The organism is Paenibacillus sp. J31R34 (genome assembly GCF_059383715.1).
The window spans coordinates 173,015-288,357 of sequence record NZ_JBXENU010000010.1 but is presented as its reverse complement, the minus strand read 5'-3'; the positions used below and the strand labels follow the sequence as shown (position 1 = coordinate 288,357).

The 115,343-nt window shown below is 49.8% G+C and carries 77 protein-coding genes, 1 pseudogene and 1 riboswitch (2 of these 79 running past the window's edge); of the genes and pseudogenes, 22 read left to right on the top strand and 56 right to left on the bottom strand.

The genetic code is table 11. From position 1 onward, the window contains the following. Together AC50YG_RS25550 and AC50YG_RS25545 are read left to right on the top strand one after the other, a co-directional pair. Window positions 1-653 carry the 3' portion of a hypothetical protein gene (locus AC50YG_RS25550; protein WP_494830900.1) on the top strand. 247 nt of this gene lie to the left of the window's left edge, so 653 of the gene's 900 nt are visible here — the last part of the coding sequence; its start codon lies beyond the left edge, outside the window; it ends in the stop codon at window positions 651-653. After that, window positions 650-1,246 carry a hypothetical protein gene (locus AC50YG_RS25545; protein ID WP_494830898.1) on the top strand — a complete coding sequence of 199 codons (597 nt, stop codon included), beginning with the start codon at window positions 650-652 and terminating at the stop codon, window positions 1,244-1,246. Before AC50YG_RS25550 ends, AC50YG_RS25545 begins: the two co-directional genes overlap by 4 nt. Window positions 1,247-1,353: 107 nt before the next feature. Here AC50YG_RS25545 and AC50YG_RS25540 read toward each other — a convergent pair whose 3' ends face one another. Both AC50YG_RS25540 and AC50YG_RS25535 read right to left on the bottom strand, forming a co-directional pair. Beyond that, window positions 1,354-2,175 (bottom strand): PPK2 family polyphosphate kinase, encoded by an 822-nt coding sequence (locus AC50YG_RS25540; protein ID WP_494830896.1) that lies wholly within the window; start codon window positions 2,173-2,175, stop codon window positions 1,354-1,356. Between the two features lie 14 nt (window positions 2,176-2,189). Further along, the gene (locus tag AC50YG_RS25535; protein WP_494830894.1) at window positions 2,190-3,128 is read right to left on the bottom strand and encodes a LysR family transcriptional regulator; all 939 of its coding nucleotides are present in this window, start codon (window positions 3,126-3,128) and stop codon (window positions 2,190-2,192) included. 136 nt (window positions 3,129-3,264) lie between these two features. Between AC50YG_RS25535 and AC50YG_RS25530 the strand changes: the two genes are divergently transcribed. The 3 genes from AC50YG_RS25530 to AC50YG_RS25520 all read left to right on the top strand — a co-directional run bounded on the left by AC50YG_RS25530 (window position 3,265) and on the right by AC50YG_RS25520 (window position 6,791). Further along, complete coding sequence (locus AC50YG_RS25530) at window positions 3,265-4,200, top strand: DMT family transporter (protein ID WP_494830892.1); 936 nt, start codon at window positions 3,265-3,267, stop codon at window positions 4,198-4,200. A gap of 130 nt (window positions 4,201-4,330) precedes the next feature. Then, window positions 4,331-5,293, top strand: a complete 963-nt coding sequence (locus tag AC50YG_RS25525) for an alpha/beta hydrolase (protein WP_494830890.1) — start codon at window positions 4,331-4,333, stop codon at window positions 5,291-5,293. Window positions 5,294-5,474: 181 nt separating this feature from the next. After that, window positions 5,475-6,791 carry a DUF5050 domain-containing protein gene (locus AC50YG_RS25520; RefSeq protein WP_494830888.1) on the top strand — a complete coding sequence of 439 codons (1,317 nt, stop codon included), beginning with the start codon at window positions 5,475-5,477 and terminating at the stop codon, window positions 6,789-6,791. A 103-nt stretch (window positions 6,792-6,894) separates the two neighbouring features. Here AC50YG_RS25520 and AC50YG_RS25515 read toward each other — a convergent pair whose 3' ends face one another. Both AC50YG_RS25515 and AC50YG_RS25510 read right to left on the bottom strand, forming a co-directional pair. Next, window positions 6,895-11,832 (bottom strand): DUF4132 domain-containing protein, encoded by a 4,938-nt coding sequence (locus tag AC50YG_RS25515; RefSeq protein WP_494830886.1) that lies wholly within the window; start codon window positions 11,830-11,832, stop codon window positions 6,895-6,897. A gap of 47 nt (window positions 11,833-11,879) precedes the next feature. Next, window positions 11,880-12,299, bottom strand: a complete 420-nt coding sequence (locus AC50YG_RS25510) for a hypothetical protein (RefSeq protein WP_494830884.1) — start codon at window positions 12,297-12,299, stop codon at window positions 11,880-11,882. Between the two features lie 524 nt (window positions 12,300-12,823). Between AC50YG_RS25510 and AC50YG_RS25505 the strand changes: the two genes are divergently transcribed. The 7 genes from AC50YG_RS25505 to AC50YG_RS25475 all read left to right on the top strand — a co-directional run bounded on the left by AC50YG_RS25505 (window position 12,824) and on the right by AC50YG_RS25475 (window position 21,973). Beyond that, the gene (locus tag AC50YG_RS25505; RefSeq protein WP_494830882.1) at window positions 12,824-13,666 is read left to right on the top strand and encodes an STM4015 family protein; all 843 of its coding nucleotides are present in this window, start codon (window positions 12,824-12,826) and stop codon (window positions 13,664-13,666) included. Window positions 13,667-13,695: 29 nt separating this feature from the next. After that, window positions 13,696-14,874, top strand: a complete 1,179-nt coding sequence (locus AC50YG_RS25500; RefSeq protein WP_494830880.1) for an STM4014 family protein — start codon at window positions 13,696-13,698, stop codon at window positions 14,872-14,874. 27 nt (window positions 14,875-14,901) lie between these two features. Beyond that, on the top strand, window positions 14,902-15,690 hold the full coding sequence (locus AC50YG_RS25495) for an STM4013/SEN3800 family hydrolase (RefSeq protein WP_494830878.1): 789 nt from the start codon (window positions 14,902-14,904) through the stop codon (window positions 15,688-15,690). A 23-nt stretch (window positions 15,691-15,713) separates the two neighbouring features. Then, window positions 15,714-17,072 carry an STM4012 family radical SAM protein gene (locus tag AC50YG_RS25490; RefSeq protein WP_494830980.1) on the top strand — a complete coding sequence of 453 codons (1,359 nt, stop codon included), beginning with the start codon at window positions 15,714-15,716 and terminating at the stop codon, window positions 17,070-17,072. Continuing rightward, window positions 17,069-17,953 carry an STM4011 family radical SAM protein gene (locus AC50YG_RS25485; protein ID WP_494830876.1) on the top strand — a complete coding sequence of 295 codons (885 nt, stop codon included), beginning with the start codon at window positions 17,069-17,071 and terminating at the stop codon, window positions 17,951-17,953. The genes AC50YG_RS25490 and AC50YG_RS25485 overlap by 4 nt, the downstream gene beginning before the upstream one ends. 202 nt (window positions 17,954-18,155) lie before the next feature. Beyond that, window positions 18,156-21,140: an ATP-binding protein gene (locus tag AC50YG_RS25480; RefSeq protein WP_494830874.1), complete on the top strand. Its 2,985-nt coding sequence runs from the start codon at window positions 18,156-18,158 to the stop codon at window positions 21,138-21,140. Between the two features lie 74 nt (window positions 21,141-21,214). Further along, complete coding sequence (locus AC50YG_RS25475) at window positions 21,215-21,973, top strand: GGDEF domain-containing protein (protein WP_494830872.1); 759 nt, start codon at window positions 21,215-21,217, stop codon at window positions 21,971-21,973. Between the two features lie 94 nt (window positions 21,974-22,067). On the opposite strand, the gene AC50YG_RS25470 is transcribed toward AC50YG_RS25475, so the two are convergent. From AC50YG_RS25470 to AC50YG_RS25380, 19 genes are all read right to left on the bottom strand, one after another. Next, window positions 22,068-22,712 carry a class D sortase gene (locus AC50YG_RS25470; protein WP_473758905.1) on the bottom strand — a complete coding sequence of 215 codons (645 nt, stop codon included), beginning with the start codon at window positions 22,710-22,712 and terminating at the stop codon, window positions 22,068-22,070. 203 nt (window positions 22,713-22,915) lie between these two features. Then, the gene (locus tag AC50YG_RS25465; RefSeq protein WP_494830870.1) at window positions 22,916-28,795 is read right to left on the bottom strand and encodes an SdrD B-like domain-containing protein; all 5,880 of its coding nucleotides are present in this window, start codon (window positions 28,793-28,795) and stop codon (window positions 22,916-22,918) included. 258 nt (window positions 28,796-29,053) lie between these two features. Further along, on the bottom strand, window positions 29,054-29,866 hold the full coding sequence (locus tag AC50YG_RS25460) for a transglutaminase-like domain-containing protein (RefSeq protein WP_494830868.1): 813 nt from the start codon (window positions 29,864-29,866) through the stop codon (window positions 29,054-29,056). Between the two features lie 13 nt (window positions 29,867-29,879). Then, a riboswitch (cyclic di-GMP riboswitch) is annotated at window positions 29,880-29,965 on the bottom strand. 359 nt (window positions 29,966-30,324) lie between these two features. Next, the gene (locus AC50YG_RS25455) at window positions 30,325-30,855 is read right to left on the bottom strand and encodes a hypothetical protein (RefSeq protein WP_473758908.1); all 531 of its coding nucleotides are present in this window, start codon (window positions 30,853-30,855) and stop codon (window positions 30,325-30,327) included. Between the two features lie 89 nt (window positions 30,856-30,944). Further along, window positions 30,945-32,108, bottom strand: coding sequence for a response regulator (locus tag AC50YG_RS25450; protein ID WP_473758909.1), 1,164 nt, complete (start codon window positions 32,106-32,108; stop codon window positions 30,945-30,947). Between the two features lie 241 nt (window positions 32,109-32,349). Further along, entirely contained in the window at window positions 32,350-32,871 is a 522-nt protein-coding gene (locus tag AC50YG_RS25445) for a DJ-1/PfpI/YhbO family deglycase/protease (RefSeq protein ID WP_494830978.1), read from the bottom strand. Window positions 32,872-32,966: 95 nt separating this feature from the next. After that, window positions 32,967-33,494, bottom strand: a complete 528-nt coding sequence (locus AC50YG_RS25440; RefSeq protein WP_494830865.1) for a hypothetical protein — start codon at window positions 33,492-33,494, stop codon at window positions 32,967-32,969. A gap of 41 nt (window positions 33,495-33,535) precedes the next feature. Then, window positions 33,536-33,841, bottom strand: a complete 306-nt coding sequence (locus AC50YG_RS25435) for a hypothetical protein (protein ID WP_494830863.1) — start codon at window positions 33,839-33,841, stop codon at window positions 33,536-33,538. 139 nt (window positions 33,842-33,980) lie between these two features. Continuing rightward, a complete protein-coding gene (locus AC50YG_RS25430; protein ID WP_494830861.1) occupies window positions 33,981-34,403 on the bottom strand; it encodes a hypothetical protein in 423 nt (140 codons plus the stop codon). 162 nt (window positions 34,404-34,565) lie between these two features. Next, the gene (locus tag AC50YG_RS25425) at window positions 34,566-35,015 is read right to left on the bottom strand and encodes a hypothetical protein (RefSeq protein WP_494830859.1); all 450 of its coding nucleotides are present in this window, start codon (window positions 35,013-35,015) and stop codon (window positions 34,566-34,568) included. A gap of 124 nt (window positions 35,016-35,139) precedes the next feature. Further along, on the bottom strand, window positions 35,140-36,471 hold the full coding sequence (locus AC50YG_RS25420; protein ID WP_494830857.1) for an SPFH domain-containing protein: 1,332 nt from the start codon (window positions 36,469-36,471) through the stop codon (window positions 35,140-35,142). A gap of 266 nt (window positions 36,472-36,737) precedes the next feature. Beyond that, the gene (locus tag AC50YG_RS25415; RefSeq protein ID WP_494830855.1) at window positions 36,738-37,004 is read right to left on the bottom strand and encodes a pyruvate kinase alpha/beta domain-containing protein; all 267 of its coding nucleotides are present in this window, start codon (window positions 37,002-37,004) and stop codon (window positions 36,738-36,740) included. Window positions 37,005-37,152: 148 nt separating this feature from the next. After that, entirely contained in the window at window positions 37,153-38,934 is a 1,782-nt protein-coding gene (locus AC50YG_RS25410; protein ID WP_494830853.1) for an ABC transporter ATP-binding protein, read from the bottom strand. Continuing rightward, window positions 38,931-40,652: an ABC transporter ATP-binding protein gene (locus AC50YG_RS25405; RefSeq protein WP_494830851.1), complete on the bottom strand. Its 1,722-nt coding sequence runs from the start codon at window positions 40,650-40,652 to the stop codon at window positions 38,931-38,933. The genes AC50YG_RS25410 and AC50YG_RS25405 overlap by 4 nt, the downstream gene beginning before the upstream one ends. A 103-nt stretch (window positions 40,653-40,755) precedes the next feature. Continuing rightward, on the bottom strand, window positions 40,756-44,037 hold the full coding sequence (locus AC50YG_RS25400; RefSeq protein ID WP_494830849.1) for a non-ribosomal peptide synthetase: 3,282 nt from the start codon (window positions 44,035-44,037) through the stop codon (window positions 40,756-40,758). 119 nt (window positions 44,038-44,156) lie between these two features. After that, window positions 44,157-65,165, bottom strand: a complete 21,009-nt coding sequence (locus AC50YG_RS25395; RefSeq protein ID WP_494830847.1) for a non-ribosomal peptide synthetase — start codon at window positions 65,163-65,165, stop codon at window positions 44,157-44,159. Between the two features lie 105 nt (window positions 65,166-65,270). Beyond that, window positions 65,271-72,926 (bottom strand): amino acid adenylation domain-containing protein, encoded by a 7,656-nt coding sequence (locus AC50YG_RS25390; protein WP_494830845.1) that lies wholly within the window; start codon window positions 72,924-72,926, stop codon window positions 65,271-65,273. A 151-nt stretch (window positions 72,927-73,077) separates the two neighbouring features. Further along, window positions 73,078-74,364: a diaminobutyrate--2-oxoglutarate transaminase gene (gene ectB / locus AC50YG_RS25385; RefSeq protein ID WP_494830843.1), complete on the bottom strand. Its 1,287-nt coding sequence runs from the start codon at window positions 74,362-74,364 to the stop codon at window positions 73,078-73,080. A gap of 109 nt (window positions 74,365-74,473) precedes the next feature. Continuing rightward, a complete protein-coding gene (locus AC50YG_RS25380; protein ID WP_473755349.1) occupies window positions 74,474-75,259 on the bottom strand; it encodes a thioesterase II family protein in 786 nt (261 codons plus the stop codon). Between the two features lie 779 nt (window positions 75,260-76,038). Here AC50YG_RS25380 and AC50YG_RS25375 point away from each other — a divergent pair. Further along, window positions 76,039-76,486 (top strand): annotated as a pseudogene (locus AC50YG_RS25375) (IS21 family transposase); the annotation flags it as partial. 170 nt (window positions 76,487-76,656) lie between these two features. Here the strand turns inward: AC50YG_RS25375 and pyk are convergent. Next, window positions 76,657-78,078 carry a pyruvate kinase gene (gene pyk, locus AC50YG_RS25370; protein WP_473755350.1) on the bottom strand — a complete coding sequence of 474 codons (1,422 nt, stop codon included), beginning with the start codon at window positions 78,076-78,078 and terminating at the stop codon, window positions 76,657-76,659. A 223-nt stretch (window positions 78,079-78,301) separates the two neighbouring features. Here pyk and AC50YG_RS25365 point away from each other — a divergent pair, with 223 nt between their 5' ends. Then, complete coding sequence (locus tag AC50YG_RS25365) at window positions 78,302-79,087, top strand: AraC family transcriptional regulator (RefSeq protein ID WP_494830840.1); 786 nt, start codon at window positions 78,302-78,304, stop codon at window positions 79,085-79,087. A gap of 267 nt (window positions 79,088-79,354) precedes the next feature. Further along, window positions 79,355-80,329, top strand: a complete 975-nt coding sequence (locus AC50YG_RS25360; protein ID WP_494830838.1) for an aldo/keto reductase — start codon at window positions 79,355-79,357, stop codon at window positions 80,327-80,329. A gap of 217 nt (window positions 80,330-80,546) precedes the next feature. Here the strand turns inward: AC50YG_RS25360 and AC50YG_RS25355 are convergent, their stop codons facing one another. The 9 genes from AC50YG_RS25355 to AC50YG_RS25315 all read right to left on the bottom strand — a co-directional run bounded on the left by AC50YG_RS25355 (window position 80,547) and on the right by AC50YG_RS25315 (window position 92,056). Beyond that, window positions 80,547-82,742, bottom strand: coding sequence for an alpha-galactosidase (locus AC50YG_RS25355; RefSeq protein ID WP_494830836.1), 2,196 nt, complete (start codon window positions 82,740-82,742; stop codon window positions 80,547-80,549). After that, a complete protein-coding gene (locus AC50YG_RS25350) occupies window positions 82,742-83,755 on the bottom strand; it encodes a LacI family DNA-binding transcriptional regulator (protein ID WP_494830834.1) in 1,014 nt (337 codons plus the stop codon). Before AC50YG_RS25350 ends, AC50YG_RS25355 begins: the two co-directional genes overlap by 1 nt. 196 nt (window positions 83,756-83,951) lie before the next feature. Continuing rightward, the gene (locus AC50YG_RS25345; RefSeq protein ID WP_494830976.1) at window positions 83,952-86,426 is read right to left on the bottom strand and encodes an EAL domain-containing protein; all 2,475 of its coding nucleotides are present in this window, start codon (window positions 86,424-86,426) and stop codon (window positions 83,952-83,954) included. 372 nt (window positions 86,427-86,798) lie between these two features. Beyond that, window positions 86,799-87,275 (bottom strand): hypothetical protein, encoded by a 477-nt coding sequence (locus tag AC50YG_RS25340; protein ID WP_494830832.1) that lies wholly within the window; start codon window positions 87,273-87,275, stop codon window positions 86,799-86,801. A 239-nt stretch (window positions 87,276-87,514) separates the two neighbouring features. After that, window positions 87,515-88,594 carry a CobW family GTP-binding protein gene (locus AC50YG_RS25335; protein ID WP_494830830.1) on the bottom strand — a complete coding sequence of 360 codons (1,080 nt, stop codon included), beginning with the start codon at window positions 88,592-88,594 and terminating at the stop codon, window positions 87,515-87,517. 426 nt (window positions 88,595-89,020) lie between these two features. Beyond that, entirely contained in the window at window positions 89,021-89,152 is a 132-nt protein-coding gene (locus AC50YG_RS25330) for a YjcZ family sporulation protein (RefSeq protein WP_235533354.1), read from the bottom strand. Between the two features lie 123 nt (window positions 89,153-89,275). Beyond that, window positions 89,276-90,097: a sugar phosphate isomerase/epimerase family protein gene (locus tag AC50YG_RS25325; protein WP_494830827.1), complete on the bottom strand. Its 822-nt coding sequence runs from the start codon at window positions 90,095-90,097 to the stop codon at window positions 89,276-89,278. A 4-nt stretch (window positions 90,098-90,101) separates the two neighbouring features. Further along, a complete protein-coding gene (locus tag AC50YG_RS25320) occupies window positions 90,102-91,121 on the bottom strand; it encodes a zinc-dependent alcohol dehydrogenase (protein WP_494830825.1) in 1,020 nt (339 codons plus the stop codon). Between the two features lie 32 nt (window positions 91,122-91,153). Further along, window positions 91,154-92,056: a helix-turn-helix domain-containing protein gene (locus AC50YG_RS25315; protein ID WP_494830823.1), complete on the bottom strand. Its 903-nt coding sequence runs from the start codon at window positions 92,054-92,056 to the stop codon at window positions 91,154-91,156. A gap of 302 nt (window positions 92,057-92,358) precedes the next feature. Between AC50YG_RS25315 and AC50YG_RS25310 the strand changes: the two genes are divergently transcribed. After that, window positions 92,359-92,919: a hypothetical protein gene (locus tag AC50YG_RS25310; RefSeq protein WP_494830821.1), complete on the top strand. Its 561-nt coding sequence runs from the start codon at window positions 92,359-92,361 to the stop codon at window positions 92,917-92,919. 129 nt (window positions 92,920-93,048) lie between these two features. On the opposite strand, the gene AC50YG_RS25305 is transcribed toward AC50YG_RS25310, so the two are convergent. From AC50YG_RS25305 to AC50YG_RS25220, 18 genes are all read right to left on the bottom strand, one after another. Next, window positions 93,049-93,720 (bottom strand): M15 family metallopeptidase, encoded by a 672-nt coding sequence (locus AC50YG_RS25305; protein WP_494830819.1) that lies wholly within the window; start codon window positions 93,718-93,720, stop codon window positions 93,049-93,051. Next, entirely contained in the window at window positions 93,720-94,265 is a 546-nt protein-coding gene (locus AC50YG_RS25300) for a phage holin family protein (protein ID WP_494830817.1), read from the bottom strand. Before AC50YG_RS25300 ends, AC50YG_RS25305 begins: the two co-directional genes overlap by 1 nt. Window positions 94,266-94,360: 95 nt before the next feature. Continuing rightward, entirely contained in the window at window positions 94,361-94,477 is a 117-nt protein-coding gene (locus tag AC50YG_RS25295) for a CD1375 family protein (RefSeq protein ID WP_494830815.1), read from the bottom strand. A gap of 6 nt (window positions 94,478-94,483) precedes the next feature. Next, complete coding sequence (locus AC50YG_RS25290; RefSeq protein ID WP_494830813.1) at window positions 94,484-94,822, bottom strand: hypothetical protein; 339 nt, start codon at window positions 94,820-94,822, stop codon at window positions 94,484-94,486. 12 nt (window positions 94,823-94,834) lie between these two features. After that, complete coding sequence (locus AC50YG_RS25285) at window positions 94,835-96,217, bottom strand: pyocin knob domain-containing protein (RefSeq protein WP_494830811.1); 1,383 nt, start codon at window positions 96,215-96,217, stop codon at window positions 94,835-94,837. Between the two features lie 7 nt (window positions 96,218-96,224). Beyond that, on the bottom strand, window positions 96,225-96,506 hold the full coding sequence (locus AC50YG_RS25280; RefSeq protein WP_494830809.1) for a ketopantoate hydroxymethyltransferase: 282 nt from the start codon (window positions 96,504-96,506) through the stop codon (window positions 96,225-96,227). After that, on the bottom strand, window positions 96,503-97,087 hold the full coding sequence (locus tag AC50YG_RS25275) for a putative phage tail protein (protein WP_494830806.1): 585 nt from the start codon (window positions 97,085-97,087) through the stop codon (window positions 96,503-96,505). Before AC50YG_RS25275 ends, AC50YG_RS25280 begins: the two co-directional genes overlap by 4 nt. Continuing rightward, window positions 97,080-98,159, bottom strand: a complete 1,080-nt coding sequence (locus AC50YG_RS25270) for a baseplate J/gp47 family protein (RefSeq protein ID WP_494830804.1) — start codon at window positions 98,157-98,159, stop codon at window positions 97,080-97,082. Before AC50YG_RS25270 ends, AC50YG_RS25275 begins: the two co-directional genes overlap by 8 nt. Beyond that, complete coding sequence (locus tag AC50YG_RS25265) at window positions 98,152-98,553, bottom strand: DUF2634 domain-containing protein (RefSeq protein ID WP_494830801.1); 402 nt, start codon at window positions 98,551-98,553, stop codon at window positions 98,152-98,154. The genes AC50YG_RS25270 and AC50YG_RS25265 overlap by 8 nt, the downstream gene beginning before the upstream one ends. Further along, window positions 98,550-98,822 (bottom strand): DUF2577 domain-containing protein, encoded by a 273-nt coding sequence (locus AC50YG_RS25260; protein WP_197091339.1) that lies wholly within the window; start codon window positions 98,820-98,822, stop codon window positions 98,550-98,552. The genes AC50YG_RS25265 and AC50YG_RS25260 overlap by 4 nt, the downstream gene beginning before the upstream one ends. Further along, a complete protein-coding gene (locus AC50YG_RS25255) occupies window positions 98,822-99,790 on the bottom strand; it encodes an XkdQ/YqbQ family protein (RefSeq protein ID WP_494830798.1) in 969 nt (322 codons plus the stop codon). The genes AC50YG_RS25260 and AC50YG_RS25255 overlap by 1 nt, the downstream gene beginning before the upstream one ends. Window positions 99,791-99,794: 4 nt before the next feature. Further along, window positions 99,795-100,463, bottom strand: a complete 669-nt coding sequence (locus AC50YG_RS25250) for a LysM peptidoglycan-binding domain-containing protein (protein WP_494830796.1) — start codon at window positions 100,461-100,463, stop codon at window positions 99,795-99,797. Beyond that, entirely contained in the window at window positions 100,463-102,892 is a 2,430-nt protein-coding gene (locus AC50YG_RS25245; protein WP_494830794.1) for a phage tail family protein, read from the bottom strand. Before AC50YG_RS25245 ends, AC50YG_RS25250 begins: the two co-directional genes overlap by 1 nt. A gap of 236 nt (window positions 102,893-103,128) precedes the next feature. Further along, complete coding sequence (locus AC50YG_RS25240) at window positions 103,129-103,551, bottom strand: phage tail assembly chaperone (RefSeq protein WP_341279358.1); 423 nt, start codon at window positions 103,549-103,551, stop codon at window positions 103,129-103,131. Window positions 103,552-103,594: 43 nt separating this feature from the next. Next, on the bottom strand, window positions 103,595-104,059 hold the full coding sequence (locus tag AC50YG_RS25235) for a phage tail tube protein (protein WP_046229141.1): 465 nt from the start codon (window positions 104,057-104,059) through the stop codon (window positions 103,595-103,597). A gap of 1 nt (window position 104,060) precedes the next feature. After that, entirely contained in the window at window positions 104,061-105,377 is a 1,317-nt protein-coding gene (locus AC50YG_RS25230; RefSeq protein ID WP_494830790.1) for a phage tail sheath family protein, read from the bottom strand. A gap of 3 nt (window positions 105,378-105,380) precedes the next feature. Then, on the bottom strand, window positions 105,381-105,569 hold the full coding sequence (locus AC50YG_RS25225) for a hypothetical protein (RefSeq protein ID WP_494830785.1): 189 nt from the start codon (window positions 105,567-105,569) through the stop codon (window positions 105,381-105,383). Window positions 105,570-105,838: 269 nt separating this feature from the next. Then, window positions 105,839-106,453, bottom strand: coding sequence for an RNA polymerase subunit sigma-24 (locus tag AC50YG_RS25220; protein WP_494830783.1), 615 nt, complete (start codon window positions 106,451-106,453; stop codon window positions 105,839-105,841). 303 nt (window positions 106,454-106,756) lie between these two features. On the opposite strand from AC50YG_RS25220, the gene AC50YG_RS25215 reads away from it, so the two are divergent. Together AC50YG_RS25215 and AC50YG_RS25210 are read left to right on the top strand one after the other, a co-directional pair. After that, complete coding sequence (locus AC50YG_RS25215) at window positions 106,757-107,185, top strand: helix-turn-helix domain-containing protein (protein ID WP_341279362.1); 429 nt, start codon at window positions 106,757-106,759, stop codon at window positions 107,183-107,185. A gap of 8 nt (window positions 107,186-107,193) precedes the next feature. Then, entirely contained in the window at window positions 107,194-107,604 is a 411-nt protein-coding gene (locus AC50YG_RS25210; protein WP_341279363.1) for an ImmA/IrrE family metallo-endopeptidase, read from the top strand. An 88-nt stretch (window positions 107,605-107,692) separates the two neighbouring features. On the opposite strand, the gene AC50YG_RS25205 is transcribed toward AC50YG_RS25210, so the two are convergent. From AC50YG_RS25205 to AC50YG_RS25190, 4 genes are all read right to left on the bottom strand, one after another. Beyond that, complete coding sequence (locus tag AC50YG_RS25205) at window positions 107,693-108,172, bottom strand: GAF domain-containing protein (protein WP_494830780.1); 480 nt, start codon at window positions 108,170-108,172, stop codon at window positions 107,693-107,695. 3 nt (window positions 108,173-108,175) lie between these two features. Next, window positions 108,176-109,471 (bottom strand): homocysteine synthase, encoded by a 1,296-nt coding sequence (locus AC50YG_RS25200; protein WP_494830778.1) that lies wholly within the window; start codon window positions 109,469-109,471, stop codon window positions 108,176-108,178. A 213-nt stretch (window positions 109,472-109,684) separates the two neighbouring features. Beyond that, window positions 109,685-110,803 (bottom strand): stalk domain-containing protein, encoded by a 1,119-nt coding sequence (locus tag AC50YG_RS25195; RefSeq protein WP_494830776.1) that lies wholly within the window; start codon window positions 110,801-110,803, stop codon window positions 109,685-109,687. A gap of 110 nt (window positions 110,804-110,913) precedes the next feature. After that, window positions 110,914-112,341: an aldehyde dehydrogenase family protein gene (locus AC50YG_RS25190; protein WP_494830774.1), complete on the bottom strand. Its 1,428-nt coding sequence runs from the start codon at window positions 112,339-112,341 to the stop codon at window positions 110,914-110,916. Between the two features lie 257 nt (window positions 112,342-112,598). Between AC50YG_RS25190 and AC50YG_RS25185 the strand changes: the two genes are divergently transcribed. Further along, window positions 112,599-113,837 carry an MFS transporter gene (locus tag AC50YG_RS25185; RefSeq protein ID WP_494830772.1) on the top strand — a complete coding sequence of 413 codons (1,239 nt, stop codon included), beginning with the start codon at window positions 112,599-112,601 and terminating at the stop codon, window positions 113,835-113,837. A gap of 274 nt (window positions 113,838-114,111) precedes the next feature. Then, the gene (locus AC50YG_RS25180; RefSeq protein WP_494830770.1) at window positions 114,112-114,429 is read left to right on the top strand and encodes a hypothetical protein; all 318 of its coding nucleotides are present in this window, start codon (window positions 114,112-114,114) and stop codon (window positions 114,427-114,429) included. Between the two features lie 88 nt (window positions 114,430-114,517). Here AC50YG_RS25180 and AC50YG_RS25175 read toward each other — a convergent pair whose 3' ends face one another. Then, window positions 114,518-114,745: a hypothetical protein gene (locus tag AC50YG_RS25175; protein WP_494830765.1), complete on the bottom strand. Its 228-nt coding sequence runs from the start codon at window positions 114,743-114,745 to the stop codon at window positions 114,518-114,520. A gap of 129 nt (window positions 114,746-114,874) precedes the next feature. Between AC50YG_RS25175 and AC50YG_RS25170 the strand changes: the two genes are divergently transcribed. Together AC50YG_RS25170 and AC50YG_RS25165 are read left to right on the top strand one after the other, a co-directional pair. After that, window positions 114,875-114,970, top strand: a complete 96-nt coding sequence (locus AC50YG_RS25170) for a putative holin-like toxin (protein ID WP_494830760.1) — start codon at window positions 114,875-114,877, stop codon at window positions 114,968-114,970. A gap of 138 nt (window positions 114,971-115,108) precedes the next feature. Continuing rightward, a protein-coding gene (locus AC50YG_RS25165; protein WP_494830758.1) for a Gfo/Idh/MocA family protein crosses the window boundary here: on the top strand, window positions 115,109-115,343 show its 5' end (the start). The gene runs 818 nt beyond the window's last position; only the first 235 of its 1,053 coding nucleotides appear in the window; its start codon is at window positions 115,109-115,111; its stop codon lies beyond the right edge, outside the window.

Sequence of the window (115,343 nt, the reverse complement as noted above, 5' to 3'; positions counted from 1 at the left end):
CCGAGCTGCGCACCCGCACCTTCGAGCAAATCAAAGATTCTTGCAAAGGCTGGAGCAAGCAGCAGGGCAGCTTCGTCATCCATGAAGGTAATGACAACACCGATTATGGCATTGCCGCCTTTGCTTCCCAGCGCAACCTGCTGCCGAAAAATCCGCTGCGCCTCGTCCGCTCCGGCAATTATCAGCTGTCAGCCCAGCCCTTCATCGACAGCCTGAGCGAGCTGCGGCGCGCACTGGATGAGCATATGCGTCAGGAGCTTTACGGCGCTTCCTTTAGCTACATCGGTATTCATTGCCACTTTAGCCATCATGACGACGCCGAGCGTACGCTGCAATATGAATATTTTCATGAGCAAAATGATGTTCCAGACGGATTTGAGCAGGGTTATTACATAAGGCCAAAATTTGCAGTTGGCAAGCTGGCTTCCCGCAAGGGCGAGCTCAAACTGGAAGTGACCAGGCATTTTACGAGAGCGGAGGGCGAACTGCCTTTAAGCGAGCAGCAGCAGCTGTTTAGAGCGGATATGCTCGTTATTGTGGACCTGCTGAAAGAGAAGCTGCTCAAGAAAAAGCTAAGCTACCGCGTAGATTTATTAAGGCAAGACTTAATCGATATTTTGGAAAAATGGACGACGAAGGGGAATGCTACATGAGCGTAAACCGTACATTAATGACACAATTACAGCAATTCGCTTCTGTATTTGGGAGGCATGACATGGACCTAGGCGAGGTTTATTTTCATGATGAGCCTCTACCCGTTCAAGAGCCGCTTCCGCTTGGAGAAGCACTGTGGACCTTTTATAGCTATCTGGAATTGGAGGAGCATCCGATGATTGGCGGTGTCTTGGCGGTGCAATTTTTCCGCTTGCCGGAGCTGGAACGGGCGCAGCAGGGCTGGCGCTGGATAATGACGGCTTCTGGACTCGCTCCTGATCCGAAGTGGCCGGATGGCTGGATCGTCTTCGCCGATTACAATGGCGATGCGCTTATTGTTGATACGACCGATCCGCAAGGGCCGGTATATGGCAGCATTCAAAAGCGGCATTCGCAAATCGCCGCTTCACTGGCTGACTTTTTCGCTATGACCACTGCGTTGATGAAGGTCGAGGAGGAAGAATTTGAGCTCGATGCCACAGATGAGGATTCCGAAGTGAAAAGCGAATTTATTGAACGCGCGATGGAGCTTGCCCCAGCAATTATTGGACGCGAGCATGGTCAGCAGTATTTGGATTTTTTCTTTAGCTAGAGCTAGGGATTCGCTCGGCTTATAAAAATAACCGGCAATATATCGCGATGTGATCAGCGATGCATTGCTGGTTATTTTCGTATCGTTATTCATAATGAACGCATTCGTTATGGCCGCTCCTGCTCCTTGATTTCCTTCAAAAAGGCTTTCAGCTCCGGATTTGCTGGCGGGTCCTGAAGCTTCATGCTTCTCAAGGCATCCACAGCGATGCGCAGCACAGCATAATTGCGGTACCAGCGATGGTCGGAAGGCACGATATGCCAAGGCGCGTGCTTGCTGCATTTTTCAAACACCTGCTCGTAATAGCCCTGATATTGCTCCCAGTATTTCCGTTCTTGGAGGTCCGAAGGGTCAAACTTCCAATTTTTCGATGAATCCTCGATTCGGCTTTTCAGCTTCTCCAATTGAAACTCCTTGGAGATGTGCAAAAAGATTTTGACAACCTTAACCCCACTATCCGCAAGCAGCGACTCAAAATGGTTAATATGCTTGAAGCGCCGCTTCGCTTCCTGATCGGATACTGCACCATGCACCCGTGTAATCAGAACATCCTCATAATAGGAACGGTTAAAAATAGCGATTTGTCCCAGTTCCGGAGCGTTGTTATGCGCCCGCCAAATAAAATCATGCCGCTTCTCCACATCTGTCGGTGCCTTAAAGCTGTGAGCGGACACGCCCTGCGGGTTCAGGCCCGCAAATACATGCTTCGTTACGCCATCCTTGCCGCTGCAATCCATCCCTTGAATAACGAACAGCACCGCCTGGTCCTTCGAAGCCGCCAGCTTTTCCTGAAGCTGCTCCAATTCCTCCTTCAGCTTCAGCGCCTCCTTCTCCACCTCTTCCTTATGGTCAAAGGGACCTTTGTCCTTTGGATTGATGCTGCTCAAAGCAACCTTTTTATTCGCCGTCAGCTCGTATTTTTTTGCCATCTGCTTCACGCTCCTTATGTACCAGTATTCCACTTTATGCCATTCTTATCAATTAGATATGTGTGATTGACTTGCAGCAGTTGCTGCTCATCCAACCACGATTGGACATGCGCAAGGAAACGCCTTGTGGCAGGCGAGCAAAACTTCATTGAATGGACGGCGATGCCTAGCGAGCGAAAGCTCGGCTCTTCCAGCTCCATGACGTGGACATGATGATTGCGCCCTTCAATGACCAGCTCGGGCAATATGCTAATGCCAAGTCCCTGTTCAACCATGGCAATAATAGCAGCATCATCACCTGCCTCAAATCGGACGTTTGGCGTAATCGCTGCCTTCTTAAGTACGCGCCGAACATCATAATCCGAGCCTGGTTTAGGAATAATGAACGGTTCCTCCGCAAGCCGAGCAAGTGGGAAAAAGGCAGCTCCGCAAAGCGGATGCTCCTGGGGCAATATGCACAGCATCCGGTCCTCCTTCAAAGGAAATACCTCCAGCTTGTCGCTCGTGGGCAAGGAGAAAAAGCCGCAGTCAATTTGCCCCTCCTCCAGCCATTCCTCAACCTCCTGATAATCCCCTTCCATCAGCTTAAATTCAATTTGCGGATAATCGTTTAAAAAAGCCTTCATCATCCGCGGCAGCCAGTGCACAGATACGCTTGTGAATGTGCCAATGCGAATCGTGCCAGCCTCCAGCCCCCGAATTGCAGCTATCTCTTCTTGCAGACGAGCATTGGCCTGCAGCACCTCGCGCATAGGCTTTAGCAGCCGCTCACCTTCCGCTGTCAATTGAATGCCTGCACGGCTACGCTGCAGCAACCTAAAGCCAATTTCACTCTCCAAGCTGTTGATTGCATGGCTAACGCCCGATTGGGTAAAGCCCAGCGTTTCCGCCGCCTTCGTCAAGCTGCCAAGCCTGGCAACCTGTGCGAATATTTCATACTTATTAATACTCATCCTGCGTCTCCTCTATTTGCATGAGCATTTCTCATGTTTATAATAAGAAATCCCCGTTATACTTATATGTTAAACCCCAGTATACTAGGTTTCGGCCCATAAGCCTATTCTATAAAAGTCGGAGAAGATAACCCTCATGAAACCTAGAAATGCCGAATTGCTCATCGTGCTCGCAACCGTATTTTGGGGCTGTTCTTATTTATTTATGAAAATAGGGCTTGAATCCATTGCTGCTTTTAATTTAATTGCCCTGCGCTTTGGACTCGCCTTCCTGCTGACGTCTCTTCTCTTCTGGAAATCGCTGCGCAAAGTCGATTGGCGCACGATCAAATATAGTGCGATACTCGGCTTCCTGCTGTTCGCTGTCTTTGCCTGCATCATGTTTGGCCTTAAGACGACCACGACGTCCAATGCCGGCTTCCTCGTCAGTATGACCGTCATCTTCGTTCCGCTGCTGTCGGTCCTTCTGTTCAAACAGAAACTTACTCCGTCAATGAAGGTCAGTGTCCTGCTCGCCCTTGTAGGCATTGGGCTGCTCACTCTGAAAATGCCCTTCAGCATCGGTGGCGGAGATATCCTCTGCTTGCTGTCAGCTATTTTTTATGCGCTTTATATTATATTAACGAACTCTGCGGCAAAAGTTTTAAATACACTAAACCTAGGTATTTTACAGCTAGGCTTTGCGGGCGGTTTCGGCCTAATCGGCATGCTGCTATTCGAGACGCCGACGTTGCCGCAAACACCCGCCAGTTGGGGCGCTGTGCTTGCACTAAGCCTTTTATGCAGCGGCTTTGGCTTCATTATTCAGCCCATTGCTCAAAAATACACGACCCCAACACGGACGGGGCTAATTTTCTCCCTTGAGCCTATGTTTGCGGCAGCAGTAGGCTTTTGGTTTGCTCATGAAATATTGCCTCCGCAGGGCTATGTGGGAGCTGCGTTCGTGCTGCTTGCTGTCGTTGCCTCCGAAATAAAATGGAAGCGTCGTGGTGACGCCCCATTTCCCGTTAAGGCTAAGGATAAAGTTCTAGGTAGAGCTAGGGAAAACGAAGCACTTCAGCAGATTCTCTAGAAAAATGCTATCCAGTTGATGCACAAATGTTGCTTTATCCTCTACTGTGCTTATTTTATAGTCAGAAATCTATATTGCTATTTACGAATTTATCCATTCATAATAGATAGCAGAATAGGAGCGATCAACAATGAACAAGCGCAAGGATTACAATAATAACAGCAGCTACTGGGAGAGCTATCAGCGATTTCTCCCTTCAGAAATACAGTTAAAAGAAAATAACCTGCCCAACGAGGAATGGTGGGATTGGCATAGCTGCGAAATTCATTTAGACCGGTTACCAGCAGCCAAAAGCCCGCTCAAGATTGTACTCGTTCATGGTGCTGGAGGCAACGGCCGTTTATTTGCCCCTTATGGAAAAATGCTGCAAATGCAAGGCTATGAAATGCTTGCCCCAGACCTTCCTCCCTATGGACTTAGCAAATTAGGCCCTTTCTCCAAACCAATCCGTTATGAAGACTGGATTCAGCTTCTCGTTGATTTAGTAGAAAGCGAATATACACGTGATGGCAAACCTATTGTTCTGCTTGGCGCTAGCATTGGGGGCATGCTCGCCTATCATGTTGCCGCGCGCAGCCCTCATGTGCAAGGCCTGATTGCTACAACCTTCGTAGATACTAGTGACGCTGCTATGCGCCTTCAGCTTGCCCCTAATAAATATATTGCGGTGTATGGTAAATGGTTAATGGATGCCTTCCCCATTTTACTGGATTCATTTCGGCTGCCTGTTTCCAAAGTATCGCGCATGGAGCTGATTGCTAACCATGCTGAATTAGCACAGCTTATTATGCATGATCCCCGTGCAGCAGCAACCCGTGTGCCTCTTAAATTGCTAAGAACCTTTCTGAACATGACACCTGAAGTGCAGCCAGAAAGCTTTACGTCCTGTCCGGTACTGCTTGTTCACCCAGAAGTTGATCCTATGACTCCTTATGCTTTTAGCGAAAGCTTTTATAAAAGATTAGCCTGTCCGAAAAAGCTGGTCATGCTGGAAGGAGCCGGACATTTTCCGATTGAGCAGTCAGGGCTTGAACAATTACGTTCTGCTGTCCTGGAATTTCTAACTAACCTTGCCTCAACAATCTCAGAGTAAATTAGCTCACTCAGGTTTACCCCCTAATTATTCAATAAGATTTGTAAAAGTATTTATATAATTAGTATAATGTTTTCCGCCATATAAACCGATAAGTATTCAAGCGACTTCCTTTTTTTCACTAAAAGAGGGTTGTTTACAGCAAATACTATTCCACAGCACTAGAAAGGAAGATTAAGTAATGAATAAGCTTCACCTTTTCACCAAAAAAAATGTTTGTTTGCTTTTTATTTTCACCCTGCTGTTTACTAGCTTCGGCACAGTAACAGCTCCGAAAGCCGAGGCAGCCGTAACGGTCAGCGGTTATGTATATTACACGTCTGACAATGACCTGTTCCGAATTAAAACAGATGGCACTGGTGCCGCTCTCATAATGGAGGATTTTGACGTTCCCGGTACTGCTCTGAATCGTGGCGGCAAATATTTGTATTATCTGTCCTACAACGGATCAACTACACTATTGCGCCTGCCAATCGACGGTACAGCAACTGAGGATGAAATTTTTTATAATGATGTGCTGCATTATTCCATTGTGAACGGAACGCTGTACTACATGACAAGCGCTGGAAAAATCTATTCCGTTTCTGCTAATGCTGCTGCTGTATCAGAAGCAAAGCAAATTGCCGATAAAGCTGATACAGACTTTGAAGAATTCAAAATCATTGATGGAAAAATCTACTACAACACCGTCCGTAATGGTCGCTCCACGTGGGTAGCCTCCAAAGCAGTTACAGGCGCAGGACAAGTGCAATATATTGCAGCCGGTGCCATAGAACAGGATCACCATATTCAAACAACTGCTAATTCCGTCAATATTATTGTCAACACCAAGCCAGAAGAGCAATTTTATTCCCTTGACTGCATTGTACTTTATAGCGTACCTAAAAAAGGCGGCGCAGCCAAAGCCCTTAACTTAAACGCTCCAATTGATGCAAATGCGGCTTATTCCGGTAGATGGGCAACGAATACGTATTACCTATTCAACAAGGACATACGCCTTGATTCCGAAGGACATTTCAACTATAACACCGGGAAAGGCTACCTCCTGAATACTAGCGGAAAAACCTTCTCCCTGCACAGCACTGGCGTCTATGGTGTAGCTAATGTAGGCACAGACAAAATAGCTTTTATTGATTCAGCGAATAAAGGTTATGTTGCAACGATAAAAAACAATAAAGTCATTAGCAAAAAAAATCTTAATATTTCTAAGCTTTATTCCGTTTACAACATCATGTCGGGTGGGAAAATCGCTTCTACGATCTTTTTCGGAGACAATGCCAGCTACTTGCTGAAATCGGATTTGTCGGTTCAAAAGATACCTGGATTGAACGGTGATTTCATGCGTATCAATGATGACATGGATGGCATTTACTACATCAATGACGATTCCAAGGATGCAGGCTACGGACAGCTGTTCCACCTAAGCAGCGATGGCAAAACGGCAACGATGCTTAGCGAGCAAACAATCAGCCGCGTTCTGCTTGTTGCCAAACAATAAGCCGCTTTTTTTTATCATTAGAAGTGAATCTACCATGTATTATAAAGAGGAGCAGAATTCTAAAATCTGCTCCTCTTTTTCTATTGTGAAATGTTTGATTTTATTAACGTTTGATCTGCTCAAGAATTTGCGGATCTTTAATTTTCGTATCCTGTGCAAGCAGAACGATTTTGGATAAAATCTCTGCTGTCTTTGGATCTTCATCCATGAATGGCAGGAACAGCTTGCCTCGGTGCTGAGAATGAACCGGAATGATGGCAACTGCGCCAGAAGCCTGCTTATATACCATTCCACTGCCCAGATGAACGCTGTATTCACCTAATTGCCCTGCAATTAAAGCATGGTTGCCTTCCAGCCTTACATTAGTGATTTTGAGCAGTCGCAACGATTCTCGAACGATAGCTTGGCGAATTTCAATTGTTGTCAGACTCGCCTCAGGATCTACTCCGCCGACATGTGCCACACTGACAACCAAATCCACATCACGCATCACTTCAGAGAAAACGAGTGGCGGTACATTTTTAATATCAATCGGTTTATACGTATGGCGATCAAAGAAACGGACTGTTTCTAGAGTTGGGCATTCAACATCCGACGGAGAAAACCAATCAGCTAGCGCATAAATGCTCGCAATGATATTTTCCTTGTAATAAACCTTTTGCAGTCCTTCCTCATAGCTTACCGTCCATAAGCGGCCCTTCAGCAAGCTAACCGTCTTGCGAGGCTGTACCTGGTGTCCGTCATATCTGCGGGAAATCGCACCACTAGCCAGCTCATCAGCATTCGGCATGTACAATTCACGAAATACTTGTTTGAACGGTTGTTTCAACTGCCTGTCAAACATATCCTTTTGGTACAAGCTCCACTGTCCACTGTTAAACAAATGCAGAGGATGGGCAATAAGCAGCTCATCGCTTTCGGCAGCTTCATAGGCTTCCCCTGCTGCTCCGAGCAGCGTTCCGTTTTCAAAGTAACCCAGCTTTCCATTAGCACCAAATATCAATGTTCTAATTAAAGGCGCAATAACCGGATTTTTCGCGAGCTTGTTAATCTCTTCTTTAGTGAAAAGACTTCCCGTTTCCATGGAGCGTTCAAGTTCCTTGCGCGCCCGCTTGAATTGATCGGAAAGCTCCGATTTAATTTGCTTAAGCGTCTCAATATAATCATGCTTTTTATAAGCGGCCGGAACGGACTTAAGCTCCTTGTCTTTGCGGAGCAAGCGGATCTCTGCTTTTCCTTCTTCGTCAATGATCAATTGTACCTTAACTTCCTCATCCAAAGCGACAGGATCAAAGTAGTGCAGAAGCTCGTCTATTTTCCGTCCTTCCATATCCCAAGTTAAACGAACCACATCGTTATACCCTGCATTTCGGGCTAAGTTATCAAGTGCAATGGAGCTTGTTTTTGACTCTGTAGCCCGACGCTGGGCTCCAAACGCTTTGCTATCTTTAAGAAATTGCTGAATAAATTCATAACGTTCCAGTACATCGCGCTGCTTGTCTTGCTCTAATGGAACTAGGCTATAACACAGCAAATGATCTTTATTGCGTTTATCCGCTACTGATTTTTTCAAGTCTGCAAGCTTAAGTTTACCCAGCACCGCGTCGGCAAATAATTGAGAGCGTCGGTGGTTGGAACCGGCCGAAATATATTTTGCAGACTGATAGAGCTGATCAAACCGCGTCTCTCCGAGCTCTTCATAAGCAGAAAGGAACCACTTCACATCGAATGCGCCATCGTTGAAATCCTCCGGTAAAATCGGGGAATAATGGGCTACAATCGTTTCTTTCTCCCCTGAAAATGTCTCATTTATATGAGCGTGGAAATACCAGGCTGCACTGCGTAGACCATCCCAGCCCAAATATTTTGCTACAATATCAACCCATTGCGGTGCATACATCGCTGCTTCAAGCAGTCTGACCTCGCTAACTTTGCTTCCCTTAAGCAGCTCTTTCAACGTCTCTTCGTTCTCCCCCGCAGCAGGGTGGCATACTTTAAGCATTTGGCTGAACGATTCTTTTTTCGTCGTATTTTTGCCATTGCTATAAATGTAGCCCCGGACGAATGATTCTTTATCCAACCCAGTCAAAATACGAAGGAAATATGAAGTCCCCTGAATAAGTGAAATGCTTGTTGCGAGCTTCGTGACATCCGTCGCAAGATCGCCGCGGTTAAGTTCAATTTCCAATATCCGCTCGATAACCCTATTTTTAATATCAACGATTTCTGGGTAAGAGCTTAAATCATGATTTTTCGGGCTAGTCATTTCCCCGATGTAATTATTGCTGCGTGGTCTGGACATTAATAATCGAATAAGTTCATTTTCAGTCAGTATTTCCAAGCTATACGCCCTTGCAAAATCCTCAAGTCCAAGCAAATAACCATTGTAACCCTGCAGTGCAAATAGCCAATAATAAACTTCAAAATACGGTTTGAATGAATGATCGCTATGCAGTTCAGACTTTTGCCAGCGCCGCCAGAAATTCGTCACTGCATTTAAAATACCTTGATTTTCATCCTCTTTGTCATGAGGGAAGCAGCTAATAATTAAACGCAGTGCATGATTTGACTTGTTAAATCGCTCCTGTTTATTGCTATCTGAAATATAAGCATCAATAATTTCATTGACCTGATCCCCATAATCCAAATGATTATAAATCGCTTGCATATCCACCACCTTCTCCATAGGATAGATGGTTTCAATCAGTTCCTTGCCCCAAGACTCCAGCGCCTGAAAGTTGGATTCGTACATTTCCCACCTTTTCAATTGTCCCGTGCAGCAGCGATGCAAGAAATCTGCATGACGATAAAACTCCAGCTGCATTAACTCAAGCGGGCCAAAGCCGCTCGAATCCAAATATTTTCTCCACACGTCAGTAAGGGGATAACGTTCCAATGCAGGTGTGTTGTCTTCGGGGTCGTAACGCCAGCTAGTTGTTGACAGCCTTGTCCCGAGAAGCACCGTCTGTTTAGCCTCATAATAATCTTGAATTTCATATTCATGTTCCCGATATTCATGAACAAGCTCAGATAACCCTTGTAGAAAATGCTGCATCTTGTCCACTGGCAAAGTAAAATATTGCTTTACTTCTTCCAAAGCCGACAATGGCATTGGTTCTATTTGTACAAGCCGATCGGCTTTCTCAGGAAGGTTGTACAAGCCAAAGCCATTTGCCAAAGAATAGGTAGCCTCTTGTTTCAGCTTCGCTAGTAATAGCCGTTCCTTGTCTGTTGGCTCCGTAAGTACTTCTACCTGATCCTGAAGCTCAGCAAACAGCCCTGCATGCTGCTCGTCCTCCTTCATCTCGGTCAATAATTCCAACGCAGCCAGACGCTGCAGCTCCACCCGACTTTGCAGAAGCTCCTTTGTTACAGCCTTAAGACTGGAAGCTGGTTGGTTGAGCAGAAGTTCAATAGCACCTTGACGAAGTGCTCCTTTCTTAAGCTTCAGCAGAGCGGATATGGAAGACAGCTCCTCCACACTCATTTGGAGCTTTGCAGCTTTCCGAATCGCGAATTCGCGATTGCTTGTACTTTTATCTGAAAGGCTTGCAAATAAAAAGCCTCTTTGTGCTTTATTTTCTGGATCGGGAAGGAAATACTTTAACAACTCGCCCCGCATACTAGGACTCAATGTATCTTTAATAGTTATTATCTCGGCAATCATTTCATTATCCATATCATAAGCTATCAGATAGAGCATCTTTCTTACGATTTCATCGGCATGAAGCGTATAGCTCCTCCAATCAAATACATGGGAATTTTTCGTTATTTCCTTCTCATTCATCCCGGAAAGCATGTTGGAAAATTTCGAAAAATGGCACCGTCTCTCCGATTTCTCCTCAAGAAATGGTGTACTTGTATAAGTCAACGTATTATCTCTATCCATATGCCATTCGTAGCTGTATCCATAAGCATAATTATCAAGAAGCCAATACTGCAGCTCATAATCTGTCTCATCAAGCCAATTTTTAGCAATGGAAAAACGCATAGCTGTATTGGTGCTCTGTGCAAGAACATACTGAGCAACCACTTTACGATACGTATCCTGGCTTCCCATTATATAAAATATCTTTTCATGCAAATCATTTTCCTCATGCACAGCTGTCGTCCACAGAGCCATAAATACCTCATTGACGTTGCTGCTTTCCAGCCACTGCTCACATAATGCCTTGTTGCCGAGGGACTGGATCACGTAGCTGAGGCACTGCTTCGCTACTCGGGCATTCGCGGCTTCCAAATTCAGACCTGTCCAAACATCCAACGCGCGAATAACCGAGCTAAATCGGATTAAATTATTGTCCTCCACAATTTTCAGCATAAATAGCATGGCCTCAATCGTGCCCGAGTCCATTTGCTCGACAATACTTTGTCTGAGTCCTTCTTGCAGACGGGCAGCAACAAGAAGCTCGCCTATCATATGATAAGCTCGCTTACTATGGCTCAAAAATATACCGGAAATCATAAGACGGGAAAGCAAGGCGGTGTTATTGTCACCATATATAATTTCTTTCAAATCCTCAAACGTTTCTTCGTTTTCCCTATCAAGCTCATAAGCAATCATATCCGCCGCGGCAAGCATTAGGTGATTGTAATCCGATAGAGAAGAATGATCAACTTTCGTCAAATAATCCTTCACATTGAAGTTCGCCGCTTGTATATAAAAGAGGGAGATACATTTCTCTATCACTCTTTCCGTATGTACTTCTAAATTTGACGTGCGGAATGGGCGGCGCAAATAACCATTACTGTACGGATACTCCACGCAATGGTTAACAATATATCGGAATACAGCTGCATAAGGGGCGTCAAACAGCTTGTCCATAATAGCAACAAGCGGATCGAACCATTTGCTGCTATCATCTGCTGACAATTGCATCAACAATTGCTTTAATTCTTTCTTAGCGTCACTATCCATATATCTCTGTTTAGCAAATTCTATGACTAGACTAGCAAGTTTGTGATAAGACTCATCCTTATCCAAGGTAACCGCTTTATCCAGCATCTTCTGAAAATACTCCTTATTCGCTTCTAACTCCATATTGTAACAGCCTCCTGCTTATTAAAATAAAATATGAACCAGTCCAGCTACCACATTCTACCTGCCAGCATAGTAAAACGAATCAATGCGAGTTCGTCGCCATCCTGTATATGTAAAGGACTATCCAATTGTTCGATTTCATCGCCATTAATAAATACCTTATATAGTCCGTCTTCAAACGCCAGTATTGCAGTACAAAGCGCTTCATCTATACTTGCCCTTTGCTCATTATATATTGAGCCAAAGCCAACTTTGCCCGTCTCGGCTTGTAGCTCCACATCACTTTGCGTCAAATATGGCACAAGCGGAACGTCCGTCTCCTTTTGATTGAACTTCTGAACATTTACAGTAACCAGGTCCGTAATTAGCGCTTTCAACGTATCCGGTATATTTGTAAGTGTCCACTCGAGACGATTTAAATAGCTTTTCTTCTTTCCAAGACTCTTCACCGTTATGTACACAATCATGACCGACTACCTCCGGATACTTATAATGTCCCCTGACTACCATAATAGTACCATATTTAGGAAAGGACGCTCTTCATGCCTTTAGGAGGAAATAATGAAACTTTCTCTACACAGCCAGGCCCTTTTACACTTAAAAATACGTGATATAGACTATTTACACCTATCGCATATGAATAGAACAGTGTGAAAATTTTCATTATTTCGTCTTCAAGTATGTTTAATTGTCCTTAAATATTTACGGCTTGCCAAAAGAGAACATAGGTTCTATAATTCATATTACAGGAACATACGTTCTTAGTCAATGAAATTCCAACCTCTTCCTTCTGCTTTTGGATATATGGTTTTGAAAATTCATTAAAAAAACAATGTTTGAGCATTCCTTAGCATGGGTATAACCCTCTATTGGAAACTTTGACTTTATGCTTCATTGTTTATTAATCATTTTCAGGAAAACAGCTGGATTGACGCTACTGAGTAGAGCGTGTTATTTTAAATTGGACATGGAAACTTTTGGAGGGATATGAATGATTGAGATTCGCTTATCCGTTGATTACGATGAATATGAAAATGGTGTTCGCATTTCCCAGCTTATTGACCAGCTCACTGAAAAACCGAACGCAGCTAATATTTCCGTGCTTACGATCGGTGATTGGGGACAAGCCTATGAGAACGGACCTGATGATGCAATCGAATCACTCGTTAAACACAAACATATTTTCACAGGGCTGAGCAGCGTATTTCTTGGAGATATGGACTCGGAGGAATGTGAAGTATCCTGGATTAATCAAACAAACATCGCTCCACTGCTTGAAGCCTATCCTAATCTTCGATCCCTTACCGTTAAAGGAAGCACCGATTTAAGTTTTGAACCCCTGCAGCATGCAGCGCTTCAAGAACTGAAAATTATTTGCGGCGGATTGCCGAATAGTGTAATTGGACAAATCGCTGGCTCCCAGCTTCCTGAGCTTCGCAGACTTGAATTGTATCTTGGTGTAGATAATTATGGGTTTGATGCATCGCTGGAAGAGGTTCTGGCAGTCGCTAATCCAGAGCTATTCCCAAAACTCATCTATTTGGGCTTGAAAAATAGCGAGATTCAGGACGAGATTGCAATTGCGATAGCTGATTTGCCAATTGTCGGCCAATTGGATACGCTTGATTTGTCTTACGGTACTCTAACCGATGTGGGAGCAGAAGCCCTCATAACGAGCGAGCGGGTGAAGAAGCTTAAACATTTGGATCTTAATTACCACTATATGAGCGATAAAATGGTTGAACGCTGGAAAGCAACTGGTCTTTCTGTTGACCTTAGCGATGGGCAAGATGCTGATGAGGATGACTGGCGCTATCCCTATATTACGGAATAATGACCGCCACAGCTTCAGTACAACCCTATTTGTTAATTGGGAACCCGGGCAACAAACGTACGCTTGGCCTACAAGCTGCCAGGCAGAAGCTTGGGCTTCCCCCAGCTATCGTTCTTCCTTATTCGGATCTGCTGAAACGTTCTACCCATTTAGGTGAATCGATTCGGCAGGCGGCAACAAACTCACAGCCCATTGAAGGAAAGCCCTTTGTTCTCCGACTCGATGCTCCTGGAGAAAATCCGCTTGTCGAGCGTGAATTAATTGCGTGGGGAGCAGAATTTCAAGGAAGCAGAAAAGATTTAACTAGCGGTATATCTGTTACTCCGGCCGAAGCATTGCGGCTTCCAGAACAATATGGGCGCATCCTTTATCCAGGGCAATGGTACCGTGGCTATTGTCGCCTGCTAGCCGAGCTTCGTGAAGCTGCGCAGCAAAGTGATTTTCCATTCCGCTGGGTCAACGATCCGGCGGATGTTGCCGTTATGTTCGACAAGCGGCGCTGCCAGCAGCTGCTTTCACAAAATAGTGTCCCTACGCCTGCTATGCCAGCTCCCACTGGCTCTATCCGAGATTATGAATCGCTGCTGACGGCTGTTCAATCGAGCCGTATGAACCGCTTATTCATTAAGCTTGCTTATGGCTCCGGAGCCTCAGGCGTTATCGCCTATCAGCGTCATCCTGTAACTGGCTCAGAAATTGCGATTACAACGATTGGCATAGAGCAGCATAACAATGAACAGATTTACTACAATTCTGGTAAATTGCAGCGTTATACCGACTATTCAACGATCCGATTAATCATTGACTGGGTATGTCGTGAAGGTGCTCAAATTGAGCGTTGGATTGAAAAGGACAGTATCGATGGCAGCAGCTATGATATTAGGCAGCTTGTCGTTAACGGATCCCCTTGCCATGCCTTAGCAAGGCTAAGCCGCACTCCTATTACTAATTTACATTTGCGCAATGAGCGTCGTTTAATAACAGATGGCACACTGTCAGCTGCTTTGAAAAGCCAGGTAGAAGATACCGCTGTATCCGCACTTGCTGCCTTTAATGGTTCAACGGTCGCTGGAATTGATGTGCTTGTTCAAAAAAAACAGGGCCGGACCTACATATGCGATGTTAATCCCTTCGGTGATTTACTGTATCATGCCGAGCATAAGGGAATGAATACTTACGAATGGCAAATGTCGCTTCTACAGCAGTAAAAAGCCTGCACGGAGAGGATGCTCAGGATGATAGATATGAACCAAATCGTGGGCTCTCATGATATTGTTATGATTACGCTTGATACGCTGCGTTATGATGTAGCCAAGCTCGAAGAATCCAACTGCCGCAACTTATGCGCAGACGGACCATGGGAGAAGCGGCATACGCCTGGCAGCTTCACGTATGCTGCACATCATGCCTTTTTTGGAGGCTTTCTCCCTACTCCTGCCAATACGGATAAAGCATCGCATGTGCGATTATTCCACACCAAAAATACAGGTTTAAAAACACATCCCCACACATGGCAGTTTGATGCACCTGATCTTGTAAGCGGCCTTGCCGAAGAAGGATACCGAACGATATGTATTGGAGGAGTCATCTTTTTCACTAAGAAAAATAAGCTGGCAAAAGTACTTCCCGGATATTTTCAAGAAAGCTACTGGCGCATGAATTTCGGGGTAACCAACCCTCGTTCTACTGAGCATCAGGTCAATCATGCTCTAAAGCTGCTGGAGAAGGCTGATATCAATGAAAGATTGTTTCTGTTCCTGAACATCTCGGCTATTCATGGGCCGAATCATTATTTTCTTCCTGGCGGTTCGCGTAAAGACTCCATCGAGTCGCAGCGTGCAGCACTCAGATACGTAGACAGCCAGCTTGGCATTTTGTTCGATGCGCTGCGAAGCCGCGGCAAAACCCTTTGCCTCGCCTTCTCCGATCATGGAACCGCCTATGGCGAAGACGGATATGACGGACATCGACTCGCACATAAGGTCGTATGGAACGTACCATACCGTGAATTTATTTTAGAATGAAAGAGGAGAGATGCCGGATGTCCATGCCAACATCACTAACTAGACCAGCGGATTTGCCGGAATGGGGCAAGCGCTGGTTCGCCTCCCCTTACCGCTCCTATCTATATTCTTATCCGCATAAAACCGCATACCGAACACTAACACCGGCGCTGCCGCTTGAGGATCTCTGGAAAGACGAAGCTGCCGATTATTATTTCTTATATATGCATATCCCGTTCTGTGGCGTACGCTGCGGATTTTGCAATTTGTTCACCCTGCCTGATCGTCGTACCCATGTGCATGAGCAATATGTAGATGCACTTGAACGTCAAGCTTTGCAGTGGGCTCCCATTATTACAGGAAAGCCTTTTTCCCGCTTCGCCATTGGTGGCGGTACGCCTACATTGCTTGAGGCTTCACAGTTAAATCGGCTGTTTACCATTGCCGAGGATGTTATGGGGCTGGATACATCACAGGCTTCCATTTCTGTGGAGACCTCTCCTGATACGGTGAGTGAAGAGCGGCTGCAAATTTTAAAAGACCGCCGGACCGATCGGGTTAGTATTGGTGTGCAAAGCTTTATCGATGAGGAGGCTTCGGCCATTTATCGACCACAAAAGCCTAAGCTTGCTGAACAAGCAATTACGATGCTGCAGGCTTTTGATTTTCCCTTGCTGAATATTGATCTGATTTATGGTTTGCCGGGACAAACTGCCGATTCATGGATATATTCATTGGAGAAAGCAATTAGCTTTGCTCCGGGCGAAATTTTCATTTATCCGCTGTATACGCGAGAACATACGATTTTAAAGCCAGACGAAATTCAGCGCCAGGGTACCGATGCACGGCTGGAACTATATCATATTGCATGCGAACGCCTTAAGGCGGCAGGCTACAAGCAATTTTCCATGCGGCGGTTTGCTAAAGACATAACGTTTACGCACAAAAACATTTTACCATTTAGCTGTCAGGAGGAAGGCATGGCCGGACTCGGCTGTGGTGCACGCTCTTATACGCGCGAAGTGCATTATGCGTCCCGTTATGGGGTAAGCGCAGCGGCTACAAGAAGCATCATTGCCGATTATGTTGCAACAGAAAATTTCCAATCCGCGAATTACGGATTTAAATTAAATGTCGCTGAACAGAAACGGCGGTTTGTTTTAAAGGCACTGCTGCATGCCGAAGGCCTTTCACTTGCAAGCTATTTAGAACGTTTTCGCAGCGAAGCACTTGCCGATCACTCCGAACTGGCTGAGCTTATTCAACTCGGCTTTGCCCAAATGATGGATGGCGGACAAATCCTTCGTCTAACAGAGCTTGGCATGGCTTATTCCGATGCTATCGGCGATGAGTTTATTTCCGGTGACGTTAGAGAATTAATGGAAGGGTACGAGCTGTCATGAAGGCCGTGCTGTATTATCGGGGGTCACTGTCCTCCTGCAACTATGATTGTCCTTATTGTCCATTTAGCAAAAATAAAGATAGTGCCGCTACGCTGCGCAAAGACGAGGAGCAATTGCATGCTTTCATGGATTGGATTCGGGAGCAAGAGCACGCCGGCCATGAATTATCTATTTTTTTCAACCCCTATGGCGAAGCCCTTATCCATCGCTGGTATCGCGAGGCTATGATTGAGTTGTCACATATGCCCCATATTTCCAAGGTAGCCGTCCAGACGAATCTCTCTACTAAGCTAGATTGGACAAGCCGGCTAAATCCAGAGAAAGCTGCTTTTTGGGTTACTTACCACCCCGGTCAGACGACGCTCAGCCAGATGCTGTCACAGTGCGTGCAGTTGCACCAACAAGGACTTAATTTTAGCGTTGGAACCGTAGGGCTGCGAAGTGCTTTCGAGCAAATTGAAGCACTTCGCAGCAGCCTGCCAGAGGATGTATATGTTTGGGTGAATGCCTTTAAAGATAAACCTAACTATTACACAGAAGCAGAAATCGCCCGGCTTGAAGCCGTTGATCCTTATTTTCTATGGAATACGAGGGACTATGATAGCTTTGGTCAGCGATGCGCCGCCGGGTCCTCCGTGTTTTATGTTCAAGGAAGCGGTGTCGTCAAACATTGCTACAAAGATCGGCGTATCATCGGCCAACTCTATCGGGACGGACTGGAAGGCTTGTCCGCAGAACGGCCTTGCGGCATGAAGAAATGCGGATGTTATATCGGCTATATCCATATGCCAAAGCTGGAGCTGGGAAATATATATGAAGACAGTCTGCTGGAGCGAATTCCGGTACATTTTCAGCATAAAGAAAAAGTAAGCACATCCTAAAGCTACTTTCGTTTGTAACTAGACTTTACCTGAAAAGGAACTTGTCTATTTCTGTCGAATTGTAACTAATATGATACTTAAAAATACGCCCAAACTCAGACTGTTTATTTATATTGTTGTATTTATTAGCTTCCTAACCTGCATGCATCTCATCTGGAACGCGGCGTTTAAGCCCCCTGTCCATCCTGTTGCAAAGCAGGGTGTGCTAGATTTGCGCAGCTGGCATTTTACTGATAAAGAAACGATCCGGCTTAATGGTCAGTGGGAGTTTTATCCAAGCATTTTTCTTACGCCTGATACCTTAGACGCCTCTCCTGCCAGCAAAAGCTGGGCTGCTGTTCCAGATAAATGGGGTAATTATTTAAATAAAGACACTGATGGTTCTGGCTTTGGCTTTGGAACCTATCGTCTCCGAATTTTGCTTCCTGACAATGGCACTCAGCAATTTGGGATCGAGACGATGACTATTTCAAGCAGCTATGAGTTATTCGTTAACGGGCGTTCTGTATCCAAGCTCGGTCAGCCTTCAGAAAATAAGCAAGAGCATGTGGGAAAGATGTATCCTCTTATCGCATCCATTACAGGTACAGATGAAATGAATATAGTGCTCCATGTGTCTAACTACGATTTTCCTGCAGGGGGCGGTATTACCAAGCCGATTAAATTCGGGACGTTCGCCGCTGTTCAACGCGAGGATCATTTATTAATTGCCATGCAGCTAACGGTAACCGTCATCTACTTGCTTCATCTAATTTATGTCGCTCTTCTCCCTCTGCTTGGTGTGCGGAAGAAGGAGCTTGTTTATTTGGCCATCGTTATTTTCTGCATGATGTTAGGTACTCTATTAGATGATAATAAATTATTGGTTGCCTGGCTGCCTATTACTTTAAAATGGAATATAAAATTATTAATGCTTTCTTTGATTGGAGCATCCACGCTGCTGTTAGCGTTCTCTGCCAATTTTTTATCAATATACCGTAAAGGTAGAGCCGTACGTGTGTATTTATTTCTATGCGCTTTTTACGCGCTCTTCATTTTGCTGCTGCCGTTTGAGCAATTCATTTCCTTGTCTCCTCTTAGGATTCTGACGGTTTCACTCCCGCCCCTTATAATATTTATTATGATTCTGCGCTTAGCACTTAGGGGAGAAGAACATATGATTTTCCTGCTGTTTGCTGCTACAAGCGTCGTGTCTAGTATTGTATGGGCTACGTTCAAATTAAGAACAGATTGGGATTTGCCTTATTATCCATTTGATTTAATTTTTGCATTTATCTGCTTTGCTTCCTTTTGGTTCAAACAATTTCTGCAAACTAGAACTAATTTGGAGCAGCTTGCTTATAGACTGCAAAAAGCCGATAAAACGAAAGATGAATTTCTCGCTAATACTTCTCACGAGCTGAGAAATCCGCTGCATGGCATGATTAATATGGCGCAGACCGTATTGGCTAATACGACCCATTCCATTAATGAAGCAAGCAAAAATAATTTAATGCTGATCATTACCGTTGGACGCCGCATGTCGCTGCTGCTTAATGATTTGCTCGATGTCACGCGTCTTAAGGATCGGGATATCCATTTGAATAAGGAAAGCATCCGGCTGCAAAACATCATTTCCGGCGTATTTGATATGCTGCGTTATTTAACGGAGGACAAACCCGTTCAGCTAGAAATGAATATATCCCGTTCATTTCCTAAAATAATTGCCGATGAAAATAGGCTGATTCAGATTTTATTTAATCTCATCCATAATGCTGTTAAATTCACTAACGAGGGCATTGTTAGCGTTCATGCAGAAGCGATTGGGGATAAAGCCTATATCCACATACAGGATTCTGGGGTCGGCATAGATGCAGATGTACAGCTCACTATTTTTCAAGCTTACGAGCAGGGTGATTCCAGCATGACCGCCATGAGCGGCGGCATTGGTCTCGGGCTCAGCATTTGCAGGCAATTAGTTGAGCTTCACGGGGGTGTGCTAACGGTACAGTCGGTTCCGGGTAAAGGTTCTACGTTCACCTTCACCATGCTCCTTGACGCCGATGCAGCTGCCGACGAACCCGAATTTACGCTGCCAAGCGAAGCTGAAACAGCCGTGTCTACAGAAGCCGTCATTGCTACTGATTCTCAATTACTGCGTCTTGATCAGAGACAAGCGGCATCCGACACAGAACAAAATAAAGCCACTGTCCTTGCCGTAGATGATGATCCTATTAACTTGAAAATATTATCCAGCTTGCTGGATTCAGAGTTTTATGAAGTGGCTACCGTCACGAGCGGCAAAGAAGCACTCAAGCTGCTTGAAACGAAGGAGTGGGATCTAGTTATCGCTGATGTTATGATGCCGCAAATGTCGGGCTATGAGTTGACTCAAACGATTCGCAAACGATTCAGCATATCCGAGCTGCCGATTTTATTGCTGACTGCTCGCAGCCGTCCCGAGGATGTCAATACAGGCTTTATGGCAGGCGCAAATGATTATGTTACTAAGCCTGTCGATGCGATGGAGCTCAAGTCTCGCGTACAAGCTTTAACTGACCTGAAGCAAACGGTAAATGAGCGGCTGCGTATTGAGGCGGCTTGGCTTCAAGCACAGATTCAACCTCATTTTCTATTTAATACGTTAAATTCCATTGCCTCCTTAAGTGTGATTGATCAATCGAGGATGGTGCAATTGCTGGAGGAGTTCGGAAAATATTTGCGAGCGAGCTTTGATATGAAAAATTCAGAGCGCGTAGTTCCGCTTCAGCATGAGCTGGATTTGCTTCATTCCTATCTATTTATTGAGAAAGAGCGCTTCGGCAATCGCCTGCAAATTGAGTGGGAGCTTGATGAATTGCCATGGCTTCGTATTCCGCCGCTTTCCATTCAGCCGCTTGTAGAAAATGCCGTTCGGCATGGAGTGCTAGCCCGTTCAAGTGGGGGCACTGTGAGTATTCGCCTGAAAGGATACGACGAATATACTGAAATTGCGATTATAGATAACGGGGTCGGTATGGAAGAGGAGAAGGTCAGAAGCGTGCTGGAGCAAAACCGTGGAGGAATTGGCCTCCGCAATACGGATCGTCGTTTGAAACAGCTGTACGGCAAGGGATTATGCATCGAAAGCACAATAAAACAAGGTACGGTTGTTCGCTTTTCTATCCCAAAATCCTCAACCGATGAAGCAAATTTAAATGGGATATAAAACAAGTATAGAAATTGTATAGATGTTCCGTGTATAATGTTGGGGAACAAAAAAAATAACTATGGTGATAAAACATGCGCTTAAAAAAATGGGTTAAAATTCTCCCGACTTCCATTATGATTGCCGTAATAGCGGGAATGCTGGTGCTGTTTTTCACACAATTGTTCAGACTCCCCGAGCCATTCTTCTCTAATCAGAACCTTCCTTTCTTCTTCAACACCTTTATGGTCATCATCATTACCGTTCTTATTATTATCATGCGTGCCATGCTTGTTGAGAGAGCAGTATTGAAGAAGCTTGCCTTTAGGGACGGTATTACGGGTCTTTATAATCGACATGGGCTTGAGCAATTTTGGAAAACATATCGCAGCAAAAAAAGTATGGCGATTCTCTATCTGGATTTGGATCACTTTAAAGAAATAAATGATCGTTTCGGCCATCATGTTGGAGACGCTCTGCTTCGGGAGGTCAGCGTTCGCTTACAGCAGGTGGAGTCTAAAAAACATCGCGAGCTATTCCGGCTTGGCGGTGATGAGTTCGTGATGATTCTCAAAAACTGCGACCCTATTATGGCAAAGCGGGCTGCCACGCAAATTTTGGAAAAGCTGACGACCCCTTACGCAGTCGAAGGTTATCACGTGTTAATTACCGTTAGTATCGGTATTCGGATGTGCACGGCCCGCAACGCTGAGCATGATATGCTTGTGAAAGAAGCGGATGCTGCGATGTACGTAGCCAAGAAACAAGGCAAAAATGGATTTTTTGTATTTAGGGAAGGCAGAAGCAAACTTCCAAAAGAGAAATACGGCAATATTAATCAAGCCAAGCCGTAAAGTAAATAAGCAAGGAGTTCTACACCATCCGCTTGTTTAGTGGATCGTGAGGTACTCCTTGCTTTTTTACGTTTCTATCAGCTTTCAATTCCTTTTATAGTGTCTCCATTTGACGGGCATGCACAATTAACCTGTGAGTCGGGTTGATGAGCGGATCGCAGGTAATGAGTGTAAGCAATTTGTCACCGGGAACACTATCTAATACTGACAGCTCAGTTGGCTCGACAATAAGGGTCTCGTACACTTTGTAAATATATTTTGCATTACTGGTCTGTACGACAATTTCATCGCCAATTTCTACTTCATTCAGCCGATTGAATAACCTTCCGGTTGTATGGGCACGATGCGCTGCGACAGCCGCATTGCCCTCCTCCCCAAACAAAGCAGTCTCTCGCATATGAACGGCCGCATGCTTCATATTAGCCTTTGTAGCGCCATCTAAGATCGGTAATAAGACATCAATACGATCTATCGTAATTGTTGCAATGGGCTTGCCGTTTTGAAAATCGTTTAATAGAGAAGCTGCCTCATCCTCGGTTTCTTCTCCTGCATTTAACATATCATTTAGCTGTGCGTAGCTTTGTGCGGCCCCCGTATTTACAGGCTCGGGCGTATCCATGAGCAGGAGCGCTTCTTTTAACAGCTTTTTCTGCTCCCGATCAGCCATCCATTCATTCCACTGCGGATAAATGAGCAGCAGCACTCCGACTGCTACCAATATAATTGCGATTTTACGCAAATTCTCAGCTCCCTCTGCTTATATGTTTCTTAACTAAACGGAATAGGCTTCTCTATTATGCAGAGCCTGGCTCTACAGTTTCTCTACAGGCCGCACACTTTAATTAAAAAAACCTCCAAAACGAATGAAAAGTCTTCGTTTTGGAGGCCTTATGCGCAGAGTATCCAATTACTTCTACTCTGATGAAGCTTGCTGCATCACACTTACGAACGTGAGCGTTTTTTTCTAAGCAATATCGCTCCGAGTGCAATTAATGCTGCACCTGCAAGCTGGATTGGCAATTGACTGGACTCACCTGTCTTCGGAAGTGTACCTTGGTTATTCGGTGCTGGCGTATTTCCATCTCCATCTGAATCCGAATCCTCAACTACCCCGAGCGGGATTTCATCCACATCGATTTCAAACAATATTTCCTCTTCGATTCCGTCAGCATCTTTTACGATAATAGAGAAATCATCTTTGCCTGTATACCCTGGATCAGGTGTATACACCCATTGTCCATTATCGTCCACCGTTACTTGTCCGTGCTCCGGCTGCTTGCCAATATCTACATTTCCACCTTTTGGCACGTCAACTTTACCTTCAACTGGCGTATTTTCCTGTGTCTTATCTTTCTCTACGACAGGAGTCGCTGTTGGTGCTGGCGTCGGTGTGCCTGACTGCTCAGGACTTGGAGCCACCGGCGTTGGTGTTGACGTTGGAGGCGCTGTAGGCGTCTCCGTTACAACAGGCGTTGGTGTAGGAGATGGTGTCGCTGTTGGTGTAGGTGTCGGCGTTGGTACTGATGGGTTGCCCGAATTTCCACCTGGACTAGTTGGCTTATAAATAAGCCCAAGGTCAAGCGTCAGGTCTTCCCAGCCACGCGGTGCCCCTTCACCAATAACGATAACTTCTGTGTATCCATCTACCTGTTTGTTTGAATCTTCCTCAGCAGAAACACCGTCTGCCTCAGCTTTTGTTACTGTGTAGCCGACTGGCACAATAAATTTCACAAAATATTGTCCGCTTGGCAATTGATCAAACAAGTAGTAACCAGGGTTTCCACTCGCATCATTTGCTGTAATGGTTTCTCCAATTTGCTCTTTGTTTTGATTAAAAAGCTGTACGGTAACGCCATTTTGGCCATCCGTAGCCAGTTCATCCTGCTTGCCGTTGTCATTACGGTCAAACCACACATAATTGCCAATAACCCCTTTGGCAACTACGCCAAGGTCAATCGTATGATCAACCCAGCCAGCCGTTTCATTAATAATGATTTTGGCTGTTATGCCGTCTGCATCCGTTGCATTGGAATCAAGAGCTGTGTTCGCTCCTTGCTCCGCGCTTGTTTTCACATAATCGCTTGGCAAAACGAATTGAACATAATATTCGCCTGCAAGCAAATTATCGAATAAATAATAGCCCGGCTTGCCGCTTGCATCATTCGCTGTTGTCGTTTCAGCTACAGGCGTACCTGTACTGCTGCCTTTATACAGCTTAACCACAATGCCATTAATACCGTCTTTCTCATCTTCGTTCTGCAAGCCATCGCGGTTGCGATCGAGCCATACATAATTACCGATTTCACCGCGTGGAACAAGACCCAAATCAATCGTCAAATCATTCCAGCCTGCTGGTCCAATCGTAATGACCTCAGTTATTCCTTGGCCATCTGTTTTGTTGGAATCCACATCTGGTGCTCCAGCTTCCGGCTTAGTTACACCGTATTCCGCCGGAATGATGAACTGAACATGATAGTCGCCTTGCGGCAATCCAGCAAATAAATAAAATCCTGGTTTGCCATTTTCATCATGCGTAACGGTCTCAGCCAATACATGGTTTGCATCGTCATAAAGCTTAACGATAATGCCATTAATGCCTGTTTCCGCTGCATCTTGCAGCCCATCTTCATTACGGTCAAGCCATACATAATTACCGATGGAGCCACGCTCATCCGAAACGACAGGTATTTCATGCTCAGTCGTCACTGGCGGCGTTTCATTCGAAACCGCTTTAGCCACATTGATAATGGAAGCCGCTGCTGTATCTACTGACGTTACCTGGTATGAATACGTAAATTCCTTTGATTCCCCAGATTTCAGTGATGGAATGCTTGGTATGCCAGATACTTTTGTATCGGTAATCACAACATTCGTTAAATCGCGCTTGCCTGTATTGGTTACTTTAACCGTGTAGTTAATCCAGCTTCCTGCTGCTGTATCGGAAACAGCGACTGCACTGCCCTTTTTCTCAATCTTGAGCCCTGCTGTCGGAATGCTAGCCTCATCCTTAATTGGATCAGGGGATTCATTGTAATATACAGTTGCTACATTATCCAAATCTGTCAAATCCAAATCTGCATCCGTAACACGGTATACGCCCTCAAGCGTCAGTCCCGCTCCTGCTGCCAGATTTTTAATGATGATAGACGGATTCGTGCCGGTGCTTACCAGTTGACCAATAATGTCTGGTCTGTTATGGCTGCCGCTATTCAAGGCAATTTCCTCGCCATTATACGTCAGCTTAGTAAACTCAAAGCCGGCTTGCAGTCTATCAAGCGCATCTGAAATTTTAAAATTATGCAAAGTAACAGTAGAGGTATTTTTCAAAGAAAGCTTATAATGCACATCGTTTCCTACCACTACATACTCCTGAGAAGGAGCAATCGTGGAGGAGCCTTGTGTCACACTCGTTATTTCTTTCTCGAATGTGATGGAAGGGTATGAGTCGCCCGTAGGTGATGCTGTTTCGATTAGGCCCAAATCGATTGTCGGAATTTTACCAGCTGTACCTAAGCTGATCGTATCCGTACGATATGGCGTATAACCGTCTACAGTAGCGCCTTTCGTTACCAGATTGGAGTCATTGTCATTCGTATGGCTCGGATCTGCTCCATTCACATTTGCAGTCGTTGGCATGTAGCGATCCGGCAGCACAAACTCTACGAAATAATTGCCTGCCTCAAGTCCCTGGAACAAATAATAACCTGGACTTCCGTTGTAATGATAGCCCGTCTTGCTTGACTTGAACGGCGTCGTTTCACCCGCTTTGTACAGATTTACGGTAATACCGTTAATACCTGCACCTTGACCGCTATCGCCCGGATATTCTTCATCCTGCGTGCCATCGCGGTTGCTGTCGAACCAGACAAAATTTCCAATTTCGCCAAGCGGTACATGCTCGTTGTTCGGATGAATCAGGAAGCCGACCTTGTTAGGCGCTGTTGGAAGCATTTTGCTGCCTTCATCATTGCCTGCACCGATTTCAGTTGCTTGAATGGCAAAAGAGTTCCAAGCTACTTCATTGGTCGGTGCTCCCACAGGGGCATCCATTTTCCAATCCAATACGATATAGTCGCCTGGCGCAAGTCCAGCTGATCCATCACTGCCTACAATGTTCGACAGCTGGAAGTATAGCGACTTGATGTCTGTCAAATCATCCTTCTGATAATTGCCTTGTTCGATCCAGCCTTGCTTGCTGTCATTCACATTCGTGAAATTGACAACCTGCTCCTGATTAACCGACTTGCTGTAATAGGTGGACAGCGTGTAGTTCACCGTTCTGCTTCCCGCTGCCGCGGAAGATGTAAAGGTTTTATTGCCGGAAGAAAGTACTTCCGCCAGGTTAGGCTGCCACTGCGTGCCCCTTGCTTCATAAGGCGAACCACTGTTGACGCGCAGCGCATTATCGCCTACATGCGGCAAAATATCCAGCACATCAATGACGCCAAGTCTCGTATTCCCGCTATTGCGTACCGCCAAACGATAATCTGCTGTTCCGCCTTCATACGTTACGCTGTAACGCGGATACTCAGTGTATTCAATATCGCCATCATAATCGAATGGCTGTACGGGAAGAGCCGGTATTCCGTCATACGTAGCATCATCTGATGCCCGGAAAATTGGCTCCAGATCGCCTTGATTCCATTTTGTCGACTGTACGAGCGACGCTTTGCGTACCGTTACATTCGCAGAGGCATGAACAAAAAATTCATCCGTTCCCGCTGTTGGATCAAAGCCAATGACTGTATCTTTAATCGTATTGTTGCGTGTTTGCCATGCTGGCAGATTTTGCGGCTTATCCTGTGCGGAGTCCCCTGTATGCCAGAACTCTGTATTAGGATCGCTTGTTGTAATATACATATCGTTCGTGTAGGTTGTACCTTGAGGCGTACCCGCACGAACCTCGCCTTTATAGCTGATTTCAAAGCTTGTGCCTGGAGCAAAAGAGGTGCCGTCGGACCATGACCATTTGACAAGAGTCCGTCCAGTACCGTTCCAGTTTTTATCAACAAGCTCTAGCTGTGGAGCACTTGCTCCAGCAGGCGTGCCCGTAAACGTAAACGAGGCTGCCAGCGCCGCAACAGGATCGGCTATTTTAGGATTGAGGTAATAATCAAAGCTTGTTGGCAATAAATCATAGACAACTGGATTAACATAAGGTCCCGTTGCTTTAATATCATTGCGAACCGTTAAAGTGAACGGCACCGTACTGAGTGGACGGAAATTTCCCGCTCCAATCGCTTTATTTGCAACAAGCCATGGCTTCTCATTGTTGATATTGAAATCTGCTTGAGCCGTTTTTTGAGGCTTATTATCCCATTGACCTGGAACAGTAACATTCAGTGCCTGATAATCCAGAGACACTTGATTCGTTACTTGATCGCCGTGAACGACAGGAGCATTCGTACCGTTAGCGAAGTCTCTAACCGTTCCTGTAATTTCAATGCCGCCAATTGTACCGCCTGGAGCCAACGTGCTGAACGACCACTCCAAAGCAGTCAAATATTCGCCAGCATTCAGCACAATGCGGTTTGTACCAGCTGTCGTGCTCACTGTAATTGTGCCGTTAGGCGCAAGACTGCCGCTATACGCATGCCAAGTTTCAGTCACGCCATCGCTTGTTTTATAACGAAGCTGGGATGTAAAAACATTTGGCATTTTAATGCTGCTGTAATCCATTTCCACAGGCAGCACATCAGTCAGTACCAGGTTCGACAAAGACGTATTTACATTTGTCCCTGTATTGCTGATGCCGCCGATGTTGAACTTCTGGGTTTGGCCATGCCAGCGATACTGGTAAACGCGTGACTTGGTTAAACCGGAAACGCCAGATACCGGCTCTCCGAATTTAGTTGTCACATCAGCGTCAGGATCAGTAACTGCCCCGTCACCCTCGAGTGTATAGCCGCTCAAAATTTCAACGTTGTTTTTGCGCTCAAGCGGTGTTCCGGTCGGATGACCATACCCTAAATCGTCAGGGAATGTGACCGATACTTTTGCTTCAAAAGATTGTCCGGAAGCCAGCTCAATGTTCGACCAAGTGATCGTACGAGCCGTTGAATCATAGACGCCACTTTCTGTTGAGCTCACATATACGGCATCTGGCGGCAGCGTATCGACTAACGTCGCATATTTCAAGCTGCCAGGATTCGTATTGCCCGCTTCGCCTTTAATGCCTACCGTATACTCAACCGCTCCGCCAATAATCGGAACTCCGCCGCCAAATCCAGTGTCTTGGCTTTTGTAAGCCCACCATTTGTCATAGGTTGAGGCAGTTGGTGTCGCCGTCGGTGTTGCTGTAGGCGTTGGTGTAGCTACTGGATTTGGGTCCGCGTTAATCGTTACATTCGCCGATGCTGTTGTACTTTCCGCTGAATCAACGAGTGTAATCGTCGCCGTATTCGTCGTAGGAACAACCGAACTTGAGCCAGTCGGCTTCGCTTTCACTGGAATTTCCAGCTTTACCGAAGTACCGGAAGGCAGTGGATGTGCATTAACCGTAAGGGTTTGGCCGTTTTTCGTATCCCAGCCTCCATCCTCCCAGCCATCCACAATTTCAAATTGTGCCGGTACAGTATCAACAATCGTTACGTTCTTACCAACATGAGTCGCGCCATCCGCCTGATACAAGATGGTATACTTGAAGGTATCGCCTACATTAACGGTGTTCACACTGGCTGTCTTTGTAAAAGTTAGTCCTGTAATCGGACCTGCTGCCTGTATTGGAGCTGCGAATGGCTGGAATGCGGCTTGCAGCAGCAAAACGAGCAGCATAATCCAGGAAATCTTTTGCCTGATCGCTCTCTGTCTACTTGCGGGCATCTTATCAATCCTCTCTTTTTCTCTATCTTGTCTAGTTGTTCTATTGTTGTGATTACCTCACGAAAGCCAAGTCTTTCTCCATCCTCTCCCTCCTTACATTCAAATAAGAAAATTATATCTAGCCCAACTGTACAAAAACTTTACAAGCATCCCCTTCATTCGACAGCCTAAATAACAACAAAAAAAGCTCCGTCCATCCCTTGAAGGATAGACGAAGCTTCTGTACGTACCTATTGATTTATATGTGTTTAAATCCGTTTAATAAACTTTAGCAGCTATATAGCGCGAGCTGTCTTTAATCATTTTGCCCGCTTTCTTGCTGTTCTTCATGCCAGCATCAAGCGTCGTATCGATCGTGATCCATTTGCCGTCCAAATATACTTCATTCCAAGCATGATAGTTCGATACATCGGACGCTTTGCCCGTCACCATCTTGGCCGGAATGTCCAAGCTGCGAAGCATGCCCGCCATTAATGCAGCATAACCGTAGCAAATGTCTTTCTGTGAACTAAACGTACGATCGATTTGAGGCAAATAATCGTTGGTCACCTTAGCTGCAAGCTGATGATCATAAGAAATATTCGCCACAATATATTTGTAAATTGCCGTTACCTTCTCGGTATCCGTCTTTTTACCCTTAGTCAGCTCCAATGCTTTCTTGACCGCTTTGCTGTTGCTGCTCCAGTCAATATTTTGAATGGAGTTTAAATAGACAAGGCTGCTGTCACTCAAATTCAAGGTAACTTTGCCTGTTTGAACTGCTCTATATTTATTGGTTCCACTGACGTTCTCCAATAATGTAATCGTATAGTCTCCATTGCCCAGTTGAAGCGCGAACCACTCTTCTGTCTGGTTTGCCCGGAGCGCATACGTATAATTTTTGCCGTCTTTGGCTACAACCAGCCTTGTATCTACGCCCGACTTAACCTCATAACGAATACCGATGCTTCCTTTATCCACATTGGATTCATCGAGCCAGCTTGTCCCAGCTGCTGCCACTTGAGCAGTTGCTTGCGGGAACACGGACAGTATCAATGCAAGCAAAATCATAACCGTTAAACTTTTGCGCATAAAAAAAACTCCCTTCGGTGGCTAGGCTGCCATCTAAATAATAGAGAAGGCCCTTTAGCTTTGCGTCCCTGCCTTTCGACAGGTTTGCCGTTATCGTGTAAAGTTTTGTAAGTGATGTTAGGTAGAAGAACTACCTTATATTAAACTATGATTATCTCTAGTATATACCCATTATTTGCAACAAACAATACGTTAAACCTTTTTTATTTCCAGGCTGAGGCTTGTATTTTCTGGCCTCTCTTCATCCATCTCCGCTTTAACCGTTTCATAAAAGGCTCTTCTTTCCGCTCTTTAAGCATGCCCTTTACATCCCTTAGCAGGAGCATATACCGCATTTCATCCTCATGCTTCAAGCTTTGAAACTCTTTCAAATGTTCAGCGCCCATCCCACTTCAGCTCCATCATGCGTTTTATCAATCCTTTTTCGGCTGATAAAATTCTGATACCCGAACCAGCGTTTAGCTGCTTTTGACCGTGTAAAATTTTTGAAATCTCCAAAACTTTCTCGGTCCTGTCGACAAATAAAGCCAAGCAAAAAAATCACGAATACCGTCATCCACGATTCCCTCATTGTACTGATAAAGCTGCCGCTGATAGTTCAGGCGACATATTTCTACCCCATCCCACCAAAAAGAGAACGTGTTTCGCTTGTCGTCATGCTCCAGAGCAATCATAAATTTCCCTTCCGAAAGCTGAAAATATTGCTTGTCATAGAAAAACAAAGGCCCCTCAGAAGTAGCTGTAATCCCAATAAAATGACCTCGATGATGGGTATAAAAGCCTCGAACGATCGTGTAATCGGTCATTTGATTTAAATTCAGCTGTCGTAGGTGCTGGGCTCCCTCGCTTATACAGCAAGCCAGCTCAGGATAGCGAAAATGGCGAATGACGTTTATTTGCCGTTTCTCGGTTATCATCATCTTCTTCAACCATTCCTTTGAACATGCTATTTTTTGAAAATGAAGCCCGTAAAGCTTGTCCGTCTTCATTTTCACCTGCTCCTCCATTATAAATAAGGCAACTCTACAATTTCTCGACAAAATCCCTGTTTAATCTCGGAAAATTTACAAAATAGCCCCTACAACGCGCTAACGCTGCTTTTCCACTCTTTATACCATTCTGTAATGTACGCGCTTGGCTGCTCGTTCAATTCTTCTATCAGCGCGGCGGTTAAAACATTGTACTGCTGATTAACCATAAGATGATTTCCTTTGGACGCATACAGCTGCATTAAGGCAAAATAAGCCTCTTCCGCTTGCGCATGCTCCTCGATAATCCGAATATATCCGGCAATCGCTTTATCCAGCTGACCATGCTCGACATGCCATTCTTCCAATCGATAGGAAGTATTCAGCCATAACCGTTTCAGCCGCTGGCGCTCGCTCTCCGCCCACCAATAATCATAATCCTTTAAATAATCGCCTCTATAAAGATTCATAGCCTCTTCGTATTCCGCAAGCGTTGCAGCCGCTAGCGGCGGTGCGGCGGCAATGCCCCGCTCCCATTCCTCTACATCGAGCACAACCTGATTCAGCGTCAATATGTATCCTTCTGTTGTATTGGCAATGTGAAAACACTTTCCAAACTGATCTAGCGTTTTCCTAATGTGGTACACCGTCGTATACAGCTGGGCATATATTTTTTCCGTCCCATTATCGGGCCATAGCAAATCGATTAATATCGATTTTCTTACAAGCTGTTCGCGATGCTGGAGCAAATACAGAAACAACTCCTGCGCCTTCGTTGTGCGCCACCTTATGGCTGCATCCTTTTTCCCGGAAAACTCCACACTGAACTGCCCCAATAGCTGCAAAACCAGATGCTGCTCCTCATTCGCATTTTTCACTGGCTGTAGAGCCTGCTCTTTATCCTTCGCAGACGAGTCCAAACGCTTCTGAATCCGTTCCATCGTTTTCAATAAGCGCTCAGGATGAATCGGTTTGACGACATAATCCAGTGCATTCAGCTCAAATGCTTTCACTGCATATTCATCATAAGCGGTTACAAATACGATATTCAGCTCCGGCCTAACCTCAAGCAGCTGTTCAGCAAGCGCAATGCCACTCACTTCAGGCAAATTAATATCCAAAAATACGACATCCGGCAGATCGCGCAAAATCCGCTCTTTCCCGGTCATCGGATCCTCATATTTCCCCAAAACCTCTACGTTATTTAATTTCACGAGTTGTCGCTCCAAGTAATCCAAAGCGAGGCATTCATCATCTACAAGGATAACCTTCATGCTTTACTCCTTTAATATACGAAATAACCACTCGTTCACAAACTCTGCCATGCTGACAACAATTATAATCCAGTTAAATAGTTGCCGCAATCATTTGGCTTGAATAGTCGTTACAAATTCAGGGAAATTTGCATAGTAAAAAGAGCAGCATCTGCTAAACCTCAAGTAGGCTAAACGCTTGCTGCTCTTACGATCTGCGATTAGGGATAGAATGGACAATCCAGCTGTTCTGCTAGAGAGTCTACCAGGCGTTGACGCCCAGCTGTTCAATCGTTGCCTGAATAAAAGCAGGCTCGTCCTCCGGTGTACGGGAAGTAATCAAATTGCGATCTACCACGACTTCCTCATTACGAAAATGTCCCCCTGCTGCCAGCACTTCCTGCTCCAGCTCCGGATAAGCTGTCAGTGTCCGTCCCTGCAGCAAACCAGCCTCCGCCAAAACTTGCGGGCCGTGACAGATGGCGGCAATGGTTATGCCTTTTTCATCAGCGTCTTTGACGAAAGCATGCACGGCCACATCCTCCTTCAAGTGGGAGGGGGATGCCCCGCCAGGGATAATAATCGCCGCATAGTCGCTTGCCTTTGCCTCTTTAATCGCTAAATGCGACTTATAGGCAATTGTGCCTTGCTTGCCCTTCAATTCCTCATTGCTTCGCAAGCTTATAATAACCGCCTCATGGCCATTTTTCACCATTTCATCATACGGATTTTGCATTTCGGAATCTTCAAAGCCATCGGCCAGCAGAAAAGCCACCTTCTTCATTTGCGTCATCATTTACACGCTCCTTCTTGTTTGGGCTCTAGATTACTTTACCCTAAAAAAAGGATTCGCAAACAAATACTGACGCTCAGATGCGATTAACGATACATGATCATCCTTCCACAATAGTCGCATTCCTCGCTTTGCTGTGGAAGAAGAACCTTATTCGCACCACAGCCAAGGCAGCTGATTGTTTTAGGCACGGGCGGCTGTATTGGCGGGGGCGGAGGGCTTTGCCTGGCATTACGAATCGCTATCCGCTCCGCTAAAAAAGCAGCGGCTGCCGCTTGCTCCTCGGCCTCCCACGCAGCTCTCCGCTCTTGCTCTTCATTCTCGGCCATACTTCTCTCAAGCTCTAGCTTTTGCTCCGCGCTCTGCAATTCAAGTCGCAGGGATTCTATTGCTTCCCTAATCGGCTTCTGGACTGGTTCACGTTCTGCAAACTGTAAAACAAGGTGAACTAAAATCCACGCTGGGAAAATAAAAATCACGGAATAAAGAAGTATATTCAGCAGTAATTTTTCCTGATATGAATCCGGTAATACAATTATATAAAAGATAACTCCAATAATTGGCCATACCGATCCAATTATATACACACCGATTTTCTCGCTTCTCTCTAGCATAACTCATCCCGCCTCTGTAGCTTCATCCATTTTCTTCTATTTTAATGATGTTCGCTCCCAAGTCTTGCTCTCTTCAGCTCATTTAGTTCGTTATTCACCTCAAGCAAACGCTGCTCCATGCTGGATATTTCCTCCTCGGCCCACTCCAGGTATTCTTCTTGTTTTAATCTATCTACCTTCCCCATCATTGCTCCTAATATAAATATGACCACCGCTGTTATCCCGAAATATTTACCGAAAAATAAAGCCTGCTCCGCGAAGGACTTCTCTCCTCCCCAATAGTGCGGTGTGAACAGCATGCCATTCACAAGGCATCCGATTGCAATGATTTTAAGTACTCCACCCATCTCGCTTCCCCCTCTTCCTTTCGTTACAAAGATGACACCCTGCTACCTAATAAAAAGAGCAGCATCCGTTAACCTCTACATAGGCTGAACGCTTGCTGCTCTAATTTACTTCGCTCCTACCGTGCAGGTGCGTCTCACGTTAACTGTACACTAGCATCGTGCCGCAATAGTCACATTCCGCGCTTTGCATAGGCTGCAGCACCTTTCTCGCCCCACAGCCCGCACAGCTGATATTTTTGGGCATGAGGGGTGGTGGAGGTGGGGGCGGTGATATACGGCTCTCCCCTTCACGCCTTGCCGCTGCCTCCGCTTCTGCGCGAATAGCCGCTAGCGTCGCTTCCTTCTCAGCCTCTAGCCTAGCCTCTTCTTCCGCCTCCTCGGCTCGTTCGCGCTCTTCTCTTGCAAGCTCCTGTTCATGCTCCAGCTTCTGGAGCTCCAGTCGAAACTGGACAAGATACGGCTCCTGTTCATCTAAATATTTTTGCTTCCATTTAAAACGCCTGTTTTTCCTCTCCCCAATGCAATAAAGGGAAATGCCAGGAAATAAAGAGAAGATTATCAAAGTAGCTATGAGTCCATCTAACCCATATCTTGGGGACAATGTAAACGGATATAAGATAAAACTTAAAACAGACCAACATATACCAAATGCCTTGTGCCAAAAACCAGCTGCCATTTACATTCACCCCGTCTTTCGCTCCGCATGGCAAAGGAGCCTTTACACCTAGCGGTATTCAATACTTGCATGACAGTATTCGCAGAGGATCGTTTGTTTAGGCCATAGCATTGTATGGTTGCCGCAGCTTGGGCAAGCAACAGACTTTCTCCCTTGCCCCGAGCTGCCCGCTAGAGAACTGCCTCCCCTTGCTTGCTCTCTCTGCAGCCTTGCATGCCTCATTTCATCGGCCATTTTTTTAGCCTCTAAAGTGTTCTGTTGTATGGTAGCATGGCTCGCCCGAATGTCTGCAACCCATGCGTCATCACGCTTCTTCTCCCCTTTGGCAGTAAAATAGGCCAACATAAAGAAGAACAAAGCAGGAAGAATGGCTGTAAGTATATATAACCCGACTTTCTGTGAAAATAAGAGCGTGCTTGTCCTACCATCGAATTCAAATAACAAATTAGTTCCAAATAGCAAAAATCCCACGCCAATTATGCGAAACGTCAAACTCATGAAGCTTTCCCTCTTTCCCAGCAGCAGCACGATTACGGCTTATGCTCCATCATTCGCTGCTTTTGATAGCTGCCGCAGCCCAATATTTGCTTCTCCCATGGACTGCACACGAGCTGCTTATGAGCTAAACTCTGCCAGCAAGTCCATGCCCGCATTCTGGGCAGAACTTCTGCCCTGCCTGCACTTCATGACGGCATCCCGGACATTGCTGGCTGCCGCTGCTGTTATTGGTGCCGCAATGCGGACAAAACTTGGCGCTGGCTGCCACCTGCTCCCCGCAGCCTCTACACGGACGCGGCAGCGTCTCGCCGCAAGCGCTGCAATTGACAGCATCGTCCGAACAATCCGCGCCGCAGCTTGGACAAGGATTATACGCATCGCCGCAATTGGCGCAAAACTTGGAATTTTCCCGATGCGGCATGCCGCATTTATCGCAATTATGAATGGGTCTCGGCGCTCCCGGCTGACCGCCAGCCGAACTGCCCACAAGTCCTTTGCCGCAGCTGTTGCAAAATTTCGCCTGCGCATCATTGCGGCTCTGACAGCTTGGACAAACCTGAGCTGCGCCTGCAGCTCCATACAGCTGCTCTCCGAGCTGCCCAAATTGGCTGCCGAATATGCCGCCAATTCCCGCTCCCATGCTAAGTCCGAGCGCTGCGCCCATGACGCCGGCTTGGGAGCTGCCTTCATTTTTCGCTGCGCCCTCCAATGTGTCGAAGGTACGCTCCTGCTGGTAGTTGTAGCCGATAATATCCATCTCTGCTTTGCGTGCAAGCGCATCACGGAGCCGCTTCAGGGAGGCATCATCCTCCGGCGTACTGATGGAATCGATAAAGAAATTTATGAGCCTAATGCCGAATGGGTGCATCAGAGCGCCAACCCGTTCCTCGACATGCTTGGAAATTTCGCCGATGTAGGCGTTGATTTCAAGCAGGCTCACCTTTTTGAACACCAGATAAGAAGAAAGCAGCTCATTAATATTCATCATAATCATGCCGCGCAAATATTTGGACAGCGTGTCCTGATTAAACAGCGGGAGTGTTCCGACCAGCTTCGACAAAAACTGGCGTGAATCCTCAATTACAATACCGAACTGGCCGAAAGCCCGAACCGGAATAACAATATTGTATTTCGGGTCCTGCAATTGAATCGGCGACGCCGTTCCCCACTTCACATCGAGCGATACCTGCTTGTTCACAAACCACACCTCGGCCGAGAACGGCGATCTCCCGCCAAAAGGGATATTAACCAGCTGGTTTAAAATCGGTATATTAAGCGTGCTAAGCGTATGCCTGCCAGGCCCAAATAAATCTAGCGCCTTACCGCCCTTGAATAACAGCGCCTCTTGCGTATTATTAACGATTAGCTGCGTCCAGGTTCCTAGCTCCGCATTCGGATATTTCCATGCGTATACGTCCGGAGAACCGTCGTATTTGACCACCTCTACTATAGCCATTCCCTCTCACCTCTATCATGCTGACATTTTCAAATCCTATTGAAGCTTCTATCTCTATACATTTAATAATAAGAACAATTTTCCTGTTTTTCAACAAAATTATGTTCCATATTCCACATATTTGAGCGAATTTCGCCAGCTTTCGACTTTGGCAAGCCTAATCATAAGAAAAAAGACATGGATCGATAATCCTGCCCCACCTAGGCCAGTCTATCATCCATGTCTTATCGTTTAGCTTACGTTCAGCTTATCGTTTAGGCTTGCGGCTATACGCCATATTGCTCGATTTTGATCAAATTCGTCGTACCAGATAGACCAATTGGCGCTCCTGCCGTAATGACGACAAAGTCGCCCTCAGCAAGCAGTCCCGTTTGCTCCGCATCCGCCATAGCAGCATGCAGAAGCTCGTCCGTCGTGCCGGTCTTCGTACCCTTCATCGGAATAGCGCCCCATAGCAGCGCCAACAGCGGCAAAATTTTCTCGTCCGAAGTGATCGCGATAACTGGCGATTGCGGGCGATATTTGGATACCATCCGTTTTTGTATGACAACCCTACTGAAAAAAACGGTTCAGAAGATGCCTACCAAAGTTATGCGTTTCTTTGCCAGTTCATTCGTTAGCCTTTATGAACCGCAGCCGTATGCACCCCGCATGTACGGGGGTGAGAGATCAGGGGGGGCGTCACCCCCTCTTACTCAATTCCGTGCTACCGTATAATTTCACGAAGTAGCCCCCTCGTTCAAGCAATTCCCGATACGTGCCTTGTTCGACAACGGTTCCCTCATTCATGACCATGATCAGATCCGCTTTCTCCACGGTGCTGAGCTGATGAGCGATCAGAATGGTCGTGCGGCCTTCCATCAATTGGTTGAGAGCCTGCTGCACCCAATATTCCGATTCGGAATCCAAGGCGGACGTTGCCTCATCCAGCAGCAATATCGGGGCGTTCTTGAGCAATGCCCGGGCAATGGCAATCCGCTGTCTCTGACCGCCTGACAAAGACTTCCCGCGCTCCCCCACTTGCGCCCGATACTGCTCGGGCAGCTCCTCAATAAAATGATGCGCATGCGCCGCTTTGGCCGCCTCTATAATCTCCTCTTCCGTGGCTTGCGGATTTCCGTAACGAATGTTCTCTTCGATCGTTCCGCTGAACAGGAAGGCATCCTGCGGCACATAGGCGATGCTTGCGCGAAGCTCGTCCAAGGTATAATGTCCTAGCGGCTTGCCTTGAATCAGAAGTTCCCCGCCGTCAATGGGGTAGAAGCCAAGCAGTAGCTTGATTAGTGTGCTTTTGCCGCTGCCGCTGCTGCCTACGATCGCGGCGATTTGTCCTGGAGCTACTCGCAACGATACATCGCTCAGAACTTTTTTGCCTGGCAGATAGGAAAAATCTACGCTCTGGAGCTCCACCATGGCAGGAGAAGATGCAGACAAGGTCTTAAACGAGGGCTTATCCTCTTCCCGAAATCCGATTTGCTCCGGCTCCTCTTGCTCGTCCAATAATTGCTGCAGACGCTGCGCACCCGCCAACGAGTTCTGCGCCATGGACAGCGTCGTGCCGAAATTCATAATGGCGTGGGTCAGATTGATTTGAAGCACGGCCAGCGCCGCTACGGTTCCCATTCCAATAAGGTCATAGGTATAGAGCAGACTGCCTGTGGCAATGATTCCGCAGAATGTCACATAACTAACAAAATAATTCACGGCGGCCAGCATGCCATTCTTTCTCGCGGTTTGTGTAGCTACTTTCGTGACTTGTTCATTCAAGCTTGCATACTGCTCATAGATCGGCTGGATATGAAATAATTTAACAAGCTGTATCCCTCCGATAAAGTCGGAGAATTTCCCCGTCATCCTGGCCAGAAGCTGGAGCGATTGCTCGGAGAGTGTGCGGATCTGCTGTACAAACCGGGCGCTGATCGCAAAGGAAACCAGTAAAATGGCAAGCGAAGCGCACGCAAACGGCCAATGAACGACAAACATCGTCACAAGCGAGCCCACACCGAATACGAACTGCAGCAGCAGCACGAAATAAACGCCTGTGTATGTCACTTCCAAAGTGGTCACGTCGTTGTTCATCCGAGAGAGGATATCCCCGTTGTGTGTCTGTTCCAGATACCTCGACCGAAGCTTGCAAAGCTTGACAAACAGACGCTCCCTTATATCCGCCATCGTCAACTCCACGCTGCTGCGAAACATATAGGAAAAAAACGGAGCGACGAAATTCACGAGAAACAGGGAGCCGGCCAAGATAAAAATAGCACGATACATCAGCGAAGTATCCTGCGTCACCGCAAAATCCACCAGACCTTGGACGACTAGGCTGAATGATACCAAAAACAAACTTTGAATGGTCGTGCTTATACTAAGGCCAGTGAAATAACGAATTTTGCTTCTTTTGCTCATAAAGTTTAGGATATGGCCAAGTTCCTTTGCATGGGAGACTATGTCAGCCACTTTCATAAGAAGACCACCTCTCTACTCTTCACAAGAGCGGTGGTAAACTCCTGATGATACGAACGGGCGTACAAGCCGTTCAACGCTAGCAGCTCGCCATGATTGCCAGCCTCTGCAATCTCGCCCTGCTCCATGACCAAGATTTCATCCGCCTTCTCGATGGTTGACAGTCGGTGCGCAATCACAATGGTTGTTCGGTCCTTCATGAGTACTTTAAGTGCTTCCTGAACGTACAATTCAGATGCCGTATCCAGCGCGGATGTAGGCTCGTCCAAGAGCAGGATAGGCGCGTCCTTAAGGAACGCGCGTGCAATGGTAATCCGCTGGCGCTGTCCGCCAGACAGAAGCCCCCCCCTCTCTCCTACCTCGGCTTGGTACCCGCCGGGAAGCTCCATGATAAACGAATGCGCATTAGCCAGCTTCGCCGCCTCGATCACCTCGTCCATCGTCGCATGCTCCCGTCCGTAAGCAATATTGTCGGCAATCGTGCCGCTGAACAAATAAGCATCCTGGGTAACAACCGAAAAACAAGAACGAAGCTCATTTGGGTTGCTGTCTTGAATTGGTTGGTCGAAAATTCGAATCGTTCCTTGGTCAGCAGGCAAGGGATAAAATCCGCATAGCAGCTTAAACACCGTGCTCTTTCCCCCGCCACTCTCTCCGACCAGCGCAACGGTCTTCCCTGCCGCTACCGTAAAGCTGAGATTTCGCAGCACAGGGGCGTTGTTATCGTAAGCGAACGTAACGTTATCGAATACGACAGGCGGATCATCCGTTCTTGCAATCGAATGCCCCTCCAGATTTTCGGCAGGCTGCTTCAGCATTTCGGCCACCCTCTTCAAAGCCCCGGTCATTTGAAAGGTGTTCGTAATCAGAGTCGGGATGTGATCCAGCGGCTCCAGACATAAATTAAGCAGGTACAAAAAAGCGATCAATTCTCCGGCGCCAAACTTTCCTATAGATATCAAGTAGCTGCCGTAGATCACGGCAAAGATAATCGGACTTAGCATCAACGAGAACAAGAGCGGTTCAACCCAAGCCTCCCGTTTTCGCAAGGTCAGTTTCTTGAGCAGCGTCAATTGAAGCAAAGACTGATACGAACGAAGCAGCATTCCTGAGAGCAGGTAACTTTTCACAATTGGCATTCCGCCCAGCGTATCCTGCGCAATAGCGTTCATTTGCCCCGTATGCTCTTGCACCTCTTCCGTCAGTCGCTGCATTTGTTTGCCGACCCAATGCGATACAAGCAAGGATATAGGAAGAAGCAGAAGACTGAACAATACGAGCTGCCACTGAATCCAAATCAAATAGATGAAGCAGCCGATAAACAACATCGGATGGTAAAACCATTGCGCCAAATCTCGACTCATGAATTGATGGATGACCTGCAGGTCATTGCTGGATCGCGACAACACATCTCCGGAGTGCTGCTTTTCGATATAATGAACAGGCAGCTTTCCGATATGATTCATCAGATGATTGCGAATATCTCTTATGGTCAAGGCGCTGCTTCGCTCCACGCCGAACGCCATAAAATACTTCGCAGGAACGCCGATTAGGATGACGGCAAAAACGGTGAAAACGATGGACAAGACAAGCCGCCCTGCCCCATTCTCCGCACGAGTCGTTAAATCTTGAATGAAACTGCCTATCCATATCTCGATCAGCGCTGCCGCCATGGCCGAGACAATTCCGACGATCATCCAGCCTATGTGAGTTTTCATATATGTCCATATCCATAGAAATGATTTCCACAGGGTCAATCCGTCTTTTCGTTCTTGCACCACATGTTGTCCCCTTTCAAGGTATGCGCAGGGTTATTCGACTTCAAAACGGCACCTTATGAGATTCCATCTTCCGCTCCATAATGTGTTGGACGATGCCACCAATCACGTTCGCGTTTTCTTCCACGTATTCAGGAGCAAACACCTGCTCGTGAACCCCGGCGAGCTGATATTCCTCGTAGTTTTGCAAGGTAGCTTCCTGCCATGACGGCCTATGTTCAAGCGCTCCGCGCTCTCTGGAACCCTCCGCGATTAGCCCGTGAATATTCGCCTGAACCGTGCCCGAGTGAATCAGCTTCGCTCCATATGTCAGATACGCCCGCACTTTGCGCTCCACGCGTTCGCGAATGAATGGGTTGTCGAGCAATTCTTTCTCCTCACCTTCGGCAGGCTCCAGAATTTCCTTGATGTCACTTTCCACTTCGTCCATCGGCGTTTCGAATTGTTTATACGGAGAGTCCAACATGATCAGGTCGGAGACGCGGCCGCCTCTCCTCTCTATCGCTTGGGTCACCTCATACATCAGATTGCCGCCCAACGAATACCCCAGCAGAACATACGGCGAGCCGTCCTGCACGCGGAGTATCTCCTCTACATAACGGTCTGGTATATCCTTGAAGCCATCCGTGTCGTCTATAAAATCTATGGCGTAAAGCACGCAGCGGTCATCCAGCTTCTTCGCAAGTTCCATATAGCTTATGCCATATCCGCCCCCCGGAGGAAAGCAAAAGACGTTGATCGCTCCGTTCTCGTTGAGTTTCATAAAGTGGTTGCCGCTGTGTCCCTCCAGCCCGGATTGCCAGATCTCATAAGCCATCGCTTCGACGGACGGATTCTGGAACATGCTGTGGAGTGAGATTTCGACTCCCATTGCGGCATACACTTTTTGAATCAATTGCATAAGGCTTAAGGAATGTCCGCCAAGATCGAAGAAATTGTCCTTCACTCCGATCCTTTCAGCTCCAAGCACCTCTTGCCAAATCCGCACGAGCTGCTCTTCCAGCGGTGTACGGGGCGCGATGTATTCCGCACCAGTATTCACGCTTCCCTCCGGCGCGGGCAGCGCCTTGCGGTCCGTCTTCCCGTTCGACGTCAGCGGCATCTTCTCCAGCTGCACGAAGTACGACGGAATCATGTACCCCGGCATCTCCTGTAACAGCCTTCCTCTTAGCTCGCTCACCGTCAGCAGTTTGTCCGCTACCACGTACGCGCACAGCTGCTTCTCCCCGCTTTCATCCTCGCGCGCCATGACCATCGCTTCCTGCACCGACTCCATCTTCAACAGCTGCGCTTCCACTTCCCCAAGCTCGATCCGGTAACCGCGTATCTTCACTTGATGGTCGATCCTTCCCATGTATTCGATGTTGCCGTCCGGCAGCCATCTCGCCAAATCCCCCGAGCGGTACATCCGCTCGCCTTGCGTAAACGGATCGTCCACGAATTTCTCCGCCGTCAGCTCTGGGCGGTTCAAGTACCCGCGCGCCAGACCTTCTCCGGCCACATACATCTCCCCTGCCACTCCCGCAGGCACGCATCGGCGGTTGCCATCCAGCACATACACCTTCAGCGTCGGGATCGGTCTTCCGATATTGCTTCTCCCCTCGGCGATTTCCACCTCCGTGATTTCCTTGTAGGTCACGTGTACCGTCGTTTCGGTGATCCCGTACATATTGATCAACTGCGTTGCCGGGTAACGCTTCCTCCAGTCCTTCAGCTGCTGCGGCGCCAGCGCCTCTCCTCCGAAGATGACCTTTCGAAGGCTCAGCGTCTGCCCGCTCTCCGCCAGCGCTTCGCGAAGCAGCTGGTAGAAATACGTCGGCGTCTGATTCAGAATCGTTACGCCCCGCTCCTTCAGCAGCTGCAGGAACTGTCCCGGCTGTTTCGCCGTCATCGGCGGCACAATGACCAGCTTGCCCCCGTACAGCAGCGCCCCGTACATTTCCCACACCGAGAAATCGAAGCAGAACGAGTGGAACAAGGTCCACGTATCAGATGAGCCGAAGTCGAACAGGTTCTTGCTGTTGAACAGCAGCCGGACCACGTTCTTGTGCGCGATCAAGGTGCCTTTCGGCTTGCCCGTCGTTCCCGAGGTATAGATCACATAGGCCAGATCGTTCGGCTGGTTAACCGAGGCCAGGCTCGCGCTATCCGCTGCGTAGGTCTGCTCATCATCCAGAAGCAGGCAGACGCCGGCAAAGGTCGCTTTGTCCCGCAAATGCGCTTGCAGCAGCAGCACACTGGCTCCCGAATCGTCCAGCATGTAGCGAATGCGCTCCTCCGGATACTCCGGATCGATCGGCACATACGCCCCACCCGCCTTCAGAATCGCGAGAATCCCGATCACCATGGAAGGGGAACGTTCGGCCATAATGCCCACCAGCTGATCCGCCCCTACACCTTGGCTGCGCAGGGTACGCGCCAGACGATTCGACCGCTCATTCAGCTCGCGGTACGTCAGACGCTCGTCCTCGTACTCGACCGCGACCGCATCCGGATGACGCTCCGCCTGCTCCTCGAACAACTCGTGAATCGTCTTCTCTCTCGGGTAATCCGCTTCCGTATCGTTGAATACGGTAAGAATCTCATGCATCTCGGCCTCAGACAAGATGTCCGCTCTATCGACGGCCAGATCCGGTTGGAATAAAACGCCAGACAGAAGCCGAATGTAATGATCGGTCACCTTGACCATAAAATCTTGGTCGTATCGGGTGGAGTCGAAGCTTAGATTCAATACTATGGAGCCCTGCATCAATTCGAACTGAAACAAGGTGTCTGTCCAAGTTTTGTTCTTCCCGGCATCCGTATGTATGTTTGCAAACGAGACCACTGTAGGGACAACAGGCTCGCCAAGCGGATTGTACTCTACGTTCATAGGCCGAACCATTTTTCGAAACGGAATATGCTGATGCTCTATGGCTCCGCTGACGGACGATTTGATTTGGCCCAGCAGCGTTCTAATCGTGCTCTCACCATTCACCCTAGTTTTAATCAAGAGAACATCTTGGGTCGGCAGATTTCCATCATCAGGCTCGCTGTAAGCGGGCATGCCCACAATCGTATGTTCTTGGTGAGTATAGGTGTAGAGCAACCCGTTGACTCCAGCCAGTACGATCATATAGACGGCCATGTCCGATCCATTCGCCAGCGAGAGAATTTTCGCCGATAGCTCCTGCGGTAGCGTGCGGCAGATTACACCTATGTTGGACGCAGCATTCACGCTCATTCCCTTATTGGCGGGACTGTTGTACGGCAAGAAGCTCATACTATCTTCGGCGTCAAATATTTCGTTCCAATAGGCCTCTTCCCTCTCAAACACAGACTTCATTATTATCCCTCCCCATATTGATGTCAGACAAAACCCGGAGTGTGTGCCCCCGGAACAAGGCAGACACACACTCTTTCGGGTATATTTCGGGTATAGACGGTGTATTTCTTCGGTTCTGTCTAGAATGCAAATTCAATGTCCTCCAACGAGCCTTTGCGGCTTGCCGAAGGCGCATGACATTGGATTTGGTTTAATGGGATGTTCGGGTCTTCACAAATCTGTGACAACACGAACAGGAAATCCTTCAACATTTTATGAATCATCGCCGGTTTGAACAGCTTAGCGCAGTACTGGAAGCCGCCCGTGATGACTCCGTTATCTTCCGCTACAAACAATGAAAGATCGAATTTCGCATCATTCGTATGGTCAAGAACGTACGGGGTCAAGTGCAGCGCTTCAAACCGGGCCTCACGATCCTCGGTATTCTGCATGACAAACATCGTGTCGAACACCGGATTGCGGCTTGCGTCCCGTTTCACATTCAACCGTTCTACAAGCTCTTCGAAAGGATAGTCTTGATGCTCGAATGCACCCAAGGTCGTTTCTTTGACTTCTTCCAGGAAGGAAGCAAACGTCTTGTCTCCCGCCGGATAATTGCGGATGGCAAGCGTGTTGACAAACATCCCGAGCAGCGGCTCCAAATCCGGATGTGTTCTTCCTGCGACAGGCGTCCCCACAATGATGTCTTTCTGGCCGCTGTATTTGGAGAGCAGCACGTTATAGGCGGATAGGAGAACCATATACAGCGTGCTCCCGCGGGTTGCCGCCAATTGGTTTAATTGCCGTGCAAGCTCGGAATCGACTTCGAATTCGACATGTGCTCCTTCAAAGCTTCGAACAGAAGGCCGTTCATAATCCGTTGGCAAATCTGCCACAGGCAGTTCCCCTTCGAACGCCTGCAGCCAATATCCCTCCTGCTTATTCATGCGCTCGCGCTGCGCCTCGTGCTGCTGCCATACGGCAAAATCCTTGTACTGAATCCGCAAAGCGGGGAGCTCCTCGCCTGCATAGAGTCGGGACCATTCATCCACCAAAATCCCCATAGAGGCACCGTCGGAAATTAAGTGATGTATGTCCACCATCAGCAGATGGCGCTCCGGCTCCAGCTCGACGAGTTCTACGCGAAGCAGAGGCGGATGCTTCAAATCAAAGGTGCGGACGAAACCGCGGACAATATCTTCGACATCTTCTTCATCAGCCTGCCCATACTCCACCTCAAATTCCACTTGCGCGTGCACCCGCTGTACCGGTTCGCCGTGCACCATCTCAAAGCCGGTGCGCAAAATCTCATGCCGTGCGATCAGCTTCCTAAACGACTCTTCAAACCGCTCACGATTCAGCGGACCTTCAAGCGTCATGAATTCCGGCATGTTGTAGCTTTGTTCCGCGCCTTCCAGTTGATGCAGAATGTAAAGCCGCTTTTGCGCCGAGGATAGCGGGTAGTACGCCCTTTCCTCAACGGCCGGTATGGATGCATAGGTCATTTGCGCCATGTCGGCGATCGCTTTCGCCATCTCCTCAATGGTCGGGAGCCGGAATACGTCCCGCAGCGGCAGATTGACGTTCATCTCTTTATAGAGCTGGCTTACCAACGCAGTCGCACGAAGGGAGTGGCCGCCCAGATCGAAGAAATTGTCCATCACTCCGATCCTTTCAGCTCCAAGCACCTCTTGCCAAATCCGCACGAGCTGCTCTTCCAGCGGTGTACGGGGCGCGATGTATTCCGCACCAGTATTCAAGCTTCCCTCCGGCGCCGGCAGCGCCTTGCGGTCCGTCTTCCCGTTCGACGTCAGCGGCATCTTCTCCAGCTGCACGAAGTACGACGGAATCATGTACCCCGGCATCTCCTGCGACAGCCTTCCTCTTAGCTCGCTCACCGTCAGCAGTTTGTCCGCTACCACGTACGCGCACAGCTGCTTCTCCCCGCTTTCATCCTCGCGCGCCATCACGATTACTTCCTGCACCGACTCTACCTTCAACAGCTGCGCTTCCACTTCCCCAAGCTCGATCCGGTAACCGCGTATCTTCACTTGATGGTCGATCCGTCCCATGTATTCGATGTTGCCGTCCGGCAGCCATCTCGCCAGATCCCCCGAGCGGTACATTCGCTCTCCTGGCGTAAACGGATCGTCCACGAATTTCTCCGCCGTCAGCTCTGGGCGGTTCAAGTACCCGCGCGCCAGACCTTCTCCGGCCACATACATCTCCCCTGCCACTCCCGCCGGCACGCATCGGCGGTTGCCATCCAGCACATACACCTTCAGCGTCGGGATCGGTCTTCCGATATTGCTTCTCCCCTCGGCGATTTCCACCTCCGTGATTTCCTTGTAGGTCACGTGTACCGTCGTTTCGGTGATCCCGTACATATTGATCAACTGCGTTGCCGGGTAACGCTTCCTCCAGTCCTTCAGCTGCTGCGGCGCCAGCGCCTCTCCTCCGAAGATGACCTTTCGAAGGCTCAGCGTCTGCCCACTCTCCGCCAGCGCTTCGCGAAGCAGCTGGTAGAAATACGTCGGCGTCTGGTTCAGGATCGTCACTCCTCGCTCCTTCAGCAGCTGCAGGAACTGTGCCGGCTGTTTCGCCGTCATCGGCGGCACAATCACCAGCTTGCCCCCGTACAGCAGCGCCCCGTACATTTCCCACACCGAGAAGTCGAAGCAGAACGAGTGGAACAACGTCCACGTATCAGAAGAGCCGAAGTCGAACCGGTTCTTGCTGTTGAACAGCAGCCGGACGACGTTCTTGTGTTCGATTAAGGTGCCTTTCGGCTTGCCCGTCGTTCCCGAGGTATAGATCACATAGGCCAGATCGTTCGGCTGGTTAACCGAGGCTAGGCTCGCGCTGTCCGCTGCGTAGGTCTGCTCGTCATCCAGGAGCAGGCAGACGCCTGCAAAGGTCGCTTTGTCCCGCAAATGCGCTTGCAGCAGCAGCACACTGGCTCCCGAATCATCCAGCATGTAGCGAATGCGCTCCTCCGGATACTCCGGATCGATCGGCACATACGCCCCACCCGCCTTCAGAATCGCAAGAATCCCGATCACCATGGAAGGAGATCGTTCAGCCATAATGCCCACCAGCTGATCCGCCCCTACACCTTGGCTGCGCAGGGTACGCGCCAGACGATTCGACCGCTCATTCAGCTCGCGGTACGTCAGACGCTCGTCCTCGTACTCGACCGCGACCGCATCCGGATGACGCTCCGCCTGCTCCTCGAACAACTCGTGAATCGTCTTCTCTCTCGGGTAATCCGCTTCCGTATCGTTGAATACGGTAAGCAGTTGAATCGTCTCTTCCGATGTCACCATATCCAGCGTTCCAAGGGGCGCCGACGGGGTCTGGATGACGCTCTCAATCAACCGGTCGAAATGCTTCGCCAACCGTTCCACCGTCTCCCTCGTGTATAACGCCGTCGTGTATTCGATGCCGCATACCAGCTTGTCGGCATCCTCTGCGATTTCCAGCGTCAGATCAAACTTCGCTATAGACCGTTCGTTCGCGAAAGGTGCCAAGCGCAGCCCGTCGATAGCAAATTCCCCTTCTTCCACGTTTTGCATGACCAGAAGCGTGTCAAAGAGCGGATTGCGGCTTACATCGCGAGACACCCGTACTTTTTCCACCAATTCCTCGAACGGGTAATCCTGGTGTTCATAGGCCTGCATGGTCGTTTCTTGTATTTCCTTTAGGAAGGAGCGGAATGATTTCTCCCCTAACGGATAGCTGCGAATCGCCAGCGTGTTGACAAACATCCCGATCAGCGGCTCCAAATCGCCGTGACTTCTGCCTGCAATTGGCGTGCCTACGATGATGTCTTCTTGGCCGGAATATTTATGAAGCAGTGTGGTATAAAGGGCTAGAAGCACCATATACAACGTGGCCCCCGATTCAGCGGCAAGCTGCCGCAAGGCCACACTCTTCCGCGCGTCGATCACGAACTCGTACGTGTCTCCTTTGAAGCTGCGGAATACAGGACGAGCGAAATCCGTCGGCATCTCGAGCACCGGAAGCTCCCCGCTGAACTGCTCCAGCCAGTACGCCTCCTGACGCTTCATCCTATCCTGCTGCGACTCGGACTGCTGCCACACGGCATAATCCTTGTACTGAATGAGCAGAGGCGACAGTTCTTCCCCGCCGTACAAGCGGACAAACTCCGCCACCAAGATCTCCATCGACACGCCATCCGAGATAATATGATGCATGTCGAACAGCAGAATGTGGCGGTGCTGCTCCAGCTCGATCAATCCGACCCGCAGCAGCGGAGGCTTCGTAAGGTCAAACGACCGAACAAATTCGCGGACAAGCTCGTCGGCTTCCCGTTCGTTAGCGACCTGCTTGTACTCCACCGCAAAATCCACCTGCGGGTATATCCGCTGTACCGGCTCGCCGTCTACCAGCTCAAACCCGGTGCGCAGCGATTCATGACGCGCAATCAGAGCACCGAACGACGCTTCGAACCATTCCCGGTCGAGTGCCCCTTCGAGCAGCATCGCTCCCGGCATGTTGTAGCTTTGCTCGGCTTCTTCCATCTGGTGCAAAATGTACATCCGTTTCTGCGTGGAGGATAAAGGATAATACTCCTGATCCCTAGCCACCGGAATGGAGGCATATTGCCGCTGCTCCATCCGGTTGATGGCTTCGGCCATTTCCTCGACCGTAGCGTGGCGGAACACGTCCCGCAGTGGCAGATCCACGTTCAGCTCCTTGTGGATCTTGCTGACCAGCGTGGTCGCCCGCAAGGAGTGGCCCCCGAGATCAAAGAAGTTGTCTCGGACGCCGACCTGCTCAGCCCCGAGTACCTCCTGCCAGATGCCTACCAGCTTCGCCTCCAGCGCTGTCCGTGGCGCGATATGCTCCACGCCACTCTGACCGCCTTCCGGCGCCGGCAGCGCCTTCCGGTCGATTTTGCCGTTCGCGGTGAGCGGCAGCCTCTCCAGCTGCACAAAGTACGACGGGATCATATACCCCGGCAGCTCCTGCGACAACGCCGCTCTCAGCTCGCTTGCCTTTCGCTCATTCTCCGCCGTGTAGTACGCGCACAGGGCTTTCTCCCCTCCTGCGTCCTCTCGCACCACCACGACCGCTTCCCCTATGCCTTCCGCTTTCAGCAGCTGCGACTCGATCTCCCCGATCTCGATCCGGTATCCCCGGATTTTCGCCTGATGGTCGATCCGTCCGATAAAGTCCACGTTCCCGTCCGGCATCCAGCGCGCCAGATCCCCCGTCCGGTATAGACGCTCCCTCGCTTCAAACGGGCGCGGCACAAACTTCTCCGCCGTCAGCTCCGGTTGATTCCAATAGCCTCGGGCCACGCCCGCTCCTCCGATACACAACTCGCCCAGCACGCCCACCGGCACCGGATTCAGATGCGCATCGACAATCGCAAACCGTGCGTTCAGCCACGCCTTGCCGATCGGCACGTTTCCTGCTTCCGGCAGCTTCTCCAACGGCTCCTCGTAGTAGCTCGAGTCGATCGCCGCTTCCGTCACTCCGTAGGCGTTTATGATGCGGATTTGCCCGCCGTATCTCTCCTGCAGCTCGCGGTAATCCCCCACGCTGCAGCTGTCTGAGCTCGTAATCAGCAGCCGCATCGAGGGAAGCGCCAGTTCCTGCTCGGCGATATACGCCATGAACGGCACGATCAGCGCCGGCGTCGATTCGAAGACCGTAATCTCGCATTCCCGTATCCAGCCGTACAGCCGAGAAGGGTCGATCCGGTCGTCCTTCGGACAAATGACCATCGTTCCCCCGTTGTACAGCGTCCGCGCTATATCCCCCACGAACACGTCGAAGGAGAAGCTCGCTAATTGCAGCAGCCGGACGGGGAACTCGTTCAGGCGGTACTCCCGGCGATAGCCATCCGCCGTATTCACCAGACTGCGGTGCTCGATCATGACGCCCTTCGGCCGTCCGGTCGTCCCCGACGTATAGATCACATAGGCCAGATCACTCGGCTTGTTGACGTTCACCAGATTCATCCGGTTCGGGTCGTTCGACGCGCCTTCGCTGTACAGCCCTTCGCTATACAGCGCCTCGTTGTCCAAGCACAGCACGGCCTGCAGCGTCTGCTCTTCCGCCAGCCACTCCCGCGTGCGCTCCTCTAGATGCGTCTGTGTCAGCAGCACTTCCGCTCCGCTGTCCTCCAGCATAAACCGGATCCGGTCGGACGGGTAATCCGGATCGAGCGGCACATAAGCGCCTCCCGCCTTCCATACCGCCAGCACCCCGACCAGCATGTCCACCGACCGATCGGCCAGAATGCCGACCAGTTGATCCGGCTTCACCCCTTGAGCCCGCAGGCTACGCGCCAGACCGTTCGAACGCTCGTTCAGCTCGCGGTAGGTCAGCTGCTTCTCCTCGTACACCACGGCCGTCGCCTCCGGGCTCCGCTCCGCTTGTTCCTCAAACCGGTGATGGAAGGTTTTCTCCAGCAGCGGCGGTGCGGTCTCTGGATTGAATACCCGCTGAATCTGCTCCTGCTCCTCCGCCGTCAGCATGCCTAACGACGCGATTTTCGCGCCCGGATCGTTCACAATCGCGGCGACCAATTGCTCGTAGTGCTTCGCTAACCGCTCTACTGTTTCTGGTTTGTACAACGCGGTTGCGTATTCGAGGGCGCATTCTAAACCGTCGCTGCCTTCCATGATGTCCAGACTCAGGTCAAATTTTGACATCCCGTAGTCACTCGGAAACGACGTCAGGCGAAGCCCTTCGAGAGCAAATTCCTTGTTTTCAATATTTTGCAGCGAAAACATCGTTTCAAAGAGCGGACTGCGGCTCAAATCGCGGGTCAGCTGCAATTTGTCCACCAGTTCTTCGAACGGATAATCCTGGTGCTCGTAGGCACCCAAGGTCGTTTCCTTCACTTCCGCCAGATACGACAGGAAGGTTTTCTCTCCGGCCGGGCTGTTGCGCAGCGCCAGTGTATTGACGAACATCCCGATCAAGGGCTGCAGATCACCGTGTGTTCTTCCCGCGATTGGCGTACCGACGACAATATCTTCCTGGCCCGTGTACTTTTGCAGCAGGATCGTATACGCCGCAAGCAATACCATGTACAGCGTCGCGCCGTTTTCCGCCGCTATTCGCTTCAACCCCTCGCTCTTCTCGGCATTCATATGGAACTGCAGCGTATGGCCATCGTATCGCTGCACGGCGGGACGCGCATAATCTGTCGGCAGCTCCAGCACCGGCAGTTCGCCGCTAAACTGGCTCAGCCAGTAGGCTCCCTGCTTGTTCAGACGCTCGCGCTGCGCTTCGGATTGCTGCCATACCGCGTAATCCTTGTACTGTATCCGCAGCTCAGGAAGCTCCTCGCCACCGTACAGGCGGACGAATTCTTCGACGAGGACATCCGTAGATACGCCGTCCGAGATAATATGATGCATGTCAACGAGCAGGATGTGGCGTTCTTCCGCCAGTTGGATCAAGCCTATCCGCAGGAGCGGCGGCTTCTTCAGATCGAACGCACGGATGAAGGCCCGCACCTTCCGTTCCGCCTCTTCTTCGCTAGCCGCCATATACTCCACGGCAAAATTCGCCTCTGGATATACCCGTTGTACCGGTTCGCCGTTTACGATCTCGAACCCGGTGCGCAGCGTCTCATGGCGTGCGATCAGAGCGCGGAACACCGCTTCAAACCGTTCCTGCTCCAGCACTCCCTCTAGCAGCATCGCTCCTGGCATGTTGTAACTTTGCTCCGCTCCTTCCAGCTGGTGCAAAATATAAAGACGCTTCTGCGCCGACGATACGGGGTAATGCTCGCTTGCCTCCGTCCGAGGAATCGCTTCGTAGGCCTGCTGCGCCATCCCCTCGAGCGCTTCCGCCATCTTCTCGACGGTAGCCGAGCGAAACACCTCTTTTAACGGCAGACTGACGTTCAATTCCTTGTGAATCCGGCCCACCAGTGTCGTCGCGCGCAGCGAGTGGCCACCAAGCTCGAAGAAATTATCGTGGACGCCGACCCTGCCCACTCCAAGCACGTCCTGCCAGATGAGTGCCAGCTTCGCTTCCAGCGACGTTCTCGGCGCCACATAGTCCATCCCCGTCTGCATGCTTTCCTCCGGGGCCGGAAGCGCTCGGCGATCCACCTTCCCGTTGGTCGTCAGCGGCATCTGCTCCAGCTGCACAAAGTACGTCGGGATCATATAGCCCGGAAGCTCTTGCGACAGCGTGTTTCTTAGTTCGCTTGCCGCCAGCTTGCTGCCAGCTACGAAGTACGCGCAGAGCTGCTTCTCCCCTTCGGTGGTTTCACGAACCACGACCGTCGCTTTTTCAATCGGCTCCACCTTGAGCAAATGCGATTCGATCTCGCCCAGCTCGATGCGGAAGCCCCGAATTTTCACCTGATCATCAATCCGGCCCACATACTCAATCGTGCCGTCCGGCAGCCATCTAGCTAAGTCGCCCGTCCGGTACATCCGCTCACCTGGTGCAAACGGGTTGTCCACAAACTTCTCCGCCGTTAGCTCTGGACGGTTCAAGTAGCCTCGAACCAATCCTTCTCCCCCTACGCACAACTCCCCGGCGACTCCAATCGGCTGCAGCTTGTTCCGTGCGTCAACGATGTAGACCGTCGTGTTGCTGAGCGGCTGTCCAATTGGGATGTTCACGGCATCCTGGCTCACCTCATTCACGTCCAACCAGGTTGTATAAACCGCGCTTTCCGAAGGACCGTATGCATGCTTGAGTTTGCCGGGCCCGATATAGCTGAGCGCTTTGCGGACATGACTGACGGAAACCCGTTCGCCCCCGAACAAAATCACTCTAAGATGGCGCAAGCAATGGACATTCACGTCCACAAGCACATTAAAGAAAGCTGTTGTAATGAGCATCACCGAAATGTGCTGCGTTTCGATTAGCCCCGCCAATTGCTCGACGTCCAGCATCGTTTCTTTTGGCACCAGAACCAGTCTAGCTCCATTGGTTAAAGCCCCGAAAATATCAAAGGCCGACCCGTCGAAGGAGTAGCTGGACAACTGGAGCACATGATCCTGATCTGTAATCTCAATATAGTTTGTATTCCGAACAATTCGCATCAGGTTGCGATGAGTGGTTAGATTGCCTTTCGGCTTGCCGGTCGTTCCGGACGTGTAAATGACGCACACCAAGTCAGTCGCTTCGTTGCTGTGCTCCAGATTGGAGCCGTCGTTGCTGTACGATTGCTCATCGTCCAGGAAGACTAGTGTGCTCTGTGTCGGAATCCGCTCGCGCAACTGGCGCTGTGCCAGCATCACATGCGCTCCCGAATCCTCGATCATGTAGCGGATGCGTTCTTCCGGATATTCCGGGTCGATCGCCACGTAGGCTCCTCCAGCTTTTAGAATCGCCAGCATGCCCACAATCATTTCCATGGATCGCTCCGCCATCAGAGCCACCAAACGGTCCTCGCCGACTCCGTGGGAACGCAGCGTCCTCGCCAGCCGATTGGCCCGCTCATTCAGTTCACCGTAGGTCCACTGCCGGTTCTCAAACACAAGCGCCACTGCATCCGGGAGACGCTGCGCCTGTTCCTCAATCAGCTGGTGAAGCGTCTTCTCCCGTGGATACACCGTCGCCGTATTATTAAACTGCTCTACAATCTCGGCTTTCTCCCCGGCTGTCGCAAGCTCCAGTTCTCCTACAGCGGCCAGCGGATTTTCGACGATTTGTTCGAAGACGTAGACCAGATGCCCCTTCAAGCGCTCCATTCCCGCCCGATCAAACACATTGGCATTGTAGTCCAGATGCAGTTGAATGTTGTCTCCTGGGAGCACCGTCAGTGTGAAGTCATAGTTCGTATGCTCTGCCATTTCAACATCCGCAATCGAAAGCTTTCCGCCGTCTTCATGTCCGGCTTGCTTCATCTGCTCATCGACCGGGTAGTTCTCAAACGCCATGATATGGCTGATCAGATTCTGCTTTTGTGTGCTCATCGCCTGAATTTCGTACAGCGGATAATAATCGTAACGACCAGATTCCAACGCCTGCTCCTGCAGTCTTCCCATCACTTCGGCAAAGCTCGTATCCGGTTCGGAAGTGACGCGCAGCGGGATCGTGTTAATGAATAGTCCGATCATCTCTTCAATCCCCGGAATTTCCGCCGGTCTTCCCGATACGACATTTCCGAATACCACATCACCTGTTCCGTTATATTTCTGCAGAATGATGCCCCATGCCGCTTGCATGAGCGTATTGACCGTCACCTGATACCGCTTTGCGACACGGCTCATCCGTTCGCTCAGGCTGTTGCCCAAATCGCATACGATGCGCTCCAAGGCATACCATGGGCTTCTTTCCTCCGTCTTGGCCTGCGGCAGTAGGGTCTGCCCCTCGTAGCCTGCCAAGTACTCGTCCCAATAGTGGGACGCTGCTTCCTTGTCCTGCCGTTCCAGCCACTCAATATAATGGCTGTAGACTGGCGTTAGGTTCCGCTCCGCAGCATCTTCCCGCTCAGGACCCTGAACGTAGGCGGAATACGTTTCAAACAGCTCTTTCGTCAACTGCGGCAAGCACCAGCCGTCCATCAGAATGTGATGGAAGCTCCAAAGCACCTGGCAGCTTTCCGCTTCTGTACGGATGACCGTTACGCGTGCCAGCGCATCCCGCTGCAAATCAAATCCGCGAGCTTTATCGTCTTGCTCTAATTGGTCGATCTGCGCTTGCTGCTCGGACGCATGAAGACCAGCAAGGTCCTTGTAAGCAAATCCGATCCGCTTGTCTCGGAACACGATTTGCATCGGTTCCCCGTTCCAGCCGCTGTAGAAATTGGTCCGCAGTACGGCATGACGGACCGCCAGCTCCTCCCAGCTTTTCGCAAACGTTTCGATATTGAGCGTTCCTCGCAAGGTAAATCGCGCCTGCTCAAAATATGCACCGGCATCCGGGTCCATGGCGCTGTGGAACCACATCCCCTTCTGCATAGGCGTAAGCGCGTAGATGTTGTCGATCTGCCCGAGATGGCGTGTTTGTTCCGCGAGCTGCTCCAGTTCCTCTAAGCTCAATCCCTTAAGCTGCACATCGTTTGGTGTCAGTTCCGTCCGATCCTTCGCCACGCAATGAGCGATTAGTTCCAGAAGGCTCTCCTGCAGGAATGAAGCCAGCTTCTCCATCGTTTCCCTACGGTATTCCTTGCCGCTATAGCCGAGGTCCAGCGTCAGCGAACCGTCCGCAATCATTCCGTTAATGTCCAGCGCGTAGCTTCGGGCTTGCTTGCCGCTCCACTGCGCCCCACCTGCAAACCGCGATATGCCAAGCTCATTGTTTTGCAGATCTTGATCAAACTGACCCAAGTAGTTGAAACTGATCTGCGGTGTCACTCCCCATACGTCTTCCGTCGCGTGCTCCGACAAATACCGGCATATGCCGTACCCGATCCCTCTGTTCGGGATCTGACGCAAATCTTCCTTCGTCTTCTTGATCCGGTAGGACACATCCTTGCCTGGGTCCATCTCCAGCAATACCGGATATTTGCTTGTAAACCAACCCACGGTACGCGTAATATCGATATCCGGCAAGATAGATTCACGGCCGTGACCTTCCAGATTCACCAGCACCCGGTCATGACAGCTCCACTTCTGAATCGCCGTTCCCAGCGCCGTCAGCAAGATGTCGTTCATTTCGGTGTTATACGCTTTATGAACTTGCTTGAGCAGCAGCTCCGTTTCTCCCGCGCTCCACTGAATCGTTATTGTTTCGCTATCCTCCTGTAAGGAGAGCTCCGCTTCCTGATTCTTCGGCAGCGGCGGCACAGCTGTATGTGCAACGCGCTGCCAATAGGCCTCTTCTTTGTCCATGGCCGAACTTTGCGCGTATGTCGAAAGCTGCCCTGACCAAGCACGATACGAATCGGTCTTCGCCGGAAGACGGATCTCCTCTCCCTTCACGGCTTGCTCATACCCAGACGCGATATCCTCAAGCAGGATGCGCCACGATACGCCGTCGATGACGCCATGGTGTATCGCGATAAGCCAATGATCCCCATCCTCACCGTGGAACAACCCGGCTTTTACCAACGGGCCCGACTCCAGATCAATGCTGCTCTGAATGTCGCTTGCTTTGGCTTCGATCACCTTTTCGTACGCCGCCGCTTCTATTCCCTTGAAGTCGACCACTTCCAGACTGTAAAGCTCTCCTTCCTCCACTCCCCGGTTCCAAGCCGAAACTCCGTTTTCCGTCTGGCGGAATACGATACGCAGCGCGTCGTGATGCTCAACAATTCTTTGAAGCACCTTGCGAATCGCCGTTTCGTTGAAGCCTTCCTTGCGATGAAGCATGACCGATTGGTTAAAGTGGTGCGGGTCGGCAAATTGCTGTTCAAAAAACCAGCGCTGGATTGGCGCTAACGCAACCTCTCCGGCCACCTCGCCCTGATCGGCCATTCTGGCAATCGGCCTGATGTGCCGTCCCAGTTGGGCAACAGTCGGGTATTTGAACAAATCGCGAATTTCCAGCTTGTAGCCAGCCTGATGCAGACGTGACGAAACCTGAATCGATTTAATGGAATCGCCGCCAAGCTCGAAGAAATGATCCGTCACGCTGATGCGCTCCGCTCCAAGTACCGCCTTCCATACAGCCGCAAGCGCTTTTTCCTCCTCGGTTCTAGGCGCGACATACTCACCGCCGGTGTGCACGTTTCCTTCTGGAGCGGGCAGCGCCTTGCGGTCGATCTTCCCGCTCGCAGTGAGCGGCATCCGCTCCAACTGCACAAAGTAGGACGGAATCATGTAGCCCGGCAGCTCCTGCGACAGCTTTAACCTCAGCTCGCTTGCCGTAAGCTCCCCGTGCGCCACAAAGTAGGCACAAAGCTGGTTTTGTCCACTCTCGTCCTCGCGCGCAAGCACAATCGCTTCTTGAACATGCTCCACCTTCAAAAATTGCTCCTCGATCTCGCCAAGCTCGATGCGGTAACCGCGAATTTTCACCTGATGGTCGATCCGTCCCAAATATTCGATATTGCCGTCAGGCAGCCATCTGGTCAAGTCACCCGTCCGGTACATTCTCTCTCCCGGCGCGAACGGATTATCCACGAACTTCTCTGCCGTCAGCTCGGGACGGTTCAAGTAGCCGCGCGCCAGCCCGACGCCCGCAATGCATAATTCGCCGGCCACGCCGACGGGCAGCGGTTGATTGTACGCATCCAAAATGTAGATCCGATGGTTCGCAATCGGACGGCCGATTGGCACAGACTTTTGCTCGAACACGCTTGACGGAGCCGCCCAAACCGACGTTACAATGGAGGCTTCAGTTGGCCCATAGGCATTGAAATACATCACCTTGTCCTTCCACTGGTTCACAAGCTCAACAGATACCGCCGAGCCTCCTGTGATTAGCTTCTTGAAGCTCGGCATATGCTCCGGATTCAGGTAGGTCACATAGGTAGGAGGCAGAATTGCCGCTGTAATCCCGTTTTCATTCATGTAGGCTTCGAACAATTGATAATCCAGAATCGTCGCAGCCGTCGGGATGTACAAGGTTGCTCCGAAGAACAGGGCTTTATAGATTTCCCAGCACGCCGCGTCGAAGGAAAGGCTCGCGAATTGGACGACCCGGTCCTGATCGGTAATTCCCAAGGTGTTCTTAAACATCAGCTTCAGGCTGCAAAGCCCGTGATGTTCTACCATAACCCCTTTGGGCTTGCCCGTTGTTCCTGACGTATAAATCACATAAGCCAAATGATTCGGCCCGACTACCGGCTCAAGATTCGAGCTATCCCCGCCGTATGACTGCTCGTCATCCACAATGACGTATTTTCCAGCAAAAGCCACGCGATCCCGAAGACGACTTTGCACCAGCATCAGCTTCGCACCGCAATCCTCTAGCATATAACGGATGCGTTCCTCCGGATATTCGGCATCAATTGGCACATACGCGCCCCCGGCTTTTAAGACCGCGAGTATTCCGACGATCATCTCCAAGGATCGCTCCAGCATAATGCCGACCGGCTCGTCCGCCTGCACGCCCTCCGCTCTCAATGTCCGCGCCAGCCGATTGGCCCGTTCGTTCAACTCCCTATACGAAAGCTGATTGCCCTCAAATACGACAGCCGCATGATCCGGCGTGCGCTCTGCCTGCTCCTCGATCAATTGATGGATAGTCGCCCCGGCAGGATAAGCCGCCGCCGTCTTGTTGAACACGCGGTGAAGCTGGTTCTCTTCTTGCGCAGTCAGCATACCGAGCACCGCAATGGTCGCCTCTGGAGAAGACACAATGGCTTCGAGCAGCTGCTCGTAGTGCTTGGCCACCCGCTCAATCGTTTCCCGTTTATATAAGGAGGTGGCGTATTCCAAGCTGCACGCCAAACCGTCATTCCCCTCCGTTACATCCAAAATCAGGTCGAATTTTGCCACCGTATACTCGCTCGGGTACGGCTTAAGATGAAGGCCTTCGAGAGCAAGCTCCTTGTTTTCCGTGTTTTGCAGAGCAAACATCGTGTCAAAGAGTGGGTTGCGGCTTAAATCGCGGGTCACCTGCAATTTTTCCACCAGCTCCTCGAACGGGTAATCCTGGTGCTCGTAAGCTCCGAAGGTAGCTTCCTTGACTTCCTTCAGATACGAAAGGAACGGTTTGCCCCCGGCCGGAGCCATGCGAATGGCTAACGTATTGACGAACATTCCGATCAGCGGCTGCAAATCTTCGTGGGTTCTGCCCGCAATCGGCGTGCCGACAATGATGTCCTCTTGCCCTGTATACTTTTGCAGTAAAACGGTATAGGCCGCAAGCAACACCATGTACAGCGTCGCTCCGCTTTCCGCTGCCATTCGCTTCAAGCCCTCGACCTTTTGCGAATCGATCTGGAAATGAAGCGTGTTCCCATTAAACCGCTGTACCGCAGGGCGCACGTAATCAAGCGGCATTTCCAATACGGGCAGATCCCCGCCTAGCTGCTCCAGCCAGTAGACTTCCTGTTGCTTTATTCGCTCCTTCTGCGGCTCGGATTGCTGCCACACGGCATAATCCTTGTACTGAATGCGCAGAGGCGGCAATTGTTCCCCGCCATACAAGGAGATAAACTCCCCCACCAGAACATCTGTCGAGATTCCGTCAGAGATAATATGATGCATGTCGAACAGCAGAATGTGGCGGCTTTGCTCCAGCTCGATTAATCCGACCCGCAGCAGCGGAGGCTTCGTAAGGTCAAACGGCCGGACAAAATCGCGCACGAGCTCGTCGGCTTCCCCTTCGTTGGCTGCCTGCTTGTACTCCACCGCAAAATCCACCTGCGGGTATATCCGCTGCAAAGGCTCGCCGTCTACCAGCTCAAACCCAGTACGCAGCGTCTCATGACGCGCAATCAGGGCGCGGAATGCCGCTTCGAAACGTGCCCGGTCGAGTGCCCCTTCGAGCAGCATCGCTCCCGGCATGTTGTAGCTCTGTTCAACCTCCGCCATCTGGCGCAAAATATACAGCCGTTTCTGCGCCGAAGACATCGGGTAATAATCGCTTTCTTCTGCCGTAGGAATGGAGACATGCTCCGCTTGCTCCATCCGGTTGATCGCTTCGGCCATTTCCTCGACCGTCGCGTAGCGGAACACGTCCCGCAGCGGCAGCTCCACGTTCAGCTCCTTGTGGATTTTGCTGACCAGCGTGGTTGCCCGCAAGGAGTGGCCCCCGAGATCAAAGAAGTTGTCTTGAACGCCGACCTGCTCGGCCCCGAGCACCTCCTGCCAGATACCTGCCAGCTTCGCCTCCAGCGCTGTCCGTGGCGCAACATGCTCCACGCCGCTCTGTCCGCCTTCCGGCGCCGGCAGCGCCTTGCGGTCGATTTTGCCGTTCGCCGTGAGCGGCAGCCTCTCCAGCTGCACAAAGTACGACGGGATCATGTACCCCGGCAGCTCCTGCGACAGCGCCGCTCTCAGCTCGCTTGCCTTCCGCTCATGGTCCGCCGTGTAGTACGCGCACAGGGCTTTCTCCCCGCCTGCGTCCTCTCGCACTACCACGACCGCTTCTCCTATGCCTTCCGCTTTCAGCAGCTGCGACTCGATCTCCCCGATCTCAATCCGGTATCCCCGGATTTTCGCCTGATGGTCGATCCGTCCAATAAAGTCCACGTTCCCGTCCGGCATCCAGCGCGCCAGATCGCCCGTCCGGTATAGACGCTCCCTCGCTTCGAACGGGCTCGGCACAAACTTCTCCGCCGTCAGCTCCGGTTGATTCCAATAGCCTCGGGCCACGCCCGCTCCTCCGATACACAACTCGCCCAGCACGCCCACCGGCACCGGATTCAGATGCGCATCGACAATCGCAAACCGTGCGTTCAGCCACGCTTTGCCGATCGGCACGTTGCCCGTTTCCGGCAGCTTCTCCAACGGCTCCTCGTAGTAGCTCGAGTCAATCGCCGCTTCCGTCACGCCATACGCGTTTATGATGCGAATCTGCTCGCCGTACTTCTCCTGCAGCTCGCGGTAATCCCCCACGCTGCAGCTGTCTGAGCTCGTAATCAGCAGCCGCATCGAGGGAAGCGCCAGCTCCTGCTCGGTGATATACGCCATGAACGGCACGATCAGCGCCGGTGTCGATTCGAAGATCGTAATCTCGCATTCCCGTATCCAGCTGTACAGCCGGGCAGGGTCGATCCGGTCGTCCTTCGGACAAATGACCATCGTTCCCCCGTTGTACAGCGTCCGCGCTATATCCCCCACGAACACGTCGAAGGAGAAGCTCGCCAATTGCAGCAGCCGGACGGGGAACTCGTTCAGGCGGTACTCCCGGCGATAGCCATCCGCCGTATTCACCAGACTGCGGTGCTCAATCATGACGCCCTTCGGTCGCCCCGTTGTCCCCGACGTGTAGATGACATAGGCCAGATCACTCGGCTTGTTGACGTGCGCCAGATTCATCCGGTTCGGGTCGTTCGACGCGCCTTCGCTATACAGCGCCTCGTCGTCCAAGCACAGCACGGTCTGCAGCGTCTGCTCTTCCGCCAGCCACTCTCGCGTGCGCTCCTCCAGATGCGTCTGTGTCAGCAGCACTTCCGCTCCGCTATCCGCCAGCATAAAACGGATGCGGTCGGCCGGGTAATCCGGATCGAGCGGCACATAGGCGCCTCCCGCCTTCCATACCGCCAGCGCCCCGACCAGCAGGTCCACCGACCGATCGGCCAGAATGCCGACCAACTGATCCGGCTTCACCCCTTGGGCTCGCAGGCTGCGCGCCAGAACGTTCGAACGCTCGTTCAGCTCGCGGTAGGTCAGCCTCTTCTCCTCGTATACCACCGCCGTCGCCTCCGGGCTCCGCTCCGCTTGCTCCTCAAACCGGTGATGGAAGGTTTTCTCCAGCAGCGGCGGCGCGGTCTCTGGATTGAAGACGCGCTGAATTTGCTCCTGCTCCTCCGCCGTCAGCAGGCCTAACGACGCGATTTTCGCGCCCGGATCGTTCACTATCGCGGCGACCACTTGCTCGTAGTGCTTCGCCAACCGCTCTATTGTTTCTTGCTTGTACAATGCGGTTGCATATTCGAGAGCGCATTCCAAACCGCCCTTGTCCTCCATGACGTCAAGGCTCAGGTCAAATTTTGACATCCCGTAGTCACTCGGAAACGACGTCAGGCGAAGCCCTTCAAGAGCAAATTCCTTGTTTTCAATATTTTGCAGCGAAAACATCGTTTCAAAAAGCGGACTGCGGCTCAAGTCGCGAGTCAGCTGCAATTGTTCCACCAGTTCCTCGAACGGATAATCCTGGTGCTCGTAGGCACCCAAGGTCGTTTCCTTCACTTCCGTCAGATACGACAGGAAGGTTTTCTCTGCAGACGGGCAGCTACGCAGCGCCAATGTATTGACGAACATCCCGATCAAAGGCTGCAGGTCGCCATGCGTCCTTCCCGCGATTGGCGTGCCGACGACAATATCTTCCTGACCCGTATACTTTTGCAGCAGAATCGTATACGCCGCAAGCAACACCATGTACAGCGTCGCACCGTTTTCCGCCGCGATTCGCTTCAAGCCCTCGCTCTTCTCCGCATCCAGATGGAATTGCAGCGTATGGCCATCGTATCGCTGCACAGCAGGACGCGCATAATCCGTCGGCAGCTCCAGCACCGGCAGTTCGCCGCTAAACTGGCTCAGCCAGTAGGCTCCCTGCTTGTTCAGACGCTCGCGCTGCGCTTCGGATTGCTGCCATACCGCGTAATCCTTGTACTGGATTCGCAGCTCTGGCAGCTCCTCACCGCCGTACAGGCGGACGAATTCTTCGACGAGGACATCCGTAGATACGCCGTCCGAAATAATATGATGCATGTCAACGAGCAGGATATGGCGCTCTTCCGCCAGCTGGATCAAGCCTATCCGCAGGAGCGGCGGCTTCTTCAGATCGAACGCACGGATGAAGGCCCGCACCTTCTGTTCCGCCTCTTCCTCGCTAGCCTCCATATACGCCACGGCAAAATCCACCTCGGGATATACCCGTTGTACCGGTTCGCCGTTAACGATCTCGAACCCGGTGCGCAGCGTCTCATGGCGTGCGATCAGACCGCGGAACACCGCTTCAAACCGTTCCCGCACAAGCGTTCCCTCCAGCAGCATCGCTCCTGGCATGTTGTAGCTTTGCTCCGCTCCTTCCAGCTGGTGCAAAATATAAAGCCGCTTCTGCGCCGACGATACGGGGTAATGCTCGCTTGCCTCCGTCCGAGGAATCGCTTCGTAGGCCTGCTGCGCCATCCCCTTGAGCACTTCCGCCATCTTCTCGACGGTAGCCGAGCGAAACACCTCTTTTAACGGCAGACTGACGTTCAATTCCTTGTGAATCCGGCCCACCAGCGTCGTCGCGCGCAGCGAGTGGCCACCAAGCTCGAAGAAATGATCGTGGACGCCGACCCTTTCAACTCCGAGTACGTCCTGCCAGATGAGCGCCAGCTTCGCTTCCAGCGGCGTTCTCGGCGCCACATAGTCCATCCCCGTCTGCATGCTTTCCTCCGGGGCCGGAAGCGCTCGACGGTCCACCTTCCCGTTCGTCGTCAGCGGCATCTGCTCCAGCTGCACAAAGTACGTCGGGATCATATAGCCCGGAAGCTCTTGCGACAAGGTGTTTCTTAGTTCACTTGCCGCCAGCTGGCTGCCGGCTACGAAGTAGGCGCAGAGCTGCTTCTCCCCTTCGACGGTTTCACGAACCACAACCGTCGCTTTTTCAATCGGCTCCACCTTGAGCAAATACGATTCGATCTCGCCCAGCTCGATGCGGAAGCCCCGAATCTTCACCTGATCATCAATCCGGCCCACATATTCAATCGTGCCGTCCGGCAGCCATCTGGCCAGATCGCCCGTCCGGTACATCCGCTCGCCTGGTGCAAACGGGTTGTCCACAAACTTCTCCGCCGTCAGCTCTGGACGGTTCAAGTAGCCTCTGGCCAGTCCGTCGCCAGCCACGCACAGCTCCCCGGCTACTCCAATCGGCTGCGGCTTGTTCTGTTCGTCGACGATGTAGATCGCCGTATTGCTGATCGGCTGTCCGATCGGAATCGTGATCGCATCCTCTTGCACTTCGTTCACATCGTGGCAGGTCGCAAATACCGTGCTCTCCGTCGGTCCATACACATGCTTGATTTTGCCCGGTCCAAGATGCTTAAGCGCTTTTCGCACATGGTTGACGGAAACCCGTTCTCCGCCGAACAAAACAGCGCGAATGTAGCGCAGGCAATCCGGTTTCATGTCTACGAGCACATTGAAAAATGCGGTGGTAATAAACATCACCGAAATTTGCTGCCGTTCGATCAGGCCAGCCAAGTTTCCTACATCCAGCATCGTTTCCTTGGGAACTAGAATCAGCCTGGCTCCATTTAATAGCGCTCCGAAAATATCGAACGTAGATCCGTCGAAGGAATAGCTTGATAATTGCAACACGCTGTCCTTATCGGTCACGTTTATGTAGTTGGTGTTGCGCACAACACGAACGATGTTGCGATGGGTCGTCAAATTGCCCTTCGGCTTGCCGGTCGTGCCGGATGTATAAATGACGTAGGTCAGATGCTCCGGCTCGTTGACATTTTCCAGATTGGAGCCATTTTCATCATAAGACGCCTCATCATCCAGCTCGATCCATGTACCGCCAAAGGATGCCCGTGTTTGCAAACCACGCTGAGCCAACAGCACCTGCGCTCCCGAATCCTCCAGCATGTAGTGAATGCGCTCCTCCGGATACTCCGGATCAATCGGCACATAAGCCCCGCCAGCTTTCAAGATCGCCATAATTCCAACGATCATCTCCAGCGAGCGCTCTGCCATCAGACCGACAAGCTCGTCCGCCTGCACTCCGCTTGCGCGCAATGTCCGTGCCAGCCGGTTCGACCGTTCATTCAGCTCCCGGTAGGTCAAATGCTCCTGCTCATAAACGACCGCCACCGATTCCGGGATACGCTCCGCCTGCTCCTCAAACAACTGATGTAGCGTTCGTTCACGCGGGTACTCCGTGCTGGTTTCGTTGAAGGCGTGAAGCAATTGCTGCTTCTCAGATTCAAACAAAATATCCACTTGACAGAATTCAAGCTCGGGCGAAGAGAGAACGATCGAATACAGCCGTTGCAGGTGGTCTATAGCCTGAGTCATAAACGATGCATGATAAAAATTCTCGTTATACTCAAGCTGGTAACGAACTAGGCCGTTCTCAAGTGAGAACTGCAATGAAATATCTGTCATCACATGCTGACTGACATCAGCCGTGTGGATTTCCTTCAAAGAAACGAGGGTGTTGACTACAGGAACTCCGTCGATATATTCAAGCTCCAGCCGTTCTGTCATTTTCCGGAACGGTATGTTCTGATGCTTGATCGCTTCCGTCAATGAAAGCTTTACTTGGTTCAATAGAGCCTTAAAGGATTGATCCGCGCTAAAATTATCCTTGAGCATGACAACAGGGCTGATATGCCCCGCGGTTTCGTTCGACTTGCTGACAACCGGCATGCCGAGCAGGATATGCTGCTCGTTGGTATATTTGTAAAGGAGGCATTGCACTCCCGTTAATAGAATCATGTATGTAGCCAGGCCGGAGCCTTTGCTTAACTGAATAATCTGTTGCGATACATCCGCAGACAGCGCGCCGGCAATCGTCTGAATCTTCGCTGCAGCGTTATTTGGCGATTTGTTATAGGGTAGCTTCGTAGGTGTAACGTCTTCGCCATCAAATTTTCCATTCCAAAAAAGGGCTTCCTTCTCAAATGCCACTTTCATCGTCTCCTTCTCTACCCGCAAAAGTCTGGTTGTACCATGTTTACATTCGCCGTAAGTGTGCGCTGTGGCGTTTCGGCCATCACGCACACTTGCAGCGAACGAAGATTAAAAGGCAAAATCAATGAATTCTTCAAGGAGCTGCTCTTGCTCCGCACTACGTGTAAGCGAAATCGTGTTCAACAGGACGTAAGGTTGTTCACAAATCTGGCTGATAATCGTTAATAAATCCTCGGCAAAATGACGAATCATGTTCGGGGTAAACAATTTCGTACAATATTCGAATTGACCGCTAATCGTGCCATCCTTCTCTACCTTCAGTTCCAGGGTCAGATCGAATCTGGCGATCGTTTGATACTGCATGAACGGTTCTACGGTCATCTCTCTGATCTCGCCAATACTTCGGTCTTCGGTGTTCTGCAGCACAAAGACGGTGTCAAACAACGGATTGCGGCTTAATTCCCAGGCAACCTGCACTTTTTCCAAAAGCTCCTCGAACGGGTAATCCTGGTGCTCATAAGCTTGAAGGGTCGTCTCCTTCATTTCCTCCAAATAGGACAGGAACTTCTTCTCTCCCGCCGGATAACTGCGGATAGCGAGCGTATTGACGAACATTCCGATCAGCGGCTCTACGTCTGTATGCGTTCTTCCCGCAATCGGCGCGCCCACGATGATGTCTTCCTGACCGGAGTATTTATGAAGCAAAACCGTATAAGCCGCCAACAGCACCATGTATAGGGTTGACCCGGTTTCCTCGGTAATTCGCTGCAATCCTTCGCTTCTCTGTTTGTCGATGACGATGCTCAGCACAGCTCCCTCAAAGCTGCGAATGGCCGGTCTGGCGAAATCGGTCGGCAGTTCCAAGCGTGGCAGTTTGCCGCTCAAAACATTCGTCCAGTAAGCCTCCTGGCGTTTCATTCGTTCGCGCTGAGCTACGGACTGTTGCCACACGGCATAATCCTTATATTGAATTCGCAGAGGGGGCAACGTCTCCTCGCTGTACAAACGAACAAATTCATCTACCACAATGTTGATGGAAATGCCATCGGAAATGATATGGTGCATATCAAACAACAGAATGTGGCGTTCTTTTTCTATTTGAATCAGCCCTACCCTCAGCAGAGGAGGCTGCTCCAGATCAAAGGTGCGGACAAATTGTCGTGAAATTTCCTCGGCTTCCTCTTCTGTTGCCTGCCTATACTCCACCGCAAAATCCACCTGCGGATATATCCGCTGTACCGGCTCGCCGTCTACCAGCTCAAACCCGGTGCGCAGCGTCTCATGACGCGCAATCAGAGCGCGGAACGACGCTTCGAAACGCGCCCGGTCGAGCGGCCCCAAAAGGAGCAGCGCTCCCGACATGTTATAGCTTAGTTCCGCTCCCTCCGTCTGCTGCAGAATATACAGCCGTTTCTGCGCCGAAGACATCGGGTAATAATCGCTTTCTTCAGCCGTAGGAATGGAGACGTGCTCCGCTTGCTCCATCCGGTTGATGGCTCCGGCCATTTCCTCGACCGTAGCGTAGCGGAACACGTCCCGCAGCGGCAGATCCACGTTTAGCTCCTTGTGGATCTTGCTGACCAGCGTGGTCGCCCGCAAGGAGTGGCCCCCGAGATCAAAGAAGTTGTCTCGAACGCCGACCTGCTCAGCCCCGAGTACCTCCTGCCAGATGCCTACCAGCTTCGCCTCCAGCGCTGTCCGTGGCGCGACATGCTCCACGCCACTCTGACCGCCTTCCGGCGCCGGCAGCGCCTTGCGGTCGATTTTGCCGTTCGCCGTGAGCGGCAGCCTCTCCAACTGCACAAAGTATGACGGGATCATGTACCCCGGCAGCTCCTGCGACAACGCTGCTCTCAGCTCGCTTGCCTTTCGCTCATCCGCCGCCGTGTAGTACGCGCACAGGGCTTTCTCCCCTCCTGCGTCCTCTCGCACCACCACGACCGCTTCCCCTATGCCTTCCGCTTTCAGCAGCTGCGACTCGATCTCCCCGATCTCGATCCGGTATCCCCGGATTTTCGCCTGATGGTCGATCCGTCCGATAAAGTCCACGTTCCCGTCCGGCATCCAGCGCGCCAGATCACCCGTCCGGTATAGACGCTCCCTTGCTTCAAACGGGCTCGGCACAAACTTCTCCGCCGTCAGCTCCGGTCGATTCCAGTAGCCTCGGGCCACGCCCGCTCCTCCGATACACAACTCGCCCAGCACGCCCACCGGCACCGGATTCAGATGCGCATCGACGATCGCAAACCGTGCGTTCAGCCACGCCTTGCCTATCGGCACGTTCCCTGTCTCCGGTAGCTTCTCCACTGGCTCCTCGTAGTAGCTCGAATCGATCGCCGCTTCCGTTACTCCGTAGGCGTTTATGATGCGGATCTGCCCGCCGTATCTCTCCTGCAGCTCGCGGTAATCCCCCACGCTGCAGCTGTCCGAGCTCGTAATCAGCAGCCGCATCGAGGGAAGATCCAGCTCCTGCTCGGCGATATACGCCATGAACGGCACGATCAGCGCCGGCGTCGATTCGAAGACCGTAATCTCGCATTCCCGTATCCAGCCGTACAGCCGGGTAGGGTCGATCCGGTCGTCCTTCGGACAAATGACCATCGTTCCGCCGTTGTACAGCGTCCGCGCGATATCCCCCACGAACACGTCGAAGGAGAAGCTCGCTAATTGCAGCAGCCGAACTGGGAACTCGTTCAGGCGGTACTCCCGGCGATAGCCATCCGCCGTATTCACCAGACTGCGGTGCTCGATCATGACGCCCTTCGGCCGTCCGGTCGTCCCTGACGTATAGATGACATAGGCCAGATCGCTCGGCTTGTTGACGTGCACCAGATTCATCCGGTTCGGGTCGTTCGACGCGCCTTCGCTATACAGCGCCTCGTCGTCCAAGCACAGCACGGTCTGCAGCGTCGTCTGCTCTTCCGCCAGCCACTCCCGCGTGCGCTCCTCTAGATGCGTCTGTGTCAACAGCACTTCCGCTCCGCTGTCCTCCAGCATAAAACGGATCCGGTCGGACGGGTAATCTGGATCGAGCGGCACATAGGCGCCTCCTGCCTTCCATACCGCCAGAACCCCGACCAGCATGTCCACCGACCGATCGGCCAGAATGCCGACCAGCTGATCCAGCTTCACCCCTTGGGCTCGCAGGCTGCGCGCCAGAACGTTCGAACGCTCGTTCAGCTCGCGGTAGGTCAGCCTCTTCTCCTCGTATACCACCGCCGTCGCCTCCGGGCTCCGCTCCGCTTGCTCCTCAAACCGGTGATGGAAGGTTTTCTCCAGCAGCGGCGACGCGGTCTCTGGATTGAATACCCGCTGAATCTGCTCCTGCTCCTCCGCCGTCAGCATGCCTAACGACGCGATTTTCGCGCCCGGATCGTTCACAATCGCGGCGACCACTTGCTCGTAGTGCTTCGCCAACCGCTCTACCGTTTCTGGTTTGTACAACGCGGTTGCGTATTCGAGGGCGCACTCCAAACCGTCGCTGCCCTCCATGACGTCAAGGCTCAAGTCAAATTTCGACACCAAATGCGCATTCGGATACAAGGCCAGTTGAAGGCCATCGAGATTGTAGGCTCTATTTTCCAAGCTTTGCAGCGAAAACATGGTGTCAAAGAGCGGATTGCGGCTCAAATCGCGAGTCAGCTGCAATTTTTCCACCAGTTCTTCGAACGGATAATCCTGGTGCTCGTAGGCACCCAAGGTCGTTTCCTTGACTTCCTCCAGATACGACAGGAATGTTTTCTCTCCGACTGGGCAGTTGCGCAGCGCCAGTGTATTGACGAACATCCCGATCAAGGGCTGCAGATCGCCGTGTGTTCTTCCCGCGATTGGCGTGCCGACGATCATATCTTCCTGGCCCGTGTACTTTTGCAGCAGGATCGTATACGCCGCAAGCAATACCATGTACAGCGTCGCGCCGTTTTCCGCCGCAATTCGCTTCAAACCCTCGCTCTTCTCGGCATCCATACGGAACTGCAGCGTATCGCCATCGTATCGCTGCACGGCTGGACGCGCATAATCTGTCGGCAGCTCTAGCACCGGCAGTTCTCCGCTAAACTGGCTCAGCCAGTAGGCTCCCTGCTTGTTCAAACGCTCGCACTGCGCTTCGGATTGCTGCCATACCGCGTAATCCTTGTACTGTATCCGCAGCTCAGGAAGCTCCTCGCCGCCGTATAAGCGGACAAGCTCCTCCACTAGGATATCCACGGACACGCCGTCGGAGATAATATGATGCATATCCAGCAGCAAGAGTTGGCTCTCTTTAGACAACTCCAACAGACCTGCACGTAATAATGGCGGCTGTCCCAGATCGAACGCTCGGGCAAAATGTCGCATCGCCTCCTGCGCTTCTTCATCACTTACTTGCCGATGCTCCAATATCAAATCCGCCTGCGGGAATATCCGCTGCACAGGCTCTCCATCCACCAGCACAAAGCCGGTTCGCAGCGTCTCATGACGCGCGATTAAAAGCCGGAAAGCTTCTTCAAGCCGTTTCCGGTCAAGTATGCCGTCAAGCCTCATAATCCCCGGCATGTTGTAGCTTTGCTCTGCTCCTTCCAACTGTTGCAGAATATAAAGCCGCTTCTGCGCTGAAGATACCGGGTAATACTCCTTTTCTTCGGTGAGCGGTATGGAGGCATACATCTTCTCTTCCATCCCGCCCATCGCCCGAGCCATTTCCTCAATGGTCGGGAGCCGGAATACGTCCCGTAGCGACAGATTGACGTTCATCTCTTTGTAGAGCTTGCTTGCCAACGCAGTCGCACGCAGGGAATGCCCCCCAAGATCGAAGAAATTGTCCCTCACTCCGATCCTTTCAGCTCCAAGCACCTCTTGCCAAATTCGCACGAGCTGCTCTTCCAGCGGTGTACGGGGCGCGATGTATTCCGCACCGGTATTCACGCTTCCCTCCGGCGCGGGCAGTGCCTTGCGGTCCGTCTTCCCATTCGCCGTCAGCGGCATCTTCTCCAGCTGCACGAAGTACGACGGAATCATGTACCCCGGCATCTCCTGCGACAGCCTTCCTCTTAGCTCGCTCACCGTCAGCAGTTTGTCCGCTACCACGTACGCGCACAGCTGCTTCTCCCCGCTTTCATCCTCGCGCGCCATCACGATTACTTCCTGCACCGACTCTACCTTCAACAGCTGCGCTTCCACTTCCCCAAGCTCGATCCGGTAACCGCGTATCTTCACTTGATGGTCGATCCGTCCCATGTATTCGATGTTGCCATCCGGCAGCCATCTCGCCAAATCCCCCGAGCGGTACATTCGCTCTCCTGGCGTAAACGGATCGTCCACGAACTTCTCCGCCGTCAGCTCTGGGCGGTTCAAGTACCCGCGCGCCAGACCTTCTCCGGCCACATACATCTCCCCTGCCACTCCCGCTGGCACGCATCGGCGGTTGCCATCCAGCACGTACACCTTCAGCGTCGGGATCGGTCTTCCGATATTGCTTCTCCCCTCGGCGATTTCCACCTCCGTGATTTCCTTGTAGGTCACGTGTACCGTCGTTTCGGTGATCCCGTACATATTGATCAACTGCGTTGCCGGGTAACGCTTCCTCCAGTCCTTCAGCTGCTGCGGCGCCAGCGCCTCTCCTCCGAAGATGACCTTTCGAAGGCTCAGCGTCTGCCCGCTCTCCGCCAGCGCTTCGCGAAGCAGCTGGTAGAAATACGTCGGCGTCTGGTTCAGGATCGTGACCCCTCGCTCCTTCAGCAGCTGCAGGAACTGTGCCGGCTGTTTCGCCGTCATCGGCGGCACAATCACCAGCTTGCCTCCATACAGCAGCGCCCCGTACATTTCCCACACCGAGAAGTCGAAGCAGAACGAGTGGAACAACGTCCACGTATCGGATGCGCCGAAGTCGAACCGGTTCTTGCTGTTGAACAGCAGCCGGACAACGTTCTTGTGCGCGATCAAGGTGCCTTTCGGCTTGCCCGTCGTTCCCGAGGTATAGATCACATAGGCCAGATCGTTCGGCTGGTTAACCGAGGCCAGACTCGCGCTGTCCGCTGCGTAGGTCTGCTCATCATCCAGAAGCAGGCAGACGCCGGCAAAGGTCGCTTTGTCCCGCAAATGCGCTTGCAGCAGCAGCACACCGACTCCCGAATCGTCCAGCATGTAGCGGATGCGCTCCTCCGGATACTCCGGATCGATCGGCACATACGCCCCACCCGCCTTCAGAATCGCGAGAATCCCGATCACCATGGAAGGAGAGCGTTCAGCCATAATGCCCACCAGCTGATCCGCCCCTACGCCTTGGCTGCGCAGGGTACGCGCCAGACGGTTCGACCGCTCATGCAGCTCGCGGTACGTCAGACGCTCGTCCTCGTACTCGACCGCGACCGCATTCGGATGCCGCTCCGCCTGCTCCTCGAACAACTCGTGAATCGTCTTCTCTCTCGGGTAATCCGCATCCGTATCGTTGAAGGCAGTGATCAGCCTGCGCTGCTCCTCTTCGCTAATAAGCGAAAGCTCGGAGATTTTCTGATATGGGCTGCGAATCATATGCTCCAAGACACAGTTGAATTGTTGAATGATCGCCTTCGCTTCATGCTCGCCAAATAGCTGCGTGCGGTAATACAGATCAACAAAGAGCTCTCCATCATCTGCAAAATCCAGCACATGAATATCAAAGTCGTTAACCGAATCCTCGGTGTAATCTTGATTCCCATATATAACTGCCTCATCCATGCGAAAGAAGCTCACTGGTCGGTATTGTATCGACACGCCAAACAACCGCTGGACATCCTGATTGCGGTGAACCTCTCGCAAGTCCTGAACGATCTTATTGTACGGATAACGCTGATGACGCAGAATGGAGGCTTGTTCTTTGGCGACATTTTTTAGAAACGAAAGCAATTCCTGCTCAGGCTCCACCAGCATCCTCGTTGCGACCGTACTGACGAACATACCGACCGTTTCTTTTTCTTTCCTTGTCGTCCGGTTCGCATACAATGTGCCAATTGCCACATCCTGCTCGCTCGTTACCTTATGCATGTAAATATATAAAGCGCTCAGAAAGAAGGTAAAGATACTGATCTGATGCTCCTCGCAAAAGGCTTTTACGCCATGATGCAGTTCCTCGTCAAGCATCCATCTCTCGACTCTTGCGTCCGTGCCCATCGTTAGCGGATTGTATGACTTCAAACTAATGGCTTCGGGCATAGTGCCGAATTTTGCGAGCCAATAGTCCTTGTCCTTCTGATAGCGCTCGGATTGCTCGTAGTCGTGCTCGACCTGAATAAAATCGATATAAGAGCTGTACTTACAAGGAGAGCTGTTGCCCCTTATGATATTTGAATAATGCTGCATGATTTCGTTTGTGGCCAAATTCATGGAGATGCCATCGGATACGATGTGATGCATCTTAAAATTGATCCACGTCTCCTCGTCCCCAATCCGTACTACAACGAACCGGTGCAGCTCGGATTCCAGCAGCTCAAGCGGAATCGACCGAAGCTCAAGCATCCTTTGCTCCGCCTGCTCCTTGCTCAAATCAATACATTCGAAATCCTTCTCCTCATAATCCCGAACGTATTGATAAGGAACTCCATTCTCCGTCTTCAATCGGATACGAAAAGAGTCGCTTTGCTCAATGACTTTGTTTATGGCTTGCTTCAAAGCATTCACATCGATGCGGCCTGTTATTTTCACTATCGCAATGATCGTCGAGGTGGTTCGATTTGGATATAGCAATTCGGTATACCAAATCCGCTCCTGGGGTTGCGTTAATGGAAATAATGGAACATTGTTGTTTTTCATCGTTTCTCCCCTTGATAAATTCTTGATTGAACCTCCGAGGTACGCGCAGCCTAGCCAGACGTCCGACGTTGTGCTACGCAACCACCAAAATGATCGCTACCAGCCAGATCGCTTGGCAGGCGCCAACGCCGTCCGTTCTTTCAGGCGGTGTTTATGTTAGCTGAGGCTGAAGTGAATCGATCAAGGTGCAGCATTCCGATACGACCTGCTTAAATATTTCGCATCCGGCAGCTAGCTCGTCCATCGAAATCGTAAGCGCAGGCATCAGCTTGACAACCATATCCTGACGTCCGGCTCGCTCGACAATCAGTCCAAGCTCATAGCATCGAGACACGATAGCTTTGGAGAGATGCTCATCCTGGCAAGCCGATACGTCGATGCCCCAAATCAATCCCATACCGCGCATCGTGATGAGTGGGTTGATCGGCAGAATATGCTCCTTCAAGTATTGTTCAACAAACTGCGCTTTACGTTCCGTCTCTGCATCCAACTGCGTCAATTCCCGGAGCTCAAGAGCCGCCGTCGCGCCAACGAACGCAAGCTGATTTCCTCGGAAGGTGCCGTTGTGTTCAGCCGGCTGCCAAACATCCAGTTCAGGCTTTAGCAGCAGCAACGACATCGGCAGACCGTAACCGCTGATTGATTTGGAGAGCACGACCAGATCGGGAACAATCCCCGCCCGTTCAAAGGAGAAAAATGAACCTGTACGTCCGCAGCCCACCTGGATATCGTCGACGATAAGCAAAATATCGTGACGGTCGCAAAGATCCCGAAGCTCCTGAAGCCACTGGGTAGGCGCCGCATTTAAACCACCCTCGGCTTGCATGGTTTCAAGGATGACAGCTGCCGGCTTGGCTATGCCCGAATGATCGTCCGTTAAAATCGCTTCCATGTAGCCGATCGTATCCAAATTGTCGATAAAACCCGTTGGGAATGGCATAAACGTAACATCATGCAGCGGCAATCCTCCCGCTTCGCGGTGGTATAGACTGCTTGTGGCGGACAAGCTTCCAAGCGACATCCCATGAAACGAACCGATGAAAGCAAACACGCCCGTCCTTCCCTTCACTTTTCTTGCCAATTTCAACGCCGCCTCTACCGCATTGGTTCCGGTAGGACCGCAAAACTGAAGCTTATAGTCGAGACCGCGAGGCTTCAGAATCTTATCTGAGAACGTCTGTAGAAAGGTCTCCTTGGCGGAAGTGTACATATCCAGTCCGTGACTAAGGCCGTCCGATTGCAGATATTGGATGAGCTGTTGCTTGATAAAATCATTATTGTGTCCGTAATTTAGCGCTCCGGCTCCGGCGAAAAAATCGATAAACGCTTTGCCGGACTCGGCGTATAATACCGAGCCTTTCGCACGCACAAAAACATCGGGAAAAGAACGGCAATAAGATCTTACATTGGATTCCAGCATTTCGAATGTGGTTGTCATAAAAAAAACCCCTCCATAATTATGAAAATGTGCATAACAAATAGACTTCGTTAATAGGCGGCGATGGACAGCAATGAGTGTGATTTCATCATTTTTATGCGGCAGTTGGTTAACGTACAACCGGACCGCTGGCGGCAACCCCCCTCATCTGAGGTGATAATTCACGCAGCACACTTCTGATGACCTCTTGTTCCTGTTTGTGGAGAAAAAAATGATTGCCCTCCAACATCTGCACTTGGAATGCACCATTTGTATGCTCTTGCCAAGCGTCAAGCGATTCAATGCTTACGTCATGGTCCTGCAATCCGCCAAAAACCGAAATCGGACAAGGAAGCACTTCTCCCGGTCTATATACATAGTTTTCAACAGCGGAAAAGTCAGCCCGCAATTGAGGCATTACAATTTCCATCAATTCATCATTCTGTAAAACTTCTTCAGGTGTGCCTTGCATGAGCTGAAGCTCTTTCTTAAACTGATCATCGGGCAATTTGTGTAGGGATTTTCTTGGATAAGGCAAGTGAGGCGCAGTTTTACCTGATACGAATAAGTGGAGTGGAGCCACATGATGCTTGAAGTGTAATTGACGAGCGGTTTCAAATGCTACTAGCGCCCCCATGCTGTGGCCAAAAAATGCGAAGGGCATATGTAAAAACGGTGTTATTTCCGAAACAAGCGAATGAACGATAGCCTCGACGGAATCCATCGGATCATCTAACATTCTGCTCTCTCGGCCTGGAAGCTGAACGGGACAAACATGAATGTGAGTCGGCAATTCTCGCTTCCAGTTACTAAATACAGAGGCTCCGCCGCCGGCGTAAGGAAAACAAAATAAGCGGAGCTTTGCAAAAGAGCCGGCGTGCGCATTCAAGAACCAGGAACTCTCTCGAGCAGTCATCTCTCTATCACCCACATCATAGTATTTATGTGGCTACTATAACAAAAATATCAAAAATATACAATTTAAAAATTGTAAAAAGCGAGTAAATAAGTCTAAATTAAACATTAAGCGACCATGAAGGCGCGTAACCATTGATTTTTATAGATATTGGGAGATTTCCCATAACGTTCTTTCACTCGCGAATCCTCACTGCCTTAAATACCTTCTCGGCATCCATAAAGATAGGTGGGATAAGGCTTTTCATTGTACCACCTTTATTCATTCCCTCCTATTTCAATTTTTGAATCTATTGATTTTTACCATTTAGGAATGATTATAGATTTTTTTGGTTATTAAACCAAAAAACTCGACCTTTTCTAAGTCGCTCCAAAATCGCGAGAAAATGGACCGAAATCCGGAATCCGGTAGACACTGATCTACAATGATGGGATACATGCGACTCTACAACATTATGATCTGCCAGCACATGGATGCCTGGCACGTCAGCCAGAAAGCGGAATGGGACCCGTTGAAAACGACAATTTGCCCTTCTGTTGCTTAAGTATTTAAAAAAGCAGGTCAAAAAATGGGCGGAATCTATCCTTTATTAAAACTGCTTTTTATCTTTTACTATTTCCATATAATCCATCTATTTCCTTTCAACCAAACGTCGATTTGATCCATTTCATTCCAAGAGGCGATTTAGGGGACCATCGGGAACGGTCGCGGGGCGGTTAGGCTGTGCAGGGTTGTCTGTCGACTATGCTTCTTGAATACTCTTCGGCAGACCAAGGACAATGGCTGCTTTTACATCGGCTTATGGAAATTACCGGTAGGCCTATTTATTCACGAAACAGATGACAGCATGCTTTCAAGAAGCATATGCACGGTTCTTTAAGCCTATTGACGGTGCGTACCAAGCCCTTGTCTATGACAACATGATGGTGGCAGTCAAACGATTTGTCGGTGATGAGAAAGAATCTACCGAAGGGCTATTGCAATTATCTGTTTACTATGGCTTTGAGTTTCGGTTTTGCAATGCTCGTAGTGGAAACGAAAAGGGGCATGTTGAGAGGACCGTTGAAGTCGAGGGTGGATAAATATGCAACACTAGTTGAATGCCATGAGTGGCGACTCGAACTGCTTCACTATCTCGAAACATTAAAGAAAAAGCCTGGCGCATTAGCTGATAGCACGGCACTTGCGCAGGCTCAATCCTACATCAAAAACATATATAAGACCTATATTCCAAAACAGGCCGAAATACACTTGCGTCAGTACGACGAAATGTTTAGAGCCCAAATGCGACCAATGGAGGAGGCGATTGCATGACTCCATCCATGCGCAAGGCTTGTTTACACGTTCCTCCTTGTTTGGGCTCTAGCTTACGTTCAGCTTATCATTTAGGCTTGCGGCTATACGCCATATTGCTCGATTTTGATCAAATTCGTCGTACCGGATAGACCAACTGGCGCTCCTGCCGTAATGACGACAAAGTCTCCCTCAGCAAGCAGTCCCGTTTGCTCCGCATCCGCCATTGCAGCATGCAGCAGCTCGTCCGTCGTGCCTGTCTTCGTGCCCTTCACCGGAATAACGCCCCATAGCAGCGCCAGCAGCGGCAAAATCTTCTCGTCCGAAGTAATCGCGATAACTGGCGATTGCGGGCGATATTTGGATACCATCCGCGCCGTAAAGCCGCTTTCCGTACGAGTAAGAATCGCTTTCGCCTTGAGCTCAAGGGATGAGCTGACAACGGCTTGGCTAATGACTTCAGTAATCGTCGTTGAAGCATTCTGACGGCGCTCTTGGAAGCCTGCGTAATAGTCCAGCTGGGATTCTGCTTTAAGCGCAATGGCAGCCATTGTAGCAACCGATTGAACCGGATATTTTCCTGCAGCCGTCTCGCCGGACAGCATGATCGCATCCGTTCCTTGCATAACCGCACCTGCAACGTCGCTCACTTCAGCGCGTGAAGGACGCGGGTTTACTTGCATGGAATCCAGCATATGAGTCGCAACGATAACAGGCTTGCCCGCTACGTTACATTTATTGATCATGTCGCGCTGCATCGATGGCACATCCTGAACTGGAATTTCAACGCCCAAGTCGCCACGGGCAACCATAATGCCATCCGATGCTGCAATGATGGAATCCAGGTTGACGACGCCCTCTTCATTTTCAATTTTCGAAATGATTTGAACATGACCGGCACCGTGCGCCTGCAGCAGCTCGCGAATTTCCAAAATATCTTCCGCTCTTCTTACGAAGGAAGGCGCAACAATATCAATATTTTGCTGAATGCCGAAGTGGATATGGCGAATGTCGCGCTCCGTTACGCCCGGCAGCGTCGTGCGGATGCCCGGCAGGTTAACGCCTTTGCGCGGCTTGATCAGACCACCGTTTACGATCGTACAGTGCACTTCCGTCGCTTCCACCGATGCCACCTCAAGATCAATCAGGCCATCGTCGAGCAAAATCGTATTGCCAGGCTTCACGACAAGCGGAAGCTCGCTATAGTTAACATGAATGCGGCGGCCATTGCCGAGCACTTCTTCCGTCGTCAGCGTCAGCGTTTCGCCAGCTACCAGTAGGTAAGAAGCTTCCTCCAGCTTGCCAATCCGCACTTCTGGTCCTTTAATATCCAGCAAAATCGGCACGATTGCATTTTCAGCAGCAGCCGCTTCGCGAATCCTCTCAATCCTCCCGGCATGATCCTCCAGTTCCCCGTGCGCCATATTCAGCCGCGCCACATTCATCCCCGATCGAATCATTTCCCTTAAGGTTTCAATAGAATCACAAGCAGGTCCCATCGTACAAACAATTTTGGTTTTACGCATGAAGTCACATTCCTCCTAAACATTTATACCCCTATTATAAACCTAGCCGTTTCAATCGACTACGAAATATAGTATTCTAAATGTAATATAGTACGGTTCAAGCGCAAACGTCTTTCGCCGTCCTTTGGCAGCAAAGCTTCCGTTTCGAGGGTGGAATATAAGCTGAATATAAGAGTGAAACTTATAATTTCTTATATTTTAAAAAAGGGGGCTAATGGCCTAAATGCTGCAAGTAACAGCGGTTCGGCAGGATAGGGGAATGGATTGGTTTTACGAAAAAAATACAAAACATACGAACGAAGCCGCGTTGATACTAGTGAGCTACGGGACCGTCGTCTATTGGATTGAGAATGAGAAGGTTATCGCCGAGAAAGGCGACCTGCTCTATATTCCGCCGAATCAAGCTTATTATGGCAAATGTGTGCCTACTGTTTTTCATGAGAAGTTTGTTGTTGCAATAACGTTGTCTGCTGCTCCCGTATTGCCGCTGCTTCAGCGCCAGACATGGGTGAAATCCCGCATTGGCATGTACGACATGCTGCTGGCCAGAATGAAGCATTTGCATGCGGAATGGCTGGAGCAGGCTGAGTATGCGAATATAATCGCTCAGTCTGTCGTAACCGAATGGCTAGCGGTCTGGAACCGCGAATGGAACAAGGGGCCCGCGATGGCCGATACGAACCAGCAGGTAGAGCGCATGAAGCATTATATTTTCAACCATTACCGTGAAAAAATTACGAAGGAGGAGCTTGGCAGCTACATTCAGAAAAGCCCCAACTATGCCGCTACCCTCTTCCGCCGTGTTACTGGGCAGACGATCAGCACCTTCGTTCACGATACGCGGATGAAAAAAGCGATCTATCTGCTCATCGATTCCATGCTGACGGTTGGTGAAGTTGCTGAATTCGTCGGCTATCGCGACGTTTCTTACTTCCAGCGGCTGTTCAAGCGTTTTACCGGAAGGACGCCGACCTTTTATTTGAAAGAGCGCGCCAAGACCCAGCCTTAAATAACCAAATAAACGAAGCATGGAGATCATAGGTTCAGCAGCAGGCTGTACAAGGGCAAATTCGCCAATGAGCAAATCATTGACGATGTGCTGAACGCAATGGTGAAATAAACAATTAATAAGCCTCTAGCTTTAAGAACACGCCGTACGCTCGTCCTTGCTGGGCGAGGTACGACGTATTTTTTTCATCAATAAGCACTGTACGCTTGTTCATTTAGCATTATAATAAGAGGTGATGTAATCACTTACATGGAGGTTGATAAACGTATGAGTTCGATCCCTTTGCATAAACGCGGCATTGAAGCGAGTCAGCTGGTTCTCGGCTGTATGCGCTTTGGCGGCGGCTGGAACCGTAATCCGATTGAGTCCGAGCATTTTAAGGAAGGCCATGAAGCAGTCGACGCAGCGCTGGAAATAGGCATCAATATGTACGATCATGCAGATATTTATACGTTCGGCAAAGCCGAGCAAGTTTTCGGCCAAGTGCTGAAGGACCGTCCGGGCCTGCGTGAGCAAATTATTTTGCAGTCCAAATGCGGGATTCGCCTGCAAGGCGGCGATGATGATCCTCAGCGCTTTGACTTTTCGGAAAGTCATATTTTAAGCAGTGTCGATGGCATTTTGGAGCGGCTGCAAACGGATTATCTCGACATTTTGCTGCTGCATCGCCCTGACGCGCTTGTCGAGCCGGAGGAAGTGGCCAGTGCCATTTCGAAGCTCAAGGCTTCCGGCAAAGTTCGCGCATTCGGCGTTTCCAATATGAGCCAAGGACAGATTAAACTGCTTCGTGCATATACGGACGAGCCGTTTATTGTGAATCAACTGGAGCTTAGCCTGCTCAAACATGGATTTATTGATACAGGTTTGCATGTCAATCAGCTCGCAGCACGCGATAATGTGTTCCCAGAAGGGACACTGGAGTATTGCCGCATGGAAAATATTCAGCTGCAGTCGTGGGGTCCGCTCGCCCAAGGCATCTATTCTGGCGCTCCGCTCGGCGACAGCCCTGAATCGGTTGTTGCAACAGCCGCGCTCGTTGCTGAATTCGCGGAGCATAAGGATACGACGCCGGAAGCGATTGTGCTCGCATGGCTGATGAGACATCCGGCTAACATTCAGCCGGTTATCGGCTCAATCAATCCAAAGCGTATACTCGCCTGCAAAGATGCGGATACGCTGCGCCTGACACGTGAGGAATGGTACAGACTGTATAACTGCTCGCGCGGCAAAGCGCTGCCTTAAGGTTGATGAGCACAACGATACTTATACGTTTTTGCAAATAGCCACAACTAAAAATTCAAGAAAACATTGCTTGCTCCACCAGCATGCAAAAAAAAGCTTCCAGCGCCACTTTTCGCGGCGCCGGAAGCTTTTTTCTTATTCATTTCTTATTCATTTCTTATTGACTCAAGTCGACTACAACGTGACTATGGGAGACTGTTCCAGACTAAAAACCAGCTTAAACGCCGGTAGCACGGAAACGGTAAACCTTGCTTGCATAATCGTTATGGAATTGCGGCGCTGCAAGTCCAGCATACAGCAGCTCATCGCCGCCATATGTCTCGCCATTCTCTTCCCATACATAGTCGAGGCTTGGATCTAGCCCTTTCAGCACGAAGCGACTGAGCGGCGGATTCGGCTCCTGCAAGACGGATGTGTAGACAGCAAACGCCTCGCTCTTGTCTTTAGAAACGAACATCCATGCCGCAATATTGCCTTCAAACGGGCTGGACAGACGATAGAAATCGCCAAACTGTACCAGGTGGCGGACTTCTTTATAGAGCGCAATTTGGTCTTTCACCGTTTCCTTCTCATCGTCGGTGAACTTCGTCAAGTCCAGCTCATAACCAAAGTTGCCAGACAGCGCTACATTGCCGCGAGTCTCAAGCGGCGTATTGCGGCCGACCTGATGGTTAGGAATATCCGATACGTGGGAGCCCATCGAGCTAATCGGATAGACAAGGCTTGTGCCATATTGAATTTTCAGCCTGGATACGGCATCGGTATTATCGCTTGTCCAAGTTTGCGGCATGTAATACAGCATGCCCGGATCAAAGCGTCCGCCGCCGCCCGAGCAGCTTTCGAACAAAATATGCGGGAATGCAGACGTAATGCGCTCCAGCACGTCATAAAGACCAAGCATGTAGCGATGGGCCGTCTCACGCTGGCGCTCGGCTGGAAGCAGCGCTGAGCCGATCTCGGACATATTGCGGTTCATATCCCATTTCACATAAGTAATCGGTGCGCTAGCGAGAACATCCGAAATCGTTTTAACAATGTAATCGCGAACATCGGCACGGGACATATCCAATATCAGCTGATTGCGAGCCTCTGTACGGCGTCTTCCTTCGACATGCAGACACCAGTCAGGATGAGCACGATACAGCTCGCTGTTCGGCGATACCATCTCCGGCTCAAACCACAGGCCGAACTGCATATCCAGCTTGCGAATGCGCGCTACCAGATCCTCAAGACCGCCCGGCAGCTTGTTTTTGTCAACGAACCAGTCGCCAAGCGACGAATTGTCACTATTGCGCTGTCCAAACCAGCCATCATCAAGGACGAACAGCTCCATGCCCAGTTCCTTGCCAACCTTAGCAATATCCTCAATTTTATCCGCTGTAAAGTTAAAATAGGTAGCTTCCCAGTTGTTGATCAGAATCGGCCTGCTCTCGTCACGGAAGCTGCCGCGGCAAAGACGCGAACGATAGAGATCATGGAAGCTGCGGGACATGCCGCCCAGCCCTTCGGAGGAATGAACGAGCACTGCCTCAGGCGTCTGGAATTGCTCGCCCCGCTCCAGTCTCCAATTGAAATCAAACGGATTGATACCGATAAACAATCTTGCGGCATGGTATTGGTCAACCTCAACGCCACCCACAAAGCTGCCGCTGTAGACGAGGTTTACACCGTACACATCGCCATGATCCTCTGTTGCCCCTTCGGACAACAGCGCGATAAATGGATTTTGCGCATGGCTGCTGGCGCCGCGGCGGCTTTCCACCGATTGCAGTCCCGGCTCAAGATGGCGGCGATGAATGTAACGCTCGCGTGCCCATGCTCCAGACAGCTGAAGCATATCGTAGTGGTCATGCGGCAGGTCTAGGCTCATACTAAGCGCCCGTAGCAGCTGCAGCGTATTCTCTCCGCCATTAATGACACGAGCCGAGCGAGTAATCGCGTTATACGATTCGAATACGGTATAGCTCAGTACGACACGCAGACCGGAATAGCTGTCCGCAAGTGTCATTTCAAGTGTCTGTGCTTCATCCTCGCCCTCTACATAAACAGACGGCAATCCTTCAAGCGCCGGCTTGCCTTGTACGATACGGTGGGTATCGTAACGCAGGTCCGTTACAGACGTTCCGTCAGCCAGCTGTACTTGATACGCCGGATAGCGAAAATCCGAGTTGCCGAATGCCGGATATTCCTGCGGCAGCGTGTCTAGCGATATTTTAAAATCATCCGCTTCTGTTGAAGGACTGAAAGAGCAGCGCTCCTTCAGCTCAAGCAGTCTTCCGAGCTGGCTGCCGCGTACCCGCTTACCCCAATAGACATGTGCCGGATAAGCGCCTTTCACCAATCCGATTACATAGCTGGTTTCTCTCGATTGCAGATGAAAAAGCTGATTTTGTTCGTCAAAAATAATAGCCATTATTCGTTAGCCTCCTTATTATGTCCGGCTGCCCCGCTGCTTTCACGCGCCATTAGCGTCGTATTCATCATGACATGCAGCGGAACCTCGCGGCCTTCAATCCGTTCTAAAAGCAGCTGCACGGCTGTCTTACCCATTTGCTCCGTATACGCCTTAACGCTCGTTAGCGGCGGCTGTATGAAAGCTGATACCTCAATGTCGTCGAAACCGACAATCGCCATTTGCTCCGGCACCTCAACTCCGTGCTCATGCAGCGCGTGAAGCGCACCGATCGCCATCGGATCGCTGCCGACAAAGCATGCTGTAGGACGTTCTTCCTGCCCTAGCAGCTTGTTCATCAGCTCGTAGCCGCTGCCTGTTGTCCATTCCCCAGCAAGCACCCATTCCTGGCGCAAAATGCCTTGCGACTCCAGCAGGCGCTGCATATGCTTGCGCCGCGGCTCGTCAGCGGCTTGATCTACTCCTCCGCCAATGTATCCAATGCTGGTATGTCCAAGCGCCAGCAGATGCTCCATAACATCCTCAACCGCCTGCTCAAAATTCAAGTTGACCGTGTCATAATGCCGCAGCTTGCCCAGATGGTCAATCATGACCACTTTGTAGCCCTCGTACAGCATTCGAACATCGCGCTGCGCTACACCGCCAACGACAATGAGGCCATCCAGCTGTGGATGAGGCTCCATAGGTCCGCCAATGCGCCATACTTTACCGATGGCAATACCGAGCTCCTCACAGCGGCGTTCAATCCCTCTGCGAATCGACAGGAAGTAAGGATCAATATCCTCATGTTCAAGCGTAAAGCTCAGCAATAAGCCAATTTGCAGCTGTGAACGCTGGCTTTCTTGCTTGAGCCGTTTTAGACGCGATGGCTTGTACTGCAACTTTTCCGCTATCGCGAATATGCGCGCACGCGTCTCTTCGCCGACAGCGAGCGTCATATCGTTGTTGAGCACACGTGACACCGTCGCGGCAGACACCTCCGCCATAGCCGCAATTTCTTTAATCGTTGCCATTTCCTCCACCACATTCGTTTAGTTAATAAATTTACTAAATAACTTCCGCTTTATTTTAGCAAATTTCTCGGTGCACGACAAGCCTTGTCTCAAAGAACGAAAAAAAGAGCCTGCCCTTGTACGGGAAGCTCCTGCTGGCTTTTCCTTATTTTACTCATAATCGGCTTAACTTACTCTCATCTAAGGCATACAAGCCTTAAGACACATGCTTGTGGTAAAGCTCGATGAAACACTCAGCCGTAACCGGCGGGCTATAAATATAGCCTTGTACCAGGTCACATTTATGCTGGCGAATAATTTGCAGCTCCTCGTCCGTTTCGACACCTTCTGTCACAACCTTCATGTTCAGGTTGTGGGCGATTACAACCAACGATTTAAAAATCATTTGCTTCTTAAAATCCGAGACGATGTCATGGATAAACGATTTATCCAGCTTCAGATAATGCAGCGGAATGTTCTGCAAATAGCTAAGGGACGAATAACCTGTTCCAAAATCATCCAGTGAAAGCCGAATACCAAGCTGCTGCAGCTCGCGCAATATTTTAAGCGTATGATCGGGATTATCCATAAATATCGTCTCCGTCAGCTCGAGCTCAATTTGCTCTGGCCGGACTGAGGCTTCCGTAATAATGGACTGGATCGTCTCCACGATATGCTTTTGCTGAAATTGCAGCATCGACATATTGACGCTGACCGTCAGCGCTGTGACGCCTTGCTGCTCCCACATTTTAATTTGTTTGCATGCCGTTCGCAGCACCCATTCCCCAAGCGGAATAATGAAGCCTGTCTTCTCGGCCAGCGGGATGAAATCAAGCGGCGAGATCATGCCAAACTCCGGATGGCGCCAGCGGATCAAAGCTTCGGCTCCGTATATTTGTCCGGATTTCAAATCCACCTTTGGCTGGTAATACAATACGAATTGCTCGCCTTCAAGAGCAGGGAACAGACCGTTCTCCAGCTCCTGCTCCCGCTTTGAAACATCCTTCATCGATGGAGAGTACAGCCTGCTTGTATTGCGCTGCTTCTTGGCGACAAAAAGCGCCGTGTCTGCCTCCTTGACCATACGGTCGCCGGTTTCCTCCGTCAGCTCGTGCTGCAAGCTAATGCCAATACTTGCGGTTATGTAAAAAAGCCTGTCATTCAATTGGATAGGTTCAGCAATCGCAAACAAAATATCATCGGCTACAAGCAGCAGCGGATTCATATGATTCACATCATTCAGAAGCACGACAAATTCATCTCCACCAAAACGGAACACCTGGCCATTGGCACCAATGGTCTGTTTAAGTCGGTCTGCAAACTGCTTGAGCAGTTGGTCGCCCATTGCATAATCGAGCGTATCGTTAATGACTTTAAAGCGATCCAAATCGATATAAAGCAGTGCTGCCTGCTTGCTGCTGCTGTACGGCACGGTATGTATTTGCTCAATATGACGCGTATAGCCATAACGATTGGGCAAGCCCGTTAGCAAATCATGAGTCGCTTGAAATTCGATCAGTTCCTCGCTCGCCTTGCGATGATCAATCATGCGATTGAACTGCTGCGCCATAAATTCGAACTCGTCCTTCGTGTCAATGTCCAGCTTCTGGTCCGTGTCGCCCTCCACTAGCGCTGAGGACACGTGCACCACTTTGCGGATGTTTTGGAGCACGATTTTGCGAATGAGCAATATCATCAGCATCGTTGTGAAAATAAAAGCAACCAGGGAAATGATAATGGTGTTGCTTAAGCCTTTATAATAGTCCTTGAGCATATTGCCCTTTGGAATGATCGTTTCAAAATACCAGGTTTGATCCTTTATATGTATCGGGTTAAGCAGCCTCATTACAGTCCCGCTCACCATAGGGTCGGAGGTATACATAATGGTCAGGGCCTGCTCCTTCAGCTCCTCTAAAGAATTGCCATCCGGCAAAGGCAAGTAGGGCTTGGATACTAGAGCGCGATCGAGCCCATTAGCAAGATAGCTGTCACCAGCCGTAATCATCGTCGCGTAGCCACCCATAGGACGAATTTTCTCCACTTCCTGCTGCACCATGTCGAGCGAAATATCCGCTCCAACGACACCTAGAAAGTTGCCCTCATCATCCAAAATCGGATAAACAAACGACGAAATTAAAATCCGCTCGCCGTTAATATCATAATAATAAGGCTCCAATAAAGCGAATTTCTTCGTCTGCTTAGGAATTTGGTAGTAGTCCCCATCGCCGACCTGCTCATAGTTCTTATTTGGGTAAGCAACGATCCTGTCGCCTTGACGCACAATATAGGGAACAAAACGTCCCGTATCATCATCGTAGCTGCTTTTATTGCGAAAATTCCCATCCCGATTATCGAACGCATTAGGCTCCCAAACCGTAAAAACACCAAGTATATAAGGCTGTTCCCGTACAAAATTTTCAATAAGCCTGACTGCCTCCGTGCGGTCAGCCATGTTATATTCCTTCATTTGCTGCAAGGATTGCTGCAGGCCTTCAAGTCTAATTAAGGCATCATTTATCTCAATGGACATCTTGGTTATGTAAGCATTGGACTGGTTTTGCGCAACCAGTTCACCTTGGCGCAAGCTAACGTCGTACAGCTTCATTAATTGAATGGAAGCAAGCAAAGTGAAAGACAGGATCATGAGGGCTCCCAATGTAAAAATTAATTTATGCGCAATACCAACCCTCATTGTTTTCAAGTGCCTATCCTCCTCCAAATGAAGCTGCTTATAGAATCGACGAATTTTGCCAAATTATGATATAGTTCTAGTATACTTGACGCATTAATCCAAACACAACGCCAAATTAATTTAATATTTTAAATTGCCGCGACAAATTGCGACAATTATTGTCGAATCTCAAATTAACTGCTTTATTACCTGAAAAAAAGCTGTTTTCCCGAAATTCCCGCTTGGCTGCTGATGTGCAAAAATCTGTATTCCTCTGCCTCGTCTTCTGTTATTGCCGAAAGCCCCCTCACAAGAGATGGGAGCTTTCGCGCTTTCCGGGTTTACTTGGGTAGGCCCTATCGAAACTGTTTCCTGCTAGAAAAAATGGTCCTTTTAACGCCTGCTATCGTCTGCCGCGTCCTTGGAACGTTGAAACTTGCGAATATCCTCGCGAAGCTGCTCGGCGGTTCTTCCTTCTGTTTCAAGGCCATACTCTTTCGCTGCTTGGCGCAGCATTTCCAGACGCTTAGCCCGATGCTCCGCTTTGAAAGCTTCCCACTTCGCTGGATCTTTTTCCTTCGCCGCCTTCAGCTCGCCTTTTAATTGCTCGGAGGTCTTGCCTTCAACAGCAATGCCGAAATATTCAGCCATATAACGAAGCTTGGCTAGACGATACTGCTCATGGCCCAGCGCGTGCTCGCGATGATGCTTTTTATGCCCCTCGTGAAAATGGCCCTTGGCAGCTGGCAGCTTGTCAGGCTGCTGCTCCGCCTGCGGCTGGGCTGGCTCGGCGGCATAGGCTGCGGACGCCATTATGGCTGCCGCGAGCAGGCATGCCGCTGCTGACCGCACTATTTTTGACTTGTTCATCCCTCGGACACAACCTTTCTGTTGAGCATAAGCGAAGAAATAAATTTCTATTTCAGAAGCCTTTCACCGCCATGCCTACGTTCATGATGCAAGGGGGGCGAATTTCGCTTCAGCCCCTTACTTGGTTATTTTGTCCATCAGCGATTTAACATAATCAAGAGATAGCGGAAGCAGCATAAAAAACGCCAGAGCCTATGCTCTGACGTCTGACGTTCTTACTGTTGGCTGGCTTGATTGCTTTATGCCCCAGATGAAGCGCCGTTCTCCAGCTGCGAAAGCTCGGCAATCAGCTCTTCCCGGGAAAAATGCTCGCCAATAAACACGGCTACATCATTGACTTTGCCCTGCGGTGTTATTTTCATAAAATCGCTTTCCCCATAGGCATATTGAAACAAAAAACGGCTCGCCGTATCCGTGAACGTAACGATGCCCTTCGCCCGGTACACATGCTCCGGCAGATTGTTCAGCAGCGCCTCAAACTGGACACTGTCAACAGGTCCCTGTAAATAATGGGTCAGCGCCATTACATGGTCATGCGAATGATGGTGGTGCGCGTGCGGCTCTTCCTGCTCATGCGAATGATGGTGATGGATATGATCCTCATCATGCTCATGGGAACAGCCCGGACCACAGGCATGTGCAGCTTCTGCGTGCTCCCGGCTTGCAGGCTGCAGCAAAGCGGAAGAGCTTGCAGCCGCCGCTTGCTGGGCATCCAGCCAAGACCACTCGTCTATGATGCAGCGCATCGTCGCAACGATCTGGGCATGGGCGTTCAGCTCCCGCAGCGCCTGCTGCGCTTCAACCAGCTGCTCCGGCTCCAGCTTGTCCACCTTATTGAGCAGCAAAAAGCTCGCGCAGCGAATTTGGTCCTGCATCAGCTTAAGCGTGCGTCCTTTGCCGGCACGAGTTCGCCTTAACAGCTCGGGGCCATCTACGACCGTAATGACCGCTCTCAGGTCAATGCGCATATACATGGCCGCTTCGGTCACGCCGTCCAAAATCTCCATCGGATTCGCCGCACCCGTCGATTCAATGACGATGATATCAGGCTGATGCTCATCCATCAGCAGCTTCATCTCTAAGCTCAAATCACCGCGAATCGTGCAGCAAATACAGCCGCCCAGCAGCTCGGCCATCGGCACCTCGTCTCCGACTTCTTGCCCATCCAAATTAATATCGCCCAGCTCATTCATAATGACAGCTGCTTTCTTACCCTCAGCCTGCCAGTAATCGAGCATGCGTTTCAACAGCGTCGTCTTGCCGCTGCCGAGAAATCCGGTCAGCAAATAGACCGGCACTGGTGGTTTGCTATTTTCCATCTTCAAAACTCCCGTATCCATTATCGTCCTTCTACATAAGCTTTATTATATCGTAATTGTTACGTTGTCGCACCCTAAATGCGGCCCCAGCTATGTAAAAGCCCGGAGCGCGGGATGCTCCGGGACGATTAAGCCTATTTCATGATTTTGCACGCTTTGTAAATGATGCAAAACCTTATAAAGTTAATAGCCATATCGGCAGACATCAATAATCATTCATTAGATGAAAGCGCGAGTGATGATAACAAGTAGAATGAAAAGGACGAGAATTGCTCCTACGTTAGTGAAGGGGCTGCAGCCGTGGCCGTGGCCGTAGCCTGCACCTGCTAAATTGTAGCTCATTTGTTCAACTCCTTTTTGTTCAGATATACGTTCCTGCGGCCCAGCGCCTAGTCCGGCACCGAACCGCCTGGTCCTATAACTGGACTATAGCCAGCAAGCGCGAGTAATAATAACAAGCAGGATGAAAAGCACGAGAATCGATCCTACGCTTGTGAAAGCTCCGCCTACACCGCAAGGGGCACAGCCAATTCCAGCGTTTGCCACATTGTAGCTCATTTGTCCATCTCCTTTGGTTGAAGTACACAGTATCCTATGGACGAAATGGCGAAACGGTATAGGCGCTTGCAAGAAATGTGCGTTTGCCCTGTTAGCCTCGGGCTTGCTAGCTTAAGGAGCCTTTTATGCAAAAACCTTGTCAAATCCAGCCTTTGAGCGGCTTAGCAGCTCATCCGGCGTTTCCTCAGGAGCAGTCCGGGTCAATATCTCCTGTACAACTGGCCCCTTGTAGCCGATGTCTGCGAGCGCGGCAAGAAAGCCTTTCAGGTCAATAATCCCTTCACCTGGGTATAGACGGTCATTATCCAGCAGCTCATCGACAGGCAGGTCGCGGGCATCATTGATGTGAACATGAACGACCTGATCAGCTCTGAGGCCCCGCAACTGCTCCGGCGTAAAGCCCGTCGTATGGCAATGATAAGCATCCACCAGCAAGCCAACATTGGGCCGATTAATCGCCGAGATAAGCGCAAGCGTCTCCTCAACCGTCCATATAAAAGGATTCGCCCATGCCGTCCGCAAATGATGCGGTCCCACAAACTCCAGCGCAAACCGAATGCCATATGCGTCCAAAACGTCGGCAATTAGGCGCAAGCGGGATACGGCAAGTGCTGTAAACAGGGCCGATTTATAGTCCGTCGAAGGCAAAATGTACGTACAGCAGGCTGTACATCCCAATTGTGCCGCAGCAGCCGCATGCAGCGGAAGCTGCTTCAGGCCCTCCCGAAACTGCTCATCCGTGCCGCGCCATTCCACATTCAGCCCTATTGAGCCTAAAGTCACCTGATGGTCAGACAGCAGCTTTGCCGCCCCTTGCTCTCCATGCTTGTCTACAAGCGCCTTGGCATCCATATCAACGGCACCAAATCCATACTCTGCCGCTTTTGCAATCAGCTGTTCATCTGTAATGGAGCCTAATCCCGACTTGCTTAATCCTCTAATCATTCCCCTACACCTCTTCCCAGTTAAATAGCACACCTAAATATTCATCTTTTTTATTTCGTAATCCTTCATAAGCAGCAGGTGCATCAGCAGGACTCATAATGTGGCTGATGAGCGGCTCGATCTGCAGCTTGCCATATTGCATAAGGCGGAATACGACCTCTGAATTGCGTAAAAGGGAATGCTTGACGAAAGCTTCCGGCGTTAGCGGATAACGCCATTCATGCGCTCCCTTGAACGTCACACAGCCGCGTCCATTCAAATGGATGCTGTTCAGCAGATCGGTTACATTGCTTTGAAGCTCGCCCCTCGGGCTGCCGAGCAGGATCGCTTCCCCATATTGTCCGACAAGCGCTACATTATCCAAAATGACCTGCGGCACCCCTGTCGCTTCAATAAGCGTAGATACACCTTTGCCGCCCGTCAACTCCATAACCTGCTTATGAGAATCCGCACCTGCCTCAATGGCGTGCTGGATGCGGCAGTGCTTGGCGAGATCTCTGCGTTTTGCCGCTAAATCAATGCCAATAACCGAAGCGCCTTGAAGCTCGGCCAGCTGCGCGGCCATATTGCCAATCAGTCCAAGGCCTGTCACCGCTACATAATCGCCGAGTTCAATGGACGATACCCGTGTGCTCGTCATCGCCACCGTAGCCAAACGCGTAAATGGAGCCCAAGCCAGTGGCAAGCTGTCCGGCACTTTAAGAAATACCCCGCTTGTCGTCGTCAGCTCATAGCGGGAATGCTTGCCGTAATGAAACACCATATCGCCAATCTGGAAGCCTTCAGCCGCCTCTGGTCCCATTGCCACAATTTCACTAGCTGCCGCATACCCAGGCACAGACGGCATAGTGAACCAGCTTTCGCCTCCGGAAAGACATGCGAGCTCCGTGCCAGGGCTAATGAGCGTATAATGCTTTTTCACCAGCACCTGATTGCCTGTAAGCTCTGGAACCTGGGCTTGCAGCTCCTCCTGCTTCACTTCTACTTTCCATGGGGCTGTAAACTCAATTTGCGTGTTTTTCATGAGATGCACTCTCCCGTTATGTAGTGGTTGGACTACCCGCTTATGAGGCTCCGGATAGGACCGGAGGCTTCGGCCTTGAATTGGCTGGGCGTCAAGCCCGCCTCCCGTTTAAATATGCGGCTAAAATGATGAATGCTCGAAAATCCGCTGCCCGCCGATATCGCAGTCAACGTTTCCTTGCCTGCCATGATCCGTTTTTTAGCATGCTCGATGCGTACATACGTCAAATACTTATGAAGCGTGACACCCGTCTGCTCTTTGAACAAGTTGGATAAATAGCCAGGAGAAAGCCCAGACTGCTCGCTTATGCGATCATTGTCCAGTTCAGGATCGGCATAATACTGCTGAATATAGTCAATACATTGCTGAATCGGCGCCCACGCTTTCGCTTGTGTGCCTTCCTGACGCTCATGTCTGCTTTGATTGCGCAGAAAAAGCACAAGCAGTTGCAGGGCAATTGCCTTAAGCTCCAGCTCGCTCGTTGCGCCGCCTTCGATGAATCTTTTTCGCATGATGAGAAAATGCTTTTTCAGCTCCATGCGGTCTGGACCACCGATGGCGGAAACGGGATGCAAGCCATGAAGTAGTAGCTCACGCTGCGGAACGATCAGTTGCTCGCCGCTTGCAATGCCAATCGACTGCCAGCGTCCCCGCGCCTCATCATGATATAAATCAAAGTGGAAAATATACTGAATCAGCGGCTCGCTAGACGTGGAGCGAATGAAATGCGTCATCAGCGGCGGCATAAATATCGCATCCCCTTCCCCCAGCTGATAGCGCACGCCATTTAAAATAAAATCGGCCTTACCCTGCTCGATAAACGTAAACACATGGTCATAATCCAGCCACTCGCCCGATAGCTCGGCGGATTTGATGATTTTAACAAAACGCACGAATGGGGAAATGTCTTTTAGTGCTGCTGCCGAAAAAGTCATCCGCTAGCCCCTCCTCCTGCGAAAATAGCTTATGAGCTTAAGTTTAACATGGCAGAGGCAATCGTTGGAGCGTTAGATAGATTCGCTATAATGGACTTGTTCGCCGAGTAGGCTGCTTCCCTATCGTTTTATTCTAACGTAATAACGCTTCCATTTCTTTAGGGGAAAGCATGACTATTTAACAAAAACTACGATATATTTTTCACAAGGATGTGGTAGGAAAATAGACTTTTCTGGAGAATATAGTTCAACTGAGGACATCATACTTTTACAATTATATTGAGAGGAAGGTGAGCCTGCCCATGTCTCTTTTTTATTATATGGCCGCAAGCCATAAGCTTCCAACGGGCTCGTTCGGGATGAAAAATACGACAATGACGCTAATCGACTACGTCACTTATATAAATCCAGAGGCTAAAAATCATGGACCTATGAAAACGTTGCTGGAGAATGACCCGAAGGGGGAGAGGTTGGTAGAAATCTATGAAACAGAAGAGGATGCGGCGGGAATATATGTAAGCGGCCCTATGGAAGATCAGGATGCCTCGCATATATTCCGCTTTCCTTATATTTACGAAGTTCACCCCGATGGCGGCTCCTTCGAAATGATTGAGGAGATCAAGAACGCCTATCCCACCTCCTATGCTTGCGGCAAAAAATGCTTGACGGAGCTGTTCCAATACCTCTACCGCAATCTGGAAATCGGGGAGGAAATCGAGCTATTTTCATGCTGGACGGATGGAATGGAGCGCTTTAAGGAAGCGGCGAAGCTGGAGCCCGATCTGATGCTGGAAATATCTGAGTTACTCCTAGCAGAGGAGTTCGATTGGAGGAGGCAGCAGTACATCGTGGTCAAAAAATAAACTTGCGGCAAGCGCCGAAATGGAGAGCTTCTGGTGAGTAACGCAAAAGGGCGTCGAAATCATGGTTTCTCTCCATTTCTTTGTTCAGATCCTACCTGTGAGTTGGCAAAATAGATAGCCACAGTCAGTTTATTGTTCTTTTTGTCCGCTTGTTTTGCGAAGCTCGTTGGCAAGTCGGTGCGCTTCTTGCATGCCTGCTGTATCGCCTTTTTGCTTGCATGCTGCCCAAGCGGGCTGCAAGTAACGTTTAATAAGAGCATTAGCATCTTCGCTTTTCATGGTATAGGAGTCCTCCTTCGTTATAATGGCCATTGCTGCCGTAATCTGTGCCGTTGTCGGCCGGATGCCTGCCCGCAGCTGTGCCGTCGAAAGGCCAAACGTCATTTCAAAATGAGGATAATCCTTAAATGAGGTCCAGTCTCCTCCCCACGCGAAACCAAGCCGCTTTGCTTCATCCACAACCTCGACCCAATCTGCTGTCTGATTAACGTTGCCGTCGCGTTTCGTATCCCAGTAAACCTGCTTCCCATCCGGGGACAGCAGCGCAAAATCGATCGCTACTCCAAAATTATGGTAGCTATAGCCGCCTCTGGCGTTAGTGACAATGCTGCCCGCCGTCGTTCGGCTTTGCGCGTAAAGCTTGTCTTGCTCAGCGATTGTACGAAGTCCTTGCGTGATGACGATGGGAATATCGCGCGTATAGCAGCGTTCAATAAGTCGCTCGGAGGCGGCACGAACAGGAGCAAGCAGTCCTGCGAGCTTGGGCACGGATTTATTTTTCACCTGCAATAAGGTCAGCATTAGGAATCGTTCCTTTCTGTTGGGTCACTTGATTCAGTTGGGTCACTTAATTCAGTTGGTTTACTTGGTTCAGTTACTTCCGTTGGTTCCGCACCGCGTTTTGTCGCCCGCTCCATCTTCGCTTTCAGTTCGCTCTCGATCAGCTTGACGACAGCCTCGGGAATCCATTTGCCCCAGCCGGCGCGGTAAGCGTTGGCCGTCAACGACTGCCAGGTGTGATAAATCAGCCCAATCGTGATTGCATAGAAAAATAGCCCCGGCATTGCCAGCATCATATCCAGCAAATTTGCCAACACCGGCAGAGCCAGAAGAAACAGCGTCCTCAGCACGCCCTGCATACCATATTCCGAGGAATACGTCGTATCTTTGTGCGAAGCGGCAATGCCCGTGATCCAGTCCAGCCCAATGACCACAACTAGCAGCAAAATCGGAATCAGCCTCCCCTCCCCGTAAATGAGTCCAATCCAAGGCGCCAAAAAAGCGCCGATCGCTCCAGCAATTGTTGTGCCTGGCGTGATATCAACGTTGAAAATAGGTTTGAACATTTTAGTGTTGCCTCCTTTCGGCTTGGCCCCCGCGCGATTGTTGCGCTAGAGACAAAAAATAAGGCTCCGCCGGAGCGGAGCCTTGGTGACTACTATTAAATTCTCTTAACTGCCAATTTGCTTTCAACAGCAGCCTTCAAAGTCTCTGGAACCTGTTCAAGTGTTCGTCGGCCTGCGATAATTAGCGATACATATACATCTACAATTGCCATTTTCACTTACCTCCCGTCAATTACTTTTTCATAAAGCTCAGCAACGACTTCCATTAGTGTGAGATTGCCAGCCTCCAGTTGTTCAATGCGTTCTTGTTCCGGCGTTTTTGGGAGTTGAGCATCTTCTGCCGCAATTTCTTCAGAAGTTTTCTCTCGGGGTTCTACATCTATCAGCTCACTACTTTCAACAATTAACCTGAAATAAGGATACAACTGCTGCACTTTTACTGCTAGTGCTTGCCCCTCCTCTGTTGCTTCATCAATAAAATAATGATCTGAGCCCTCATACGACTCCGCTGTCAGCCATGAGGCCATTTCGTAACTACCATTTTTCCATAAAATCATTTTGCAGCCTCCTTATCTGAATGCCATGTAGTTATATCTAACACCCGAGAGATTCGGATGTTGCAAATAACTAGCGTTGGTCATCTTATTTATTGTGAACTTATTAATCCCAACTTCCATTAAGTTCAGGGTACCCTCTACAACGGGAGATATGTTGGACACCAAACCACCACCATTGTTTCCGTACGTAAATCCCCTAAAAGCAGAAACTAATAGGACTGCGCTAGGACTAAAAGGCAATGCAATATCACGAGATGCTGCGTCATCCCCTGTATAATAACCTACTACATAAGCCTTACCTAGTTGATGTACGTTCCCTTCATGCAAGACCCTGTTCGTACCTATGAAAGCTTCATTATTAGATAATAAGGTAGTCGTAGCATTCAACGATATGACATCAAATATACCACCTCCATCCATAGTAATACGGAGAGTTTTCGCAATATTCCCCGTGGACGGAGGAACATACTGTATATAAGCCCCATCTCCTCCAGTTGGTCCATTGGAAACAAATTTCAAATACCCACCATTATTCCCCACATCTATCAATAGACCTTTTGCTAACCCTGAATTATCTTTTGATATCTTACCTGTCAGTTCTTCCCATGCTATCCATGTACCATTAAGACGGCGTGAAAATATACGATTAGATACATCAGAATACGCCGTCTGTACAATAATCGCTGGATTGGTGGGGTGTCTAGCAACCTTATATAACACGCCTCCAGTTATAGGAGCGTTGGTCGAATTAACTGAATAATAGTTTCCATTATCCAAAAATGTATTAGCATCCGCTCCAGCTCCTAGTTTTGTTGCAAGTGCAGTTGTCACCGTATCCAACCGTGCAATATCGTCTACTGCAACAGGTGGCGCTACCTTACCCCTACCGCTAGCATCCCGCAGAATGGTACGATTTGCAGTAGCTGCTGCATCTGGCCTCATATTGATCCAATTAGGCGTAAATGCTAGATCAGCCGTCGTTGCAATAGCCCCCGTATCAAAATACTCTACGCTAGCAGTCAGTTGGTTGAATCGAATACCCCGTGCTCCTAAAGTTGCATGCGTATTACTATAACGGTACTCATTGTTGTGTGCCGTATAGCAGTTTTGGGCGAAAAGAGCATATCCCGTACTATTCGCACTCATATCTGCCCAAGAGCCTGCGCTTATTTCACGCGCAGCTGTCTCGACGAACAAAGCTCCAGTCATTTTGCCTCCAGTTCGGTCCATTTTCTCAGCATGCAGCTCCGTAATCGCCCCAGCTGCATCCTTCGCATCTGTCGGTACTGCAGACATATCCCCAATAGCCGCGGCCTGTTTGTTCACTTCCTGACCCAGCTCATTCATATCCGTCTCGGTCACAATATCATTAAATTTCCAATCTGTTTTAGCCATGTGTATGTTACTCCTCCTTCACAAAAATCGTTTGTATCATAAGCGTGTCTGATGCAATGGGCAGGTTTACGGTGTTGTCGCTGACGGTTCCGGCTGCATTTTTCAGTTCAATGCGAGTGACGGTATCGACCGTTCCCTCCGGAATAAAATAATTCAGGCTAAGCACGCCATCGCTGGCCGATTTCACAATAAAATCCGTAACCTCATAAGCCCCGCTATTGAGCACAACCTTCGTAATTTTTGAATCAATAAACTCCGCAACCTCCTGCTTAAACGTTGACGTAATCACTTCACAATCACCTCTGCTTCCCTATCTGTAAATGGCGTAACGCCGAGCTTCCAACTGCCGAGCCTAGTGTTCCGCACAAGCGGAACACCAACAATGCGTTCCTCCAAAACAACGCCATCCATAATCGCTGTCTGCTGCCGATAGACGATATTGGCGGGCTTAATCGCGGAAACCGTACGTTCCACCTCTTTAAAAATATTAGCCTCTTCAATAGCCGCTGTTACCGTCAATATGAAGTTTTGCACATCAACCGTTGCGATTCCGCGTCCTGTACCGATAAGAAAATCCAGCCGTTCCTGCAAATATCTCATCGTAAAAGGAGGCTTGGTCGAATAACGATTGACGATCCGTCTCCGGCGAAAATCAACGGTTTCCGCATTCGGATCGGCTTGAATGCCCAGCATGCGCTCCCTGCGTTTAATAGCTGGCAGGCTCGCCGTCATTACAAACCCGTCATCCAGTTGCTGAAGCTGTGCCTGCTCCAACAGAGCCAACTCCACATCTTCCGTGGCTGCAAGCTTGATAAACTCCTTAATGTCCGCATACAGCTCCGGCCAATAGGATGAAACCAGCTTAGTCATGCACAACCACCGCCCCCAATAACGGGATTTCATCCTCTGCCAAAGCCAAATTGGCAGCGGCTCCGTTTAGCATTGTGCCAAGTACATCAACCACTCCTGAAACGGTCAAAATACGGGCCTCGATTTGAGCAATGCGAACGGTAAGCTCCTGCTGATTCATCCACTCTTGACGCAGCTCTAGCAAATAAGCGGAAATTTTATCCTCAATATCGCTTTGAACCTGTCCTACCGTCCGGCCTTCCGCGAGCATGACTGTCGTTTCCACAGCCACCTGCACCGTGTCGACACCTGTTACTGTTACCTCATGTCCAATCGGCGCCATACCAAGTCCAAGCCCGCTGTTAATGGTTGGATCAACGGCTGTCTGAACAAGCGCAATGAGCGGTTCCGCTGGCTTTGTCCAATCCGCAGCGATCACCGTGCATTTGACAGTACCGCCGCCATTCCAGACCGGGAAAATTTTCGCTCCACCTACGCCATCAATCGAGCTGATCATTTGCTTGTAATCGGCAATATTGCCGCCAAACGCTGGCTCATTCACAACGCTGTAATACCTTGCCCGCAAAGCCTCATCCGTTTCAGCTTCTTCGCCAGGCACCAAAATTTGCGCAAGCTCGGCGCGCGCCAAACCATCAACATAAGCAAGCGGCAGCATCGCTCCATATTTCTGATTGCCAAGAATGCCAGCTGTCTCGCAGGTCAATGTGAAATGTCCCGTTCCGATTTTCCCCGTTACCGTATACCTCAGATCATCAATGGCAAATCGGCTCTGCAAAGGAACATCTACAAGCTGGCCATTGCTGCCAAAAAACTCCCCTTGCCGCTGGGCGAAGGTAGCTGGCTGCCTTTCCACACCAAACTCAGCCGTTCGCCGTTCCAGCCACTCGCCTGTAGCCGTATCCGCGAACAAAAGCGCCTGATTCACATCAAGCTGCGCATACATCTCTGATAGCTCGGCAGCCGCTGGCGCCAAGGCATCATAAATCACGCTGCCCTCCCGCTTATCTACATCATCTGAAACCCGGTCCAGCATACGCTGTAAAATAAAACTGTACGTAAATGCCTCATACACGGGCCATCACCTCCTCTTTAAAGCTTCCTTCATCGGTTACTACCGTAAAACTCACCGCTGCCTTGTCCCCCTCAACCGTCAGTTCAAAATCGGTCACATCTGCTATTCGATCATCCGCCAGCAGCGCTTCAGTTACGCGGCGCTTGAGCTCAGAGCGTACATAAAGATGAGAGGATTCATTCAATAAATCCAGCTCGGAGCCATAATCAAAGCTATAGATAAAATAGCGATATCGCTCCGTTTGCAAAATTTTGAACACCGCCTGCTTAATCGCACTGAGGCCATCCGTCATGCCGGACATACGCTTATTGGCAAAATCGATATAATATGTGCGGCTAGGCTCAATTGCCGTTTCGGTCTCCAACTCGTCGATGCTTGCACCTTGTGGAATCATGCGCTCACCCGATCCAGCACGACGAACTGTTGTCCGCCCTGAACCCGAAGCAGCAGCACAATATCACCTGGCTCCAAAGCGCGGCGAATCCGCTGCACATCGCTCACGCCTTCCGGAATAATTAAAAAATCCTCCGAAAGCGTGAAACGTTGGTCAACGTTCACTTCCAGAGGATTCGTGCCGGTTACCCGGCCGATCAACACAGCGACGGGATTGCCCGAAGCATGGGCGGCAGCGCCCGCTTTTTTAATTGCATCAAGCAGTGCCATCATATCACCTTCAATTCTAATGTCATCGTATGCGCGTCCGCTTCAAGCTTGTGGGAGCATTCATCGACCAGAAAATACTGTCCAATATCCAGTTCCTCAATGACAATCGGAACATAGGAGCCTGCACGCACGCGCCAATCGCCAATCGCTTCAATGCTGAGGCTGCGCTGCTCCCGATTTTTCAGCTTCAGCAGTTGGTCCAGCAATTCATTAATTTGCGCACTGTTCATTTGCTCATCGGCTACCTGATAAAATTGCAGCAGACCCCATTTAGCGATATTCGCGCTGTCCTGTCCAATGTAGACGTCGCGCTTCCCGGTTTCTTTATTGTTTTGCACGATTTTGATTTTATTGTACGATTCGCTGTCGATTGAGCTTTTGTAGCCAAAATCCGTCATCAGGCTCCAATCGCCAATGATAGAATCCGTCTTCATGTCCTCAATATTGCGTAGTGACAAAGCACCCGCTTCATCGAATAATACAAAATTGCCCTTATCATTAATCAGCGTATAGTCGAGCGCCTTGCACATAATATCCATCAGCTTTTTGTTGTCCTCAACCATTGAAGGAATGACATACTCCGTCTCCGCCAGCGTTCCTATTTTCAAGCCCGTATCCTCAGCAATTTGCTTAATCATTTGGGTGGCAGTTTTGTTGCTGAACACATACGTATCACTCATCAGCAAATAACGCAGCTGGTCATACGCCTTGATCGTGACACTCTCGTCCCTGCCAAAATTGTATTCAAACACATAGCCGTAAAATACGACCTGCCCATCCTTCGACAGCCGAACGACATCGCCATTGTTAACCGCAAAAGCCTGATGCTGATACGGAGCGCCCTTAATAAGCGTAAAATCCAAGCTCGATGCGGAGCCTATCCGCTTCGTTTTATACGTCAGGGAAGGAACGAGATTTGTCACATTCCACACTTTCCCATTTCGGTTATCGATCAAAATTTCCAGCATCTCATCACCCCGGCAGCTTCAGCACCCTACCGATTTGCAGCCTGCGCAGCTCAGAATCGGCGATGCCATTCAGCTTCTGTATTTCCTTCCACCGCGACTCGTTACCGAGCTGCTTTTTGGCTACCCCAATGAGCGTATCGCCGCTTACGAGCGTGTAGGTTTTTGGGGTTTCCTTCGTATCGCGCTCTTTCTTGCTGCCCTTCTTTTGGCTTTTATTAATTTCGACGGGCCTTGCCTTATAAAACACATACTTTTTCAGCCCCAGGCTGTATTCAATATCACTAGAGCCCGCCGCTTCCCGCCATTCAAACTTCTCAATGCTGACGGCAAGATTCAAATCGAAGGAGGCACCTGTGAAAATAAAGCGGATCGGACGTTTCTTTTTCATCCAGTCCTGAAGCAAGGTCAAATAAACATAAGGCTCAAACAGCGTCTCGCTGGCAACAAACGAATAATTCGCTCCGGGCGCAGGAAAAAAGCTGTCGAAGGAAATCTCCGTCAGCTTTGGACTTTGAATCACATTAATTTCGCCAAGACCAGATACGTCGTAAGACTTGCCGCTAGTTGCGTCGCTAATTTGCAGCTCAGCTGGATTAACTGGAAGCCGAAAGCCGCTTTTCTGATTGTCATAGCTGAGCCAAATGCCGTACTCATGATGCTTGTTCGTAATCATTAAGCATACACCCCTTCCGCCGACGAAGCGATTTGCTCATTCAAGGAGCGCTCAATACGGCTAATAATGGTGTCGATATCGGTGCCATTGTTAATGTCGCCGGTTTGTACACTTACGGTCGGCTGAAGTGAAACGAAGTTCTGAATGTTTTTCATCTCCGCAAGCTCGCGCATCGTCTTCAGATCCTCGCTGGCGATGTCGACGGTGTCATTGACCTTGCCGACTTCGTCGACTTTGTTGACGTTGGCGATGTCAGGTGTCCCGGATGTTACTGGCGTCACAGGCCCAGTAGGCAGCGCAAATCCGCCGTCTAAATCAGGACTGAAGTTATCTATTGTACTCAATAAACCATCCGTCAAATCCTTCCCTGCTCCATTTCCCTGTGTATAAGCATCAGTGGTGTCTGTTGTTTTCATTCTTAAATCAGAAAAGTCAACAACATTACCAATTTTATCTGGCTTAAGCCCTTCCACTGCGCTTAAATCAAGTTCAGGAATCAAAGGAATTTTCAAATCTGAGATGCTGTTAATTTTACCAATAAGCCAGTTCACACCATTAATTAAGAAATTAATCATACTTCCGAAATTATCAGTAATATTTTTAATAAGATTATAAAAGAGATTTTGAATAGCATACCCAGGTTCTTCAAATACATTGATCAAAAATTCAGCCACTGAAACGATAATATTCCAGAGAAAGGCAATTGAATTTTTAATAGTAGCAAATAGTGCATAAATGATTCCAATGACAAAACCAATTATATCTCCAACTGTCCCACCAAAGGCAATGACCGCTGCGACTAATAATCCCACTACCAAGATAACGGCTAGTATAGGCAAATTCAACATTAACCATCCGGCTATCTGCATATAAAGAGGAAGCAGCATATTATATAATCCTGCGATCATAGTAGGAATCAAAAAGACTGCCGCTGTTAGTAACATCGCAGCAATTGCTGGCCAGTAGGTTATTATATTGGTTATTACCCATAATGCTGCATCCCCCAGCATGACAAAGAGTTCTGCTGCAAAGCTTAATCCAGCACTGAGGATATCAAAATAGCCTTGAAGCTGTCCGCTATTAAAAGCTTCCTGAACCCTTGCAATGAATGGGGAAAGGACATCCAATGCCCCCATTCCTGCGTCAGCCAGGGAGGTTTTCAAATTACTAACAAGTGTATTGATTTGACTTTGTGGACTTTTATATACAATATCCAATTCAGCTATACCGAGATTTGCATTTTCAAAAACTTGATTAAGTCCAGTCAAAAATCCGTTCACATCGCCATTATTAATGTATGCTTGCGGATCGAAGCCCTCTGCAGCTTCCGAGGAAATACCATATTGTCTCATTAATAACGTCATATCGCCGTTCATCGCAGCTTTTATGGCCTCACCCGACTTGGCAGTACCTCCTTCTTGTGGATCAAATGCCGCAAGCTGCATAGCCATAGAGGTCATCTTCGTATATTGATCCATATTCTCTGCCATTGGAAGAAGCGTCATCGTATTTTTAAGCGCTTCAGTAGGGTCAATTCCTGCTGAAATCGCCTGATTCCTTACCGTCTCAAAAATGGCCGTGCCTTTTTCCTTACTCCCTGTACGTGCAATTAACAAATCCTTTTGAGTACGTTCGCTTAATGCACCTTTCAGGGATATTGCTGCTAGCTCAGAAGCTATTTTCAAAAGCTGCGTTTTAATAGCACTAAAAGGAGTAAGAAACGAATCGTCAACCGGCATTTGAAATGCCAGTTTCATATCTTGAAATGGCTTAAGAATCATATCCTGCTTTAGTCCGTTAAAAAAGCCCCCAGCTTTACCTAATAGCTTAGTGAACATGTCATTTGACGGTTCTTGCGAATCATTACGAGTATTTCCCACCGGCTTAATAGTCTTGTTATTCAACGGTATTTTAAAATTACTAACCATGAATTTAAATGGCAAAACAAACTTACTCTCAAACTCCCATGTTAATGCTTGGCCAACATCTTTTATCTTCGAAATCGCCCCAGCCGCTTTTTGGGTTTTTAATAGATTTTTAGCACCCGCTAGTGGTACAGTAAACATATCCCTCAACGGCGATTCTAATACATTTTTAACGTCTGTTTTTAACCCAAGTAAGAGACCCTCCAAAGACAATTTGGGTACGCTTACTCCCTTTAGCATGCCACCTATCCCCGACATACCTGAACTGCTGCTCTTAGCGGCAGTCGCATTGAAGCTGCTTAGCGTTTTGCCCAAAGTTGAAACTACACGATTCATCTCGTTCATCGTTTTGTTTAGCTTATTGAATTCCGAGGCTGCAGCAAACGTTTGCTGGGTTGAAGCGGCGCCGGTCTGTACCATGAACAACAACGTATTTTTCAACTGATCCAGCATTTTAACAGCACTTGCAGCAGCACTAGCATCCAATTTTACCGTATCGGCCATCCTTCCACCTCCTTACAGAACAAAAGCGCCCTCTAATAGAGAAGCGCCGTCCCGTTACCTTCATTATTTCTTCTTCATTTTGGCCCGTTGCTTTTTCTCGCTGTCGATGCGAACATCGATCATCGCGTAGATCGCCGCTTTCTCGCGGCGCGACATGCTCATCAGCTCATGGGGCAAAATGCGAAGCTCGTGGAGGGCGTAGTAAGCGTAATTCGCTTCTCCGTCGCCCTCTTTAATTAGTTTTTTACTTCATCGCTCAGCTCATTAAGACTTTGATTAAAGCCATTGATTTCCTGCACGCGCTGCACAAGCGAAGCATATTCGCCCGGACGCAGCATTTTGCGGAGCAGATGCTCAGCGCCCATCGTGCCGTACGATTTTTGCAGCTCGGCATCCTTCAAGCTCGGATATTGAATGCTGCTTACGACCAGCTTGGCCAAATATTCATCCGTATTCGTCTCTGGCACGAAGGTACCGTTTTTGCCTTTCACTTTGCGGGTTGCGGATTTGCGGCATTCTTCATTTTCCGCCTCCGTCATGCTGCGCAGCTCCCAGGCTACCGGATTGCCGTCTGCATCCTTGAATCGCTCGGACACGACGAATTTCTCCGTCGCCTCCGCAGCTGTATTTTGCGCAAAAAACAAGCTTAAGTCACTCATTTGCTACCTCCATGGATTGGGTTTATTTTAAAATAAAGCTATTTTATACGCGTGCTGGCGCTTTGAAGCTTTCAGCAATATCGACGCCGTCGAAGGTGAACTCAAGCTCTTCCTCAAGCGCTTCGCTCTCCGTGTCGAGCTTGCCGATGATGACCTTGTTCAGGTTGACGTTGTATAGTACAACCTCTTGGCGGCCGATTGTCGAAGTCGGATCTTCGTTGATGATGTGGACATCAAAGTTCGTATCAATGCCCGTTTTCACATAATCAAGCATCATTTGGCGGAATTTCGACGTTACATAATACACCGTCATGCTGCCAGTACCCGACCAGCCCGTCGCTTTATGCTGCAATGCGCGATGACCCAGCGTCTTAATTTCCGCTTTCGTCTTCTCCACGCTTGCTTCAAGCGTTTTAATATAGAACATTTCCTCGTTTTGGCCGTTGATTTTCGCATAAGCGCGTCCCTCTTGCCCCGAAATCGTATCTCCTGCATGCAAAAATGCCATATTACTTCACCGTCACTTTCATGTATACTTTTTCAATGCTGTCAACCGGCTGGATGTAAACGTTGATGACGATGCTGTCAGAAGCCTCGCCCGCTTCAACCGTCAGGTCGGTTTGGGAATTAAAGTTTTGAATCGCATTGCCATCCTGGAGCAGCGTCAAATATTTCACGCATTCGCTGCGGAATAGGCTGCGGCCATCTGGATTGTTATCGATTTTGCCGATATATTGCGTCTCGAACAGTTTTTTCATGTCAGTCGCAATGCCGTCCAGCACGCGGATAACGCGGTTTTTCGCAAAAGAAGGATTTTTGCCTGGCACATAGGTGACCAGAGAGTTAATATCCTGCTCAACAATGACGCGGCCGCCATTCGGTGTGAACAAAAACTCACCCGCACGCAAAGCCTGCTCGATTTGCGAATTTGAATAACGAACGTCGGCATCCACCGCACCTTCATACACGCTGTAAGTAAGCGACTCACTCATGCTTGCGCCGGAAGTAGCAGCTGCCACCCATACGGTTGCCTGCTCGGCATTTACAGCTGTGCCGTCTTCGAGCTTGACGCCATTTTTCACGCTAATGATACCTTCATAATCCGATAGTGGGGCGTTCGCCAGCACGACCTGAATTTTCTTGCCATCATTTTCGCGCAGTCTGCGGGCAAAAGCGGCGTAAACCGACTTCAGCGAGCTGTCGCCAGACACAAGCGCCACCGCATTAAATTCCTGCAGCTCAACAGCTGCCAAGTAATCCAAATGATTTTGATTCGTCACCGTGCCGTTCGCACCGCCAGCAAGTACTGTGCCAGCTGTCGCAACAAGCGTGCCAGTGCCGCTGAAATCGACGAAGCGATTGGATTCAAGACCGGCAATCGCAGCAACCGTCTGCGAATCCACCTCTTCACCTGCCAAGTAAGTAACAACGTCGAATTGATCTTCGTCATCCACATTGCTCTGAACCGCTACTGTAATATCATTACCCCGAGTACCGCCAAATTTGGCTGTTGCAACCAGGCCACCAATCGTTGCAGTCGCTTTCGTTCCTGCGTTCAAGCGGTATAGCAGCAAAGTTTGTGCCCGTTTCAAAGCTTCACGAACGAGCAGCATTTCCGGTGCGGTTACATCATAACCAAGTACGCTGCGCAGATCGTCACCTGCTTTAATAGAAATCATCGTTTGCGGCGCACCCCAGTTCAGCGTCAGCGCCGTTGATACGATGCCGCGTTCCCCTACGTTTGCTGCCGATTGCGGCTCAGCCGCGAAATTAATGTATACCCCTGGTCTTGCTTTCGTTTGCGTTGTCCAAGTTCCTCCTGCCATGATCTACATGACCTCCTTTTGTGAATATGCTTGTAATTGCTGTTTGACCTGCTCATGGGAGTAAGCGCTCTGCTCGTCCAAAATGACGCTCAGCACATCCTTCTCTCCTGCGGAATAACGCGCTGCTGCCAGCAGCTTCCGCTTGCTGTGCTTTGCTTCCAGCGTGTCTTGCCGATTTTCCTGATCGTTCATCGCTGCTTCCCTCCTGTTTCCTCCAAGCTACCTTGCGGCTCTGTTGCCGCCTCTCTCGGCGATTACCAGCCTTGACGCTGCTGCTGTAAAGCTTCCTTCATCTGGCGCTACATGTCCTCACCCCCTTTCATATTGAGATATTTAAATTACTTCTAATTATGAAGAGAGGATTTAAAATACCTATCGAGCATCGCTTGCTGCCGTTGCTCATTTGGTGACAATATCATAATAACACGGTTTTGAAGGCCATTTCGGACACTGGGCGGACACTATACGGACATAAACCGGACAATCTCGGAAACGGCTTTTTGACGCCATCTGCGGAAGGTGCGATCGACGATTCCGAGCTCCGATGCGACGAAATCTGCTGGTTTTCCTTCAATATATCGAAGCCTAAGCAGCGTCGCATATTCAGGGAAACAAGCTTCCAGCGCTTCCAGCGACTCATCGATTGTTTGCAGCTGGCGCTCCAAATCCTGCAGCTCGCTCAAACGTTCAATGACACCCTCATAACCTTCCGGCGCTGCGCCTGCCCTCGCCTCAATAACTTTAGCGATTTTTCGGCTGAGCTCCTGTACGAGCTGTTCTTCATCGGCATTGCCCGGCTGAATTTGCTTCACTTCTCTTAATTGAGCCTTCGTTCCCGCCGGATATTTCGTTAAATGCGCCTGGGCCAGCTGCTCCAACTGCTGCTCCTGCTTGTCCAAGTACATATAAGAAGGAATCCCGCGCAGCTGGCGATGAAGCTCCTGAAGCTTGTCATCCTCATAGACCGTGCTCACCGTCAGACCGCTTCCAACCTTTTGCCTCTCAATCAGCTTCTTTCTGGCAGCGAGACGCTTATACGACTTTAATTGCTCAATAGTCAACTTTTCTACGTCCATTAAAATACCCTCTTCCTATTTATTTAAGTATTTTTATTACCCTGTGTTTCAAAAAAATAATAACATCTCTACGATATTGACAATACCGTCTTTAAAAGTTAAACTATTAATATAGTATTAAAAATACGTTTTAGCCGCTTTTCCGGCTTATATACTCGCTTTCAAACGGTTCACTTGCTATTTCCAGTAGCATTTGCTGAATTCGTTCATAGCCGCTGTAACGACTGTGAATCCTATTATAATTGATATTTATAATACCGTCAAGTATTATAAATACCTTTTCGAGAGACGGAGGGTATTACCATGGCGATGGGAGCAAGGATCAAGCAATTGCGCACACAACGAGGGCTAACGCAGCAGGAAATTGCTGAACAGCTTGGCATGGGACGTTCAAATTTTGGGCATATCGAAAACGATCGTGTCGTTCCAACTAGTGAGGATTTGCAGAAAATTGCAGACATTTTGCATACGACTGCCGACTATTTGCTCGGACGCCGCGATGCGTTTGCGGAGCACGTGCCGGATTGGGCAACTGCCAAAGACAAAAGGGATTTCAAAAAAATGCTGGAGGAAGACGGAGAAGTCATGTTTGATGGCGTTCCGATGAGCCAGGGTGACCGCCAGCGTGTCATGGATGTGCTGACCGGCCTATTCTGGGAAGCTAAGCAGATGAACAAACGTGCTCCCAAACCAGAGATAACGGACAAAACAACAGATCATACCGAAGGGTAGGTGCTGCCATGGACAAACTAATACTGCGCCTTGTACGAAAATTCCAGACAAGAGATCCTTTTGTGATCGCAAACGGTTTGGGTATCCATATCCGTTATGCCGATCTGGGGCATGAAACGCGAGGCTTTTATTATAAAAAGCTGCGCCGTCGGTTTATCGTCATACACGAGCGTCTGCCGGACGACTGGCAGCGTTTTGTGTGCGCGCATGAGCTGGGACATGACCGCCTGCATCCCGGCTTTAGCCGTTTTTGGCTGGACGAGCAGTCCTTTATCAATGTTGGAAAATATGAGCGCCAAGCGAATAAATTCGCCGTCCGCCTGCTGACCTCAGGTGACACGATCGGCCGCTCGGAATCGATCGGCGAGCTGCTGCAGCGCAACGGCGTGCCAAAGGAAATGGATAAGTTTTATTTTTAGCTGCTTCATTCATGGAAAATAGAAATGAAACCACCAAGAGCTCCAGAACGCCAATCGGCGGCCTGGAGCTCTTGGTGCTGCAACTATTTTATAAATACTTCTCCAAAATATTCACAAACGCCGTCAATGTCGCCAAATCCGTCTCATCAAACCGCGAGAATTGCGGGCTATCGATGTCGAGCACGCCAATAACCGCTCCATCCCGTTTCAAGGGAATGACTAGCTCGGAATTCGATGCGCTGTCGCAGGCAATATGGCCGGGAAATTGATGCACATCCGCTACCAATACCGCCTCGCCGCGGCTAACCGCTGTTCCACAGACACCTCTGCCCACTTTGATGCGCGTACATGCCGGCTTGCCTTGGAAAGGTCCGAGCACAAGCTCCTCCCCATCCAGCAAATAAAAGCCGACCCAGTTAATATCGCTCAAAAATTGCTGGAGCAAGGCCGAAGCATTGGCCAAATTAGCGAGCTGGCTGGGCTCATCTTCAATAAGCCCTTCCAGTTGTTTCAGCAGCAGGCGTTCGTTTTCTTCTTTTGTTCCTGTATAAATTTGTTCAGTAAACATCACTTACTCCTGACTGATTTTGATCGCTTGCTCCAAATCATAAATAATATCGTCAATGCCTTCTGTGCCGACAGATAAACGAATAAGTCCAGGCGTAACGCCGGATGCAAGCTGGCTTTGCTCATCGAGCTGCTGATGCGTTGTGCTTGCAGGATGGATAATGAGCGACTTCGAATCGCCGACGTTGGCAAGATGTGAAAATAGCTCCACGCCATGAATCAGCTTTTTGCCTGCTTCCACGCCGCCTTTAATGCCGAAGCTGATAATGGCGCCTTGGCCCTTCGGCAAATATTTTTGCGCCAGCACATGCGATGCATGGCTTGCGAGACCCGGATAGCTTACCCATTCCACTGATTCGTGCTGTTCCAAATAATTGGCAACGGCAAGGGCATTAGAGCTGTGGCGTTCCATACGCAAATGCAGCGTTTCAAGTCCTTGCAGCAGTAGGAACGAGTTAAATGGCGACAACGAAGCTCCCATATCGCGAAGCAACTGCACGCGTGCTTTAATAATATAAGCAATTGCACCAACAGCTTGCGTATACACAAGACCATGGTAGCTTGGGTCCGGCTCAGTCAGACCTGGGAATTTGTCATTTTGCGCCCAGTCGAATTTACCTCCGTCTACAATAACGCCACCAATGGACGTTCCGTGACCGCCAATGAACTTCGTCGCCGAGTGAACAACGATGTCTGCTCCATGTTCAATGGGACGAAGCAAATACGGGCTTGGGAATGTATTGTCCACGATAAGCGGAATGCCATTCTCATGGGCAACCGCAGCAACCGCTTCAATATCGAGCACATCGCCGCGCGGGTTGCCAATCGTTTCAGCGAAGACCGCCTTCGTATTAGCATTAATAGCCTTGCGGAAATTTTCCGGATCGGAGGAATCAACAAAATGCACTTTAATGCCGAGCTTCGGCAGCGTATGGGCGAACAGGTTGTATGTGCCACCATACAGGCTGGCCGAGGAAACAATTTCGTCGCCTGCAGATGCAATGTTCAGAATGGAATAAGTGATCGCTGCTGAACCGGATGCCACGCCAAGTGCGCCAACTCCGCCTTCAAGCTCAGTTATCCGCTTCTCGAACACATCTGTCGTTGGGTTCATAATGCGTGTATAGATATTGCCGAATTCCTCAAGACCAAACAATCTTGCCGCATGATCTGTATCTTTAAACCCATAGGAAGTCGTCTGATAAATCGGTACTGCACGCGATTGTGTTGCTGGATCAATTTGCTGACCTGCGTGTACCGCTAAAGTTTCAGGTGAATATTGTCTCTCTTGCTTAGCCATTATAAAAAACCTCCCAGAACGTTAGTTTTTTCAAGCTTGCGAATATAACACCCTGCGTCATCACTATTCCTACCATAAAAGTAGGAATTAAAAACGATTATAGCAGATCTATGCAAAATTATACAGTAGGGAGACAAGCTTTCATACAAAAAAATATTCCGCCAGCCCTTGACAGAACTGGCGGAATACTGATTAAGCAATCAACGTTTACACTTACTCAAATGCCTCAAATGGCGTCACAAACTCCGGCATGCCTTCGGCATAAGACGTATATTCATACTGCTCGAAAGCAATGGCGATTCCCTCATGCTTCAAATAGAAGGAACGATTCGATTTAATGCCATTGAACGGTGCAATCAGCGGCAGCTTGCGCTCTTTAATTTGCTTATTAATTGAAGCATTGATAATGGATAAATATTTCGAATTGTAATCGGCAGCTTCCTTCAGCGTCAGCAGCTCGCCGTTACCCAGATCAAACGTATAAGGCACGCGGATAGTTATGCCATGCGCTCCGCCCAGGTAGGAGTAATAATCCACATACAGGCTGAGTCGTCCCTGTTCATTATAGGTCACGTTAAACGCACCCTCAAAGGTTACCTTGGGAAATGTTGTACCTGGATTTTTTTTGATGTAAGCTGCATTTCCGGCCGTAGCAATAGAAAGATCCTTCTGACCGGCTGCCGCATAAGACTCCGCTTCCTGCTTCAAATACGTATTGATTTTACCCTCAACTGTTTTGTCCTTTAAGTCTTCGATGACCGGATAATTGACGAGCAGCGTTTGCTTGTCACTATTTTCCTCAATCATGCCCAGCGCAACCGTAAGCTCATTTTCCTCAATCGTGTTAATGACTACCGTCTTGCTGCCTTTCTCATAGGAAATGCCGTAGCCCATTCGTTCCAGCAAAAAACGCAGCGGCACATAAGCCGAGCCTTTATAAATAAGCGCTGGGTCGCCGTATGTCCTCTGACCATTGATGACATAGCTGCCATCCTCCGGATTCGCCGTCAACTTGCGGCCTCTTCCATCGAGTGTAATCGTGCGGCTATTCACATTCCACGTAATATCCAGGCCCAGCTTCTCGTTGAGCGAGCGAATGCCAATATAGGTGCTGCCGTTAATGTTAATCGTCGGGATGGAGTATTTGTAGTCGTCAATGATAAACGGTTGTGGGACGACGCGATAGGTTTGCACAGCCGTTGCCGCTGCTGCCTTCTCCATTGCTGGAAAACCGAATGCTGCAGGCGAAGCGCCTACTATAAGACTTGCTGCCAGAATCGAAGCAAGGGTACGTTTGTAAGTCATCGTTTTAAAAGGATTCATATTCATCATTCATCTTCCTCTCCGTGAGTTCATTATCATTGTAGACGCTCATACCACCCGATAAGTTACAAACTAGGTTTAAAAAATAAGGCTTGAACGGGATGCGACGAATCGCCCCGCTACTTGTTCCGATTCACAATAACCAGCTTCATCTCCAGCATTTCTTCCACTGCATATTTAATGCCCTCGCGCCCGGTGCCGCTGAGCTTCACGCCGCCGTAAGGCATTTGATCGACGCGGAACGTAGGAATATCGTTGATTAGAACGCCGCCCACATGCAGCGCATCCGCCGCATCAAGCGCTTTGCCAATATTTTGCGTGAAAATGCCTGCTTGCAGGCCGTAATCGGAAGCGTTCACCTGCTGAATGCCTTCCTCGATGCTGCTAATTTTATTGATTATCACAATGGGTGCAAATACTTCCTTGCAGGAAACCTTCGCCTCTGCTGGCACCTGAAGCAGCACGGTCGGCTGCATAACGCCTTGCTCGTCGACTCGGCCCCCAATAGCCAGCTCGGCACCAAGCTGGACTGCTTCCTCCACCCAATCCATCGCCCGTTTCGTCGCTGTCTCCGAAATGAGCGAGGATACATCCGTATGTTCGTTCAGCGGATCGCCTGTCCGCAGCGCTGCTGCCAAAGCTACAAATCTATGCACAAAAGCTTCATACAAATCCTCCACGACAAAAATCCGCTGCAGCGATATGCAAATTTGTCCTTGATACGAATAGGCTCCGGTTACACAACGTGCAGCAACAGCATCGACATCACTATCGTGATCAATGATGACTGCGGAATTGGAGCCCAGCTCCAGCGTCACACGCTTCAGTCCCGCCTGCTTGCGAATGCCTATTCCGACCTCCGGGCTGCCGGTGAACGTAATCATCTTCACACGGGAATCCTGCACCAGCCTCTCGCCAAGCAGCTTGCCGTCTCCACTAATGACATTGAGCGCTCCCGGCGGTAGGCCGGCCTCCTCGAACAGCTTGGCAATAAAATAAGCGGATAGCGGCGTCTGCGGAGCGGGCTTCAGCACAACGGTGTTGCCCGCCGCAAGCGCGGGTCCGACTTTATGCGCAACCAGATTTAGCGGAAAATTAAACGGTGTAATCGCGCCAATAACGCCAAGCGGCTCGCGCAGCGTATAGGCAAGACGACCTTCACCGCCGGGCGCTGCGTCTAGCGGCACCATCTCGCCATGAATCCGCTTCGCTTCTTCCGCGGCAAATTGATACGTTTGCACGGTGCGGTCCACCTCGGCGCGAGCCGTCTTAATCGGCTTTGCCGCCTCCATAGCTATGATCCGCGCCGCTTCTTCCTTGCGTTCCCGCAAGAGCGAGGCCACCTTGGCCAAAATCTCCGCCCGGCGATAGGCGGGCAGCTTACGCATAACGGCTCCCGCTTCCAGCGCCGCCTCAATCGCTTGATCAACCTGCTCGATCCCTGCACTCGCTACCTCTGCAATTACCTCGCCTGAATAAGGCGAGCGTAAGGAATCGTACTGCTGCGTACTTGCTTCTTGACCATTCAAATACAAATTTTGTTTCATTAGAAGCCCGTCCTTTCTCAAACCAAACGATACCTATTCACAAGCCCTATGTAACTATTTATAACCATAATTCGGGCCATTGAAGCGAAATCCCTTCTAGTACGCTTGATTCAAGCTTCATTTACATTCATATCCTTATACTTTCGCAATGGCCGTTGAAAAAGCTTATATTGAATTCAAGCGGGCGAGTCTTTACAATGAGCAGGTACAGCAGGTACCCATTTACTTTTTTAATTTCTTAAAGGTGGCTATTGCAAATGTTCAACCGACTTCGTACCGTTAACAAAAATTATGCGCTGCAGCTCGCAGCTATTTTCATCGGTTTTATTGTGTTCGGTATTTCTGAAAATGTAAAAGGACCCGCAATTCCTCGGATCCAATACGATTTCGCCCTCGATGAGCAGCAGCTTGGCTCCTTGCTGTCGCTAAACGCGCTCGGCTATATGCTTGCTTGCTCATTCACAGCCTTTCTGACGCGTAAGTTTGGCGTCAAGCTTGTCACGCTGGTTGCTTTCGGCTCGATGGTTCTCTCAGGCGTCCTTATATTCTTTTCCAAAAGCTATACCTTTTTCGGAGCATCCTATTTCCTCATGTATATCGGCAATGGCATGCTGGAAATTGCGCTCGCGGTCATTGGGGCACGCATCTTCGTGCGCAATGTCGGAACGATGATGAATTTATCCCATTTTTTCTATGGGCTCAGCTCGACCGTTGCCCCGATGATTGCTTCGGGCCTCATTACAGTTAGCGTCTACGGCCATATTCTGGATTGGCGCGGCATGTATCTCATCATGCTTTCGCTATGCCTCATTCCGATGATTCCGACGCTGCTCAGCAAATTTCCCGGCGATGATGCAGCGGATGGTCCACGCTCCGGCTTTCGGGAGCTAATGCGTGATCCGGCCTTGTGGCTGATTGCGCTCATTCTCACCTTCGGCGTCGTGGCAGAGCTTGCGGTAGGCGGCTGGCTCGTCAACTTTTTGGAGAAGGCTTACGCTTGGCAAAATGTATCCGCATCCGGCATGCTGTCCGCCTTCTTCCTCTGCTTCGCTGGCGCGCGGCTGCTGCTTGGGCCGCTTACGGACAAAATCGGCTTCAACCTATCGCTGCTGCTCTTGGCCAGCGTATCGTCGATCTGTACATTTATCGCAGTGTGGGGCGGCGAATCGCTGGCGTTTCTGTTCGCTGCTGCCGGAATCGGCATCGCTCCGATTTATCCGACCGTTATGGCCTTCATCGCAAGGCGCTACCCGCGTGGCAGCGAATCCGCCATTACCTTTACGGTCACGATCATGGGGATCGGCAGCGTTATTTTCAACTACTTGATTGGCGCTGTTACCCAACTGGTGAAAAATACATACGGGGCCGAGACGCAAATTGGCTTGCTGCGCGGACTTCAAGCCGGCTACGGCTTCATTGGCCTTTGCCTGCTCTTATGCGCGATAACCGGCGTCATCCTCTACCGTTATTTAGCGGCGCGCAAAGAGCTCATCTAGCAGCCTGTCCGCCTGCTTAAACCCTATTAAGCCTATTCTGCCAATAGAGCCGATTTTAATCAAACGGCCTGACCGATTCGCGGGGCGCGAGTATGTGCTCACGTATTATAAACGACAAAGACAATTAAGATAACAAATAATACTATCACCTTCCCTGTTTAAGAACCATTTGCTGAGCAGAAGCCTGTTTTTTTGGTTTTTCAAAAAAAGGTTGCTTAACCTATAAAACCGAGTATAATACTTGGTATATAACTTGAGCGGGGAGACAACGGACATGACAGTAGAAACGCACACTCAAATTTGGATCAATGACCATTTGGATTTAATCAATTATGCTGTACAAATCGGGGATCAGGAATGGCAAGCTGAGCTTGTGGCTGCTTTGCAGGAAATGAATGTACCGAGGTATCCTTCGGAAGAAGTCATTAAGGAGCAATTATGGCATCAGTATGATGAGGTGCTCAGGCAAATGCTCGCTATCTACGAGCAACTGCGAAATAGCGCATTTAAAGGGGATTTAAATATAGAGAAACAGCTGTGGAGCCTAAAGCTTAGACGCGTTAATCTAGCAAAACAAATCAAGCAAGTCTAGTGAGTAGACTGTTATTTGGGCTGAAAATAAAAAAGGCAAGCAGTTGTCTGCTATGCCGCTAACTTTTATAAGGATTGACGAGTGAGGCTTAGGCCATCATTTCCTTTTTGTCGCGCATCATAGCCATCATACCCGTCATCATTTCGTCGCACTCTTGCATTTTGGACATCATCATGTCGCTGTCCATCATTTCTTTGCTGTCCATGGAATCCATCATCATCTTCATGCATTTCATTTTGCACATCATTTCTTCCATACACATCATCATCATCATGTTTGTTGTCATTGTTTTCACCTCCACTTTCAAATTCACCATTTATTTTCCTCCCTAACTATAATCTAAAAAAGTTAAAAAAACAAGCTTTTCTAGTTGATTTCTAATTACATACTGTGTTATATTTATAAATTACTATTCTTATTAGACTTATAGGAATTGTTTCGAAAGATGGAAGATCTGGCTGTGACATTATTTGAAGCAATCATGATTATGCTTACTTTTGGATTGCTTATCGTAGCGCTACTTTCCGAAAAACGAAAATAGACCGCCCCTAGGTCAAGGAATGCGGTCTATTTCGGTCGTAACACCTGATTAAAGCCTACTGCCCTTAAAAGCAGCTGTTGCAAGGGAGCCGTGTTAGCGCACGGCTCCTTTCTGCATTATATGTTAAGGAGAGAAATTATGCTAAAACCTATACCTTTCGGCATCATCGGATTTGGCTGGAGAGCGGAAGCTTATTTACGAATTGCCAAGCAATTGCCGCATTTATTTAAAATAATGGGTATCGTGGTTAGAGACACGGGAAAATACCAGCATGCTGCTGACCAATGGAACGTGCCCCTTTATTCAAAACCTCAGGAGCTGGCACAACATTGTGAATTTCTTGTTGCAGCCGTCTCGAAAGCCTCCATGCCCC

Excerpts from the sequence above, each read along its gene's own strand:
- AC50YG_RS25545 (WP_494830898.1), top strand. The coding sequence starts at position 650 with ATGAGCGTAAACCGTACATTAATGACACAATTACAGCAATTCGCTTCT.
- AC50YG_RS25540 (WP_494830896.1), bottom strand. The coding sequence starts at position 2,175 with ATGGCAAAAAAATACGAGCTGACGGCGAATAAAAAGGTTGCTTTGAGC.
- AC50YG_RS25535 (WP_494830894.1), bottom strand. The coding sequence starts at position 3,128 with ATGAGTATTAATAAGTATGAAATATTCGCACAGGTTGCCAGGCTTGGC.
- AC50YG_RS25530 (WP_494830892.1), top strand. The coding sequence starts at position 3,265 with ATGAAACCTAGAAATGCCGAATTGCTCATCGTGCTCGCAACCGTATTT.
- AC50YG_RS25525 (WP_494830890.1), top strand. The coding sequence starts at position 4,331 with ATGAACAAGCGCAAGGATTACAATAATAACAGCAGCTACTGGGAGAGC.
- AC50YG_RS25520 (WP_494830888.1), top strand. The coding sequence starts at position 5,475 with ATGAATAAGCTTCACCTTTTCACCAAAAAAAATGTTTGTTTGCTTTTT.
- AC50YG_RS25515 (WP_494830886.1), bottom strand. The coding sequence starts at position 11,832 with ATGGAGTTAGAAGCGAATAAGGAGTATTTTCAGAAGATGCTGGATAAA.
- AC50YG_RS25510 (WP_494830884.1), bottom strand. The coding sequence starts at position 12,299 with ATGATTGTGTACATAACGGTGAAGAGTCTTGGAAAGAAGAAAAGCTAT.
- AC50YG_RS25505 (WP_494830882.1), top strand. The coding sequence starts at position 12,824 with ATGATTGAGATTCGCTTATCCGTTGATTACGATGAATATGAAAATGGT.
- AC50YG_RS25495 (WP_494830878.1), top strand. The coding sequence starts at position 14,902 with ATGATAGATATGAACCAAATCGTGGGCTCTCATGATATTGTTATGATT.
- AC50YG_RS25490 (WP_494830980.1), top strand. The coding sequence starts at position 15,714 with ATGCCAACATCACTAACTAGACCAGCGGATTTGCCGGAATGGGGCAAG.
- AC50YG_RS25485 (WP_494830876.1), top strand. The coding sequence starts at position 17,069 with ATGAAGGCCGTGCTGTATTATCGGGGGTCACTGTCCTCCTGCAACTAT.
- AC50YG_RS25475 (WP_494830872.1), top strand. The coding sequence starts at position 21,215 with ATGCGCTTAAAAAAATGGGTTAAAATTCTCCCGACTTCCATTATGATT.
- AC50YG_RS25465 (WP_494830870.1), bottom strand. The coding sequence starts at position 28,795 with ATGCCCGCAAGTAGACAGAGAGCGATCAGGCAAAAGATTTCCTGGATT.
- AC50YG_RS25460 (WP_494830868.1), bottom strand. The coding sequence starts at position 29,866 with ATGCGCAAAAGTTTAACGGTTATGATTTTGCTTGCATTGATACTGTCC.
- AC50YG_RS25455 (WP_473758908.1), bottom strand. The coding sequence starts at position 30,855 with ATGAAGACGGACAAGCTTTACGGGCTTCATTTTCAAAAAATAGCATGT.
- AC50YG_RS25450 (WP_473758909.1), bottom strand. The coding sequence starts at position 32,108 with ATGAAGGTTATCCTTGTAGATGATGAATGCCTCGCTTTGGATTACTTG.
- AC50YG_RS25445 (WP_494830978.1), bottom strand. The coding sequence starts at position 32,871 with ATGAAGAAGGTGGCTTTTCTGCTGGCCGATGGCTTTGAAGATTCCGAA.
- AC50YG_RS25440 (WP_494830865.1), bottom strand. The coding sequence starts at position 33,494 with ATGCTAGAGAGAAGCGAGAAAATCGGTGTGTATATAATTGGATCGGTA.
- AC50YG_RS25435 (WP_494830863.1), bottom strand. The coding sequence starts at position 33,841 with ATGGGTGGAGTACTTAAAATCATTGCAATCGGATGCCTTGTGAATGGC.
- AC50YG_RS25425 (WP_494830859.1), bottom strand. The coding sequence starts at position 35,015 with ATGAGTTTGACGTTTCGCATAATTGGCGTGGGATTTTTGCTATTTGGA.
- AC50YG_RS25420 (WP_494830857.1), bottom strand. The coding sequence starts at position 36,471 with ATGGCTATAGTAGAGGTGGTCAAATACGACGGTTCTCCGGACGTATAC.
- AC50YG_RS25415 (WP_494830855.1), bottom strand. The coding sequence starts at position 37,004 with ATGGTATCCAAATATCGCCCGCAATCGCCAGTTATCGCGATCACTTCG.
- AC50YG_RS25410 (WP_494830853.1), bottom strand. The coding sequence starts at position 38,934 with ATGAAAGTGGCTGACATAGTCTCCCATGCAAAGGAACTTGGCCATATC.
- AC50YG_RS25405 (WP_494830851.1), bottom strand. The coding sequence starts at position 40,652 with ATGAAAACTCACATAGGCTGGATGATCGTCGGAATTGTCTCGGCCATG.
- AC50YG_RS25400 (WP_494830849.1), bottom strand. The coding sequence starts at position 44,037 with ATGAAGTCTGTGTTTGAGAGGGAAGAGGCCTATTGGAACGAAATATTT.
- AC50YG_RS25395 (WP_494830847.1), bottom strand. The coding sequence starts at position 65,165 with ATGAAAGTGGCATTTGAGAAGGAAGCCCTTTTTTGGAATGGAAAATTT.
- AC50YG_RS25390 (WP_494830845.1), bottom strand. The coding sequence starts at position 72,926 with ATGAAAAACAACAATGTTCCATTATTTCCATTAACGCAACCCCAGGAG.
- ectB (WP_494830843.1), bottom strand. The coding sequence starts at position 74,364 with ATGACAACCACATTCGAAATGCTGGAATCCAATGTAAGATCTTATTGC.
- AC50YG_RS25380 (WP_473755349.1), bottom strand. The coding sequence starts at position 75,259 with ATGACTGCTCGAGAGAGTTCCTGGTTCTTGAATGCGCACGCCGGCTCT.
- pyk (WP_473755350.1), bottom strand. The coding sequence starts at position 78,078 with ATGCGTAAAACCAAAATTGTTTGTACGATGGGACCTGCTTGTGATTCT.
- AC50YG_RS25365 (WP_494830840.1), top strand. The coding sequence starts at position 78,302 with ATGCTGCAAGTAACAGCGGTTCGGCAGGATAGGGGAATGGATTGGTTT.
- AC50YG_RS25360 (WP_494830838.1), top strand. The coding sequence starts at position 79,355 with ATGAGTTCGATCCCTTTGCATAAACGCGGCATTGAAGCGAGTCAGCTG.
- AC50YG_RS25355 (WP_494830836.1), bottom strand. The coding sequence starts at position 82,742 with ATGGCTATTATTTTTGACGAACAAAATCAGCTTTTTCATCTGCAATCG.
- AC50YG_RS25350 (WP_494830834.1), bottom strand. The coding sequence starts at position 83,755 with ATGGCAACGATTAAAGAAATTGCGGCTATGGCGGAGGTGTCTGCCGCG.
- AC50YG_RS25345 (WP_494830976.1), bottom strand. The coding sequence starts at position 86,426 with ATGAGGGTTGGTATTGCGCATAAATTAATTTTTACATTGGGAGCCCTC.
- AC50YG_RS25340 (WP_494830832.1), bottom strand. The coding sequence starts at position 87,275 with ATGAACAAGTCAAAAATAGTGCGGTCAGCAGCGGCATGCCTGCTCGCG.
- AC50YG_RS25335 (WP_494830830.1), bottom strand. The coding sequence starts at position 88,594 with ATGGAAAATAGCAAACCACCAGTGCCGGTCTATTTGCTGACCGGATTT.
- AC50YG_RS25330 (WP_235533354.1), bottom strand. The coding sequence starts at position 89,152 with ATGAGCTACAATGTGGCAAACGCTGGAATTGGCTGTGCCCCTTGCGGT.
- AC50YG_RS25325 (WP_494830827.1), bottom strand. The coding sequence starts at position 90,097 with ATGATTAGAGGATTAAGCAAGTCGGGATTAGGCTCCATTACAGATGAA.
- AC50YG_RS25320 (WP_494830825.1), bottom strand. The coding sequence starts at position 91,121 with ATGAAAAACACGCAAATTGAGTTTACAGCCCCATGGAAAGTAGAAGTG.
- AC50YG_RS25315 (WP_494830823.1), bottom strand. The coding sequence starts at position 92,056 with ATGACTTTTTCGGCAGCAGCACTAAAAGACATTTCCCCATTCGTGCGT.
- AC50YG_RS25310 (WP_494830821.1), top strand. The coding sequence starts at position 92,359 with ATGTCTCTTTTTTATTATATGGCCGCAAGCCATAAGCTTCCAACGGGC.
- AC50YG_RS25305 (WP_494830819.1), bottom strand. The coding sequence starts at position 93,720 with ATGCTGACCTTATTGCAGGTGAAAAATAAATCCGTGCCCAAGCTCGCA.
- AC50YG_RS25300 (WP_494830817.1), bottom strand. The coding sequence starts at position 94,265 with ATGTTCAAACCTATTTTCAACGTTGATATCACGCCAGGCACAACAATT.
- AC50YG_RS25295 (WP_494830815.1), bottom strand. The coding sequence starts at position 94,477 with ATGGCAATTGTAGATGTATATGTATCGCTAATTATCGCAGGCCGACGA.
- AC50YG_RS25290 (WP_494830813.1), bottom strand. The coding sequence starts at position 94,822 with ATGATTTTATGGAAAAATGGTAGTTACGAAATGGCCTCATGGCTGACA.
- AC50YG_RS25285 (WP_494830811.1), bottom strand. The coding sequence starts at position 96,217 with ATGGCTAAAACAGATTGGAAATTTAATGATATTGTGACCGAGACGGAT.
- AC50YG_RS25275 (WP_494830806.1), bottom strand. The coding sequence starts at position 97,087 with ATGACTAAGCTGGTTTCATCCTATTGGCCGGAGCTGTATGCGGACATT.
- AC50YG_RS25265 (WP_494830801.1), bottom strand. The coding sequence starts at position 98,553 with ATGATTCCACAAGGTGCAAGCATCGACGAGTTGGAGACCGAAACGGCA.
- AC50YG_RS25260 (WP_197091339.1), bottom strand. The coding sequence starts at position 98,822 with ATGGCACTGCTTGATGCAATTAAAAAAGCGGGCGCTGCCGCCCATGCT.
- AC50YG_RS25255 (WP_494830798.1), bottom strand. The coding sequence starts at position 99,790 with ATGCTGGAAATTTTGATCGATAACCGAAATGGGAAAGTGTGGAATGTG.
- AC50YG_RS25250 (WP_494830796.1), bottom strand. The coding sequence starts at position 100,463 with ATGATTACGAACAAGCATCATGAGTACGGCATTTGGCTCAGCTATGAC.
- AC50YG_RS25245 (WP_494830794.1), bottom strand. The coding sequence starts at position 102,892 with ATGGCCGATACGGTAAAATTGGATGCTAGTGCTGCTGCAAGTGCTGTT.
- AC50YG_RS25240 (WP_341279358.1), bottom strand. The coding sequence starts at position 103,551 with ATGAGTGACTTAAGCTTGTTTTTTGCGCAAAATACAGCTGCGGAGGCG.
- AC50YG_RS25235 (WP_046229141.1), bottom strand. The coding sequence starts at position 104,059 with ATGGCATTTTTGCATGCAGGAGATACGATTTCGGGGCAAGAGGGACGC.
- AC50YG_RS25230 (WP_494830790.1), bottom strand. The coding sequence starts at position 105,377 with ATGGCAGGAGGAACTTGGACAACGCAAACGAAAGCAAGACCAGGGGTA.
- AC50YG_RS25225 (WP_494830785.1), bottom strand. The coding sequence starts at position 105,569 with ATGAACGATCAGGAAAATCGGCAAGACACGCTGGAAGCAAAGCACAGC.
- AC50YG_RS25220 (WP_494830783.1), bottom strand. The coding sequence starts at position 106,453 with ATGGACGTAGAAAAGTTGACTATTGAGCAATTAAAGTCGTATAAGCGT.
- AC50YG_RS25215 (WP_341279362.1), top strand. The coding sequence starts at position 106,757 with ATGGCGATGGGAGCAAGGATCAAGCAATTGCGCACACAACGAGGGCTA.
- AC50YG_RS25210 (WP_341279363.1), top strand. The coding sequence starts at position 107,194 with ATGGACAAACTAATACTGCGCCTTGTACGAAAATTCCAGACAAGAGAT.
- AC50YG_RS25205 (WP_494830780.1), bottom strand. The coding sequence starts at position 108,172 with ATGTTTACTGAACAAATTTATACAGGAACAAAAGAAGAAAACGAACGC.
- AC50YG_RS25200 (WP_494830778.1), bottom strand. The coding sequence starts at position 109,471 with ATGGCTAAGCAAGAGAGACAATATTCACCTGAAACTTTAGCGGTACAC.
- AC50YG_RS25195 (WP_494830776.1), bottom strand. The coding sequence starts at position 110,803 with ATGATGAATATGAATCCTTTTAAAACGATGACTTACAAACGTACCCTT.
- AC50YG_RS25190 (WP_494830774.1), bottom strand. The coding sequence starts at position 112,341 with ATGAAACAAAATTTGTATTTGAATGGTCAAGAAGCAAGTACGCAGCAG.
- AC50YG_RS25185 (WP_494830772.1), top strand. The coding sequence starts at position 112,599 with ATGTTCAACCGACTTCGTACCGTTAACAAAAATTATGCGCTGCAGCTC.
- AC50YG_RS25180 (WP_494830770.1), top strand. The coding sequence starts at position 114,112 with ATGACAGTAGAAACGCACACTCAAATTTGGATCAATGACCATTTGGAT.
- AC50YG_RS25175 (WP_494830765.1), bottom strand. The coding sequence starts at position 114,745 with ATGGTGAATTTGAAAGTGGAGGTGAAAACAATGACAACAAACATGATG.
- AC50YG_RS25170 (WP_494830760.1), top strand. The coding sequence starts at position 114,875 with ATGGAAGATCTGGCTGTGACATTATTTGAAGCAATCATGATTATGCTT.